Genomic DNA, 114,939 nt, shown 5'->3' on the forward strand with positions numbered 1-114,939 from the left:
GGAATATGAATCACTTCATAAACCTGACTTACTTTAGTGTGAGACTCTTGATACTTTCGCTATCTGATCCGAGGATCAGCTCGCTGCCATCAAGCGCCCACACTTATCGGCTGTTAATTTTTAAAGAGCATTCTGCGAGGAACTTCGTGTTTCTCAGCAGCGCTGCGTTTTCAGCAGCAGAGAAGCGAGATTATGAACCGTGTTTCGCAGATCGTCAACAACTTTTTGAACTACTTCGTTGCGACTGCGGGGTTCAACTTCCAGGCCAGTTGCGTGCTCCAGACTGCAGCACACCACCAACCCTGCTTCCCTCTTCCGCGCCGCGTTTCCGTTAGCGCGAAAGAGGCGTGATTCTAAGCACCCGCCCCCATCTACGCAAGCCCCTTTGTGAAAATATTTTGAAAAAGCCCCCGTGCGCTGACGCGCACGGGGGCTTCGGGCTCGACGGGCCAGGCTGTCACACCGACAACCGATACCGACCTGACACTAGCCGCCTACCCAGGGCAGTGCAATCAGCGGTGCTTGAACACCGGCTTCCGCTTTTCGACGAATGCCGCCATCCCCTCCTTCTGGTCTTCGGTCGCGAACAGCGAATGGAACAGCCGACGCTCGAAGTGGACGCCCTCGGCCAGCGTCGTCTCGTACGCACGGTTCACCGACTCCTTGACCATCATGACCGCCGGCAGCGAAAACTCGGCAATCGTCGCCGCGGCGGCAATCGCCTCGTCGAGCAGCGTGTCGGCCGGCAGCACGCGCGACACGAGCCCCGCGCGCTCCGCTTCGGCAGCATCCATGAAGCGGGCCGTCAGGCACATGTCCATCGCCTTCGCCTTCGACACCGCGCGCGGCAGACGCTGCGTGCCGCCCGCACCCGGCATGACGCCCAGCTTGATTTCCGGCTGGCCGAACTTGGCCGTGTCCGCCGCGAAGATGATGTCGCACATCATCGCCAGCTCGCAGCCGCCGCCCAGCGCAAAGCCCGACACCGCTGCAATGATCGGCTTGCGGATTTCGCGAACCGTCTCCCAGTTGCGCGTGATGTAGTCGCCCCGGTAGACATCCATATAGGAATAGGTCGCCATCATGCCGATGTCCGCGCCGGCCGCGAATGCCTTCTCGCTCCCGGTCACGACGATCGCGCCGATGCCATCGTCCGCATCGAACGCCTTCAGTGCGTCACCCAGTTCATCCATCAGCGCATCGTTCAGCGCATTCAGCGCCTTCGGACGGTTCAGCGTAACCAGCCCGACACGCCCCCGGGTCTCCACCAGGATGTTCTCGTAAGCCATCTATTTCTCCTCGATCAATGAAATGAGAAACGCCTCGCACATGCGAATAGTTTGATGCTACCATTCTCCGACCAACCGGTCGGTTAATTAATCGATCCAACCCCTCTCACCGTCCATCAGGCTGCCGCCATGACCCATGCACTGTTCACGAAGCACGAAGACACGCTGAAGCACGCACTCGCCGCCATCGAGAGCCGCGGGTACTGGAGCCCGTTCGTCGAAATGCCGAGCCCCAAAGTGTACGGGGAAAGCGCGAACGCAGATGGCGAGGCCGCGTTCAAGTCGCACCTCGACAAGACGTTCGCGCTCGACCAGCCGGCGTCTGGAGAAACGGTCGGCGCAGAGCGGTCGCCGTATGGCATTGCATTGGGCATCCGGTATCCGAAGTCGACGCCCGACGAACTGATCGCCGCCGCTGCTGCCGCGCAACGCTCATGGCGCGAAGCCGGCCCGAGCGCCTGGATCGGCGTCAGCCTCGAAATCCTCGCGCGCCTGAATCGTGCGAGCTTCGAGATCGCCTACAGCGTGATGCACACCACGGGGCAGGCATTCATGATGGCGTTCCAGGCCGGCGGCCCGCACGCGCAAGATCGCGCGCTCGAGGCAGTTGCCTATGCGTGGGACGAACTGCGCCGCATCCCGGCCGATGCGCACTGGGAAAAGCCGCAAGGCAAGAACCCGCCCCTCGCGATGCACAAGCGCTACACGATCGTCCCCCGCGGCACCGGGCTCGTCCTCGGCTGCTGCACGTTCCCGACCTGGAACGGCTATCCCGGCCTGTTCGCCGATCTGGCAACCGGCAACACCGTGATCGTCAAACCGCATCCGGGCGCGATCCTGCCCCTCGCAATCACCGTCCGGATCGCTCGTGACGTGCTGCGCGATGCCGGTTTCGATCCGAACGTCATCACGCTCCTCGCGACCGAACCCAACGACGGCGCGCTCGTTCAGGATCTCGCGCTGCGCCCCGAGATCAAGCTGATCGACTTCACCGGCAGCACGCAAAACGGCACGTGGCTCGAACGCCATGCCCACCAGGCACAGGTCTATACCGAGAAGGCCGGCGTCAACCAGATCGTGATCGACTCGACCGACGACCTGAAGGCCGCCGCCAAGAACATCGCGTTCTCGCTGGCGCTGTACTCCGGCCAGATGTGCACGGCACCGCAGAACATCTACGTGCCGCGCGACGGCATCCGGACGGCGGACGGCCATGCGAGCTTCGACGAAGTCGCACAGGCTGTCGCCGTTGCCGTACAAAAACTCACCGGCGACCCGGCGCGCTCAGTCGAACTGATCGGCGCAATCCAAAACGAAGGCGTGGCCGCACGCATCGACGACGCTCGCCAGCTCGGGCGTGTGCTCGCAGACAGCCTTACCCTCCAGCACCCCGCGTTCCCCGATGCCCGCGTGCGCACGCCGCTCGTGCTGCAGCTCGACGTGACCGATCGCGAGAAATTCACGCAGGAATGGTTCGGCCCGATCTCGTTCGTGATCGCGACCGACTCGACCGCGCAATCGCTCGATCTCGCCGGTGAAATCGCCGCGGAACATGGTGCGCTGACGCTCTCCGTCTACAGTACCGACGATGCCATCGTCGACGCCGCACACGACGCGGCGGTGCGCGGTGGCGTCGCGCTGTCGATCAACCTGACGGGCGGCGTATTCGTGAACCAGTCGGCAGCGTTCTCGGATTTCCACGGCACGGGCGCGAACCCGGCAGCCAACGCGGCGCTGGCCGACCCGGCATTCGTCGCCAACCGGTTCCGCGTGGTGCAAAGCCGCGTCCATGTTGCGCCGAAAGCGGCACCCACGGAAGCCGGCCAACCTGCATAACCCGAATGGTCGACGTGCAAACGCCGCCACGTTCTCTACCATGAACGAATCCGCCACCCGGCGGGTTCGCTGCTCATCGATACGCCCATGACAGACGCCTATATCTGCGACGCGATTCGCACCCCCATCGGCCGCTACGGCGGCGCCCTGAAAGATGTCCGCGCCGACGACCTCGGTGCGGTACCGCTCAAGGCGCTCATCGAGCGCAACCGCGACGTCGACTGGACGGTGATCGACGACGTGATCTACGGCTGCGCGAACCAGGCCGGCGAGGACAACCGCAACGTCGCGCGCATGTCGGCGCTGCTCGCGGGCCTGCCGACCGACGTGCCCGGCACGACGCTGAACCGCCTGTGCGGCTCCGGGATGGACGCGGTCGGCACTGCTGCGCGCGCAATCAAGGCGGGTGAGGCGCGCCTGATGATCGCAGGCGGCGTCGAGAGCATGACGCGCGCGCCGTTCGTGATGGGCAAGGCCACAAGCGCGTTCGCGCGCCAGGCCGACATCTACGATACGACAATCGGCTGGCGCTTCATCAATCCGCTGATGAAACAGCTGTACGGCGTCGATTCGATGCCCGAGACGGCCGAGAACGTCGCGGTCGACTACGACATCAGCCGCGCCGACCAGGACCTGTTCGCGCTGCGCAGCCAGCAGAAGGCCGCGCGCGCCCAGCAGGACGGCACGCTCGCCGACGAAATCGTCGCCGTCACGATTCCGCAGAAGAAAGGCGATCCGGTGGTCGTATCGCGCGACGAGCATCCGCGCGAAACGTCGCTCGAAGCGCTCTCGAAGCTGAAAGGCGTCGTGCGCCCGGACGGCTCGGTGACCGCCGGCAATGCATCCGGCGTCAACGACGGTGCATGCGCACTGCTGCTCGCCAATGCACAGGCAGCCGACCAGTACGGCCTGCGCCGCCGCGCACGCGTCATCGGCATGGCGACAGCCGGCGTCGCGCCGCGCGTGATGGGCATCGGCCCGGCGCCGGCCACGCAGAAACTGCTGCGCCAGCTCGGCATGACCATCGACCAATTCGACGTGATCGAGCTGAACGAGGCGTTTGCGTCGCAAGGTCTCGCGGTCCTGCGCATGCTCGGTGTCGCCGACGACGATCCGCGCGTGAACCCGAACGGCGGCGCGATCGCACTGGGCCATCCGCTCGGCGCATCGGGCGCCCGGCTCGTGACCACGGCGCTCCACCAACTCGAGCGTACGGGCGGCCGCTTTGCGCTCTGTACGATGTGCATCGGCGTCGGCCAGGGTATCGCGCTCGCGATCGAGCGCGTGTAAGCAACGCACCGCGCGCCTATAACGAAGTCATGAAGGAGACACTGCATGTCCTATCAGGCGATTCAGCTGGATATCGATCACGCGTCGAACGTGGCCACGATTACCCTCAACCGCCCCGACAAGCTGAACAGCTTTACGCGGGCGATGCATCGCGAGCTGCAGTCGGCACTCGATGATGTCGAGGCGGCCGGCGCGCGCGCGCTGATCCTGACAGGTGCGGGGCGCGGCTTCTGCGCGGGGCAGGACCTGGCCGATCTAGACTTCACGCCAGGCGCGTCCACCGACCTCGGCTCCCTGATCGACGAGCACTTCAATCCGCTGATCCGCCGCCTGCAGGGTCTGCCGATTCCGGTCATCGCCGCTGTCAACGGCACAGCCGCCGGCGCCGGCGCGAACCTCGCGCTCGCATGCGATCTCGTGTTCGCCGCCCGCTCGAGCAGTTTCATCCAGGCCTTCGTCAAGATCGGGCTCGTACCCGATTCGGGCGGCACATGGTTTCTGCCGCAACGCGTCGGCATGGCGCGCGCGCTGGGGCTCGCGCTGACCGGCGACAAGCTCGGCGCCGAACAGGCAGAGCAATGGGGCTTGATCTGGCGAGCGGTCGACGACGACACACTCGCTGCGTCAGTCCGTCAGCTCGCCACCCAGCTCGCGCAGCAGCCGACGCTCGCGATCGCATCGATCAAGCAATCGATGCGCGACAGCGTCACGAATACCCTCGACCAGCAACTCGACCAGGAACGCGACCTGCAGCGCAAGCTCGGCCAGTCGCACGACTATGCGGAAGGCGTAAAGGCATTCATCGAGAAGCGCGCACCGCGCTTCGAGGGGCGTTGACATGACCAACGCCACTGCCACGCTCGACCCCGATTCGCTCGCCCGTGCCACCGCGCGGGCCATGTACGACGCCGACGCATGCAGCCGTGCGTTCGGCATGGAAATCGCCGAAGTGCGCGCCGGCTACGCACGCCTGCAAATGCGCGTGCGGCCCGAATTCCTGAACGGGCATCAGACCTGCCATGGCGGGATCATCTTCACGCTGGCCGATTCGACGTTCGCGTTCGCATGCAACTCGTACAACGTGAACGCAGTCGCGGCCGGCTGCTCGATCGAATTCCTGCGCCCCGTGCACGGCGACGACGTGCTGACGGCCGAGGCAATCGAGCAGGCGCGCGCCGGCCGCCAAGGCATCTACGACATCCGTGTCACGAACCAGACCGGCGAAACCGTCGCAATGTTTCGCGGCAAATCCGCCCAGATCAAGGGCACGGTCATCCCGGAAGACCGCTGACGTCGACGGCTCGCACATAACAAACACTGGAGACATGCATGACTACCCCGCTACCGCTCGAGCCGATCGAGACCGCCTCACGCGACGAGCTGACCGCGCTGCAGCTCGAACGCCTCAAGTGGTCGCTCCGGCATGCGCATGATCACTCCCCCGTCTATCGTCGCAAGTTCGACGACGCGGGCGTCCATCCCGACGACCTGAAGACGCTCGCCGACCTGTCGCGCTTCCCGTTCACGACGAAGAGCGACCTGCGCGACAGTTACCCGTTCGGGATGTTCGCGGTGCCGCAGGACCAGATCTCGCGCATTCATGCGTCGTCGGGCACGACCGGCAAGCCGACGGTCGTCGGCTATACGGCCGGCGACATCGACACATGGGCGAATCTCGTCGCGCGCTCGATCCGCGCCGCCGGTGCACGCCGCGGCGACAAGGTGCACGTCAGCTACGGCTACGGCTTGTTCACGGGCGGGCTCGGCGCGCACTACGGTGCCGAGCGCGCGGGGTTGACCGTGATCCCGTTCGGCGGCGGCCAGACCGAAAAGCAGGTGCAGCTGATCCAGGATTTCCGGCCCGACATCATCATGGTGACGCCAAGCTACATGCTGTCGATCGCCGACGAAATCGAGCGCCAGGGTCTCGATCCCGTGCAGAGTTCGCTGCGCATCGGCATCTTCGGCGCAGAACCCTGGACCAACGACATGCGTGTCGCGATCGAGCAGCGGATGGGCATCGACGCGGTCGACATTTACGGCCTGTCCGAAGTGATGGGCCCCGGCGTCGCGTCCGAATGCGTCGAGACGAAGGACGGCCCGACCATCTGGGAAGACCACTTCTATCCGGAAATCATCGATCCTGACACCGGCGAAGTGCTTCCGGATGGCGAACTCGGCGAGCTCGTGTTCACGTCGCTGACGAAGGAGGCACTGCCGATCGTCCGCTACCGGACCCGCGACCTCACGCGGCTGTTGCCTGGCACTGCCCGCACGATGCGCAGGATGGAGAAGATCACGGGGCGTTCGGACGACATGATGATCGTGCGCGGCGTCAACGTGTTCCCGACGCAAATCGAGGAGCAGCTGCTCAAGCAGCGCGCGCTCGCACCGCACTATCAGATCGTACTGACGAAGGAAGGCCCGCTCGACGTGCTGACGCTCAATGTCGAGCCCTGTCCGGAGACTGCGCCCGATACCGCGGTGATCCATGCGGCAAAACAGGCGCTCGCGTACGACATCAAGTCACTGATCGGCGTGACGGCCGTGATCAACGTGCTGCCCGTGAACGGGATCGAGCGTTCGGTCGGCAAGGCGCGACGCGTCGTCGACAAGCGCAAGGGCTGACGGCAATCGCTGCCCGTGCATGATGCGCGGTGAATCCGCAGCTGCAAATGAAACAGCCCGATCGGCCAACGCCGATCGGGCTGTTTCATTCCGGGACGCCGTTGGGGCACCCGTCGACGCGACAGGCGCATTACGAACACCGACACCGCACTGGCGCCCTCGCAATCAGAGCGGCGCACCCCACGCACGCCGTCGCGCCCACGAATACCGCGTCTGATGCATCGGCGGCGATCCGGGCAACCCGTACCGCCTCAAGTCACGAATTCGGGAACAGCAGCCACATCCGTCCGACCTGCTTCATCCGCCCGGCCTGATCGCCTGCGTCGTCGCCGAGCCCCCAGAAATAGTCGGCCCGCACGCCGCCCTTGATCGCGGAACCCGTATCCTGCGCGAACACGAGCCGGTTCATCGGCGTATTCGACAGCGGGCGCGTGGTCTGCAGGAATACGGGGGTGCCGAGCGGGATCGACGACGGGTCGACGGCGATCGAGCGCTCCGGCGTCAGCGGCACACCCAGTGCGCCGATCGGGCCGTCCGCGCCGCCGTGCGGTGCATCTTCCTTGGTCGGCATGTCGCGGAAGAACACGAACCGCGGGTTCGTGTCGAGCAGCGCGTCGACGCGGTTCGGGTTCGCCTTCGCCCACGCCTTGATGCCCTGCATCGTCGCCTGAGCGGGTGTCAGTTCGCCGCGGTCGAGCAGCCACTTGCCGATCGAGCGGTACGGCTGGTTGTTGGTGCCGCCGAAGCCGACCCGCATCACCGAACCATCGTCGAGCAGCACGCGCCCCGAGCCCTGCACCTGCAGAAAGAACGCTTCGATCGGGTCATCGACCCACACGAGTTCGTTGCCGTTCAGGATGCCCGCGCGTTCGAGCTGCGCGCGTACCGGCAGCGCAGCGCCCGCGCGATAACCGGCCGGCCAGCGGTAGAGCGCGTACTGATACGGACCGCGGCGCACGCGCGACCCATGCAGCAGCGGCTCGTAATAGCCGGTCACCAGCCCGTCGAGCGTACCGTCGGTGTTCGCGAGCTGGAACGGCGTGAAATACGTTTCGAAGAACGCACGTGCACTGCTGACGTCAAGCTCGTCGAGCCGGTCGGCAGCCGCACAAGCACGTTGCCAGGCTGGCTGGCGAGCGAGCCGCACGCAGTTCTGCCGCAGCGCGGCCGTCGCGCCGATCAGCGAATCGTCCTGCCAGCCCGGCACCTGCTGCCATGCCACCGGCGTGAGCCGCTTCGCGGCGACCTGCCCCGGCACGATCGCCGCGCCGGTCGGCGGCTTCAGCGACGACGTCCGCGTCGGTGCGCTTCCGCACGCGGCAAGCAGCGCCGCAGCAGCAGCCGCTGCCGCCCACCCGGCCAACCGGGGCCCAAACCACATACAATGTCCGTTCTTGATGGAAACCGCCATGTCAGATTTTCTCGACCAATATCCGATGCTCATCTTCGCGCTCGAAGCCTTCGTAGCGCTTGCCCTGCTGATCTTCATCGTCGTGTGGACGTCGTCGGGCAGAAAAAAGCACGCCCGCGGCAACAACGACCGCCAGCCGCGCTGACGCGCTTCGCACGCTCAATGCAGTGTGCGTGGCATGTGCAGCGCGAACTCGTCGACCGGCGCCTCGAAACGCTCGCCGTCTTCCGCCACGCAGAAGTACGCGCCCCGCATCGTGCCGACCGGCGTCGCGATCACGGCCCAGCTCGTGTATTCGAAGTGCTCGCCCGGCTGCAGCAGCGGCTGGTGCCCGACGACGCCGAGCCCCTTCACTTCCTGCACGTGGTTCTCGCTGTCCGTGATGATCCAGTGACGCGCGATCAGCTGCGCCGCGACCTGTCCCGTGTTGCGGATCGTCAGCGTGTACGCGAATGCGTATTGACGGCGATCGGGGTCGGATTGTTCCGGCAAGTAGCTGGTTTTCACCGAAACGGTGAACTGATACTGACTCATGGTGTTTCCGCTGGAAGATGACTGTCCGTGCCGGCATGGGCAACGGGGCCGCGGGCGCGCCGCATTGGTTCGGCATTCTATGCGCAATCGGGCCTCGGCCGCACGGCCCGCCGCCGCGCACCGGGTCGCCGGACGGTAGAATGGCGGTTTTGCGCCGCAACGTCCCCGCTCCCCTGCCATGACCCAATTCCGTATCGCTCCCAGCATCCTGTCGGCCGATTTCGCGCGGCTCGGCGAAGAAGTCCGCAACGTCGTCGCCGCCGGCGCCGACTGGATCCACTTCGACGTGATGGACAACCATTATGTGCCGAACCTGACGATCGGCCCGCTCGTGTGCGAAGCGATCCGCCCGCACGTGCAGGTGCCGATCGACGTGCACCTGATGGTGCGCCCGGTCGACCGGATCGTGCCCGATTTTGCGAAGGCCGGTGCAAACCTGATCAGCTTCCACCCGGAAGGCTCCGATCACATCGACCGCACGCTGTCGCTGATCCGTGACCACGGCTGCAAGGCCGGCCTCGTGTTCAATCCGGCCACGCCGCTGAACTACCTCGACCACGTGATGGATCGCCTCGACTTCGTGCTGCTGATGTCGGTCAACCCGGGCTTCGGCGGCCAGTCGTTCATTCCGGAAACGCTGAACAAGCTGCGCGAAGCACGCGCACGCATCGACGCGTACACCGAGCGCACCGGCCGGGAGATCCTGCTCGAAGTCGACGGCGGCGTGAAGACCGACAACATCGCGGAAATCGCGGCGGCAGGCGCCGACACGTTTGTCGCAGGCTCGGCGATCTTCGGCAAGCCCGACTACCGCAAGGTGATCGACGAGATGCGCGCCGCGCTCGCCACCGTCGAACGGAGCTGACGCCATGACCGAATCGTCGCTCGCCGGGCACGCACCGGCCGGGGCTGCAACGAACAACGCCCCGATCCGCTTCGCCGCGCCGCGCATCGACGCGGCGCTGATCGATCTCGACGGCACGATGGTCGACACGGCCGACGATTTCACGGCCGGCCTGAACGGGATGCTTGCTCAGCTCGACGCGCCGGCCACGTCGCGCGCCGAGGTGATCGGCTACATCGGCAAGGGCTCCGAACACCTGATCCAGAGCGTGCTGAAGCCGCGCTTCACGGTCGACGAAGCGCATGCACGCTTCGACGATGCGGTGGCGATCTACCAGACCGAATACGCGAAGATCAACGGCCGCAACACGCGCCTCTATCCGGACGTGGCGGCCGGTCTCGACGCGCTGCGCGCGGCCGGCATCCGGCTTGCGTGCGTGACGAACAAGCCGCATCGCTTCGCGGTCGAACTGCTCGAGCAATACGGGTTGGCCGATCGCTTCGGCATCGTGCTCGGCGGCGACAGCGTCGCGCGCAAGAAACCCGATCCGCTGCCGATGCTGACGGCCTGCAACGCGCTCGGCGTCGCACCGGACGCAGCGGTCGCGATCGGCGACTCGGAAAACGATGCGCTGGCAGGCCGCGCGGCCGGGATGGCGACGCTGACAGTGCCGTACGGCTACAACCACGGCAAAGCTATACAAACGATAAATTCGGATGGTATAGTCGATTCGTTGCTGGTCGCAGCTCGCGCAATCACCGCGCACAACACCGGCCGGCCAACCCTCTGATTATTTCTTCCATCTGCATGTTTCTGAATAAAAAACGGAGTCTGAGCAGCATCGACCGGGGAGCCTGGCCCTGGCGTCGCTGGTCGCGCTAACCTCTTCGATGAGGTACGCTGAAGCACGTCTTCAGCGCCGTTTTTTATCTCGCTGCGCATCCGCGCGCCGATCGTCGCACCACCTCGAGTTCCACCGTGTCCGAACGCTTGCGTTCAGGATCGGCCGCAGGCTCGCGACGTTCACGCCCGGAGTGCCGGCCGGCAACAGGCACTTCTCGATCGACCGCCCTTTCGCCGACGGCAACCCGCGCAGCGTCAAGTGATCCCTGGCGCACGCGCCGCTCGTCCCGAACAGGACCGGAACATGACCGAACTCGAATTCCAATCGCTCGCGAACGAAGGCTACAACCGCATCCCGCTGATCGCGGAAGCCCTCGCCGATCTCGAAACGCCGCTGTCCCTCTACCTGAAGCTGGCCCAGCCCGAACGCGCGGGCGCCAACTCGTTCCTGCTCGAATCGGTGGTCGGCGGCGAACGTTTCGGCCGCTATTCGTTCATCGGCCTGCCTGCCCGCACGCTCGTGCGTACCCGCAACGGCGTGTCGGAAGTCGTGCGCGACGGCCAGGTCGTCGAGACGCACGACGGCGACCCGTTCCAGTTCATCGAATCGTTCCAGGCGCGCTTCAAGGTCGCGCAGCGCCCGGGCCTGCCGCGCTTCTGCGGCGGTCTCGCCGGCTACTTCGGCTACGACGCGGTGCGCTACATCGAGAAGAAGCTCGCGAACACCGCGCCGCACGACGATCTCGGCCTGCCCGACATCCAGTTGCTGCTGACCGAGGAAGTCGCGGTCATCGACAACCTCGCCGGCAAGCTGTACCTGATCATCTACGCGGACCCGAGCCAGGCCGAAGCCTACACGAAGGCGAAACAGCGCCTGCGCGAACTGAAGCAGCGCCTGCGCACGACCGTGCAGCCGCCCGTCACGTCGGCGAGCGTGCGTACCGAAACGTTCCGCGAGTTCAAGAAGGACGACTATCTGGCCGCCGTGCGCCAGGCGAAGGAATACATCGCGGCCGGCGAGCTGATGCAGATCCAGGTCGGCCAGCGGCTGACGAAACCGTACCGCGACAATCCGCTGTCGCTGTATCGCGCGCTGCGTTCGCTGAACCCGTCGCCGTACATGTATTACTACAACTTCGGCGATTTCCACGTGGTCGGCGCGTCGCCGGAAATCCTCGTGCGCCAGGAAAAGCGCGGCGAAGACCAGATCGTCACGATCCGTCCGCTCGCCGGCACGCGCCCGCGCGGCAACACGCCCGAGCGCGACGCGGAACTCGCGACCGAGCTGCTCAACGATCCGAAGGAGATCGCCGAGCACGTGATGCTGATCGACCTCGCGCGCAACGACGTGGGCCGCATCGCGGAGATCGGCTCGGTGCAGGTGACCGACAAGATGGTCATCGAGAAATACTCGCACGTGCAGCACATCGTCAGCTCGGTCGAAGGCAAGCTGAAGCCCGGCATGACGAACTACGACGTGCTGCGCGCGACGTTCCCGGCCGGCACGCTGTCCGGCGCGCCGAAGGTACGTGCGATGGAACTGATCGACGAGCTCGAGCCGGTCAAGCGCGGGCTGTACGGCGGCGCCGTCGGCTACCTGTCGTTCTCGGGCGAGATGGATCTCGCGATCGCGATCCGTACCGGCCTGATCCACAACGGCAACCTGTATGTGCAAGCGGCGGCCGGCGTCGTCGCGGATTCGGTGCCCGAATCCGAATGGCAAGAGACCGAGAACAAGGCGCGCGCGGTGCTGCGTGCGGCCGAACAGGTCCAGGACGGCCTCGATAGCGACTTCTGACCGGAGACTGACCATGCTGCTCATGATCGACAACTACGACTCGTTTACCTACAACCTGGTCCAGTACTTCGGTGAACTCGGCGAGGACGTGCGCACCTACCGCAACGACGAAATCACGCTCGACGAGATCGCGCAACTGAATCCCGACGCGATCTGCCTGTCGCCCGGCCCGAGCAACCCGCAGCACGCGGGCATCACGCTCGACGTGCTGCGCGAATTCACGGGCAAGAAGCCGATCCTCGGCGTCTGCCTCGGCCATCAGGCGATCGGCGAGGCATTCGGCGGCCGCGTCGTGCGCGCGAAGACCATCATGCACGGCAAGGTGAGCAAGATCGAAACCGACTGCCGCGGCGTGTTCGCCGACCTGCCGAAGCACTTCGAAGTCACGCGCTATCACTCGCTCGCGATCGAGCGCGAATCGCTGCCCGATTGCCTCGAGGTGTCCGCCTGGACCGACGACGGCGAAATCATGGGCGTGCGCCACAAGACGCTGCCGATCGAAGGCGTGCAGTTCCACCCGGAATCGATCCTGTCCGAGCATGGGCATGCGCTGCTCGAGAATTTCCTGAAACAGGCACGCGCCGCAACCGCGCAAGCCGCCTGACGGGAGCCTCACGATGACGATTACCCCGCAGGAAGCGCTGCAGCGCACGATCGAACACCGCGAGATCTTCCACGACGAGATGCTGCACCTGATGCGGCTCATCATGCGCGGCGACATGTCGCCCGTGATGGCGGCCGCGATCATCACCGGGCTGCGCGTGAAGAAGGAGACGATCGGCGAGATCGCCGCCGCCGCGACCGTGATGCGCGAATTCGCCAACCACGTCGAAGTGCAGGACAACTCGAACTTCGTCGATATCGTCGGCACCGGCGGCGACGGCTCACACACGTTCAACATCTCGACCGCATCGATGTTCGTCACGGCCGCGGCCGGCGCGAAAGTCGCGAAGCATGGCAACCGCGGCGTATCGAGCAAGTCCGGCAGCGCCGACGTGCTCGAGGCGCTCGGCGTGAACATCGACCTGCAGTCCGACCAGGTGGCCGCGTCGATCGCCGAAACGGGCATGGGCTTCATGTTCGCGCCGAACCATCACCCGGCGATGAAGAACATCGCGGCCGTGCGCCGCGAGCTCGGTGTGCGCACGATCTTCAACATCCTCGGCCCGCTGACCAATCCGGCCGGCGCGCCGAACCAGTTGATGGGCGTATTCCACCCCGACCTCGTCGGCATCCAGGTGCGCGTGATGCAGCGTCTCGGCGCGCAGCACGTGCTCGTCGTGTACGGCAAGGACGGGATGGACGAGGTATCGCTCGGCGCGGCGACGCTCGTCGGCGAGTTGCGCGACGGCAAGGTGCACGAATACGAGATACATCCGGAAGATTTCGGCCTGCAGATGGTGTCGAACCGCACGCTGAAGGTGGAAAATGCCGACGAATCGCGCACGATGCTGCTCGGCGCGCTGGACAACCAGCCGGGCGTCGCGCGCGAGATCGTCACGCTGAACGCGGGCACCGCGCTTTACGCGGCGAACGTCGCCGAATCGATCGCGGACGGCATCCAGCTCGCCCGCGAAGCGATCTCGAGCGGCAAGGCCCGCGCGAAAGTCGATGAACTCGTGCGCTTCACGCAGCAGTTCAAGCGCTGACTCCCCTTACGAATCAAGCAGGAATCCACATGAGCGACATTCTCGACCGAATCATCGCCGTCAAGCGCGAAGAAGTCGCGGCGGCCATGCGCAGCGCGCCGCTCGAGGCACTGAAACTGGAAGCATCCGCGCGCGACCTGCGCGACTTCGTCGGCGCACTGCGCGCGAAGCATACGGCCGGCCACGCGGCCGTGATTTCCGAAATCAAGAAGGCGAGCCCGTCGAAGGGCGTGCTGCGCGAGCATTTCGTGCCGGCCGACATCGCGCGTTCGTATGCGGAGCATGGCGCTGCGTGCCTGTCGGTGCTGACCGACGAGCAGTTCTTCCAGGGCAGCGTCCGCTATCTCGAGGAAGCGCGCGCGGCCTGCACGCTGCCGGTGCTGCGCAAGGACTTCATCGTCGACGCGTACCAGATCATCGAAGCGCGCGCGATGGGCGCGGACGCGATCCTGCTGATCGCCGCCGCGCTCGACACTCCGCTGATGCAGGATCTCGAAGCGTATGCACACTCGCTCGGCCTCGCAGTGCTGGTCGAAGTACACGACCGCAACGAGATGGAACAGGCGCTGACACTCAAGACGCCGCTGCTCGGCATCAACAACCGCAACCTGCGCACGTTCGAGACGTCGATCCAGACCACGCTCGACATGCTCGACATGATTCCGCAAGACCGGATCGTCGTGACCGAATCGGGCATCCTGTCGCGTATCGACGTCGACACGATGCGCGCGGCGAACGTGAACACGTTCCTCGTCGGCGAAGCATTCATGCGCGCCGACCAGCCGGGCGAGGAACTCGCACGGATGTTCTTCTGATGGCGATCGAAAAGGAAATCAAGCTCGCGCTGCCGGCCGGCCAGGCCGACGCCGCGCGGCACTTCTTCGAGACGCTGACCGGCGAACCCGGTCACGACATCACGCTCGCGAACGTCTATTACGACACGCCCGATCTCGCGCTCGCCCGCTCGAAGAGCGCGGTGCGCGTGCGCCGCGCGCCGCAGGGCTGGCTGCAGACGTTCAAGACGGTCGGCAGCGCGGAAGGCGGCCTGCATCGCCGCCACGAATGGGAACTGCCGGTCGCCGGCGACGCACTCGAGATCGATGCGCTCGTCGCGGCCTGCGACGTACCGGAAGCCGCTGCCGCGCTGAATGACGCGGCCGGCACACTGTCCGCGCTGTTCCGCACGGATTTTTCGCGTACGCTGTGGCGCATCGCAATCGGCGGCGCAACCGTCGAAGCCGCGGTGGACCTCGGCGAGATCGTCGTCCAGGCGGAACACGAAACGCGCCGCGAACCGATCAGCGAAATCGAACTCGAACTGATCGACGGCCCGGAAGCGGCGCTCGCAACGCTCGCCGCCGAACTGCAGCAAGCGCTGCCGGGCCTCGCTCCCGACAACATCAGCAAGGCGCAGCGCGGCTACCGGCTGCGCGCGCAATAACACGCATCACGCATGGCAACCCGCAAGACTTCCCGCGCGCCGCAACAGGCGTCGCTGTTCGACGATCCCGTGCCGGAAACGGCACCGGCCGATATTCCGGCCGCGGCTTCCGAGCCGCCCGCGGCCGGGCGCAAACCCGCGAAGAAAACCGCTGCACCGGCTCCGGCACCGGCACCGGCACCGGCACCGGCGGCACCGCAGCCTGTCGCCGCCAACGTTCCGCACCTCGCCGCGCAATTCGACGCGCTGCCGACTGTCTGGCGCGACGTGCTGAAACCGTTCACCGACAGCGACGCGTACGCGCCGCTGTGCCGCTTCGTCGACGACGAGCGCGCAGCCGGCAAGGCGGTCTATCCGACCGACGTGTTCCGCGCGCTGCGCCTGACGAGCCCGGACGACGTAAAAGTCGTGATCCTCGGCCAGGATCCGTATCACGGCGACGATCGCGGCACGCCGCAGGCGCACGGGCTCGCATTCTCCGTGCCGCCCGCCGTGCGCACGCCGCCCTCGCTGCGCAACATCTTCAAGGAAATCGCCGCGAACTTCGGTCATGACACGCCGCGCCACGGCTGCCTCGACACCTGGGCGCGTCAGGGCGTTCTGCTGCTCAACACGGTGCTGACGGTCGAGCGCGGTGCGGCCGCGAGCCATGCGAAGCGCGGCTGGGAGCAGTGCACGGACACGCTGATCCGCGAACTCGCCGGCCGCCATCGCGGGCTCGTCTTCATGCTGTGGGGCGCACACGCGCAGGCGAAGCGCGCCCTGTTCGACGCAAGCGCGCATTGCGTGCTCGAGGCACCGCATCCGTCGCCACTGTCCGCGCACCGCGGCTTCCTCGGTTGCCGCCATTTCGCGCTCGCGAACGACTATCTGGTCGATGCAGGCCGCGAACCGATCGACTGGCGCCTGCCGGAAGTGGCAGAAACGCTCGCGTAACCGCGTTCCGCTTCCCGCTTTCGTCCCCACCATGCAAAAACGCCGCGCCCCTTTCGGGGACGCGGCGTTTTTTTCGGGCGATGCAGCAGGTGCGTCGCACCCGCGTCGACCTTCCTTACGCTGCAGCGATCGCTTCGCGTGCGCCGGCCAGCGCGGCGCTCTGCGCATCCGGCCCGAGGTTCAGGCCTTCAGCATGGATGAAGTTCACGTCGGTCAAGCCGATGAAACCGAGGAACGAGCGCAGGTACGGCGTATGGCTGTCGTTCGGCGTACCCAGGTACTTGCCGCCGCGGGCCGTCACCACGTGAACCTTCTTGCCCTTGATCAGGCCTTCCGGACCGTTTTCGGTGTAGCGGAACGTGACGCCTGCGCGGGCGATCCAGTCGAAATACGTCTTCAGTTGCGACGAGACGCCGAAGTTGTACATCGGTGCGCCGATCACGATGATGTCGGCGGCTTGCAGTTCAGCGACCAGTGCATCGCTCTTCGCGACGATCGCATTCTGTTCCGCGGTGCGGTTGTCGGCCGGCGTGAAGAACGCGCCGAGCACCGATTCGTCGAGGTGCGGCAGCGCATCGGCCAGCAGGTCGCGAACCACGACCTTCGCGCCGGGGTTCGATTGTTGCAGCTTTGCCGTCAGTTCGTTGGCCAGCAGCGTGGATTGCGCACCTTGCGAACGCGCCGCGGAATTGATTTGCAGAATGGTCGTCATGTCAGGCTCCAGTAGGGTTGCGCTTCGGTAGCGCGAGTGACGCCATTGTGCGTGGCCGCATGACTGCGAAAAAGCGGGTTCAAAGCGACGGATTGTTGCAACAACAGAACAATCCTCGATCGCGCCCCGATACCCGCCTTCGTACGCTCAACCCTTCAGCCAGGCCTCCCGGGCCTTCGATACGGCAGCCGGCTTCGCGGCCGCCGTCAGCCGGTAGCGCGTGACTTCGGGGCCGTCGAGCTTCAGTTTCGCGGTGCGCAGTTCGTCGCGGCGGAATGCGTGAACCTCGACCTTGTCACCTGGCCGGTAGCGCGCGAGCAGCGCGTCGAGGTTGGTGCCCGTGACGCGCAGCCCGTCGACCGCGATCAGCGTGTCGCCCGCCGACAGCCCCGCGCGATGTGCGGCGCCGCCTTCGTAGACAGCCGCGAACGTACAATCCGCGCCGCCGCGCAGGCGCGCACCGACCGTCGGCTTCGCGGCCGCGCCGCTCGCGACATCCGGCGTGAGCGTCACGCCGAACGGTGCGAGCAACTCGGCGAGCGGCAGGTCACGCGTGCCGTTCACGGCATCGGCGAACAAACGGCCGAGTGCGACGCCCGTCGCCTCTTCGATCAGTGCCTCGACTTCGTTTTCCTCGACGCCCGCCTGCTTGCCGCGGTAGAAGTCGCGACCGTAGCGTTGCCACAGCAGGCGCATCACGTCGTCGAGCGACTTCCTGTTGCGCGTCTGCGCGCGGATCGCAAGATCGAAGGCGAGCGCGACGAGCGAACCCTTCGTGTAGTAGCTGACGATCGCGTTGGTCGCGTTCTCGTCCTGGCGGTAGTACTTGATCCACGCGTCGAACGAGCTTTCCGCGACGCTTTGCTTGAGCCGGCCCGTGCCGCGCAGCACACCGCCGACCGTGCGGCCGAGCGCCGCGAAATATTCGTCCTGCGACATCAACCCGCTGCGCACCAGCATCAGGTCGTCGTAATACGACGTGAAGCCTTCGAACAGCCACAGCAGCGACGTGTAGTTCTCGCGCGTCAGGTCGTACGGCACGAACGCCGCCGGCTTGATGCGCTTCACGTTCCAGGTATGGAAGTACTCGTGGCTGCAGAGACCGAGGTACGTGCGATAGCCTTCCGCCGTTTCGGGCCGCCCCTTCACCGGCAGGTCGGTGCGGTTGCAGATCAGCGCGGTCGACGCGCGATGCTCGAGGCCGCCGTAGCCGTCGCTGACCGCGAGCGTCATGAACACGTAGCGGTCCATCGGCGCTTTCTTCGACTTCGGCTCGAACAGCGCGATCTGCGCTTCGCATACACGCTTCAGGTCGGTACGCAGCCGCTCCATGTCGAGCTGCGTCACGCGCCCCGCGATCACGATGTCGTGCGGCACGCCGTGCGCGTCGAACGTCGCAAGCGCGAATTCGCCGATCGTCACCGGATGGTCGGAGAGCTCGTCGTAGTTCGACGCGCGGTACGCGCCGAACCCGTAGCGCTTCGTACCGCGCGCCTCGGGCAACGCGGTGCCGACGCGCCACGCGCGGAACGCCGCGCCGGTCGGCTTCACGATGTCGACTTCACACGGCGCGTCCTCGCGGCCGGCGACGCTCAGGAACACGGCCGTCGCGTTGAAGAAGCCACCCGAGTCGTCGAGATACGCGGAGCGTACCGACAGGTCCCATGCATACACGTCGTAGCGCAGCGTCAGCGTGCCGTTCACGGGTGCGGCCTGCCACGTGTGCTTGTCCGTCTTCGCGATCCGTACCTTGCGGCCCGCGTCGTTGAACGCACCGAGCGTCACGATGTTGCGCGCGAACTCGCGCACGAGGTAGCTGCCCGGAATCCACACCGGCAGCGAGAAGCGCTGGCCTTCGGGGTCGGGATCGGTGACCGTCACCGACACTTCGAACAGGTGCGCGGCAAGATCTTTCGGGACAATCGAATAGCGGATCGGCTGGGTCATCGTGGCAATCGGTCGGTCGAATACGGCGGCGAAAACGAAGAGAGGCGCCGGCAGATCATGCGGGCGCCCCTCGCTGGCCGGGCCATGTGCCCGGCGTGTGGTCGGTTACTTGCTCGAGGCGAGCGCCTGGTTGAGCTGGTCGGCCGACACTGCGCCCGGCAGGCGACGGCCGTCCGGCAGGAAGATCGTCGGCGTGCCCGTCACGTTCATCCCGCGGCCGAGCGCGAGGTTCTTGTCGAGCGCGGTGGTATCGCAGGTGCCGGCGCCGGACGGTGCGCGATGGTCGAGCATCCAGCCCTCCCACGTTTTCGCGCGATCGGTCGCACACCAGATCGCCTTCGACTTCGCGGTCGAATCCGGCGACAGCACCGGGTACAGGAACGTGTAGACGGTCACGTTGTCGACCGACTGCAGCGTCGTCTCGAGCTTCTTGCAGTACGGGCAGTTCGGATCGGAGAACACCGCGATCTTGCGGGCGCCGTTGCCCTTGACGACCTTGATCGCATTCGCAAACGGCAGGCTCGCGAAGTCGATCTTGTTGATTTCGGACAGGCGTGCGTCGGTCAGGTTCTTGTGCGTCTTGGTGTCGACGAGATCGCCGAGCAGTACGTAGTCGCCCGCCGCATCGCTATAGATGATCTGCGTGCCGAGGTTCACTTCGTAAAGGCCCGCGACCGGCGATTTCGACACGCTCTTGATCGGCGCGTCGTTGCCGAGGCGGGCCTGCAGCGTGGCTTTCAGCTTGTCGGTGGTCTGGTCGGCCTGCGCGGTGCAGCCAAGCGTCGCCATCGTGACGGCCAGCGCCAGCGACGCGATGCGGATCGTTTTTTTCATCGAAATCTTCCTTCAGCTCAATCGGTGTGCACGGCACAGTGTACGCCGTAACGGAACCGTGTCCGACCGGTGAAGCGGCCGAAGGTTCGATCAGCCGAGCGCGGCCGACACGAGCCAGCGCTTCACGAGCGGCTGCGCGCCGACGAAGGCCATGCCCGCGTTGCGCACGGCCTTCGCGAGCGAGCCCGGCACGGCGAACAGCCGCTGCAGCCCGTCGGTCGCGACCATCAGCGCGCGGATGTCCTCGCGGCGCGAACGCTCGTAGCGGCGCAGCAGCACCGTATCGCCGAGGTTGCGGAAGCCTTCCTTGCCTGCGATCGCGTCGGCAAGCGCCGCCACATCGCGCAGCCCGAGGTTCATCCCCTGCCCCGCGAGCGGGTGGATCAGGTGCGCGGCATCGCCGACGAGCGCGACGCGCGGCGCGATCAGCTTGTCGACCGTCTGCAGCGCCAGCGGGAAGCCGGCGGCCGGCGTCACGCAGTCGAGCGTGCCGACCTGGCCATGAGACACGCGCTCGACCTCGGCCGCGAGTTGCGCCGGATCGAGTGCGAGCAATTCGTCCGCATGCGCGGTGTGCGCGGACCAGACGAGCGACACATGGCCGTCCGGCAGCGGCAGCAGCGCGACGATCTCGCCTTCGTGGAACCACTGGTAGGCGGTCTCGCGATGCGGCAGCGATGCCTTGAAGTTCGCGACGACACCGGTTTGCCGGTAGTCGCGCCGTTCGACCTTGGCCCCCATTTGCGAGCGCACCCACGAATGCGCGCCGTCCGCGCCGACGACGAGATCCGCTTCCAGCACCTGCCCCGACGACAGCGTGAGCACGGCCGCGTCGTCGCGCACGTCGAAGCCCTGCGCGCGCGCGTCGAACCACGTGAGGTTCGGCTGGAACCGCAGCGCGGCGTCGAGCGACGCCTCGACCAGCGACGACTCGGCGATCCACGCGAGCTGCGGCACGGATGCCTGGTACGCGGAGAAATGCAGTTCCGCGTGCGCATCGCCGTACACGCGCATGTCGTAGACCGGTGCGAGGCGGCCATGGTCGAGCGCCTGCCAGACCCGCAGCCGCTCGAGCAAGGCCTGCGAACTGGAGGACAGCGCGTACACGCGCGTGTCGAACACGAGATCGGTGGGGCGCGGCGTGGCCGGCTGGGCGAGCAAGGCTGTCTTGTAGCCGGACTGGGTCAGCGCGAGCGCGGCAGTCTTGCCGACGAGCCCGCCGCCGACCACGGCGACGTCGAAGGAGTGGTGGGCAGTCATGCCGGGCATTATAGCCGCGGGGCCAAACCCTTACGCGGCCGGACTTTGCGGGAAATCAGCAGAATCGCAGGCCGATGCGGCGGCGCGGCGGCCCGCCGCATCGGCCGTTCGGCGCCGGCCCGGAATCCAGGGCGTCGGCACGGTACAATAGCGCCTTTGACCGTCGGCCCGCCGCGTCCCAAGCGCCGGCCGCCCTTTTTTTCCCGCGCCGCCGTGCCCTGTCCGGCCGCGCCGCCTTACCCGTCCGAAGGATTCCATGAGTCTCAAATGCGGCATCGTCGGCTTGCCCAACGTCGGCAAGTCCACCCTGTTCAATGCGCTGACCAAGGCCGGCATCGCCGCCGAGAACTACCCGTTCTAACAGCGCGGCTCACTTCTTCCTTCGAATCAATCGGTTAGGCAACCGAGCAAAAAACCAGAGACAAAACTAGTACAAAATCTGGACGCACCTGCCGCCCTCTGAGCGGCCTCCTGATGATAGCGAATTGAGATGCTTTCGGAGTCGGTGCGGGTTGAATTTTTTGGCTTCACGGGGTGGGCGGGAGCATCGAATCCTAAGTGTTCCACTAGAGGATTGTTGCCCTGCTACAAGCGGTTTTCCACTATACCCCAGGGGCTTATGCAAGGCCCCCACTCGTTGCTACCTTGCGCCTCTTACAGTCCATCGAAGAGGCACCGGTGCCGAGCATTCGACAACTCCCAAGCGGGCGATTTCAAGCCCGGGTATGGCTATCAGACGGGAAGTCAAAGACCTTTGATACCCGCGAAGAAGCTGAGCAATGGGCGCAAGACCACCGCCAAGAGACGCGAGCGACGGATGAGCGCTTGGGGCTCGCGTCTACCCCATTCGAAAAGAATAAGAATGATGACCGCGATAAAGCGGCAGTACGAAACTTGATCAGCACCGCCATTGCCTTACTTCGGTTGGCAATTAAGCGATCATCCCATGCAGCTCTGCAAGAACTAGTTCAGGCCAGCGAGGACCCTGCGTACATCAGTGATGTCTTGCGGTTCTACTTGCACTCAAACCCAAACCGCTATAACCGGCGCTTTCGATACCACGCGACGCGATCATTCGATTACCTCATTGCCGTCGTGGGAGATATACCGGTCGACCGCTTAAGACGCAGCGATGCCCGGACCTTCGTTGAACGACTGGCCAAAGCCGGACTTCGGACATCAAGTATCAGGCGTGTGCTGAATCAGATCACAGCGGCAATGTCACTCTACTTCACGGAGCATGAAATGGACCGCTCCAATCCGTTCCGCAAGGTGCGTATCCCAAACGAGGGGGAGGACACGAAGCAGCGCGAGCCCTTCACACCAGCAGAGCTGAGAAAACTGCTGTCACTCTGCCAAGCTGCGGACGATGACATCCGGTGGATTGTCGCATTGCTGGCGGATACGGGAGCGCGGCTTGCTGAGGTCGCGGGGCTGGCTTTGGACGACATCGTGCTCGATGCGGACGTCCCGCATATTGCCATTCGCCATCGGGATTGGCGTTCGGTAAAGGGCGGCGCGAAGGGAAACAGTCCGCGAGATGTCCCGCTCGTGGGATTCGCCCTGTGGGCAGCAAAACGCGTCAAGGAGTCCGCCCAATCGGAACAGCGATTTGCATTCCCCCGATACACATCGGCCCTCAAGTGCAACGCCAATGCAGCATCCGCCGCAATCGGGAAATGGATGCGTGATAGCGGCCTCAATCATTCGGCCCATGAACTCAGGCACACAATGGCCGACCGCCTACGAGAAGCCCGCTGTCCAGACGAGATCATTAAAGCGATTGGGGGCTGGTCGGCGGTCGGACAAGCCGCGAGCTACGGCAGGGGGCACTCGCTCAGCGTAACGCAGGAATGGCTCGACAAGGCCGCGTGCCCTTACGCCCCCTACTAAGGTGGCGGAGGGTGAACTATTGATATATAGACCAAGGGATGGTGACTGATGGTGGTGTCTGGATGCTGGTACATCTCCCCCACCTCACTCCACAATCCACAGCAACACCCCCGCAAGGTGTTCAGTAGCCCCCTAATGCGAACTGAGGTCTGTCTACTGGCTCCCTTACGGCCTGTCCATCATGCAATGCTGACAGCCCCCGCCATGCCCGTATGCTGGTGAAACTCTTCCAGCATGATGGCCTTGGCTGTCTCAACCGCGCCAGCCGCCACGATGGCCGCATCGTGGACCGGCAATGCGACAATGCCCACTGCCTTCATCCGGAGCAACGACGAGACCATGATCTGGCTCTCCCGGAACATGACCGCTAAGCCTTCCTGCCGATGGAAGCGGCCTCCGATTGCAGCGTGATGTTTCAGGATGGCACCGCACACCTCAACCGCTTTCGTCCCTTTGGGGAATAGCCCGTTGGTCTTTTCCGGGAATCGTTCCAATGGCGCACCCGCATTGGTCATGGCCGCAAACAGCTTCTTGATGCCATTCCTACTGCCTTCGAATCCGGGCACCGCATACGCATCACGGTCTGGCTTCACACCAGCCATTCCGTAAAGAATGCGGGGACCAACTTGGTTGAAGTCCAGCTCCACTGCCTGCTCCCCATCAATTAGCAAGTCCGTGCGGTCCGCCTTACTCATGCCCTGCCAGAAACCGCCGAATAGCCTCCCGCCGTGATCAAACCTCCCGGAATTGAAGTAGCGCTTTAGCTGTCGGTTGCCCAGATCAGCATCCAGCCGGGATGAACAATCTAGTTCGATGTCGGCACACCGCAGCCACTCGTTAATTACCTGCAACTGTTCGCGATACTTGGCCGTCTCATCCGTGTCCTCGTATTCGAGCCGCTCCGGACCGCTCCAGTGATCGATGCGCGCGCTTTTGAGGATGATTACTTCCTCCCCCTCTCGCCTATCAAAGTCATCCCATCCAATCCCCAAACGGGATACCTGATCAAGCAGCTTTTCCGATGCTCTAAACGTCGTCTGCTGACCTCTCCCGTGCTTGGAGGGCTCGCCCTTGCGCTGTTCTAGCAGGCCCGCAGCAGGGCTGGAAAGACCGTCTAGAACGCTCCGGATGCTCTCCCGCATGACCGGTGGGCGATAGCGGCTTTTCTGCCCTAGCTTCTCTTTGGCTCGCGGGATGGTCGTCCACTGTTCTTGACTCTCAAACTCACGATAAATCGCTTCGCAGACAAGTGACTCCACCTGCGCCTCGAACATCTGCTGGTCCACTGCCTTTCGCGCGCGCTGACGCTTCGGCATCGTTGTATCAAGTTCGCTCGTGATTGCCTGCACAAGCTCATCCATCGGCTCACTTCCGGAGACCAAGAAACCGCTAAAGTGTCGGTCGCTTGTCTCAGGCTCATCAAACAATACGTCTGACATACGTCTCGTCTCTAGAAAAGCAAAAGCCCCACCGAAGTGAGGGCTAGAATCAAATTAATACCGTTCGTTGCGAATGCAACTTTCAGCGATTTTTGTTCAAATCATGACCAGCCTGCCGGTGCAGCTCCTTCGCCGCCGATGACCGCCACGCGCGAGCGGCAGCCCGCCGCTCAATGCATCCCTCAATGGTCTGGTCGAGTTTGGCTAGGACAGCCGGCCGGCTCACCGCCTGCGCTACCTCCTGTGCTTCCCGCTTCTCCCTCGCCACCTTCCGAGCCTTCTCCCGTTCCCTCTTCTGCCGGGGCGTGAGCGGCTGTTTGGTCAACGCCTTGGTCAGCTTCCCGTCCTTCTTGAGTTGCCTGATAAGTTCCTGACCATCAGGCGTGACGTACACGACATGCCCCCGCCCCACCTTGACGCTACGGAACCACTCCACATCGCCAGTCTTGCGGGAGCGCTGCTGATATCGGCCAGTGCGGTGAACCATCCGGTCAGCGGCTACAAGGTCCTTGAAAATGGCCACGCTGTTGATCCCGCCGAGGGTGCGGACGAATGCGCCGATTTCCGGGAGGTCAGGCTGCGCATGTACGCCGTTCGTTTCCCGTTGGTTACTACTGGCGAACTCGTAAGGCTCCCACTCGCGCCTCACTGCTGTCTCTACCGGCCGGCCACCGTTTGCGATGCATGCGAGCTGAGCGGCAAGCGCCTCAGCCTTCGCATCCTTCAGCTCGTCCTCACCCTCCCAAGGAAGCAGTCCGTCGATACTCACGCTGCCTCCTTCACGAGACCACCGTGTCTAACGAAAGCGACATGCCCAAGGCCCTCAAGCAGTGCCAAAAGTCGCGCCATCTCTTCCCGGGCGAAACCTGCCAGCGCCAAGAATTCATCAGAGATACCGGCAGCCCCAGAAAAGCCCGACATCAATAGAGCATCCCGATGCTTCTGCCAGCCGGGGAATCCCCACCCCCACTGAACCTCCCCCTCGCGCTTCGTGATAGCCACGGGCTGATCGCTGCGAATCTTTAATGCGAGTTCAAATGGGCTTTGCGCCTGGACAGCTTTGCCGTCGTTGTAGAAGGCTACCGCTCCATCAGTGGCCGTAGCCACCACCGCCAGCAGCGGCGCCAGTGCTCCATCGAGAGCCAAGAGGGTTTCGTTACGTTGATTCATAGGGTTCTTGAAATAGAAAAAAGAAAAGCCGCCCTCACCATCACTGGCGGGGCGGCTCGGACAATCTCTTCGAATCGGGCTGCTTCAGCGGACTGATCGGTACGCCTCCAGCAAGCCCTGATTCCAAGCAGAAATGCCATTGATCATTAGGGCTCGGAGGTTGTTTCGGCGGGTGTCCTCCCTACGGTTTCCGTCCTTGTCCAGGTAGGTCACTTTGAGAGCGTCTTGGAAACCCACCATATCCTCCCGTGCGAGTGCACCGAGGGCGCGGTGGAACTGAGCGACGTCGCCCACCTGATAGGCCACATCGGTGAGTGCAGCTCGCTGGGCCTTGTTAATCATCCACCAAAGGCGTGGCTTCACTGACTCCGCGGCTACCCGCGCTCGCTCTTCATATCGGGGGATGCTCAGCTCAAGCAACCTCGCAGCCTGCTCAGGGGTAATCTGAACCTTGCCACTCTTGATGCCTTCGAGCGAGTCAGCAGGAATGCCTGCACGGCGGAAGTCTTCACCGATGGTCGCTGCGTTAGCGTTGAGGTTGTAGCCGTAGCCGATGTTCAGGCCAGCTTTCGGATTCGGATCAGGGGTCGCCTTCAGGACCAGCCCCTCGCCCATTGCAATGAGTGATGCAGTCCAGTTTGCCGAGCCGAGAAACTTCTCCGCTTGGGTGACCTGTAGCTTCGACCCAAGGCCGGTCAGGCGGGAGCCCGAGAGGCCAGCGAAGCTTGGTGTTGATACCGGAAGGTTGAAGACGTTGCTCAGGACACCATTGAACGCGTCCTCGCGGACCTTAGCAATTTGGCCACGAGTGGCATCATTGATTTGCCCAAGATTCATTGCCTTCGCCAACACCTGATCGTTGTTGATAATGTCTTGCGAAGTTGCCGAGCCCTCGTTCAGTTTCCCCTTAAGGGCTGCCAGAGCTGACCGCTCATCCTGAGACAGAATCTTCGTCTCCGCCGTCTCTTTGATGATCTGACCGAACGTCACGTCAGCCAGCTTATGAATCGGAGCGCCGTTGATGAACGCAGAGAGGGAGTACTTGCCATCCCTGCCCCAGATGAGGCCGGGGTTCATATCCTCGCCATGCTTCAGGCGGGCTTTCTCAATGTAATTTCGAATAGCCTCCTGAGTCAGTTCGTTGGCTTGGTTTGGCGGAACCTGCACATCAATCTTGTTCACCTCGTCATAGACGAAGTTGCTCCGCACCTGCTGCTGAATCCACTCTGTGGCTTGGTCCGAACTCGCAGTCGGATTGCGTAAGTAGTAGTCCCTTAGCTGGAGCCGAGCCCACGCGCTGGTTGCCTCTTCGTTTTGAGGTGTGCCACCGAAGAACCTCCCGACAATCCACATCCGCTGAAGCAGCCCCGTGGTCAGCCCAGCTACTTCCTTGGAGACCTTTGCCTTCCATTCCGGATTGCTGGTGAGTTCCTTGGCGAGCTTCTGAGACTCCGGGGAGATGGACCGGTAGGCCGAGTGATACGCCTCACTGTCGTCTACGCCAGCGCCGCGCTGTTGCGTGTAGGAGCCGAATACCGTGGAGGCTGTTTCGTCAAAGTACAGGGCGCGAATCTGGTCAGGAAGGCCAGCATAAAGCGCTGCTGCCAACTTAAACTGACTCGAAGCCTGCCCGTCTTTCGGGGGTACTGCATTCACTGTTCCGTCGATGAGGGCTTTCAGTCGGCTGTTCGCGATGTCGCTACGCCCTGACCGGCCCGTGATGTCCACGATGGACTTGAGCGCCTGTTGCACTTCCGGCATCTGCGAGGCGTCCCCGCTGACCTTGCCGGACGCAACCTGCATGAGGACATCCACATCGCGAGCCTGAGCGACATCGAGCGCTGCCTGAGCGTCCTTCTTGTCGAGTGCCCATGCGGTGCCGTTACCGACTGCCTGAACGGCCAACACGCTCTGCTTCGCGGAGTCGGCCATGTTCTGGAGCCGACGGTACTCGCTCAGCGCTGCGGTGGATGTTTTGAACTGGTTCAGCGGGCCGATGCGGTTCACGAAGTCATTGATGTCCGGCTGCACGCCCTGACTCGCAGCTTCCTCGTCGGCCACGCCGCGCTTGAAGAAGTCGGTCTGCTGTTCCTGCACGATGCGCTGGTTCTGGTCATTGACCGCACGCTCGCGAGCACGCGTGACTTCCGCCTCAATCTTCGGGTTCATCTGCTGGAGCGTCAGGCCCGTGTGCGGGTCCTTGAACTGCGTGAACAGGTCGAACAGCTCCGGCCGGCCGCTGGCCTGCCCGGAGATGGTGTTGAGCTTGTCCAGCAGCATGCTGGCCATCTCCGGCCGCGTCATCATGCCCATCTGCGAGCGCATCGGCTCCAGCGTCTCCTGAATCCCGTCCCACATCTGGTCGAGGTTCTTGTACGGGTCGATGACCCCATCGGCTGCGGCGGAGAAGTTGCCGAACGCGGTTTCCTTGAGGCGCTGGAACTGGACCTGAGCGAAGTCCTTGCGAACTTGGTCAGCCGTAGCGGCCACGCTCTTTGACACCTGCTGGACAATCACGGGGTCCGTGAGGCCAGCGGTGTGCTCCGCAACCTGCTCATGCAGGAAGCGTTCGGAGTCGAAGTCGTCGGTGTTCTTGTTCTGCTGGTACGCGCTCAGGATGTCGTTCTGCACCTGATTGGCAATCTTCAGGCCGACCGAGTTGCGGTAGCCTTCAGCGAACGTCGCGTTGAACGCAGGTTCCACCTTCAGGTCGTTCGGCATAGGCGGGACCTTGATGCCCCCGGTCTGCGCATCGATCAGGCTCGCGTCGGCCAGCTCACCAGCCGTGGTGCCCGCCTTGTGGGCCGTGAAAGCATCCTGCTGGTTCTGGAAGTCCGTGTACTGCTGGAGGGCGGGGTTGAACGCTTGGAGCCCCGTGATGAGGCCCTGAAGCTCAGCGTCGCCGGATTGCGAGGGAGCGTGGTAGGTGTCCACCGGCTGGCCCTGCTGCGGGGTGTAGAAGACCTGACGACCCGTTACGGGGACTTCAGGGCGGCTCGTGATGAGCTGAGGTGAATTGGATGCGGGCATAGTTCATCGTCAATACGGGTAGTGGAAAGGCGCACCCATGCCTACCCGAACGGGCATGGAAGCGAGAGGACAGGAGGTAGGAAAGAGCCCGCACGCAGAACACGCCGAACTCCAAAAAATAGGTGTGCTCACGCACACGCTAATGCGGTCATCGAAGGCAACGCTGGGGAGGGTCTAGATGCTCTGAATCCCCCTCCCGCTTGCTGCACAAGGGTTGCGAAGCGGCGCGTTGAGCGAGAGTGAGGGGATAGACGGCCGTAGCGGCGCTAGAGTCTTGCCCAGCTTGCCATCCAGCCGAATGGAAACAAAAAAGCGCCAGCCGTTTCCGGGAGGCGCTTCTTAGGGGCAGACGGGATTCTCTATCGAATCCGGAGGTGCTCAGGCCGGGGAGCTGGAGACCAGCCAACGACGCAACACCAGCGCCTCCCAGCTACGGGCTTCAGTGTCGCGGAAGGTTTCCAACAGGCGGGGCTTACGGTTGCGCTCAACGTAGTCACGGAGCAGCAGGAATTCACGGGAGCCGATGCGGAGGGACGCGGTGCCCTGGTCGATGCTGAAGGAGAAACGGAGGGTGCTGATGGTGATCTGGAACATTCGCTAACTCGCTAAGTTATCGGCGCGCCCGATGCGCTGCCGTTGTGAAACAATACCCCCAATGGGGTTATTTATCAATCAGCTTCTTGCTTGGATGCTCACCCAATTTCAATAGCAGCAGTTCCCAAGCAGCCAGAGGCATGGTGCGGTGATCCCCGCTGCCCTCGCTGGCGCTCCACTTGTGCCAAGCGTTGATGCTGACGTGGACCATTGCAGCGGCTTCGCTACGGGTGATCCCATGCTTCTGGATGATCTGGCGGATTTGCTCCGGCGTGGGCTGCATGAACTCGCTCATGACGCTTCTTCTTTGGTCGTCGTTACGGAGCCGAAAGTTTACGCGCTGAAGTAAACCACTGTCACGCTTGGCAACGCATCAGGCACCGGCTTCCCCCTTCTCACGCAGTCGCATGATGGTCTGACGGCTGGTCTTAAAGTCTCTCGCAAGTGCAGCCACCGCGTCGCCTTGAGCGAGTCTCCGCGCCACGTCCTCCTGCTGTTCAGCAGTCAGCGCAGACGGCCTGCCGAATTGCTTCCCCTCCGTGCGGGCTCGCTGGATACCGGCATTGGTCCGTTCGATGAGTAGGTCTCTCTCAAACTCTGCCACTGCCGACAACACTTGCATGGTCATCTTCCCCGCTGCGCTGGTCAGGTCGACCCCGCCCAATGCGAGACAATGGACCTTCACCCCCAGCTCAGCCAGCGCCTCCACGGTGGACCGCACGTCCATCGCATTGCGGCCCAGACGGTCCAGCTTGGTCACTACCAGTACATCACCTGACTCCATGCGGTCCATCAAACGAGTAAAGCCGGGGCGCTCAGAGGCCGCCACGGAGCCGCTGATGGATTCCTCCACGATGCGCCGGGCGTCAATGGCGAACCCTGCCCGCTCAATCTCTAAGCGCTGATTCTCAGTGGACTGGTCTGAAGTGGACACACGGCAGTAAGCGAAGACACGGGACATAGCGAACACCTGTACGAAATATATGTCCGAATCTTACGGCATGTCCGAATATCTTACAAGCACACTTTCGGACACCTCTGCCAACCTATGTCCGGAAGGGAACGGTTTTGGACCGCCTTCCACCCCTGCGTGCTGGAAGATGCCCGCCATCTTGACTTTGTATTCATCGGGGTTTGCTGTCGCCCATTCGGGGGCTGCGTACACTACGACGTAACCAACAATAGCGCGCGTAAGGCTCCTAGCCGCTTCCTCGACCTTCCCAGCTAACTCCACTATAGGAGCAAACCCGGCTTCGTCGCCGTCATCTGGCCACCCGTAGGTCTGGATGCATCGATGTATGAGCTTGTGGCGGTTCTCAATGAACGCATCAATCTGAGCTTCCAGTTCCGGCGCGATGCTGCCCCTCTTCGCCAGTTCCTTGAGGATGTTTTTCATGGGTGCCTTAAATGCACCCTCTGGAATGTAGCCGCCAGTCTTGGCGTGATAGTCAGGGTCCGTGTGAATTTTGAATAGCTCGAAAATTGGGACCATTGCAGTCTCAAACGCCTGAGCCATCATCACGGCCCGACCAATCGCGACATACGGGTTCAGCATGCTCACCTACTGCTAAACGGACTGGAAAGATGCGCGCCCACGCGTCAGGAATCGCGCGCGTTATCGGATGCGCATCATGATGGCGTGCTCGCGAGATTCGGGAGGGCCACCGGGGGGAATTCCGTGGCGGGACTTTATCAGATACCCTCTGAGATTTTCCCGGCCAACATTTGGAGACCATAAGCACCGGTCGAAATAACAGGAAGGCCGGTGTAGTATCAGAGCACTGCGCGTGGATTTGCTACGCCCAGGACAACTACTTCCGATACGCTACAGGGGACCACCTTGAAAAAGATCATTCCCGCCGCGCTTCTTGTAGGCGTAGGTGCAGCGCACGTGCATACCCATCACAAAACATTCCAAGCAAAGCTACTCTTAACCATCCTCGGATAACAATCAAAATTGGAGAGATGCGATGTCATTTCTGCATAAACGCGAATATCTAGAAGAAGGTGATGTGGTTGTCGTCAACTGCTCACATCAATGCAACATCCACCTGACAGACGACCAAAACTTTCAAAGCTACCGCAGTGGGCGGCAGTTTCGGTATTTTGGTGGATTCTATAAAATCCTTCCAGCCAGGATAGCCGCACCTCACTCTGGCTACTGGAATATCTCGCTTGACTTGGGAGGAGGCAGTGCAAGCGTCAGGCACTCAATTAGCATCATAAAGAAAAATTAACTTGAATTCCAAATTCCAGGCGAAGCCTCTTCCAAGGGAGGCTTCGAGAACACGATAGCCCATCGACCATCAAGCGGTCAGCGCGCGCCGAAGCATCGGGCTCACATTATAGATATTCGTATTACCACTAAGCGACCGCGTTGCTTTAAGATAACCTTGCCCTTCCAAGAGTCGGATAGCGTGATCTACAAGCGGCACTGGTTGTTGGGACGCTTCTGCAAGCGCGCCATTGTGGGTCAACCCATCATTAACGATGCAAAGTCCGATTTGTTGAACAAGCGGCTCCTCCTCCGCCCCGAGCATCTTAGACACTCCAAAAGTGTCAATCCGTGAATGATACGGGCCCGGCCCCATGTGCTTGACGAGTTCAACGTAGCCCTGATGTGCAAGCACCTCTAGACTCTCCGAAACCATAGAAGAATCCAACTCATGCTCCGCAGCAGCACTCACAATGTCATCTGGTGAGATGTAGCTCCGTCCTTCTGAAAGGAATCGGGAATACAAAGCAGCCAACACAAAACTATCACTAAACGATAACCCACTGATCTGAGACAGTGTAGTATTGGACACGTATGCAGGGGGTTCCCCAATAGGTGGCTTTTCTGTAAAACCAAAGACAGCATCCACGACACGACTCAAACAATGCTGAAAATCACCGACATCCTTAACCGACTCCCAGACCAACGATTTTAGCGCTCCAGGAACAGCGCAACTTTCCAGCACGATGGGGATTAATTTCGTTCCCTTCTCAATCCGCTTCACCACTGCGGCATTCAATTCTTCTCGAACCCACGGCTTAGAAATACTGACAGGGGAGATTACAATTAATACAGCGGCAGCCTCTTTCAATCCCTCCTCGAAAATTTTGTCCACTAGACTATCCCCGGGAAGCATTTCCCACTTATCCACCCAAGCATCCACCCCCTTACCACGTAGCGCCGTCGCAAATGGGATTACAAATCTATCCTTGTCTTCGCTTGCGTGACTGACAAATACCTTAGGTGCCGAGACAGTGCCCATGTTTCCCCTTATCTGAATCACAGTTGATCGGTAAATTTTCAACTGAAGTTATACCGCATTTCTTACACATGAGCCTATGTCTTTGCGGCGAATATCGCCGCCGCCCATTTGCTCTATACCTCATGGAGCGCAATTTAGCGCTACCTGGACGGTCATCAGTGCTCGTATAACGTCACGCTCCGCGAGACTCACATAGTGCCGATGCAATACGTCTCCGCGCTTAGGAGCATGTCCCAAGATTCGTCTGAGCACCGCGTCTCCGATGCCCAATCGAGCCCCGACACTGGCCAACAATTTCCTGAGGTCATGCAATGTGAAAGTGGGCGCTCCCGCCCGCTCTGCCATTTCCGTAACGTGGTCTGCAGACATCCCACCAAACAATCGCACCTCCGCACCCCCGCGTGCGGCGCGCCTCTCCAGTATCTCCCGCATGGGCTCAGTTATCGGTAACGTATGCGGCTTCTTACCTTTGGTATCTGGGACTGTGAGGACAAGTCCCGCCATATCCACATCTGCGCGCTTGATCTCGCTTGCCTCGTTCTTGCGAAGTCCAGTCAGTAGCACCAGCCTGAGATAATCCCGCTGAAGCTCAGGCAGCGCACCGACCGCCCGATGCCATGCCGGTAGGTCTCCCTCCGTCAACGTCCGCGCCCTCGCCTCTGGCCGCCCCGGCAACAACCCAGCGGCCCTCAGTTTCACAAACGGGCTTTCAATGGTCACGCCATAAACCGCTCCAAGGTAGCTGGTGATTGACCCGATAATTGCCCGCCCAAGGTCCACCAGCGCCGCTCCCTTGGTCTGAGCGAACTTATGGCAGTGATCCCCGAAGGCCGACTCACGGAGAGCTGAGACTGGCCTATCAAGCCACTCCGGGAAGTGGGTCTTCAGCAGCGACTCATACCGGGTCAAGCTGGACGGCTTTACCTTCTTCGCCTTCGCGTATTCCGCCAGTGCCTCCCGTAGGGTCGGTAATTGGACCCGTACCGCTGCCACCGAGTATTCCCCCTCACGGCACTTGCGAAGAATCGGGAGGGCCAGCTCACGGGCCTGAGCGACGGAAATCAGCGGCCATCGCCCCAGCGTCACCCTGACTTGCTTTCCGCGAACACTGGTCGCCACGCAGAAGGTCTGCACGCGCCTCCCGATTCGGACGCATAGTCCACACAAAACCTTGTCCCTCAAGATGGTCCCCGGCTCACCCGCCCGCTTGCCTAGAAGCACGTCCGAAAGCGTTACAATTGACATTTTCGTGGACAAAACTCGTACAAAATCGTTGGTCTAACGCCCCGATTTCTGTCCTTTGTCCCGTCCCCGGATTCGTCCAGCGGTTGCTGCGCATGCCCCTATAGGAGCGCTTGAGGCAACTCACGGGACAGCCGTAACCTATTGAATTTCCGAAGGATTCCATGAGTCTCAAATGCGGCATCGTCGGCTTGCCCAACGTCGGCAAGTCCACCCTGTTCAATGCGCTGACCAAGGCCGGCATCGCCGCCGAGAACTACCCGTTCTGCACGATCGAGCCGAACGTCGGCATCGTCGAAGTGCCCGACACGCGCCTGAAGGCACTGACCGAAATCGTGAAGCCCGAGCGCGTCGTGCCGGCCGTCGTCGAATTCGTCGACATCGCGGGCCTCGTCGCGGGCGCGAGCAAGGGTGAAGGCCTCGGCAACCAGTTCCTCGCGAACATTCGCGAAACCGATGCGATCACGCACGTCGTGCGCTGCTTCGAGGACGAGAACGTCATTCACGTCGCCGGCAAGGTCAGCCCGATCGACGACATCGAAGTGATCAATACCGAACTCGCGCTCGCCGACCTCGGCACCGTCGAGAAGGCGCTCACGCGCTATTCGAAGGCTGCGAAGTCGGGTAACGACAAGGAAGCGGCGAAGCTCGTCGCGGTGCTCGAGAAGGTACGCGCGCAGCTCGACCAGGGCAAGGCCGTGCGCGGCCTCGCGCTGTCGGACGACGAAGAGGCGCTGCTCAAACCGTTCTGCCTGATCACTGCGAAGCCGGCAATGTACGTCGCCAACGTGAAGGACGACGGCTTCGAGAACAACCCGCACCTCGACGCGGTGCGCAAATACGCGGAAAGCGAGAATGCGCCGGTCGTTGCCGTGTGCGCGGCGATCGAGGCTGAAATCGCCGATCTCGACGATGCGGACAAGGAAGCGTTCCTCGCCGACATGGGCATGGAAGAGCCGGGCCTCGACCGCGTGATCCGCGCAGGCTTCAAGCTGCTCGGCCTGCAGACCTACTTCACCGCGGGTGTGAAGGAAGTGCGCGCGTGGACGATCCATATCGGCGACACGGCGCCGCAGGCTGCCGGCGTGATCCACACCGACTTCGAGCGCGGCTTCATCCGCGCGCAGACGATCGCGTTCGACGACTTCGTCTCGTACAAGGGCGAGCAAGGCGCGAAGGAAGCCGGCAAGATGCGCGCGGAAGGCAAGGAATATGTCGTGCACGACGGCGACGTGATGAACTTCCTGTTCAACGTCTGAGCATTTCATCGAGATCTCAAGGAAAAAGCCCGCTGCAGCGGGCTTTTTCTTTTCCGGACAAGCCGCCCATCGCGTCATTGCAATGTACGCGACTCGACACATGCGCGAGACGATTACGCGGATGGTATCTCGACCAGACGAACTGACTGAAATAGCTCTCCGCCACTTCCGTCCACGTTCTAAGCCCGTCGTCTTCCTGCATGACGTGCCTGGCATTGACCAGCAACCATGACATCACGGCCTGGCTGTCTCGACACTTCGCGCATTCTCGCGATGTGCAGCAGCGCGCCAGCGAATGCATGTCTGCACGATACGCGTTGAATTTCGGCAACGCGGGCCACCCCGACGCGAAACGTATGGCGTTTTGCGGATGAGCTTCGCTGACACTCGGGCAACTGGTACGGTCGAATGTTCCCCACGCGGTCTCCCCACGCATGAGTGCAGCCAGATAGTAGGGATGGCTCGCCACTGTTTCCGGATATTTCACCTTCAATTCGAGCAACACATCCAGGAGTCGCTCCTCACCACGTCGGCGAAGCGGCCCGGCGACATCGTATGGACTGTAGTAATTGAACAGCAGGCGATTTCCGTTATCTCGGATCTTGCACACCGTTTCTTCGATATAAGCAATTGCGTCGATCGACACGGCGTATACGAAACCTGCCCGCTCGTCGTCGCGATAATTCCGCAGCGCCTTGTCAAACAAGCCGGTGAAACGCTTCCCGTTCGGACCAATCGCTCGCAGTTCGTCATCGAGCGGCCCGCCACCGAATACAGAGACCGCGATGGTGATGTCTTCGAAACCCTCGAAAGGGATTCGTCGAAGGCCGTTTGTCGAAACGGACACCTTCGGCATGTGCTTCCGGAATATGCTTATCCGGTCGAGATACAACGCAGGCTCGCCGCCTATCAGCAATGGCGCATTGATCCCGCGTTCGGCCTCATCCTTCACGCGCGCCTCGAGACACGACGCATCGTTTAACTCATCCGATGCGACGTCGAATTCGTTTTCGAAGAACCAGCACCCCTTGCATCGCAAGTTGCACTGATTCGTGAGATGGTAAAGCGATGCGCGTGTCTCCTTCGCTTCGTTTCTGACTGCTTTGAAGCGCGCCTTCATATCTATTGAATCGTCCATCCTGGTCTCCTGATGCGAGGACGCAAGCACGCCTGAGCGTCAACTCCGCAATCCTCTGATGAGTTCCGGCCACAGCGACGAATGCTGGCGACGGAACATGCCGACGTGACCGATTGCTCGGCCATCGCAGTTTTCCGGACTGATGAAATGGACATTGCTGCTGGCCTGCGGCAACCATCGAAGCCAGTCTTCGATATTGACCGGCGTTGCGAGTGGGTCGTCGATCGCTGCGACTACCGTGATGGGAGCGGAGAATTCGTTGTAGTGGTGCTGAGCAACGCCGACCCCGAACTCGTTCGCCATATATCCGGGGCGGCGGCACCATCGTGCCCACTGAAGCCCCACGTGTGCAGGCAAATCGTCGCCCCAACCGAGCACCCTGGCAGGCACATAGCCGAGCAGGCGTGCGGTAACCGGAACGTAGAGATTCGCCAGCAACAATGCGGCAATTCGCTTCGGCCACCGGATGTTGCCGACGTATCCGGATGACGCGGAAATCGCGCATAGCGAACGGATCGACGCGTGATTCGGCATCAGTCCGACCAGTTGCCCGCCGGCACTGTGACCAATCAGATGCGCTTCGCTCACGCCGGTTTCTCGAAGCAGCCAGTCAAGCGCGGCGGGCATGTCGAGCTGTCCCCAGTCCTGTTTACGTGCGCGCGACTGTCGAACATGACGCACGCCGAGCGACGCCCCCATCCCCCGGTAATCGAATACGAATACTGGATACCCAGTGGCACGCAGCCAATCAGCGAATGGAAAATAAAAGGATTGACGAACGCCTGTCGCGGGACAAATGAGTACGGGGAAGCAAGTGGCGGAAGCCGCAGGAAAGTACGTGCCCTTCAACGGGAATCCGTCGCGGGCGTGAAATGCAACGCTTACACGGGATATCGGCGGCCTGCTCATCACTCGGATCTCGATACGGAGAACACGCAAAGATGCGCCCCGTACCCGGGAACGAACCTATGACCCGATTTCCGAATGTTGCCGTACAACCGAGGATTCCAAATCGATTCGCCCATCGATTCACCCCGCTTATCGAAGTGATCAATGTATTAAGTAGTTGCCGCCGGCGAAATCAGACGAGTTCGATTTTTGATCGAAAATTTCAATGCCGCACGCGGTTGCCGCACAACCTGCCTCGACTCGGAAAAGCGGCATCCGCTTGTCTCGAAAAGCAAATGGCCCGACCGGCATCTGCCGATCAGGCCATTTTTCGTAACGGGAATCCCGCCGCCAGCCAGCGGCGAGCGCTCAGGGCCCGCCACCGCACCATCACTGCCTCACATCGCCGACACCCGCCGCCCCGCGCTCGCCTGCGCATCGCGACCGCGCTTGTTCAGCCACGACGCAAACAGCACGATCAACGCCAGCACGGCCGTCGCACCCACTTCCATCCTGTGATCCTCGCTGACGAACATCACGGTCAGCGTGCCGCAGATGAACACGATCACCGCCCACGTGAGCCACGGGAACAGCCACATCCGCAGCGTCAGGTCCGCGCCGGTCGATTCGAGCGTCTTGCGCATCCGCAGCTGCGAGATCGCGATCACGAGATACACGAGCAGCGCGATCGCCCCCGACGTCGCCAGCAGGAAGCCGAACACCTGCTCCGGCATCAGGTAGTTCGCGATCACGGTCAGGAAGCCGAACGCGGTCGATGCGAGCACAGCCGCGCGCGGCGTGCCGGTCGAATCGGTGCGATGCAGGAATGCCGGTGCGTCCTTGCGCCTGGACAGCGAGAACAGCATCCGTGACGCGGTGTACAACGCCGAATTCAGGCAGCTCGCGACCGACACGAGCACGATCACGTCGATGATCGCCTTCGCGTTCGGGATCCCGATCAGCTCCATCGCGCGCTGATACGAACCATGCTTCGGCAGCAGCGGATCGTTCCACGGCACGATCGCCGCGACGACGAGAATCGAGCCGAGATAGAACAGCGTGATGCGCCAGATCACCGAGTTGGTCGCGCGCACGATCTGGCGTTGCGGGTTGTCCGATTCGGCGGCCGCGATCGTCACAATCTCGGTGCCGAGGAACGAGAACATCGTCGTCAGCATTGCCGCGAGCACCGCACCGGCGCCGTGCGGCATGAAGCCGTCATGCACGAACAGGTTCGATACGCCGGACACGGCGGGGGCAGGAATGATGCCGACGATCGCCGCGCCGCCGATGCACAGGAACACGACGATCGCTACGACCTTGATCAGCGCGAACCAGAATTCGAATTCGCCGTAGTTCTTGACCGAGAAGAGGTTGGTCACCGTCAGCACCAGCGTGATGCCGAGCGCGAAGACCCAGGTTGCAACGCCGGGGAACCATGCATTGAGGATGGTCGCGGCGGCGGTCGCCTCGATCGGGATCACGAGCACCCAGAACCACCAGTACAGCCAGCCGATCGAGAAACCGGCCCAGTGACCGATCGCGCGATCGGCATAGGTGGAGAACGAACCGCTGTCCGGATGCGCGACGGCCATCTCGCCGAGCATGCGCATCACGAGCACGACCAGCACGCCCGCGATCGCATACGCGAGGATCGACGCCGGGCCGGCTTCCGCGATGGCGTGGCCGGAGCCGACAAACAGGCCCGCGCCGATCACGCCGGCAATCGACATCATCGTCACGTGCCGCTGCTTCAGGCCCGTACCGAGGCCTGTGTTGCTTCCACTCATCTGTCTCTCTCCAAAAAACGGTTCCGGTATGGCCGGGTGTCGCGTGAAGGCGGCGCGGGGAGTTGTCGTTCTTGAATCCGGCTGCGACCGCGCGTGCATCGCACGCGGGCATGGGGCCGGAGGGGCCGTTCGGATCGACGCGCCGCGCAGTCTGCGAAGCTGCGGTGCGATGCGGCGCGCAGCGCGCCGACGCATCGCGTGCGCCCTTTCCGTCGGCTTTCGTCAGCCGCCTTCGAAGCGATGGAGTGTAAGCATCAAACGGTTCTTCACTAAGAACCAATTGAAGAATTTCGATGGAACCACTTGTTGCATCGACAGCGATCGATGCAACGCTTGTACCCGTTTGCGGCGGCTCGCGGGCGCGCCGAAAGCGCCCGGCGAGGCCAGGCAGCGAGCCACAACCGGCGCGTCAGCGCGGGCCGCGGGCCATCTCGTCGCGCCATTTCGCGGGGACGATGGCCTGCCATTCTCGCAGAAGCAGGTTTTTCACGGCGTCCGGACGCGCCGCCGACAGCCGCACCAGCACGATCGGCCAGCCGACGTAGTGATCCGTCACGTAATACACGTCGGGTTCCGATTCGATCAGCCACGCACGCTCGTCGGGGCCGACACCCTTCACGACGAGCGTGTCGCCGTCCTCGCGCAACCGCGCGAGCATCTTGCCCTTCACCTTGAGCGCGGGCGTGCCGTACGACGTACCTTCCTCGACGCCACGCCATGCGAGCGCGATCTGCCGGACTTCGTCGAATGTCATGAGGCCTCCCGACTGCACGTCGTCGGTTCACGATCCGGCCACCCTACCGGAATTCGCGAAGGCGCGCCGTGGGAAGTGCACCTATCCGCGCGCCGCACGTGTGGCCGTCGACGCACGCCCCGTCGTCGCGACGATCGCGAAGGCGATCGCATTCGCGGCGGCGCTGGCCAGGATCGGCACGAGATAGCCGCCGCCCGCGTCGTAGATGAAGCCGGCCGCGGTAGGCCCGATCAGCGTGCCGAATGCGACGCTCGTATAAAGCACGCCGATGATCCCGCTCACGTTGCGGCCACCGAAGTAGTCCATCACGACCGCCGGCAGCACGGCAACCCAGCCGCCGTAGAACACGCCGAACACGAGTGCGAACGCAGCAAGCGTCGCGACGGTGCCGGCACCGGCCCACGCAACGAGCGCGACGGCCATGCCCGCGTACATCGCGAGCAGCGATGTGCGGCGGCCGAAGCGGTCGGCGAGGCCGCCGAGGAAGAAGCGGCCGGCCGTGCTGCCGACGCCGATCGCCCCAAGCAGCAGCACGGCCGTCGAAGACGCGACGCCATGGTCGAGCGCGTACGGCACGAGGTGAACGAACGGGACGAACACGCCGAACGAGCAGAAGAGGCATGCCGCGTAGAGGCTCGCGAACGGACGCGACGTGACGGCTTCGCGCACCGTCGCGCCGGCAGGCGCCGACGCAGCGACCGGCTGGCGACCCGCGGCCGCGCCGGGCGCCGAAGCCCCCGCATCGTGCCCGGTGACTTTCGCCCCGCCGCCGGGCTCATGCGCGGCCTCCCCGTCCGGCAGCAGCCCCCGCCCGCGCGGATCGTTCTCGATCAGCAGCGACATCCCCGCGCCGATCACGACCGCGGTCACGGCCAGCGTGAAATACGCACCGCGCCAGCCGACGTGCGCAATCAGCGCGGACGCGAGCGGCGGCATCACCAGCGTGCCGACACCGATCCCCGCGACCGCGAGCCCCGATGCGAAGCCGCGCCGCCGCACGAACCAGCGCTGCACGGCGCCGACGGCCGGCACGTACGCGCAGCCGACGCCGAGACCGACGCCAAGCCCGTACGCGATATAGACCTGCAGCAGCGTGTGCGCGGCGCCGGCGGCCGCCAGCCCGGCGCCCGTCAGCAGCATGCCGACGACCGCGAGCCGCCGGGAGCCGAAGCGATCGGCCAACGGCCCGCTGACGATCCCGAAGCCGAAATACAGGAAGCCGGCGAGCGAGAACACGAGCGATATCTGCCCGCGCGAGGCGGCGAAGTCCCGCTGCAGCGACTCGACGAACGCACTGAACGTATAGGCGCTGCCGAACCCGACGAACGTGACGGCGAACGCGGCCGCGACCACGTACCAGCCATAGAAAAGACGCGACGCGCCCGGGCGGTTCATGACGATGCTCCTCTCAGGTCCCGCCGGACGCCGCACGGTGTCCGGTTTGCCTCGTGGATATAGTTGATCTATGTTGATCGCATTGGCCGCTGCAACGCAGCCGCGAAGCATGCGATCGAATGCGACAACGGTACTCGCGCCCATGTGCCGCCTCAAACGATATTTCATCGGTCATTCGCTTTAGAAAAACTAATGAATCGTTCCCGCCTGCCGCCACTCAACGCGCTGCGCGCATTCGAAGCAGCCGCCCGCCACCTGTCGGTGAAGTCGGCGGCCGAGGAGCTGTCGGTCACGCCCGGCGCGGTGAGCCAGATGATCCGCACGCTCGAGACGCATCTCGGCGTGCAACTGTTCGAGCGCGTCAACCGCGGCATCCTGCTGACGGCCGCCGGCCGCGACTACCTGCCGCCTGTGCGCAACGCGTTCCGGCAGATTGCCGATGCGTCGCAGCGCGTGTCGGGCGCCGCCGACAGCGGCGTGCTGACGGTGAGCGTCACGCCGTTCTTCGCGTCCGCGTGGCTCGTACCGCGCCTCGCCCAGTTCCGGGCGGCTTGCCCGGACGTCGACCTGCAGGTCGTCACGAGCCACGCACTCGCGGATTTTTCGCGCGACGGCGTCGACGTAGCGATCCGTCATGGCCTCGGGCGCTACATCGGGCTGTGCAGCGAGCGCCTGCTGACGGTGGAGATCGTCGCGCTCGCGTCGCCCGAACTCGTCGCACGGCTCGGCATGCCGGCGACGCCCGCCGACCTCGTCGGCTGGCCGCAGTTGCACGACGCCGAGCGCAAGGGCTGGCACATCTGGTTCGGCGCGCAGCGGATCGACGATTTCGGCCCGCCGCGCGGCCCCGCGTTCGACGACTCGGGCCTGTTGCTGCAGGCGATCGTCGCCGGTCAGGGCGCCGGGCTGCTGCCGGCCGCAATGGTGCGCGGCGAGCTGGCAAGCGGCCGCCTCGTGCAGCTCGCCGACGTGGCGTGGCTCGACGATTTCGCGTACTACCTCGTCTATCCGCCCCATCACGCGGAACGGCCGAAGGTCGCCGCCTTTCGCCGGTGGATCCTCGACGCCGCGCAGGCCGACGGCGCCGCGTCGATGTCGGGCGCGGCGTAGCGTCGCTCCCCTGCGCGGCGCCGGCCCACTGCCGATCGGCTAACATGCGGCCCGGCACCGATAACAACAGACCGAGAGAGACCATGCCTGACCTGCTCCGCCGCGCAACGCGCATCGCGACGCTGTCCGCCGCGTTCTTCGTCGCGTGCGCCGCGCTGCCCCATCCGGCGCACGCGTACCGCGCACCGCCCGGCTACGGCAACGAAGCCGATCTCAACCGTCACGACACGTATCGCAACCGCGACGGTGAAACCGTGCACGCACCCGCGCATTCGAAATCGGGCCGCGTACCCGACGGCGCGAGTGCACGCTGCCGCGACGGCACGTACAGCTTCAGCCGTCACCGGCGCGGCACGTGCTCGGGGCACGGCGGCGTCGCCGCGTGGCTGTGAGCACGGCCCTGGCCAAAAGGCATGCGTCGCGCCAGCGGCAGCCGGCGGCGAAGTACAATAGCCGCTCGCGCCGCGGACTCGCGGCGACGCCGCCGCGCCATGCGCGGCACGCTCCGTACCGAATCACCCGACGCCGCCACGCCCGCGCGCCGCGCGGCAGTCTCAACCACTTCTGACTTTCACACCCAAATGGCCCAATACGTTTTCACGATGAACCGGGTCGGCAAGATCGTGCCGCCCAAGCGCCAGATCCTGAAGGACATCTCGCTGTCGTTCTTTCCCGGCGCGAAGATCGGCGTGCTCGGCCTGAACGGCTCGGGCAAGTCGACGCTGATCCGCATCATGGCGGGCGTCGACAAGGACATCGAAGGCGAGGCAACGCCGATGCCGAACCTGAACATCGGCTACCTGCCGCAGGAACCGCAGCTCGACCCGACGAAGACGGTGCGCGAAGCCGTCGAGGACGGTCTCGGCGACCTGTTCCAGGCCAACAAGAAGCTCGAGGAAATCTACGCGGCGTACGCGGAGCCGGATGCCGACTTCGACGCGCTCGCGGCCGAGCAGGCGAAGTACGAGGCGATCCTCGCGTCGAGCGACGGCGGCAGCCCCGAGCAGCAGCTCGAAGTGGCGGCCGACGCACTGCGCCTGCCGCCGTGGGACGCAAAGATCGAACACCTGTCGGGCGGTGAAAAGCGCCGCGTCGCACTGTGCAAGCTGCTGCTCGAAAAACCCGACATGCTGCTGCTCGACGAACCGACCAACCACCTCGACGCGGAATCGGTCGACTGGCTCGAGCAGTTCCTGGTGCGCTTCCCGGGCACCGTCGTCGCGGTCACCCACGATCGCTACTTCCTCGACAACGCAGCCGAGTGGATTCTCGAACTCGACCGCGGCCATGGCATTCCGTGGAAGGGCAACTACAGCAGCTGGCTCGACCAGAAGGAAGAGCGCCTGAAGCAGGAAGAAGCGTCGGAGTCGGCACGCCAGAAGGCGATCAAGAAGGAACTGGAGTGGGTGCGCCAGAACCCGAAGGGCCGCCAGGCGAAGTCGAAGGCACGTATCGCGCGCTTCGAGGAGCTGAACAGCCAGGAATACCAGAAGCGCAACGAGACGCAGGAAATCTTCATCCCGGTCGGCGACCGCCTCGGCAATGAAGTGATCGAGTTCAAGAACGTCAGCAAGGCGTTCGGCGATCGCCTGCTGATCGACAACCTGAACCTGAAGATCCCGGCCGGTGCGATCGTCGGCATCATCGGCCCGAACGGCGCCGGCAAGTCGACGCTGTTCCGGATGCTGACGGGCAAGGAACAGCCGGATTCGGGCGAAGTCGTGATGGGGCCGACGGTGAAGCTCGCATACGTCGACCAGAGCCGCGACGCGCTCGACGGCACGAAGACGGTGTTCGAGGAAATCTCGGGCGGCGCCGACGTGCTGACGGTGGGCAAGTACGAAACGCCGTCGCGCGCGTACATCGGCCGCTTCAACTTCAAGGGCGGCGATCAGCAGAAGATCGTCGGCAACCTGTCCGGCGGTGAACGCGGCCGCCTGCACCTCGCGAAGACGCTGATCTCGGGCGGCAACGTGCTGCTGCTCGACGAACCGTCGAACGACCTCGACGTCGAAACGCTGCGCGCGCTGGAAGACGCGCTGCTCGAATTCGCAGGCTCGGTGATGGTGATCTCGCACGATCGCTGGTTCCTCGACCGGATCGCGACGCACATCCTCGCGTTCGAAGGCGATTCGCAGGTCACGTTCTTCGACGGCAACTACCAGGAGTACGAAGCCGACAAGCGTGCGCGTCTCGGCGAGGAAGCCGCAAAGCCGAAGCGTCTGCGCTACAAGCCGATCAGCCGCTGACCGGCACGACCCGGGTGCCCGGCCGCGGCAACGCGGGCCGGACACCGAGGGTGGCCGCTTCAGGCGCAGCACAACAAAAAGCGGGCCACTAGCCCGCTTTTTTTATCTGACGGTTGGCTGCTTGCTCGCCGCTTACGCAAGCGCGCCCAGTTCGCGCAGCCGTGCCTCGGTCGCCGCCGCACTCGTGTGATGAATGCCGTGCCAGCCGAGCGCCGTCGCGGCCGCGGCGTTCTTCGCGTTGTCGTCGATGAACACGAGTTCGTGCGGCGCGATGCCCGGCAAGTGCGGCTCGATCCGCGCATGCATCTCGCGGTAGATCGCCGGATCGGGTTTCACGAGCTTCACACGGCCTGACACGACGATGTCCTTGAAACGCCGCAGGACCGGGAAGTTGTCCCACGCATACGGGAACGTCTCCGCTGACCAGTTCGTCAGCCCGAACAGCGGCATCCCCTGCGCGTCGAGCCGGTCGACGAGCGCGGCACCTTCGTCGAGCACGCCGCCGATCATCTCGTGCCAGCGTGTGTAGAAGGCACGGATCAGCGCCTCGTGCTCCGGAAATTTCGCGACGAGTTCGTCCGTGCCCTCCTCGATCGTCTGCCCGCCGTCCTGGCGGACCACCCAGTCCATCGCGCACACATGCGTGAAGAACCAGCGGCGCTCCGCGTCGTCGGGAATCAGTTCCCTGTAGAGGTACTCGGGGCTCCAGTCGATCAGCACGCCGCCGAAATCGAACACCACGGCCTTGATCGTCATGCGAGCTCCGTTGTCAGCACGTCGGCGAGCGGACGCGGCGTGACCGCGTTGCCCGACAGCGAATTGTTTGACCAGATGAATTGGTGATGCGCGACGATCTGCGCGGCCAACAGGTGCGCGCGCTCGTTCGTCGTGTGCAGGTCGGACACGACGGTCGTCCGGTAGCCGAGCAGCGCCGCGCGGCGCGCGGCCGAATCGACGCAGAACTCGGTCGCATAACCGCAGATCAGCACCGAACGGATGCCATGGCGGTCGAGCTGCGCCGCGAGCGGCGTGTCGTGGAACGAATCGCTCATCTGCTTGCGTACGCGCCAGTCGTCGCTGCCGACGACCAGCCCCGCATGCAGCTCCCAGCCCGGCGTGCCGGGCACGATGTCGTCGTCTGCATCGCCGTCATGCTGCACGAAGCACACGGGCGCGTTCGCCGCACGCGCCGCCGCCGTCAACCGGTTGATGCCCGACACGACGTCGTCGAGCCGATAAGCGGGCTGCGCCCGCTCGACCAGCCCGCGCTGCATGTCAATCACGATCACTGCTGTGTCCGCCATTGCTTGCCCTCGGTATTGTCGTTCGGCCGTTGTCCGGCCGTTATCGCATGTTGTTGCGTCAGATCGGCTGCGTGCGTGCGTCGAGCCATGCCTTCGCATCGCCGCTCAGGTGCCGGCCGACGCGCTCGCGCACCGTCGCGTGATACGTGTTCAGCCACACACGCTCTTCGTCATGCAGCATCTCGATCAGCACGCAGCGCGTGTCGATCGGGCACAGCGTCAGCGTCTCGAACGCAAGGAAATCGCCGAATTCCGTCTTCCCGGCTGCGCGGTTCACGACCAGGTTCTCGATCCGGATGCCCCACTGGCCGGGACGGTATACGCCCGGCTCGATCGACGTGATCATGCCCTCTTCCATCGCCGTGTGCGGCTCGGCCGGCGCGTAGTGCGAGATCACCTGCGGGCCTTCGTGCACGTTCAGGAAGTAGCCGACGCCATGCCCCGTGCCGTGGCCGTAATCGAGCCCGGCCGCCCACATCGGCGCGCGCGCGATCGCGTCGAGCATCGGCGAGCGGATGCCGCGCGGGAAACGAGCGCGCGACAGCGCCATCATCGATTTCAGCACGATCGTGAAATCGCGCCGCTGCAGGTCGCTGACCGTGCCGACCGGCACGACGCGTGTGATGTCGGTCGTGCCCGTCACGTACTGGCCGCCCGAATCGATCAGCAGCAGCCCGTCGCCGGCGATCGTCGCGTGCGACTCCGGCGTCGCGCGGTAATGCGGCATCGCGCCGTTCGCGTTGAAGCCCGCGATCGTCGCGAAGCTCCGCGACACATAGCCGGGGCGCCGCGCGCGCGCGGCGGTGAGTTTCTCGTCGATCGTCAGCTCGGTGATCGTCTCACGGCTCAAGGCCTGTTCGAGCCAGGTGAAGAATTCCGCGAGCGCGGCGCCGTCGTGCTCCATCGTCACGCGCACGTGCTCGATTTCGGTGGACGTCTTGCGCGACTTCGCGAACGTCGACGGATTCACGGCCTCGACGAGCTTCACGCCGGCCGGCACGGCCTCGAGCGTACCGAACGTCACGCGGCGCGGGTCGATCAGCAGCGTCGCGCCGTCGGGCAGCGCCGCGAGCGCGGCGCGCGCGGCGTCGTAGGCACGGACGTCGACGCCGTCCTGTGCGAGCGACGCGGCCAATGCCGGCGAAACCTTGCCGTCGGCGACGAACAGCGTCGCGCGATCGGCGCCGATCATTGCGTGCGCAACGAATACGGGATTGAAGTTGACGTCGGCACCGCGCAGGTTGAACAGCCATGCGAGGTCGTCGAGCGTCGAGACGAAATGCCACTGCGCGCCCAGCGCACGCATCGAGCGGCGCACTTCGGCCAGCTTGCTCGCGCGCGTCGTGTCGGCCTGCGGCGCCGCGTGCTCGAACACCGCGTCGCCGGGCAGCCCCGGCCGCTCGGGCCAGATCGCGTCGAGCAGGTCGAGGTCGGTGCGCAGCGCGATGCCGCGCGCGTTCAGTGCGCCCGTCAGCCCGCGTGCGGCCGCGACGCCGAGCACGGCGCCGTCGACGCCGACCGTCGCACCCGCCGCCACGTTCTGCGCGAGCCAGTCGACGTGCGGCGCGCTCTGCTGCCCGCCCGTCATCTTCATCAGTTGTACGCCCGTGCCGGCCAGTTCGGCGTCTGCCTGCACCCAGTAGCGGCTGTCGACCCACAACCCCGCGAAATCCGCGGTCACGACCAGCGTACCGACCGAGCCCGTGAAGCCGGACAGCCAGCGGCGGGCCTGCCAGCGCTCCGGCAGATACTCGGACAGATGGGGATCGGCGGACGGCACGAGATAGGCGGCCAGGTTCTCGCGGGCCATGGCACCACGCAGCAGCGCAAGGCGGGCCGGCACCGGCGAGACTTCGGGAAGACGGGCATTCATGATTTCACCTGAGAGCATTCAGCGACGGGCCGACAGCGCAACCGTCACGGCTACGGCGAGGAACGCGACGCCGGTGCAGACCGGCCATTCGAGCGTCTCGCCATCGTAAAACAGTCCTGAAAGATTGCCGGCCATGCGGGCCGCGGACGCGCCGACGATGCCGGCAAGCACCGCGATCCACCATGCCGGCCGGCCCGTGCGCCGCATCGGATGCAGCCATCGGCCGAACAGCCCGACGGCCGCTCCCAGGACAAGGATTCCAAACCAGTTCATCCAACGCCTTCCATAAATTCGGATTCGTCCCATAGGCGTGAACGTTGCCAGCGGCTAGCATCGATTCATCCATCGAACCCGAGACCAGCCGGGTGCCGCGAACATTCGAGTGTAGGGGCCGACTCAACGTTATGGCAAGCGCACACCGGTTGCCGTATTGAAGAAATTCTCATGCGAATCGCTCTGATCGATCCGGACGCGCGCCATGCCGCGCTCCTGAACCGCCTGCTCTTTGCAGGCGGCCACGTGTGCCACGCGTTTCCGTCCAGTACGGCGTTCTTCGCGTGGCTCGCTACCGACACCTGCGACATGCTGATCACCGGCCACTGGGCCGGCGACCAGCCGGCCGAGGAAATCATTCCGCGTGCGCAGACGGTCCTGCCCGGGCTGCCGGCCATCGTCGTGATGCAATTGCCGCGCGAGAGCGAAATCGTATCGTGCCTGCACGCGGGCGCCGACGATTGCCTCGTGCGCCCGGTGAGCGGGCCCGAGCTGCTCGCGCGCGTCAACGCGCTGAGCCGGCGCGCCGGCGTGCGCCGGCCACCGACACGCTCGCGCGAAAAGTATGGCGAATACGCGTTCGACGCCACGCACTGCCTCGTTCGCTTCGGCGGCGCAATCGTTTCACTCACGCCGAAGGAGTTCCGTTTCGCGCAGTTGCTGTTCGCGAACCTGTCGCGGCCCGTGTCGCGCGCCCATATCCTCGAAACGGTGTGGGCACGCCGCCGCGACATGAAGTCGCGCACGCTCGATACCCACGCGTCCCGGCTGCGCAGCAAGCTGCAGCTGCTTCCGGAGCGCGGCTACCGGCTGCTGCCGCTCTACGGCTACGGCTATCAGCTCGACCGCGTGCCGATCGAGCCCCCAAATTCGCGGCCCCGCCACGCTGATGCCCGGTATGCGGCGAGTGAGGAAATCGCTGAAACGCTATAATATGGGGCTAAACGATAGCCCTCGATATGCAACTCCTCACGATCGGAATCAATCACCACACTGCGCCTGTCGCCCTGCGCGAACGCGTGGCGTTTCCGCTCGAGCAGATCAAGCCGGCTCTCGTCACGTTCAAGAACGTGCTTCTCGGGCCCCAGGCGCCCAACACACCCGAAGCAGCGATCCTCTCCACCTGCAACCGCACCGAACTGTATTGCGCGACAGATGATCGCGCAGCACGTGAAGGCGCGGTCCGCTGGCTGTCGGAGTATCACCGGATTCCGGTCGACGAACTCGCACCGCACGTCTATGCGCTGCCGCAGTCGGAAGCGGTTCGGCACGCGTTCCGCGTCGCATCCGGCCTCGATTCGATGGTGCTTGGCGAAACCCAGATTCTGGGCCAGATGAAGGATGCCGTCCGCACCGCGACGGAAGCCGGCGCGCTCGGCACCTATCTGAACCAGCTGTTCCAGCGCACGTTCGCGGTGGCGAAGGAAGTGCGCGGCACGACCGAGATCGGCACGCAGTCGGTGTCGATGGCCGCCGCCGCGGTTCGCCTCGCGCAACGGATCTTCGAAAAAGTGTCCGATCAGCGCGTGCTGTTCATCGGCGCCGGCGAGATGATCGAACTGTGCGCGACGCACTTCGCCGCACAAGGCCCGCGCGAACTCGTCGTTGCGAACCGCACGGCCGAACGCGGCCAGCGGCTCGCCGAACGCTTCAGCGGCCGCGCGATGCCGCTCGCGGATCTGCCGACCCGCATGCACGAATTCGACATCATCGTGTCGTGCACGGCGTCGACGCTGCCGATCATCGGCCTCGGCGCAGTCGAACGCGCGGTGAAGGCACGCCGTCACCGGCCGATCTTCATGGTCGACCTCGCGGTGCCGCGCGACATCGAGCCCGAAGTCGGCAAGCTGAAGGACGTGTTCCTCTACACCGTCGACGATCTCGGCGCGATCGTGCGCGAAGGCAATGCGTCGCGCCAAGCGGCAGTCGCGCAGGCCGAAGCGATCATCGAGACGCGCGTGCAGAATTTCATGCAATGGCTCGACACGCGCAGCGTCGTGCCGGTGATCCGTCACATGCATACGCAGGCCGACGCGCTGCGCCGTGCCGAAGTCGACAAGGCGCAGAAGCTGCTCGCGCGCGGCGACGATCCGGCCGCCGTGCTCGAAGCGCTGTCGCAAGCGCTGACCAACAAGCTGATCCACGGCCCGACGAGCGCGCTCAACCGCGTGAACGGCGCCGATCGCGATTCGCTGATCGACCTGATGCGCGGCTTCTACCAGCACGCACCGCGCTCGAACGACCAGTCCGGCCACTAGCGCCGGCCGATCGCCCTGCCACCGGCCGCACGCCGGCCTATCCTTTCCGAATACCCCTTTGCCCGGGAGCGCCGCTCCACACCATGAAGACGAGCATGCAACGCAAGCTCGACCAGCTGTCCACACGGCTGGCCGAACTGAACGACCTGCTGAGCCGCGAAAACGTCACGGCCGACCTCGACCAGTACCGCAAGCTGACGCGTGAACATGCGGAACTCGGCCCGGTGGTCGAACAGTACGCACTGTGGCGCCAGTCGCGCAGCGACGAAACGGCCGCGCAGGAGCTGCTCGGCGATCTGTCGATGCGCGACTTCGCGGAAGACGAAATCCGCAGCGCACGCGAGAGCATGACCCGCCTCGAGACCGAGCTGCAGAAGATGCTGCTGCCGAAGGATCCGAACGACGACCGCAACATCTTCCTCGAAATCCGTGCGGGCGCGGGCGGCGACGAGTCGGCGCTGTTTGCAGGCGACCTGCTGCGCATGTACCTGCGCTTCGCCGAGCGCCAGCGCTGGCAGGTCGAAATGATGTCGGAAAGCGCGTCGGATCTCGGCGGCTACAAGGAAGTGATCGTGCGGATCGCGGGCCAGGGCGCGTATTCGCGCCTGAAGTTCGAATCGGGCGGCCATCGCGTGCAGCGCGTGCCGGCAACCGAGACGCAGGGGCGCATCCACACTTCCGCGTGCACGGTCGCGGTGATGCCGGAAGCCGACGAAATCGGCGAGGTCGAAATCAATCCGGCCGACCTGCGGATCGACACGTTCCGTGCATCCGGCGCGGGCGGCCAGCACATCAACAAGACCGATTCGGCGGTGCGCGTCACGCACATCCCGAGCGGGATCGTCGTCGAGTGCCAGGACGACCGTTCGCAGCACAAGAACAAGGATCGCGCGCTGAAGGTGCTCGCCGCGCGCATCAAGGACAAGCAGTATCACGAGCAGCACGCGAAGGAAGCAGCGACGCGCAAGAGCCTGATCGGCTCCGGCGACCGCTCGGAACGAATCCGCACGTACAACTTCCCGCAGGGCCGAATGACCGACCACCGGATCAACCTGACGCTGTACCGGCTCGAGGCGATCATGGACGGCGACCTCGACGAACTGATCGGCGTGCTGGCCAGCGAGCACCAGGCCGAACTGCTCGCGTCGCTCGGCGACACCGACTGAGGTCGCGATGCCCGACACTACCGCCGACGAACTGCTGCGCGCGTCTACGCTCGACGCGGTCGATGCGCGCGTGCTGCTCGCGCACGCACTCGGCTGGACCCGCACGCAACTGATTACGCGCGGCGACGCGCCGCTCGACGCGGCCGCGGTCGAACGCTACCGCACGCTCGAGGCGCGCCGCATGGCCGGCGAGCCGGTCGCGCAGCTCGTCGGGATGCGCGAATTCTTCGGCCGGCCGTTCGACGTGACGCCGGACGTGCTGATCCCGCGCCCTGAAACCGAACTGCTCGTCGAAGCCGCACTCGATGCGATCGACGGGCTGCCGCATGCGGCCGTGCTCGATCTCGGCACCGGCAGCGGCGCGATTGCCGTGTCGATCGCTGCCGAGCGGCCCGATGCACGCGTGTGGGCGCTCGACCGTTCGCCGGCCGCACTCGCGGTTGCGCAGCGCAATGCAGGCAAGCTGCTCGACGCGCACCGCCCCGGCGGCCCGCTGCACTGGTTGCAGAGCGACTGGTACGCGGCGCTCGACCCGGCGCTCGCATTCGACACGATCGTCAGCAATCCGCCGTACATCGCGCAGCACGATCCGCACCTCACGCAGGGCGACCTGCGTTTCGAGCCGCGCGGCGCACTCACCGACGATGCCGACGGCCTCAGCGCGATCCGCACGATCGTCGCGGGCGCCGGCACCTACCTGAAACCGGGCGGCACGCTCTGGATCGAGCACGGCTACGACCAGGCCGAGGCCGTGCGCGCGGTGCTCGCATCGCACGGCTTCGTCGCGGTCGAATCGCTCGCCGATCTGGCCGCGATCGAACGCACGACAGGCGGCCGCCTGCCGGGCTGATGCCCGGCCCGCCCGGTCGAAATCCGCTATCATTTCGATCTAACGCCCCAGCAAACGCAAGGTCAGTCATGGACACCCAACAACGTATCAAGCAAATCGTCGACGAAAACCAGGTCGTGCTCTTCATGAAGGGCAACGCGCAATTCCCGATGTGCGGCTTTTCGGGCCGCGCCATCCAGGTGCTGAAGGCCTGCGGCGTCGACCAGATCAAGACGGTCAACGTGCTCGAAGACGACGAGATCCGCCAGGGGATCAAGGAATTCTCGAACTGGCCGACCATCCCGCAGCTCTACGTGAAGGGCGAATTCATCGGCGGCTCGGACATCATGATGGAGATGTACCAGTCGGGCGAACTGCAACAACTGTTCGCCGCCGCGTAATACGCCCCGCCCCCCTTTCGATGGCATCTCCCAGCGCGCCGCCACGCCGGCTGATCGTCGCGATCACCGGCGCCACCGGCGCGATCTACGGCGTACGGCTGCTCGACCTGCTGCGCGCCGCCGGCGGCGTCGAAACGCACCTGCTGATTTCGAACGCCGGCTGGCTCAACATCCAGCACGAACTGAAGCTGTCGAAAGCCGATGTCGAAAGCCGTGCGGACGTCGTGCATTCGGTGCGCGACGTCGGCGCGACGATCGCGTCGGGGTCGTTCGCGACCGACGGGATGGTGATCGCGCCATGTTCGATGAAGACGCTCGCGAGCGTCGCACACGGGTTGTCCGACAACCTGATCACGCGCGCAGCCGACGTCACGTTGAAGGAGCGCCGCCGCCTCGTGCTGATGGTGCGCGAAACGCCGTTCAACCTCGCGCATCTGCGCAACATGACGGCCGTCACCGAAATGGGCGGCATCGTCTTTCCGCCGCTGCCCGCGTTCTACGCGATGCCGAAGACGATCGAGGAACTCGTCGACCAGACCGTCACGCGCGTGCTCGACCTGTTCGCGCTCAGCGCACCGCAGACGACGCCCTGGGCCGGCATCCGGCACGCTCAGTAAGCGCACCTCTGCAGATTCGTTCTGCGCGCATCTTCGCCAATTTCGGCGGAAATTCGTTCGATATCACGAATACCGTGCCAACCTGCCGCGGAACGCGCGCCGCCGCCCCGATTAACAACAAAATAGCGTCAATCAAATTCCAAAACGCGGATTTATCAATAGTCGGTGCACGCCTATAGTCACAGGCAAATCCCTTTGCAGGCCACCGCCATGAACCGCTTGCCTTCGCTCTACCTGTCCCACGGCGCCCCGACGCTGCCGATCGACCCGACGCTGCCGTCCGGCGCGTTCACCCACCTTGGCGCCGAATTGCCGCGCCCGCGCGCGGTGCTGATGCTGTCCGCGCACTGGGGCACGCAGCGGCCCGTCGCCAGCATCGCCGCGCATCCGGAAACGATCCACGACTTCTACGGCTTTCCACAGGCGCTGTACGACATCCGCTACCCGGCGCCCGGCGCGCCCGACGTCGCCGAGCGCGCGGCCGGGCTGCTGAATGCGGCCGGCATCGCGACCGCGACGACCGAGCACGGCCTCGACCACGGCGCATGGGTGCCGATGCTGCTGATGTTCCCGGAAGCCGACGTGCCGGTGGCGCAGTTGTCGATCCAGCCGCGTGCGGACGCAGCGCACCACTTCGCACTCGGCCGCGCGCTGCGGCCGCTGCGCGACGAAGGCGTGATGGTGATCGGCTCCGGCCAGATCACGCACAACCTGCGCGCCGCCGATTTCGGAGCGGCGCCGGAGGATGCGGACCCGCGCGTCGCGGAATTCACCGACTGGTTCGAGTCGAAGCTGGCCGCACGCGACGTCGACGCGCTGCTCGACTACCGCCGGCAGGCGCCGCATGCCGCGCTGATGCACCCGACCGACGAGCATCTGCTGCCGGTATTCACGGCGCTCGGCGCGGCGGACGACGACTACCAACTCGGCATCCAGTCGCTCGGCACGTACCAGCGCGTGCTCGCGATGACAAACTACGTGTTCGCGAGCACGGCCGCCTGAGCGTCACGCGACAACCGGCCAACAAAAAGCCCGCCCGAGCATCGCTCGGGCGGGCTTTTTCCGCTGCTTGCTGCCGCCGCCGAATCCGGCGACAGGTCACGCGTCAGGCACCGATCCCTTCGAGGATCTCGTCGTGCGATTCACGCTCGTCGAGATACTTGGTCCGGTAGCCGGTATTCACGCCCCAGAAGTAGAACACCAGCGCGATTGCCGCGACGACCAGCATGTCCCAGCCGTACGGCAGCACGCCGTGGCCGCCGAATTCCTTGCTGCCGATCAGCGACAGCACGGCCATCGTCGGCAGGTACGCGACCAGCCACCATGCGGCCTTCAGGTCGTCACCCCAGCCGGTCCAGCCCGACTTCGCCTGAAAGAAGAAATACACCGGCAGCGCGACGATCATCAGCAGGATGATCTCGCCCGTCAGCGGCCACTTCGCCCAGTACAGGATCAGCGACGCGCAGACGAACGCGAACGGGGCGATCAGCTTCATCAGCGGAATCGACAGTGGACGCTCGATGTCGGTCGCCGCGCGGCGCAGCGCCATCAGGCTGATCGGGCCGGTCAGGTACGAAATCACCGTCGCGACCGAGATCACCGCCGCGAGCGAGCTCCAGCCGCGGAAGAAGAACAGGAAGATGAACGAAACCAGCAGGTTGAACCACATCGCCTGACGCGGCACGCCGTAGAGCGGGTGCACGTTGCCGAACATCTTCGGCATCGTGTTGTTGCGCTCCATCGCGTAGATCATGCGGGTGGTGGTCGCCATGTACGTCGTGCCGGTGCCGCTCGGGCTGATGAACGCATCGACATACAGCAGGATCGCCAGCCAGTTCAGGTTCAGCGCGATTGCCAGTTCGGCGAACGGCGACTTGAAGTTGAAGTGCGACCAGCCCTGCGCGACGTCAGCCGGATTCACCGAACCGATATACGCCATCTGCAGCAGCACGTAGATCACGAGCGCGATCAGGATCGACGTGATCACCGCGAACGGCACGCTGCGCGAGGGGTTACGCGCTTCGCCCGCGAGGTTCACCGGGCTCTGGAAGCCGTTGAACGCGAACACGATGCCGCTCGTCGCGACCGCGGTCAGCACCGCCGACCAGCCGTACGGCGCAAAGCTTGCATTGGATGCGGTGCCGAGGTTTTCCGGATGGTAGCTCGTCAGCATCAGGCCGAGGATCGTGAGGCCGGGGATCAGGAACTTGAAGATCGTGATCGTGGTGTTCGCACGGGCAAACGCCTTCACGCCCCAGTAGTTCAGCATGAAGTAGATGACGACCAGCACGGCCGACAGCAGCAGGCCGGGTACCGTCAGCTCGCCGTTCACGAACAGCGCATGCGCCCACGGATACGGCCACGTGCTCATGTACTGAATCGACGCTTCAGCCTCGATCGGGATCACGGATACGATCGCGATCCAGTTCGCCCACGCGCTGATGAAGCCGACCAGCGAGCCATGCGAGTAGCGCGCGTAGCGCACCATGCCGCCCGACTCGGGGAACATCGCACCCAGTTCCGCGTACGTCAGGGCAATCGCGAGAATCACGACCGCGCCGATGATCCATGCGCAGATCGCCGCCGGACCAGCGATCTTCGCGGCCTTCCAGGCACCGAACAGCCAGCCCGAGCCGATAATCGAACCCAGCCCCGTCAGCATCAATGCAAACGGGCCGATGTTCCGTTGAATAGAACTCTTCACATCCTCTCCTGTGTCTCAAAAAGCATGGTCGGCCTGCGGTCCGGGATCGGCTCGGACTGCACCGCGCACGCATTCTTGGGGGGACGCGCCACCCGATCAGGGCAACCCGTCCACGCGGCGCGTAGTTTAACGGTTGCACCTGAACCGTGGCGCCAAAATCGTTCGGCCCCTACAAAAAATTCGCATCGTTTGCAAGCTTTGTAAACCTGATCTACGCAATAACCCTGAGTCCATGGAAATACGGTTGACCACTCGGTTGATTAGCCGTATAAAGGACTTCGCAGGATTTCAAGTGGCGAGTGAATTGGTTCTTTCGTAGTTCGCCCATCAACGGTACTCCGGTTGGTCCTATTACCCCTTCCTTGATTTTCCGCACCCCATGGGCCTCGGCCCCGTTTTATCTTTTTAGGAACAAGTAACATGGCAACCGGTACCGTCAAGTGGTTCAATGACGCAAAGGGCTTCGGCTTCATCACCCCGGAAGGCGGCGGCGACGATCTGTTCGCGCACTTCTCCGAAATCCGCGTCGAAGGCTTCAAGACGCTGCAAGAAAACCAGAAGGTTGAATTCGAAGTGAAGACGGGCCCGAAGGGTCTGCAAGCTGCGAACATCCGTCCGGTCTAAGCTTGGCGCGATAATTCGTGAAAAAAAGCCCCGCTTCGGCGGGGCTTTTTGTTATTCGGCGCCGGTCGTCCGGCATGGCGGCCTCTAAGCCGCCCGCATTCAACCGAACAATCGCTGCGCGTGAATGCCGAGACCCGTCGCGACACTCGCGAGGCGGTCGCCGAACACCGGTTGCGCATCCGGGAACGCACCCGCGAGCGCGCCCGACAGGAACGCGAGCCCCGTCGAGCCGCCGGTGAAATACAGCGCGCCGACATCGCGCGGCGCAACACCCGCGAGCCGCACCGTCTCGCGCGCGGCGTCGACGATGCGCGCGGTGTCGTCGTGGCTCGCATCGACGAGGCGCTCGGCATCGAATGCGATCTGCAGATCCTCTTCCACGTCGTTCAGGTCGATCATCGTCTCCCCGCCCGCCGCGACGCCGATCTTCGCCTCCTCCGCGCGCGCCATCAGCCCATGCCCGAGCCGCTGCTCGACCACGCTCGTGAGCCGGTCGTACTGCTGCACGTCGCGGTACAGGTGCTTCATCAGCTTCAGTTCGCCGAGCCGCTTCGGCGTATAGACCGTGTTGATCAGGTGCCAGGTCGCGAGATCGAAGTAGACCTTGTTCGGCAGCTCGCGCCCTTCGGGGTCGAGCGAACGGTAGCCGAATGCAGGCAGGATCGCTGCCAGCTCGACACGCCGGTCGTAGTCGGTGCCCGCGACGTGCACGCCGTGGTGGGCCAGCACGTCGTCCTTGCGCTCGAGCCGCGCCATCCGGTCAGGCCCCACACGTACCAGCGAGAAGTCGGACGTACCGCCGCCGATGTCGGCGACGAGCACGAGGCGCTCCACCTGCTGGCGCGATTCGTAGTCGAACGCGGCCGCGATCGGTTCGTACTGGAATTGAACGTCCGCGAAGCCGACCGACCGCGCGGCAGCCTCGAGCTGGTCCTGTGCGAGGCGGTCGGCGCGCGGATCGTCGTCGACGAAGAACACGGGCCGGCCGAGCACTGCACGACCGATCGGTGCACCCGCGCGGGCTTCGGCCTTGCGCTTCAGGTGCGTCAGGAAGCGCGCGATGATTTCGGTGTACGCGATCGCGCTGCCATCGCCGAGATCGGTCGTCGTTTCCGCGAGCGGCGAGCCGAGGATGCTCTTCATCGAGCGCATCAGCCGGCCGTCGAAACCGTCGATATAGGAAGCCAGCGCCGCACGGCCGTATTCGACCGTCTCTTCGTCGTTGTTGAAGAAGATCGCGGTGGGCAGCGTCAGGTGGTCGCCCTCGACGGGCGCGAGGCGCATGCCGTCGCCGTCGGGCAGCGCCACGGCGGAATTGGACGTGCCGAAATCGATCGCGCAGTAAGTCATGGGAAGTTGCCGCAGCAGGGCCGGCGCGAAAACGGAAAGGACGGGCTTTTTAACATGAAGCCCGCGGGATCACAACCGGGGCCGGCCACCAGTGCCGCGCAACGGGCCCCGGTGGCGACGGCGCGCAGGCTGGCGCGCCGGGGAAACAGGTGGGCGGGTGCGCGACGCAGCCCGCCCGCCAGGCAGGTCAGGCGGCCGCGTCGAAGCCCTTCTTCCACGCGCCCGCATAGACGACCTCGCCGATCGCATGACGCGTGCGCGGCGCCTTCTCGCGATCGCGCAACACGGGATCGAGCTTGTCGACGTTGCCGTAGTGACCGAGCGAGATGATCGCCGGAATCGCGACGTCGGCCGGAATCGCAAACGCGTCGCGGAACGCCTTCGCGTCGAAGCCGCTCATCTGGTGGGCGGCCAGGCCCAGCGCGTGCGCCTCCAGCACCAGCGACATCGCGGCGGCGCCCGCGTCGTACAGCGCGGTCGGCGCCGGTTCCCCCTTCGACGTGAGCGTGTGCGCGGTCACCGCGATCAGCACGGGCGCCGGCGCATTCCAGCCCTGGTTGAACGGCACCAGCGTCGCGAACGCGCGCTTGAATGCGTCTTCGTCCTGCGTGCGGTCGAATACGATGAAGCGCCACGGCTGCGCGTTGTAGGCAGACGGCGCCCAGCGGGCAGCTTCGAACACCGCATGCAGATCGCCGGCGCTGACGGGTTCATCCGAATACGCGCGCGGGCTCCAGCGGCCCGCGATCAGATCGTGAATCGAAACAGTGGTGGGAGCAGGTTTGACGGACATGCGGATCCTCGCTGACATCGATGAAGGGGCGCGAACGCGTGGCGAACCGCAAGCATACTCGCTTGAGCCGATGCGCGCCCGATCCTCCCGCGCTATGCAAATCTCCGTGGGTGCATTGGCTGGCCGCCGGCCGCGCGGCCGAACGGACTGCCGCGCTCAGGCCGCCTGCGCAGCCGCGCGCGACGGGCCGCGGTTGATCCGCAGCACGATCAGCGCGCCGACGATGCACAGCCCGCCCGAGATCATCGACGCGATCGTGTAGGTGCCGAGGCTCGCACGCAGCAGCCCCGCGCCGAGCGCCGCGAACGCCGCGCCAAGCTGGTGGCCGGCGACGATCCAGCCGAATACGACCGGCGCCGCGGCCTTGCCGAACACGTCGGTCGCGAGGCGCACGGTCGGCGGCACGGTCGCGATCCAGTCGAGCCCGTAGAACATCGCGAACAGCGGCAGCCCGAAGAAATCGATCCCGAACGCGTGCGGCAGGTAGATCAGCGACAGCCCGCGTAGCCCGTAGTACCAGAACAGCAGCACGCGATTGTCGTAGCGGTCGGACAGCCAGCCCGACAGCGTCGTGCCGAACAGGTCGAACACGCCCATCGCCGCGAGCAGCGATGCGCCCTGCACTTCCGTCATCCCGTAGTCACTGCACATCGCGATCAGGTGCGTGCCGACGTAACCGTTGGTGCTCGCGCCGCAAATGAAGAAGCTGAAGAACAGCAGCCAGAAATCGCGCGAACGGCTGGCCGTCAGCAGCGTGCGGAACGCGACCGCGAGCGGGTTCTCCTTCGTCGTGTCGGGCGCGGGCGGCGCATCCGCCGGCTCGCCGTACGGGCGCAGCTTCACGTCGGCCGGCCGTTCGGGCAACAGGAACGCGACCAGCGGAATCACGATCGCGGCCGCTATCGCGACGACCAGCACGACCGGCCGCCAGCCATGGTGCTGCGCGATCGCCGCAAGCATCGGCAGGAACACGAGCTGACCCGTGGCGGTGCTCGCGGTCAGGATACCCATGATCAGGCCGCGCCGCGCATGGAACCAGCGCGTGACGAAGGTCGCGGACAGCGTCAGCGCGACGACGCCCGACGAGCAGCCGACCATCAGGCCCCAGATCAGCACCATCTGCCAGCTATGCGTCATCATCGACGACAGCGCGACGCCCGCGCTCATCGTCACGAGCGCGGTGAGAATGGTCGGGCGCAGCCCGAAGCGCTGCATCGCGGCGGCCGCGAACGGGCCCGTCAGGCCGTACAACGCGATGTTCACCGAGATCGCCAGCGAAATCGTCGCGCGGCTCCAGCCGAGTTCGCGCTCGAGCGGCACCATCAGCACGCTCGGCGTCGCACGCGTGCCGGCTGCCGCCAGCAGGATCAGGAATACCACCGCCGCCGCGAGCCATCCGTAATGGAAGCGCCCGCCGATTCGTGTCACCGCCCAGTTCATCTTCGCGTTCTCCAGTTGGCGGCTCCGGCACCTCCGCGCCCGCTCCGCCCCACCCAGCCAGGCCACCTCCGCCGCACGCTGCATCGGCTGACCCGGGCCGACGCTTGGCATTTGTCTGTTGATCCGATCGGCATTGTTACCGACCGGTCACAAGTGTGTTGCGATCGTAGTGACCAATCGGTAACATGTCAAGCAATCCAATATGCAGTCGAGGGTCATCATGTCGGGCATCGAGATCGCCAAACCGCCTGCGCGGCGCACGCGTCGGCCGATCGACGGCGCCACCGCGCAGGAGCACCTGCTGCGCGCGGCCGAGGAGCTGTTTTACAAGGAAGGCGTTCGTACGGTGGGCGTCGAGGCGGTCGTGGAGCGTGCGGGCGTCAACAAGATGAGCCTGTATCGGCAGTTCTCGTCGAAGGACGAGCTGATCCTCGCGTATCTGGAGCGGATGGATGCGTGTTTCTTCGAGCGTCTCGATACGAGCGCCGCGAAGCATCCGGGCCAGCCGAAGGCCCAACTGATCCAGTATTTCGTCGATCTCGCCGAGCGCGCGACGCAGAAGGATTACCGCGGCTGCCCGTTCGTCAACGTCGCGGCGGAGTTTCCGGATGCGTCGCACCCGGCGCGCGAGCGCGTCGCGCAGAACAAGGAACAGCTGATGAAGCGGCTCGTCGCGCTATGCGAAGGTGCCGGCGCACGGCAACCGAAGGCGCTCGCCGATGCGCTCGCGCTGGTGGTCGAAGGTATCTACGCGGCCAGCCAGACCTATCGGCACGGCGAAACGCCGATCGGCACCGCGCCCGCGCTCGTCACGCAATTGATCGAAGCCGCGTGCGCGTGACGGGCCGCGCGCGTCCGCGCCCTGCGGGCCCGCTACAATGCGGCCCTCGCCGCCCTTCCGCCCGACTGGTATCACGATGACCGACACCCGCCCCGAATCGCACGACGACATCCTCGCCGCCACGCGGCACTGGCTCGCGCGCGCGGTGATCGGGCTCAATCTGTGCCCGTTCGCAAAAAGCGTGTACGTGAAGGAACAGGTGCGCTATGCGATCAGCGAAGCGACGACGCTCGAAGACGCGCTCGCCGAACTCGAAGCGGAGCTGCGCGCGCTCGACGCGGCCGATCCGCAGCAGGTCGACACGACGCTCCTGATCTTCCCGCATGCGTTCGCCGATTTCATCGACTACAACGATGCGCTGTTCTTTGCCGACCGCCTGGTGCGGCAACTGCGGCTCGACGGTGTGCTGCAGATCGCGAGCTTCCATCCGCACTACCGGTTCGAAGGCAGCGAGCCCGACGACATCGAGAACTACACGAACCGCGCGCCGTATCCGATCCTGCACCTGCTGCGCGAGGACAGCATCGCGCGCGCGGTCGACGCGTTCCCGGACGCGTCCGCGATCTACGAAAGGAATCAGGAAACGCTGCGCCGCCTCGGCCACGACGGCTGGCGCGAATGGATGCGCCGGTCGGGCGACGACGTCTGACGCGGCGTACAACGTGCGGCGCGCGGCGCGCCGTCCGCCCGCGCATCAGCCTTCGGTCGGCTCCGCGACCTCGCCGCCCGCCGCCGCGGCTTCCGGCACGAAGAACCGCGCGTTCAGTTCGGCAAGCCCGAACATCCCCAGGATCTCGTTCAACCGCTCGCCGGGCCGCCGGCGCGGCAGGTTCTTGTATTGCGCGATGATCAGCTCGTTCTTCATCGAATGCTCCCAGCCGACCAGCTCGGTCACGCTGACCTGGTAGCCGTGCGCTTCGAGCTGCAGGCAGCGCAGCACGTTGGTGATCTGGCTGCCGAATTCGCGCGTATGCAGCGGATGCCGCCACACTTCCGTCAGCGCGCTCGCGAGCGACTTGCCCTTGTTCTTGCGCAGCACGCCCGCGACTTCCGCCTGGCAGCACGGCACGAGCACGATGTGCTGCGCGCGCTTCGCGAGCGCGAAGCGGATCGCGTCGTCGGTCGCCGTGTCGCACGCGTGCAGCGCGGTGACGACGTCGACCGTTTCAGGCAATTTCGGCGACGTGATCGAATCGGCGACCGACAGGTTCAGGAACGACATGCCGCCGAACCCGAGCCGCGCGGCGAGCTCGGCCGAACGCGTGACCAGCTCCTCGCGGGTCTCGATCCCGTACACGTGCGACGCAAATGCCGGCGTGCCGTGCCCAGGCTGCTGCTTGAAGAACAGGTCGTACAGGATGAAGCCGAGGTACGACTTGCCGGCGCCGTGATCGACGAGCGTCACGTTGCTTTTGTCGGCCTGCACGCCGGCGAGCAGCGGCTCGATGAACTGGAACAGGTGATAGACCTGCTTCAGCTTGCGGCGGCTGTCCTGGTTCAACTTCCCGTCGCGGGTGAGGATGTGCAGTTCCTTCAGCAGCTCGACGGACTGCTCCGGGCGGATTTCGTGGGTCTTGTTCGACATCGTGATGCGGCGCCGGCCACGGTCGGTCGACCACGGCCCGGCGGCGGGAATTCGTGAGGAATGGCGACAGTTTACCGAAAATGCGCGATCAGGCTCGTGCGCCGAGCCGCCAGAGCGACGTGACCTCGGCACTGCGTGCCGCGTGCAGCGGATCGTCCGCGTCCGTCGACTTCGGGTGCGCGGGGCGGATGTCGTCGCGGCCGAGCACGACGAGGCCCGCCTCGTCGATCCATTGCAGCAGCGTGTCGCGCGGCCGCAGGCCAAGATGCTCGGCGAAATCGGACAGGATCAGCCAGCCTTCGCCGCCCGGCTCGAGGTGCGCGGCGAGCCCCGCGAGGAAGCCGCGCAGCATGCGGCTGTCGGGATCGTAGACCGCGTATTCGATCGGTGCGCTCGGCCGGGCCGGCACCCACGGCGGGTTGCAGACGACGAGCGGCGCACGGCCGGCCGGAAACAGGTCGGCTTCGACGACGTCGACCTGGCTCGCATGACCGAGCCGCGCGATGTTTTCGCGCGCACAGGCCAGTGCACGCGGATCCTGGTCGGTCGCGACGACGCGCGCGACGCCGCGCGACGCAAGCACGGCCGCCAGCACGCCGGTGCCGGTGCCGATGTCGAATGCGAGCGACGTCGCCGGCAGCGGCGCGCGCGCGACGAGTTCGACGTATTCGCCGCGCACCGGCGAGAACACGCCGTAGTGCGGGTGAATCGGCGCGCCGCCGAGTGCCGGGATCGGCACGCCCTTCTTGCGCCACTCATGCGCGCCGACGAGGCCGAGCAGTTCACGTAGCGACACGACCGACGGCGCACCGCCGGGGCCGTACGCCTCCTCGCATGCGGCTCGCACGTCGGGCGCGCGGCGCAGCGGGATCGTGTAGTCGGCATCGAGCGGGATCAGCAGCATCCCGAGCGTACGGGCGCGCTGCGACTGTGCGAGACGATGCAGGTTGAACGCGTCGACGCCGGCCGCGGCTTTCGCCTTCTTCGGCTTGCGCTCGACACGGCGCGCCATCGCCTGCACGAGCTGGCGCGCATTCTGGAAGTCGCCCTGCCAGACGAGCGCGGTGCCCTCGCAGGCGAGGCGGTAGGCCGCGTCGGCGGTGAGACGGTCGTCGGCGGGCACCGCGCGCTTCGGCGGTTGCACGCCGGCTTCGGAGCGCCAGCACACGGCATGGTCGGCGCCATCGGCGTCGGTCCAGTGGAAAACAGGGAAATCGGTCACGCGAACTCGGTTACGGTTGGCTTCAACGGGCGGCGCGACTGTAATGCGGGCGCCGCGCGGCTCACACCATACCGCGCTTTGCCCGCGCGGCAAAGCGCGGGGGGCGGCCCGCGCCGCGCATTGCCATGGGCGCCGGGTTCAACCGCCCCACCCCGGCATCGCGGGCAGGCGCAGCGCGCCGGCGTCGTTGAAGTGCACGGTGCCGAGCACGCCGCCCGCGAGCCGGCCGCGCAGCGCATACGGCAGCTCGCCGTTCGCGGCCGCGCCGGGCAGGTTCCACGCCTGCCGCGCGGCGGCGAAGGCCGACACGGAAACCGGCACGTCGAGCACGGCCTCGCCGAAGCGCGGCACGGTGCCCGAGCGATCGCTGACGCCGCTCGCGAACGGCGTGCCGTTCAGATCGAGCGACACCGAGATGCCGTCGTATTCGATCGGCGCGTCGTTCGGGTTCTGCACGCGCAGCTTCAGGTTGAAACGCATCTCGAGACCCTGCCCGACCAGCGGATCGAGCCCGGCGACCGACACGCGCACGGAATCGCGCGTCAGCCCCGCGCAACCGCCGAGCAGGAATACGGCGGCGAACAGCAGCAGCAAGGTGCGCAGCGGCGCGATACGGAACAGGGCTCGTGGCATGGGAGGGCCTCCTCGCGGCAATCGGTGGGCAGAGCGTCGCTGCATTGTACCGAGCGCGCCCCGTACGCCGGGTTTCGTAGTTTTCGCAGCCACGCCAGATCGTTAATAGATTAAAACTACGAAAATAGCAGTCAAACGGAAAGCGCATTAATGCTTTCCAGCATTCAATGAAGCACCGTGAATTCAATAGATGCAATTTCTAAATTTTTCGTTTCCTTTACCCAAAACCATCAAGTATATTTACGCATCCTTCGAGCAAGCCGACAAACCTTGAAGCCGCATGACGGTGATTTTACGGAATGGCGACACGCCTTCCTGCCATCCTGCGGCCCGGCCCGGCCAGCCCCGTAGGTCGTCGGTTCAAGGGGATTGCGCGCCCGCGCAGGGCGTGCGGCTCCGTGTCGTGCGCGCGAAATCAATTCAGTACAACACGCACCCGGCCATTTTGAACCGGCAAGTTAACCGACATCCGGAAATCCAGAGGGGGCAGTAAACCATGATTACCTTCACGTAGTCGGCCACCGTCTTTTCGAATAATCCGTCATTGGCATTTTCATCGCTGTTGATTAACGGCGAGGGGATTGTTTTTGCCGGCGTTTTCGCAGCACTGAACGATTCTTTCAACAATCGAGGTTTCAGTCATGTCGATCGATATTCGCAAGATGCGTTATCTGCCGCTCGTCGCCGCGCTCGCACTCGCCGGGTGCGGCGGTGACGACGGCGGTGCAGGCTCCGCTTCCGCGCTCAGCTCCGCCGGCGCGCCGCACTCGGGCTCGTCGCCCACCGTCGCCGCGCCGCCGAGCGCATCCAACGTCGACAAGAGCGTATCGCCTGTCGAGTTGCCGGACACCGTGGTACCCGTGAACTACCGGCTGTGGTTCCGCCCGAACGAAGCGCTGAACGCGTTCGACGGCCGCGCCGATGTCGAGATCAAGGTGCTGAAGCCGGTCAACAACATCGTGATCGCCGGCCACCGGATCAAGTTCACGAACGGCCGCATCACGCTGCAGCCGGGCAACATCCAGCTGATCGCGACGCCGCAGGACAAGGGCGACTACTACCAGCTGCGCCCCGTGAGCGGCTCGATCTCGCCGGGCAACTATTCGCTGCACATGGAATGGTCGGGCATCATCAACTTCAAGTCGTATGACGATCCGGTCGCGAAGACCGGCGGCAGCTGCGGCGACGATCCGTATCCGGGCTGCTCGGCCGCGGAAGGCATCTTCCGCGTCGACCTGAAGGGCACCGATGGCAAGACGAGCGGCGCGATCCTCACGCAAGGCGAAACCAACCTGTCGCGCCAGTGGTTCCCCGGCTGGGACGAGCCGGCGTTCCGCCCGACCTATGAAGTGACGGCCGAAGTGCCGCAGAGCTGGCGTGTCGTGTCGAACGCGGCCGAGAAGCCGTCGACCAACGTCGGCGGCGGCTACAAGCTCGTGCAGTTCGACAAGACTCCGCCGATGCCGTCGTACCTGCTGTTCTTCGGCGGCGGCCTGTTCGACACCTACGAGGACGACTTCACGAGCCCGCTGCCGGGCGGCAAGGGCGGCCTGCACCTGCGCGTGTTCACGCCGCCGGGCATGAGCGACTGGGCGAAGCCGGCGATGGACCGCACCAAGCAGGCGCTCGACTTCTACTACCGCTACACCGGCATTGCCCTGCCGCTCACGAAGTTCGACACGGTGGCCGCGAACGACGCGTTCAAGGCGCAGAAGGACCTGAACTTCGGCGGGATGGAGAACTGGGGGTCGATCCTCGAGTTCGCCGACGACATCCTGCCGCAGCCGGGCCAGCCGATGTCGCACTACGGCAACGAAGTGCTGACGCACGAAGTCGCGCACCAGTGGTTCGGCGATCTCGTCACGACCGACTGGTGGGACAACGTGTGGCTCAACGAGTCGTTCGCGACGTTCTTCGAGACGAAGACGACGATCCAGTTCTTCCCCAACGAGTTCAGCTGGCTCGACCAGGTGAAGAACAAGTACCGCGTGATCAATCGTGACATTGGCCCGAACGCCTTCCCGGTCGCGCCGAACTTCAACGGCTGGGCCTCGAACGACTTCGTGCTGAGCGCCAGCGCGTTCACGTACGACAAGGGCGGCCACGTGCTGAAGACGCTCGAGAACTATCTCGGCGAACAGACGCTGCGCAAGGGTCTGCAGCAATACCTGGTCGACTACTCGTTCGGCAACGGCACGCCGAAGCGCCTGTGGGATGCATTGTCGAAGGAAAGCGGCCAGGCGATCGGCGCGATCGGCGACAGCTACGTCCGCCAGACCGGCGTGCCGCTGATCTCGCTCGACACGCAGTGCGACCTGACCAAGAACCAGACGGTCATCACGCTGAAACAGCAGCCGTTCCCGAACAAGAACGCGTATCCGGGCCTGCAGTGGACGGTGCCGATCACGCTCGCGTACGGCCAGGGTCTCGCGAAACGCACGACGCTCGCGCTGAAGGATACGCAGACGCAAACGCGGATCGACGGCTGCACGGGCGTGGTGGCCGACCCGAGCGGGCTCGACTACTACGTCGTGAACTACAGCGACGCGGCCTGGAGCGGGCTGCTCACGCAGGTCAACGGCTCGACCGATCCGGTGCTGCTGGCGAACCTGAAGAGCGAGGCCGCGCTGCTCGTCGCGAACAACCTCGCGCCGGCGTCGCGCTCGACGTCGATCGGCTCGGTTGCCTCGCCGGCTGCAATGAAGCTGCGCCAGACGCCGACCTTCGGCGGCATCGAGCCGGTGACGAAGGAACGCCCGGCACTGCAATACCAGGGCATCTTCAAGCCGCGCAAGGTAGTGACGCAGTAACGGTGCGCGCCCGGCCGGTGCCGCGCAGCCTGCGGCGGCCGGCCGGCGTACCGGCTTCTCCGACCTTTGACGGGCCTCGCGAGCGAGGCCCTTTTTTCATGCCCGGCGCTCGGCCGGCCCCGCCGCGCGGCGCCCGCCGCCGCCCGCCGCCCGCCGCCGCCCGCCCGCCCGCCGCCCGCCGCCCGCCCACCATCGTCATCACGCCCACGCGGCATCCCACGCCGGCTGCGCGAACCAGGTCGCGAGGAACGCGACGAGCCGCGACGCGCGTGCGGTGCCGCGCGCCTGCTGGCGCAATACGTGGATCGTCGCCGGCTCGGGCGCGGCCGCGAACTGCGGCAGCACTGCGCGCAAGCGTCCGTCGCGCAGCGCGCCCCCCGCGAGCCAGGTCGGCAGGTGCGCGAGCCCGAGCCCGTCGATCGCGGCTTCGAGCAACGCTTCCGAATGATTGCTGCGAAACCGCGGCTGCGCCGGCACGTGGCGGCGCTCACCGAAGCGCCACGCGCCCGGCGGCGGCGCACCGTGCCAGGCGAGGCAGTCGTGTCCGGCGAGCGCGTCGGGCGACTCGGGCTCGCCGCGCCGCGCGAGATACGCCGCGCTCGCGCACAGCACGCGCCGCTGCGGCGCCAGCACGGTCGCGACGAAGCGTGTGTCCTCGAGCGGGCCGATGCGCACCGCGAGATCGACGTCGGCGCCGAGCCGCGTGCCCTGCAGATCGACCATGCTGTCGGTCAGCACCAGATCGACCTGCAGCGCCGGATGACGCTGCATGAACGCGGCCAGTGCGGCCATCAGGTGCCGCCGGCCGAACGGCGCCGGACAGTCGACGCGCAGCAGCCCGCTCGGCTCGTCGTGCTGGCTGTGCAGGTCTTCCTGCAGGCCGCGCAGCTCGGCCAGCATCCGTGTCGCGCGTCCATACAGCAACTGCCCGGCTTCGGTCGGCCGCAGCGCATGCGTGGTGCGATGCAGGAGGCGGATGCCGAGCTGCGTCTCGAGCCGGTCGATGCGCCGCGTGACCGACGAAGCGGCGACGCCCAGCCGGCGTGCGGCCGCCGAAAAGCTCTGCTGGTCGACCACGTCGACGAACAGCGCCAGGTGCGGGGAAAGGAAGTCGTCCATTTGGGGCCTTCGGGTTTGGCTATGCGTTTATCGCAAAACAATCATCCACCTTTGCGCATTTCCGCGTCAAACCGGGCCGACTAGACTGCGTTCATCCTTTTCACCCGCTGCACGCACCGCCCCACCGGGCCGTGGGGCAGCCAACCGCCACGGAGATCATCATGCGCAGCATCCGCTTCGACGCCCCCGCCGCCGACATCGAGTCACTCGACGCACAGGTCAGGGAAATCGACACGCCCGTACCGGCCGACGGCCAGATGCTGATCGAGGTGCGCGCGGCCGGCGTGAACCCGAGCGACGTGAAGGCCGCGCTCGGCCGTATGCCGCACGCGGTGTGGCCGCGTACGCCCGGGCGCGACTGGGCCGGCATCGTGCGCAGCGGCCCGGAAGGCTGGGTCGGCGCGCCGGTGTGGGGCTCGGGTGGTGATCTCGGCGTCGGGCGTAACGGCTCGCACGCGCAATGGCTCGTACTCGACGCGGCGCAGGTGCGCCGCAAGCCCGCCGTGCTGACGCTCGACGAAGCGGCCGGCGTCGGGGTGCCGTTCGTCACCGCATACGAGGGCTTGCGCCGCGCCGGCATGCCGACGGCCGGTGACGTCGTGCTCGTGTTCGGTGCGAACGGCAAGGTCGGGCAGGCCGCGATCCAGCTCGCGACCGCGCACGGCGCAACCGTGATCGGCGTCGAGCGCAGCGCCGGCGGCTATCGCGGTCACGCATCGGGCGACGTGCACATGATCGACGCGTCGCAAGAATCGGTGGCCGACGCGGTGCGCGCGGCGACCGGCGGCCACGGCGCGGACATCGTCTACAACACGGTCGGCAGCCCGTACTTCGAAGCGGCGAACGCGTCGATGGCGATCGGTGCGCGGCAGATCTTCATCTCGACGATCGAGCGCAGCGTACCGTTCGACATCTTCGCGTTCTATCGCGGCCAGCACACGTTCGTGGGCGTCGATTCACTGCAGCTCGGTGGTACCGCGGTCGCGCAGATCCTCGACACGCTCGCGCCCGGCTTCGGCAACGGCACGCTGCGCCCGTTCCCGATCGGCGACGACTACGTGTACCCGCTCGAGCGCGCCCACGACGCGTATCGCGCGGTGCTGGCCGGTGCGCGCGAGCGCGTCATCCTCAAACCCTGACGCCGGATCGAACGGGAGACCGCCATGACGGATTACGTGACTTCGCTCGCGGTGGGCCTCGGCGTCGGCGTGTTGTATGCGCTGCTGCACGTGCGCTCGCCGGCCCCGCCGCTCGTCGCGCTGGTCGGGCTGCTCGGGATGGTGATCGGTGAACGCGCGATCGCGCTGCTGCGCTGACGAGCCGATGCGGCGCAGGTGGTGCCAGGGCCGGTTCCCGCTAATCACGGGCTTGCGCTGGCCCCCACGAATGAATTTTCCCAAACAGGGGAACGTGCCCTAGCGGTCGCCCCGCCGGCGAAATGCCCACCAGGCGGCGAGCGCCGTGAAGCCCGCCACGAGCAGCACCATCATCCAGAAGCCGTGCTTGTTCTCCGAGAACGGTACGCCGCCGACGTTCATCCCGAAGAAGCCGGCGACGATGTTGATCGGCAACGCGATCACGGTCACGAGCGTCAGCGTGAACAGCGTCCGGTTGTTCTGCTCGTCAAGACGCGAACCGATCTCTTCCTGAAGCAGCTTGATCCGCTCGCTGAGCCCGGCCAGATCGGCGAGCACCAGCGAGAACTCTTCGGTCGACTCGCGCAGTTCCTGCACGTCTTCCACGTGCAGCCAGGCGGGCGGTTTCGCGAGCAGCCGGAAGATCGACCCGGGCTCGGGCGCGAGCATGCGCTGCAGGCGCGTCAGCGTGCGGCGCATCGCGCCGAGCTCGATGCGGCTCGACGTGAGCCGCTGCGACAGGAAGCGATCCTCGATGCGATCGACGTCGACGCTCGTGCGCCGCATGATCTGGATCAGCAGGTCGGCCTGGTCGCGCAGCAGGTGCACGAGCAGCTCCGCCGGCGACCTGAACTGCTCGCCGTCGCGCACGCACGCGCGCAGCGTGTCGACCGAGCGCAGCGGCTTGAGCCGCGCGGTGACCATAATGCGCCGCTCGACGTGGACGAACAGCGTCGCGATCTCCGACGGTGTCAGTTCGAGGTTGAACATCACGTCGTTGACGATCGCGCGCAACGCACCGTCTTCCTGTTCGATGCGCGTCGAGCGCGACCCTTCGTGGAGGAATTCGAAGAAGCTGTCGGGCAATCCGAGGTGCGTGCGCATCCAGCGCTCGCTCGCGCCGTGTGCGAGATTGAAGTGCAGCCAGACGAAATCGTCCGACGCGGCATCGTGCTCGCGGCACGTGCGCAGCCACGCGCCGGCCGCGTCCGCATCGAGCATCGTGCCGGATCCGCCCGGAACGAAGCGGAATCCACACACCATGCCGGACGTATCGGCGCCGTAAGTCTGTACGATCAGGTCCATCGTGTCGAAGGTCGTGCGGCGCGCGGCGCGCCACGCATAGCGGGTCGCGCGCCCGCGCCGGAAAAGGAAAGGAGACGTATGCCCGACGGGCGTGACGCGCCGGTGACAGCGTCACGCCGCATCATACCGGCCGTTTCCGCGCCCCAAAAACAACGCGCCGCCCAGTGGGCGGCGCAGGTGCGGCAGGCCGGCATGCGCAAGACGCGTTATTGCCGCGTCTCCGACTGCGCGGCACTCGGGCACGCGGGATCCTTGCCCCAGTGACCCTCGCAGACACGCCAGCGGCACAATTGATCCTCGAAGAAACCGCGCTCCGAACACTCCTTCACACGCGACGCCAGCGAGCCGGTCGTCGCGGCCGTCTTGGTCGGCACGGCCTGCGCCTTCTGCGCGGCGAGTTTCTTGTCGGCCGGCTTCGTGCGCGCGACGAGCGCTGCGAGCAGATCCGCATCCGGATCGTCCTTCCCGCCCGCCTTCGCGGTACGGGTCGACGTCGCATCGCGGCGCTTCTTCGCCTGCGCGAGCTCCGCCTCTTGTTCCTTGCGATGCTTGCGGGCCTCGGCCTTGGTGTCGGCCTTGCCATGCGCCGCGACCTTCGTGCTCTTCGCTGCGTCGGCCTTCGCGGTCTTGGTCGTCGCGGCGGCGGCCGTGGCTGCTGCGGCTGCACCCGATGCATCGTCGGCGCCATTGGCGAGCGCACGCGACAGGCGGCTGTTGTCCGCGGCGGACGCGGCCGATGCGGATGCAACGGTCTGGGAAGTCGAAGTGTCGTTGACGATCGTGGCCGGCTGGACGGCGGACGCGGCGGATGCACCATTCTGCGCGACGGCGGCATTGCTGGCCGGTGCGGCCTTGGCCGGCGCGGCTGCCGCGGGCTCGGCGGCGGCCGTTACAGCGGCGACCTGCTCGCCCGAGTGCTGCTGCATGCGCCATGCGCCCCAGCCACCGACGGCAACCACCAGGGCCACGACGGCGGCGATCGGCGCCTTCAGCGAGCGGCGCGGCGGTTCGGCCGGCGGCGTGACACGTCCTTCCAGATTCGCGAGAATGCGCGACTGCTGAGCTCTTCCGTCGCCTGCCGGTTGGGTGTCGGACAGCAGGCTGGGCGGAGATTTCGAATTTGAATTTTCCGGCGCACTCATTCAGCGTCTCATTGAATCCTGGTTTAATTCACCGCGATAATATAGCCCGGCCTCTCGAAGCAGCCTGATTCTAAGAGCAAGCATTGCAAAACACAATCAATTCCAATTTCCGGGGATTTCTTTGATTGCCGTCGCACTCGTCGCCTATTTCGCCCTTGCCGTAGCAGTTGCGGCACTGTTGCTTTTACCGGGTATCCGCGCGACCGTTTTCGAATCCGTCGCCCAGTTTCACGGCCGTCTTACGCGCCGTGCGAACGATCGCGCCGCGCGTACGCGGAGTCAGATTGTTAAATCGGCAAGCGTTACGCGCGGTGCTTTAAACGACGTGCAAAATTTACTGATTCGGCGGCGCTTGATGATTATGGTATCGGCAGGTATTCTTGCGACGCCGCCATTGGTCGCCATTGCGTTACGCGGCCGGCAATTGTTCCAGTACGACGACACGGCGCGCGTGCCCGACGAGAAGATCGCCGCGCTGCTGCAGGGCGAACAACTCGTGCCGCCCCCGCCGCTGCCGCCGGAAGTCTTCGCCACCAAGGAAGTCGAACAGGTACGCCCGGCGCTGAAGGATGCGAGCCGCGACTGGAACCTGCTGGATCCGGATTTCCGTACGCGTTTGCTGCTGGTCTACAAGATCATGCACGAACAATATGGTTATGAAATGGCGTTGCTGGAAGGTTATCGGAGCCCGGAACGGCAGAACCGGCTGGCGGCGATGGGCGGCAACGTGACCAACGCGGCGGCCTTCCAGAGTTATCACCAATTCGGGCTGGCGGCCGACAACGCATTCCTGCGCGACGGCAAGCTGGTCATTTCCGAGAAAGATCCGTGGGCGATGCGCGGCTACCAGTTGTATGGCCAGGTCGCCGAACAGGTCGGCCTGACCTGGGGGGGCCGCTGGAAAATGATGGATCTTGGGCACGTGGAATACCATAAACCCGGTTTTAAACTGGGACGCGGCAGCTAGCCAGGGCTGCCGGACAGGAAATAATGAGGGCGGCATGGGGCTTTTTAATATCCCGGCAGGAAACGATACGGGCGATACAGGCGGCGCAAAAAATCATGCATTCCGGTGCGCGATTTTTTCCGGCCGCCGCTTCCGTTTTAAATCTCACAGCGTCCTTTCATTAATGCGCGCGCCTTCTCCGATGCCGCGGGCGCATTGATGCCAGCCCCCTTCATCCCGTTTGACAGCATGGCGACACATCGCGGCGCCACCCTTGCCGCTCGGCGCGCCTGCGTCGCCTCACCGAATCGCACCGGAACCTGAACGTCCTATGCAACGCATCCTCAACGTGCTGACTCATCCGCGTACGCTCTCGATCGTCGGGATCGTCGCGCTAGCGGCCATCCTCTTCATCGTCGCCGACATGCTGCAGCTGCCGCTCCTGTGGGCGGCGATCGCGTTCGCGGCGATCCTCGCGCTGTGGCTCGTCGTCGCGCTGTGGCGCCGCTGGCGCGTGAAGCGCGCGAACCAGGCGCTCGGCCAGGTGCTGGAAGAGCAGGCGGAAACCGGCAAGATCGCCGCGCCCGCCGCCGCCGCGCTCGCCCCCGACTCGAAGACGGCCGACCTCGACGTGCTGCGCACGCGCCTGTCGGACGCGGTGAAGACGATCAAGACGTCGAAGATCGGCCAGGTGTCAGGCGGCTCCGCGCTGTACGAACTGCCGTGGTACATCGTCATCGGCAACCCGGCCGCGGGCAAGAGCAGCGCCGTGCTCAATTCCGGCCTGCAGTTCCCGTTCGCGGACAAGAACAGCGCCGTGATCCATGGCATCGGCGGTACGCGTAACTGCGACTGGTTCTTCACCACCGAAGGGATCCTGCTCGACACGGCCGGGCGCTATTCGGTGCACGAGGAAGACCGCAGCGAATGGCTCGGCTTCCTCGGCCTGCTCAAGCGCTATCGCCCGAAGGCGCCGATCAACGGCATCATCGTCACCGCGAGCATCGCCGAACTCACCGGCAACCGCCCCGAATTTGCGATCAACCTCGCGAAAAACCTCCGTCAGCGCGTTCAGGAGCTGACGGAGAAGCTCGAAGTGTTCGCACCGGTTTACGTGATGTTCACGAAGGCCGACCTGATCACCGGCTTCACCGAATTCTTCAGCAGCAACGACAAGCACGAGTACGACCGCGTGTGGGGCGCCACCCTGCCCTACGAGCCCGACGACAAGCGCGACGTGGTCGCGCAGTTCGACACGCACTTCGAGCAACTCTACGAAGGGCTGAAGGAGATCAGCGTCGCGCAGCTGTCGCTGTCGCGCGGCAACCAGCTGTCGCCGGGCCAGTTGAGCTTCCCGCTCGAATTCTCGACGATCAAGCCGTCGCTGCGCGCGTTCCTCGCGACGCTGTTCGAGAACAACCCGTTCCAGTACAAGCCGATCTTCCGCGGCTTCTACTTCACCAGCGCGCTGCAGGAAGGCGAAACCAACAGCACGGCCGCGCAGCGCATCGCGCATCGCTTCGGCCTCGACGGCAACGCGCTGCCGAAGCCGCACAGTGCGTTCTCGAAGAACGGCTTCTTCCTGCGCGACCTGTTCTCGAAGGTGATCTTCGCGGACCGCCAGACGGTGCGGCAGTTCGCGAGCCCGACCAAGACTCGGTTGCGCTACGCGACCTTCTTCGGCTTCGTCGCGGCGCTCGCGATCGCGCTGGGCGGCTGGACCTGGTCGACGATCGGCAACCAGCAGCTCGTCTCGAACGTACAGGCCGACCTCGACAACGTCACGCGCCTGCAGCAGGGCCGCAACGACCTGCAGTCGCGCCTGCAGGCGATGGACATCCTCGAAGACCGGATCGAGCAGCTCGAACAGTTCCGCCGCGACAAGCCGCTGTCGGTGTCGCTCGGCCTGTACCAGGGCGACCGTCTCGAGCAGCACCTGCTGACCGAGTACTACAACGGCGTGCGCCAGATCCTGCTGGCCCCCGTGTCGCAGAACCTCGCGTCGTTCATGAAGGACGTGAACGCGCACCCCGAACAGCTCGTTCCGATGACGCGCCCGCCCGAATCGGGCGCCGTGCAGGGTGGCGCGATGCCGGTCTCGACGAACGCGGCAGGCGCCGCGCCGCAGGCCGGTGCCGCACTGGCCGCGTCCGGCACCGCGCCGGCTGCAGCAGCGCAACAGCCCGCCGCACCGCAGGGTGGCCTCTACAGCGACGCGTCGCCGACCAACGTGCAGGACGCGTACAACGCGCTGAAGACGTACCTGATGCTGTCCGACAAGCGGCACGTCGAGCAGGCGCACCTGACCGACCAGCTCGCCCGTTTCTGGCGCGGCTGGCTCGAGACGAATCGCGGCAACATGCCGCGTGACGAGATGATCAAGAGCGCGGAGCGCATGATCTCGTTCTACCTGTCGCGCGTGAACGACGACGACTGGCCGATGATCGACGCGAACCTCGCGCTCGTCGACCAGACCCGCGAGAACCTGCGCCACGTCGTGCGCGGGATGCCGGCCCGCCAGCGCGTGTACGAGGAAATCAAGGCACGCGCGTCGACCCGCTTCGCGCCGATGACCATCGCGCGCATCGTCGGCGACGGCAACCAGGGGCTCGTAGCAGGCAGCTACGCGATTCCGGGCACGTTCACGCGCGAAGCGTGGTTCGACTACGTGCAGCCGGCGATCCGCGACGCGGCGACCAAGGAACTGCAGGCGAAGGACTGGGTGCTGAACACGTCGACGCAGGACGACCTGACGCTCGAGGGCAGCCCCGAGCAGATCCAGAAGACGCTCGTCGGCATGTACAAGACCGAGTACGCACAGCACTGGCAGAAGTTCATGCAGGGCATCGCGGTGCAGGGCTTCAGCAGCTTCGGCCAGGCCGTCGACGGGATGAACCGCCTCGGCGACCCGCAGGATTCGCCGATCCGCAAGATCCTCGAGACCGCGTACGACCAGACGTCGTGGGACAACCCGTCGCTCGCGAACGTGACGATCAAGAAGGCGCAGACCGGCGTCGTGAACTGGGTCAAGCAACTGTTCTCGCGCTCGCAGGCCGGCCAGGTGGCGGCCGCCAACATCGACATCAACGGCAATCCGGCCGAGGTGCCGATGGGTCCGATCGGCCAGGAGTTCATCGGGCTCGCGCGGATCGTCGCGACGCATGACGGCACGTCGATGCTCAAGGGCTACATGGATTCGCTGTCGAAGGTCCGCACGCGCTTCAACGTGATCAAGAACCAGGGCGACCCGGGTCCGGGCGCGCGCCAGCTGATGCAGCAGACGCTCGACGGCAACGGTTCGGAACTCGCCGATTCGCTGAAGCTCGTCGACGAGCAGATGCTGACGGGTCTCACCGATTCGCAACGCAAGTCGCTGCGTCCGCTGCTCGTGCGGCCGCTGATGCAGGCGTTCGCGGTCGTGATCCAGCCGGCCAGCGCCGAAGTCAACAAGGTGTGGAACGCGCAGGTCTACCAGCCGTTCCAGAACTCGCTCGCGACGAAGTACCCGTTCGCGGCGAGCGCGAAGGTCGAGGCCGGCGCCGGTGAAATCGCGCAGGTGTTCGGTCCGGACGGCTCGATCGCGAAGTTCGTCGGCACGACGCTCGGGCCGCTCGCGGTGCGCCGCGGCGACACCCTCGCCGCCCGCACGTGGGGCGACATGGGCATCGGCCTCACGCCGGACTTCACGAACGGCTTCGCGCGCTGGGTCGCGCCGCTCGCGGGCGGTGCGGCAGGCAGCGCAGCCGCGTCGTCCGAGCCGCAGACCGTGTTCCAGATCCTGCCGCAGCCGAGCACGGGCACGACGGAATACACGATCGCGATCGACGGCCAGCAGCTGCGCTACCGCAACACGCCGCCGCAGTGGACCAACTTCGTGTGGCCGAACCCGCAAGGTTCGCCGGGCGCGACGCTGTCCGCGACGACCTTCGACGGCCGCACGGTGCAGCTCGTCAACGAGCCGGGCCGCTACGGTCTCGAGAAGCTGATCAATTCGGCACAACGCAAGCGCCGTCCGGACGGCACCTTCGACCTGACGTGGGCACAGGGCAGCGTGAACGTGTCGGTGACGATGCGCATCATCAGCACGTCGCAACCGTCCGGCGGTGGCGGCAGCGACCAGCCGCAGCAGCAGAGCCTGCGCGGCCTGCAGCTGCCGTCGTCGGTCGCCGACGCGAGCGCGGGCGCCGCGCAGAACGCGACGCAGTCCGGCACGGGCACGCCGGGCGCAGCGCCGGCCGTCGCGGCCGCCAACGCAACGAATGCACAGGGGGCGCAATGACGCAAACCGTACAGGCGCAGATCGCCTACTTCGGCAAGATTCCGTCGCGCGGCGACTTCGTAAAGAGCCAGCACAATCCGCAGTTGCTGCAGACGCTCGACCGCTGGATCGCGCAAGCGCTCGAACTGCTCGCGGAAGATCCGCGCTGGAAGCTCGTCTACGAGGATGCGAAGCCGATGCATTTCGCGTTCCTCGGCTCGCGCAGCAAGCTCGCGATCGCGGGCCACATGGTCGCGAGCCACGACGTGTCGATGCGCCGCTTCCCGTTCCTCGGCGCAACGGCGCTCGAGGTCGACCGGCCGCTCGCGTTCCTCGCGCGCAGCCCGCTCGCGTTCGCGCGGCTGTGGTCACGCGTCGCCACGCAGATCCCGCCGCTGCTCGGCAAGGACGAGCCGCCCGGCGCGCTGCAGGCGCTCGGCGACACGCAGGTGCCGATCGACGTCGGCGGCCCCGGCACGTCGCATGACGGCACCTTCAACGATTTCGTCGAACACCAGTCGCTGTACGGCCTCCAGGAGATGCTGCTCGACAGCGGTCATCCCGTGCGGCTGCGCGGCGCGATGCTCGCGCTCGGCTCGCTGCTGCGGCCGGTGATGCAGAGCGGCTCGTCGCACATCGAGCGCGGCCTCACGCTGCCGCTGCCGGTCGATCCGTTCTACCGCAGCCTCGTCGCCGCGTTCTGGCTCGAACTGATCGCACCGTTCGTCGCGCAGGCCGACTTCGAGCTCGCGATCTTCATCGGCACGATCGCCGAGCGCGAACGGCTCATCATCGGCTTCAACGGCGCGTCGGCCAAGACGCTGCTGAGCGTCGTCGACCCGCAGACCTACGCCGCCCACAACATCGATATCGACGATCCCGAGTGGATCGACGCCCATGCGCAAAACGATCACCAGATCAGCAAGCTCGTCAGCTACCTCGACCAACCGCAACTCTCGCTGCGCGTCGCCATCGACGCGTTCCGCGAAGCGTTCATCGGAGGCTGACGGGATGCATCGCATGAATCACGCTTGGCGCGCGCGCTTTTCGGTCGCCCTCTCGCCGGCCGTCGCCGCCCTCCTCGCTGCCGGCCTCTTCGCCAGCGGCGCGGCGTTCGCGCAGAACACCGGCGCGACCGTCACGCCGGTCGGCAACGGCACGGTCGCGACGACCACGCTGCCCGCGAACACCGGCGCCGCGCCGGGGACAGCGTCCGGCGCCGTCGTGCACGGCACGGCCGGCACCGCGAATACCATCACACCGCCGCCCGCGACCGCGACTCCCGGCCAGGTGGTCGTCGGCGGCAAGGTGCCCGACGAGGCGACCAAGGCCGCCGTGCTGCAGAAGCTGCGCGATACCTACGGCGCGACGAACGTCGTCGACCAGATCGAGGTTGGTGACGTCGCAACGCCGCCGAACTGGAGCGCGAACGTGCAGAAGCTGCTCGGCGCGCAGCTCAAGCAGATCAGCAAGGGGCAGCTGAAGATCAACGGTACGCAGATCGAGATGAAGGGCGAGGTGCACAACGAAGCGCAGCGCCAGCAGCTCGCGAGCGACATGGCGAATACGCTGAACCCGACGTATACGATCAGGAACGGGCTGCGCGTGTCGGCGTCCGAACAGGGCGTGCTCGACCAGACGCTCGCGAACCGGACGATCGAGTTCGAGACGGGCAGCGCGACGCTCACGCCGCAGGGCAAGCTGATCCTCGACCAGATGGCGGCCGCGCTCTCGAAGATGCAGAACCGCACGGTCGACATCATCGGCCACACCGACAACTCGGGGAACCGGACGTCGAACATCGCGCTGAGCCAGGCGCGCGCGGATGCGGTGAAGGGCTACCTGATCACGAAGAGCATCCCGCCGCAGCAGATGACGACGACGGGCGTCGGGCCGGATCAGCCGATCGCGCCGAACGATACGGCGGATGGGCGGGCGAGGAATCGACGGATCGAGTTCCGGGTGGGGCAGTAAGCGGCGCGCGTTGCCGCTGCGCGGGGCGATGCTCGCATCGCTTCGGCGAATGCGGTTCGCGCGGGGCTGTCGGCAGGCAGGCCCTCTATGCGCTCGCTGGCGGTCGTCGAATCGTGGCCGGCTGCCAGTCTCGCTGTATCAATCATCCATCAGCGTGACCGGCTTCCCGCGAATGCGTTCCAGCCGACGGGGCGTGACGATCATCAACAGGATGCCCTTGACGGCAAGTCCTGCAAAAAACAGCGAGCACGGGGTCAGCAACACCGTCGAGAACAACAACAAATCCGCTGACGCCGGCAAAGGTGCCCGTATCCGCACCGCCAGGATCACGGCCGGCGTGGCGAACAGGACGAGCCCCTGACCGATCCGGGCGATCGGGCCGCGATGGTTCGAAGACGTGCTCAACTGCTGAGTTGCCGACAGGCTGTACTGAATCTCGCTGCCCGTATCTCTGAAGGCCTGCGCGATGAACCCGGGTTTCCCGAGAACGGCGGATACCTGGCGGGCCGTCATGACCATCCAGAGAAGGGCCCCCGTCACGGCCACAGCGATGCACATGGCGCGAAGCGTCGACGGCATCTGCACGGATGAAACATAGAGCATCCACGAGATACCCGCGATCCACACATAGACCGACCCGATTGCGAGAACCGCAGCCACGCCGTACAGCCACAGGCGCCCTCGCCCGTCGTCGACTCGCCATGCGGCGGCCTGGCCGATGCTGGTGGCCAGCGCCACGCCAGCGGCGATCTTCCAGAGCAGCGAATCGTCGAGAAACAGCCGCGATCCGATCACATACGCACATCCGATCAGGAATGCGCTAGCGAGCAGATTCACTTTGAAAATTGCGAGATATCGATCGTGGATGGTGCTGGGTTCCATTGTTTTGAGTGGTTTAAGTGGGTTGAATGCCGTCATTTACTGTCACGACGTGCAAGCGACACGGATCTGGCATTGGCCTCACCAACCGCACCATGCATCGAAGTGGTTGAACACATCGGTGGTGAGTTGTTACGCACCAGATCAACCCAATCGCCCCACTGCAATCAATCGTGCAATCACGCAACGAGAAGAACTTTTTTCCCAGTCTTTTTCTCAAGCTTCAGCGGTAAATACACTCTAAAAAAAATCGATCGCACACACGCGTTCCCAACAAGCCAAACGGACATCGGAAACCCAAGAACCGACAAGACAACACACGCCACATGAGGGCCGATGTTTTCCCCAAAAATATGATTCCCACTCATTCCGAATGCCGCAGCAAAAGGCATCAAATACCCAATCCCCGAAAGAAGCGACCCCTTTAACGGATTTCTCGACGTCAATTTATCGATATAGCCGATAAGCGAATTTCTGAAAATCAAATTCGAACCATCGTCATAATAAATTGTATTCACAACCGCATCCTTCCCGGCGGCCCGACGAAAGTCCGACAGAACCATGAAAGAGTGCCATCCGATTATCAAAAAACAAACAATAATCACCGACACCTTCAAATTACCCGACATCGGAATACTGGATATATAAAACAGCCACACAAACGCAATCATCGCCCATGGGGCCAATGCCAAAATAGAAACAACACCTTCAACCCAAAGCCTACGCGACCGCCGATTCATTACATAATGAAAATATATAACAATCGACACAAAAATCTGAGCCAATAATACTGATTTCCACAATGAGGCAGCCATCACACCCATTTTAGAAAGCACATAATACATGACAACCACGATCATGGAGACAGCCAATTCGAGCACGGCCAACTTTCCGTGCATATCTATCGGAGAACCATCACCCACGGAGTCATCGTCAACATTAGATTCCATCATTCTCGACTCTAAATTCCCAACGAAACCAAAAACAAATTCTCACGGAAGAAGCATCCATTGCGACCCAGAATAATAGCCATCGTAATCTTTCGGCAACTTCTCCTCGAGCACCTTTCCTGTCTTCCGCACCATAGCTTCAATTTCATCGACTATAGCCTTGGGATTGTGCAGCAACAATTTTACAAATTTCTTCCCACTTGCATCGAATAAATAGTCCACAACCCAACCAACACTAAAAACAAGAAAAAACCCGCCTATTGCCAGCGCACCAACCGTCACCCCTGTCATCGCCGCCAATGCCACGACAAGAGCATTAACAAGACTTATTGCCGCCCCGACCAGTGCCGCCTTGAATGCATCCACCAATAATATGGCAATCAAATCTCGAAAATCCTGATTTGGATCTGCAAACCAGACAAAAGTATCTATGCCAGCCCCAATAAAGAATGCGACTAGTGCATTTCCAGAAAAGGATCCCTTGGCTGCGTTCCACGCAGCCGCCCCTACAGATGACCATGACCCCGCCCCTCCGGCTATCATCGCAACCTTGGTGCCGGCCTGCACTTCACGCGCATAGCCGGACAGTAGGAGGCCTACGGCCTTCCAGTCTTCCGGTCCCGTGGAGAACATGAGCACCGTCTCACGACCACGCTTGGCAAGATGAAATGATCTATCCCAGAACTTTCGTGCCCACGCCTCTTTTCCCCAAAAAGCCTCTTTGCCATACATAAACTCATTACCCACCTGCATCAAGAGCCAATTTCTCGAAAGTATATCGCCCGGATTGGGAATAAACTTGAAAGGCTTATCACCTTCCTTAAAAAATTGAAGCACCCAATTTGGCTCTTCCAGCCCGGGATGCCGCTTTACACTGAACATGTGGACGGCGTGACTTATCTCTTTTCCATCTTTAGAAAAATTTAACGCTTCATTCGTATAAATATCGGGCGCCGCCACTGGCATTTTTCTGGATTGAAACGGACTAGCGCTCAACTGGCCGGACGAGCCGTTAGATTGCGCTTGACGCGCACGATCCAGAGCCGACATTAGAATTGGCGACGGAGGCATATCGTCTAGCACTCCGGCATCCGAAATCCGGACTAAATCCTTCGCCCATTCCTTGTCGTTGTGGAGTGTCACCAGAACGGGCGCCGGCTTGTCCTTCGGATCGTCCGAACAACCCTTCGTACAATCCATCTTGCTGATCGGGTAACGCCCCAGCACCTTTTGGCCCTGCTTGAGAATCAGGCTCCCCTCGAAATTGCGGCCGATCCAGATGTGACACGACTCCCCATCCTTGAACGTCGTCTCACCGGTATTCACCTTCCGCTTCGTGTCATAAAAGCGCCCGTTGGGTTGATCAGGATGCGTCGTCGTGACGGTATACGTCGCGCCGGCATGAAGCTTGATGTCGAACACCACGTCCCGATGCTTGCGCAACAGCACCGTCAGTTCCGTCTCGGCCCGGCAGCTAACTGCCTCCCCCGGCAAATCAATACAAACATTATGCTGAACAAGCGGCCTGCCCATTTCACTCTCCCGTCCGTTTGACCTGGCTGGCCACGAACTCGTCAAAATCGATGTTCTTCAATTCCGCCTTGCCTTCCGCGTCGAGCGCAACGCTATGCTCGGTTCCGTCCTCGGTCGCGAACTTGATCGGCTCCCCGTGCGGCACGTTCCCGTCGGCGTCGACATAGCGAATCCGCATGTCCGCCTTGCGGCCTTCCGTCTTGAACGTCTTGTGCATGCTCGTCGGCCCGCTGAACGCGTGCTGCCCGCCCTTCACGTCGATCTGGCCCGGTGCGTGGATCTCGATGTTGCCGTCCTTGATCCGGACATACGCGCCGCCCGACGTCAGCAGGATCTCCTGCTTCGCGACACCCTCGATCGAGGCCGTCGCCGACAACATCTTGATCGCCTTCTGCGCAATCATCTCGACGCTGTCGTTGTGCGCCTGTATCTCGACCGGCCCCTTGCCGGCAAAGAGCTTCATGCCCGCGTTCTGCACGAACAGGCTGAGCTTGTCCTTGACGCTCGCCACCAGCGACTTCCCGCTCGCGAGATGCGTGCTCTGACCGCTGACGAGGTTCACATGCCGGTCTGCTGCCACGTGCGCGCTTTGCTGCGACGACACCCCGATCCCCGCCGGGCTAGCAAACAGCATCACCGGCTCCTTGAACACATTCGCATCGCCTGTCCCGCCACCCGACGTCCTGCCGCCCGACGACGCACCGGCCACGCTGTTCTTCGTCGCATCGGCGAACTGCTTCAGCGCGTCGTGACCGGCGCCGAGACTTTCGGCCTGATGCATTTCACTGGCCTGCGACATCGATTCGAGCAGCCCGTCGGCATCCGTGAGCTGCTGCCGCGCTTCGCTCGCATCGAGCGGCTGGCTGTTCGCCTCTTTCGGATGCGTCGTCACGTACAGCCCCTGCCCGGCACGCACGGCGCCATACGCATCCGTGCGCAGGTCGAAGCCCGAGCCGAGATAGGCGCCGCGCGTGTTGCCGTTCTGTTCGATCAGGTAGCCGAGATGCAGCAGCGAATTCGCGCTGCTGCTGAACAGGCGCGCACGGTTCTGCCCAGTCGCGTCGTCGAGCACCATCTCGTTGTGACCCGATCCTGCATACTCCTTCGACCGGAAGCCCGACAGAATCCCGTCGCTATGCCATTGGGGCTTGGTGGCCCCGTTGTAGACGCGATGCATCACGATCGGCCGGTCGCAGTCGCCGCCGATGTAGCCAATCAGCACTTCCTCGCCGATCCGCGGAATATGCACGCCGCCGTAACCGCCGCCGGTATCCGACTGCATGACGCGCACCCAGCACGACGCGGTTTCGCGTCCGTCGCTCTGCCGGTCCCAGACGAACATGACCTTGATCCGGTTCAGTGCGTCCGTATAGACCTCCTCGCCCTTCGGCCCGACGACGACGGCCGTTTCGAGCTGCATCGCGGGCTTCCGGTGCTCGAACGGGCTGCGATACGGCACCGCCGCGCGTTGCGCTTCGACTTCGACGAGATAGAACCCGGCCGAACCGTCGTCATGCCCGACTTCGAACGCAGCCGCCGTACCGTGACCGGCTTTCGCCTGCGCCAGCTGTGCCTGCAGGCTATGCGGGAAGTTCGCTTCGTGGTCCGAGATCGGCAGGTTGTTCTCGATGTACCGCGACACCTTCAACGCCGCGAATTCCCGCTCTGGCGCCGAATCACGGTCGTGCTCGGGATGATCCGCCAGCGTGAAGCGCCGCCCTGCGTCGATCCCGCGCACACCGCCCACGCCGAAGAAGCGTTTCGCGCGCGACTCCCATTGCTCCAGGCGAATCTTCGACAGATGTTCGCCGCGATCCTGCCCCGCGTACGTGTATGCGCCGGTGTATTCGTAGATTTCCGTCTGGCCCGGCAGATCGCCCTGGCCGCCCTTCGTGGGCAACGTCGTGCCGTTCGGATTGCCGGCCGTCGACGGCGACTTGTAATCGAACGTGCGTGTGGTGTGCAGCGAACTCTGCAAGGTCCGCGACGCGGCCCATTGCGTGAAACCGGCGGTTTCGCCTCCCGTTCCCGAGCGGTCGAACCGCACGGTTTTCGGCGACAGTTCGTCGACCGCGTGCAGGTCGTCGGTGATGACGAGCGTATGCGCGCTGCCGTCCTCCGCATGCCGCCAGAAGCCGAACAGCCCTTCGTCCTCCATCAGGCGATGCACGAAGTTCCAGTCGGTTTCGCTCTGGCGACAGTAGGACCGCGACGGCAGCGGCTTCGACAGCGCGAACTGATAGCGCCCCTTTGCCTGCGGATGCGTATCGAACACGTCGGCCAGGATCGCGTCGACCGGCTTGTCCTGCCAGTACCGCATGTCGCTGCGGAACTGGAGGAAGTGCATCCACGACGCGAAGGTCAGCTGGTAGCCCGACAGGCTGCCGTCCGTGCCGAGCCTGCGCGCCGTATGGACATGGCCGTTGATCGGGAGATACGACTGGTCCGCCTGCTGGATCCACAACGTCATCGGCTTCGCGATCAGCGTCTTGAGCTCGATGTCGCTGGCGGTCGACACGATGTCGAGCACCACGCTGAAGTCGCGACCCAGCTCGGAACAGATCACGGCCCGGCGCGGCACCAGCGCGTTGTTCGGCAGCGACGGGATGTCCGTCTTCAGCAGGCGATCCTGCTGAATCAGGCCACCGCGAATCGCCTGTGCCAGTTCGGTCAGGTTCATGCGTCAATCCACGTTCTTGTCTGCCGCGGGCCCGCCGGGCCCGCGCTCTCAGGAAAAAGCCCTGCTCTCAGGTCGCGACGGCGTCCCGGACCCGCATCGGATGTGCCGCGCCGGCACCGCCGTCACGACTGCTCGTCGGGCCTCACGCCCAGCAGCTCGCGAATGTGCGACAGCGAGCCGTCGTCCTTCACGACGCTCTCGAGCCACTTGTGCAGCGGCATGTCGGCCCATTCGGCGGCCTTGTCGGCGAGATACGCAACCGGGCTGTGCGGCTCGGTCTGGCGGAAATAGCGGGCGACCGCGCGCAACTGGTCGACGGCCTGCGCACGGTTCTGGATGCCGGCGATCATCTGCGTCACCGGGGCGCGCGGAACGGGCTGTGGCTGCACGTGGGTCTCCTCGGTCTGGATCGGATTGCCGAACACCGGCTCGATGCGCTCGGGTTGCGCCTGCGGTGCCGACTGTGTGTGCGGCGCGCTGCCGGTATAACCCTGCTCGCGCGCAAAGCGCTCGGCGAGCCGGTACACGGTCTCGAACGCGTCGCGCGCCTGGCGAAAGCTCGGCGCCGAATCGCCCGCACGCTCGACGAGCCGCTCCTCGAACGCATCGAGCGCGAATTCGAACGCCTTCAGGTTCGCGAGCAGCGCCGTGTAGAACGCGATCGACGTCACGCGCCGCGACGAATCGATCTGCTCGATCGACGGCTTGCCGCGTGCGATGTCGTCGGCGTGTTCGGGGTCGCGCTTGATGGCCTGCGCGACGTGCTGCGCCACTTCCCAGTCGAGTGTGCTGAACGCGTTCGACGCGCCGTCCGTCATCGGTACCGCACGCAGCAGCTCGGCCGTGCGGCCGGACAGCCACGCGACGTTGCCGAGCCGGTGCTCGGTGTCGTCGTCTTCGGGCAGCGGGTGCACGGTGTCCCAGAACTCGCGGCACAGGCCCTCGAGCAGCGCATAACCTTCGGTGAGGCCGGTGATGCCGTCCTCGAGCGCGAGCGCCTCGGTCAGCCACACGGCGAGCCGCAGGTCCTTCGTACGCGTGCGCAGCAGCTCGCCCGCGTGGTCGACGACGAAGCCCCAGTCGGCCTCCTTGATCTCGGTCACCCATTCGCCCTGGTCGAGCGTCGGATCGTCGTAGCGCCGCGCGTCCTGGATCGCGTCGAATTCGTTCGAAAACAGCAGGTCGTCGCCGCTGGGCGACGCATCGCTGATCGGCGTCAGCAGCTCGGGGAGATTGATCGGCATGGTTCGGTCAGTTCATCAATGCGGGGTGTTGCGCGGCCGCGCTCATTCGACGGTGTACGTGAATTCGCCGGCCTCGTCCGCGCGCACCGCGATGCGCGCGATGGCCTCGCCGTCGGCGATCCGGCCAAGCACGTGGCCCGCGATCTCCGGCAGCAGCGTGCCGTTCAGGATATGGTCGACGTTGCGGGCGCCCGAATCGACTTCTGTGCAGCGCGCGAGCACCGCGTCGACGAGCGACTCGTCCCATTCGAACGCCGCCTTGTGGTTCGCCTCGATCCGGCGGCGGATGCGCTCGAGCTTCAGCTCGATGATCTCGGCCAGCACGTCGTCGGAAATCGGGTAGTACGGCACGACCTTCATGCGCCCGAGGAACGCGGGCTTGAACGTCTTGTACAGCTGCGGGCGCAGCGTCTCGGCGAGCGCGTCCGGATCGGGCAGTTCCTCGGCCGGCTTGTTCAGGCACGCCTGCATCACCGCGGTCGACCCGACGTTCGACGTCAGGATGATCAGCGTGTTGCGGAAGTCGATCTCGCGCCCTTCCGCATCGTCCATCGCGCCCTTGTCGAACACCTGGAAGAACATCTCGAGCACGTCGGGATGCGCCTTCTCGACCTCGTCGAGCAGCACGACGGAATACGGGTTGCGGCGCACGGCCTCGGTCAGCACGCCGCCTTCACCATAGCCGACGTAGCCCGGCGGCGAGCCCTTCAGGCCCGACACGCTGTGCGCTTCCTGGTACTCGCTCATGTTGATCGTGACCATCTTGCGCTCGCCGCCGTACAGGATGTCGGCCAGCGCGAGCGCCGTCTCGGTCTTGCCGACGCCCGACGGCCCGACGAACATGAACACGCCGCGCGGCTTGTTCGGATCCTCGAGGTTCGCGGTCGCGGTGCGCACGCGCTGCGCGATCGCGTCGAGCGCGTGGTCCTGGCCGATCACGCGCGCGGCGAGCAGCGGCTGCAGGTTCAGCACGGTGTCGATCTCGTCCTTCACCATCCGGCCGAGCGGAATGCCCGTCCACGCGGCGACGATCTCGGCAACCACGTGACCGTCGACCTGCAGCGGCACCATCGGCTCGCCGCCCTGCAGCGCATGCAGCGCAGCGACGCGTTCGGCGAGCTTGTCGCGGGTGGCCTGCACGTCGACCGGCTGGCCGTCTTCCGACGGGCCGCGTGCCTTGTCGAGCGTTTCTCGCAGTTCGGTGATCTCGGCGACGATCACGCGCTCGGCTTCGTAACGTGCTTCGTCCTTCGCGAGTTGTTCCAGCGCCGCGTCGCGCGCACCGCGCAGCTCGCCGAGCCGCTCGTCGTGCGCCGCGCCGCCGGCCGCCTCGCGCTCCAGCGACGCGATTTCCGCGTCGATCCGCTCGATGCGCTTCTTCGTATCGTCGATCGCCGCGGGCGTCGCGCTGTGCGCGAGCGCGACCTTCGCGCACGCGGTGTCGAGCACGCTGATCGCCTTGTCCGGCAGCTGGCGGCCGCTGATGTAGCGGTGCGACAGGCGCACGGCCTCGGTGATCGCATCGTCGAGGATCCGCACGTTGAAGTGCTTTTCCATCAGGCCGGACATGCCGCGCAGCATCGCGGCCGCGAGCGGCTCGCTCGGCTCCTCGACCTTCACGACCTGGAAACGCCGCGCAAGCGCCGCGTCCTTCTCGAAGTACTTCTTGTATTCGCTCCACGTCGTCGCGGCGATCGTGCGCAGCTCGCCGCGCGCGAGCGCCGGCTTCAACAGGTTCGCCGCGTCGTTCTGGCCGGCCTGGCCGCCCGCGCCGATGATCGTGTGCGCCTCGTCGATGAACAGGATGATCGGATGCGCGCTCTTCTTCACCTCGTCGATCACGCTCTTCAGGCGATTCTCGAACTCGCCCTTCACGCTCGCGCCTGCCTGCAGCAGCCCCATGTCGAGCACGTGCAGCGCGACGCCGCGCAACGGCGGCGGCACGTCGTCGGCCGCGATGCGCAGCGCGAGGCCCTCGACAACGGCCGTTTTACCGACACCGGCCTCGCCGGTCATGATCGGGTTGTTCTGGCGGCGGCGCATCAGGATGTCGATCGCCTGGCGGATCTCGGCTTCGCGGCCGATCACCGGGTCGATCTTGCCGTCGCGTGCGCGTTGCGTGAGGTTGGTCGTGTACGTGTCGAGTGCGGGCGTCTTCGACGGGCCGGCCGCGGGTGCTGCGCCGTCGGCTGCCGGCGCCAGGCCGCCGTCGTCCGTATCGGCCTGGCGCGGCTCGGCCTCGCTCGACCCGGCCGTGATTTCGTCGAACTTGTGCTTCAGGTCAGTCACGTTCATTTCCGCGAACTGCGACGACATCCGCTGCGCGAACTGCGCGAGATCCGGCGCGGTCAGCAGCGCGAGCAGCAGGTGCCCGGAACGGATGCGGCCGAGCTGCGAATCGAGCGACGCGATCAGCCACGCCTGTTCGAACAGCGCGATCAGGTGCACGGAAAACACCGGCGTGCGCGTGTTGCCGGTCTTCAGGCGTGTCAGCTCGCGCTCCAGATCGGCGCGCAGCGCATGCGGATCGACACGGCTCGCGCGCAGCGCGAGCGGCAGGTCACCCGCCGGCTCCTCGAGCAACGCGAGGAACAGGTGCTCCAGATCGACCTCGTAATGGCCGCGCGCCAGGCACGCGCTCGCCGCACGCTCGGTCGCGTGGCGGCACAGCGGGTTCAGTTTCGTGATCAGGGTCTTCAGAGGCGTGCTCATGGCGTCGATCTCAGGTTCGATTGCGTGTTGTTGTCGTTCGTAATCAATGAATCACGTGCAGTTCGTAGCGTGCGTCGGAGCGGTCCTCGATCGCGTCGCGCGTGCACAGGAACGCGTCCCAGCCGAGCCGCGAGCCGGCGCCGAGCACGCTCGCACCGACCTCGGTGCGCTTGAGCACAAGCTTCACCTCGTATTCGAGCGTGACGCCGGCGAGCAACGTCAGCATCCGCTCCAGCGCGACGGCCTGCGCGCCGCCGGGCAGGAAGGCCTCGTAGTCGCGCTTGGACAGCGGACCGACGATGATCCGCGCACGCATGTCACGCTGCCATACCCGTTCGCCGACGAGCGCCGTCGCGCCGAGCACCGCGTTGACCTCGCCGAGCACGCTCAGCTGGTCGGGCGGCACGTCGTACCACTTGCCGACGAACTGATCGATCTTCACCGGCACGCGGAAATAGTCGGACAGCGTGCGCTGCAGGTATGCGGCCGACATCGGCCGGTGCCGCGCGGCCAGCGCATAGCCGGCAACGGCCTCGTCGAGCACGCCACCCACGCCGGCCGCGAGGCTGTCGCGCACTTCGTCGCTCGGCACGCCCGCGATCGCGAGCAGCAGCGGTAGATAGCGCTCGTCGCGATCGAGCTCGTAATGGAACGGCAGCCGGTATTTCTTCCACGCGGCATAGAACAGCGCGGTCGCGCGGTTCGAGAACACGTCGAAGAATGCACGCGCCGCGTGGTCGCGCTTCAGGTGCTCGCGCGCGACGATCTGCTCGGTGTAATGCAGCGGCAGCGCGCCCTGCCCGCCGAGCAGCCCGAAGAACGCAGGCGTCAGCTCGACGTGGCCGAGCTCGCCGGCCGCGAGTGCGGCGCCGCGCTGCTCGCCCGTCTTCAGTTGCGTGCCGTCTTCGTCGAACGAGCGCGCGCCTTCGATCTCGCTCGGCGGAAAGCCGAGCGACAGCGTGTTGCGGAATTCGATGCGCTGCGCGACCACGTCGCCCTGCCGCCATGCGCCAGGCGCATCCGACGCCTGCCGCGCGAACAGCCCTTCGAGCACGCGCACGGCCTGGAAGAACTCGAAGCGGTGCGGTTCGTCGAGCAGCGCGTCGACTACGCCAGGATCGATTCGCCGGTCCGGGGCTTGCATCGGATGATCTCCTCGCCGGTGCGCTTCGACACGACGACTAGTTGAACGAAACTGTTGAGGTGGACATACAGCCCGAAGAAGCTGTCGAGCACGCGCACGAACGAGGCAAGGCTCGCGCCGACGAAGTGCTCCTCGTCGATCGTCAGCCGGATCTCGATGCCGCGCACGAAGGTCGCGAACGGCTTGCCGGGCAGCCACTGCACGGCGCCGCGCTGCTCGACGCCGACGAGGCCGTCGATCTGGCGCATCGACACGGCGGTGCGCCGCAGGTCGTACAGCGTCAGCATTTCCTTCAGCGGCGCGAGGCCGTGCGCGACCAGCGACACGTGATTGAGCGCGAGGTGCGACACGAGCCGCCAGTGCGCGGCGCGGCCGCGCTCGAAGCGCACGCTCTGCGTCGGGCGGCGCAGCAGCGAAATGCCGCTGGTTTGCGCGCCGCCTTCCTGGAACAGGTCGCCGCCTTCGAGCCCGAACGCGAGCATGGCCGGCAGGTCTCGGTTCGTGCACGTGAGGTCGAGGCTCAGCGTGTCGGTCTGCGGCGACGTCGGCTCGAAGTCGATGTCGACGATCGAGATTTCGGTTTCATAGCCGGGGCTCTTCTGCGCGACCCAGTCGTTGCGGCGCGCGAACCAGTAATGGCCGATCCGCGCGGATTCGCCGTGATGCAGCGAATAGAACGGCCGGAACTCGATCACCGATTCCTCGTGCGCCTGCTGCCTGACGAGCTTCACCGAATCGATCGAATACACCTCGTACGCGAACGCGCGCCGCGCCTCGGCGATCACCGGGTAGGACACCGCGCGGTGCGTGATGCGGATCGGCTCGCCGTGCTGGCGGAACAGGTTGACGATCGGCGTGCAGAACAGCCGGAAGTGGCTTGCCGTCAGCAGTTCGAGCAGCCGCGCGACGTGCGAATCGCTGCGCACGTCCTGCAGCACGAGATGCAGCGTCGCGCGCTGGCAGCGGCCCGTCGCGCGCGCGATCGCCGCGATGTCGAAGTCGACGAAATCGAACTTGTCGGGGAACGCGAAGTATTCGGTGAGCAGGCGATACGCGGGATGCGATTTCGCCGGGTAGTCGATCAGCGCGTCGTCCTCGTCGAAGCCGGCGTGCGCGATCGGCAGCTTGCGCAGTGCAGTCCAGCGGCCGTTGCGTTCGGGCTCGACATACGCGCCGAGCACGTTGACGAACAGGCAGTCGGTCAGCGCGGCGACGAACGACTGCTCGCCGTGCAGGTGCGCGCGCAGCGTCGACAGCTTCAGCGCGCCGAGATCGAGCTGCGCGGCGAGCGATTCGAACGTGATCGAGATCACGCCCGTCGCGTTCGACGGCAGCACCGTCGCGCTCGGCGCGAGCGCGACCGGCGTGTAGCGTGCTTCCGAGATGCGGATCGGCGCGAGCGTCACGTCATAGGCGGTGCGGAACCGGCACTGCACGCCGCGGATCGGGCGGCTCTTCAGCTCGGTACCGCGACCGATCACGACCGGCTCGGTCTGCTGGCCGGGCGACGCCGGCGTGAACTGCGCGATCGAGCACGACGGGAACGGCCGCAGGTAGTGCGGATACAGCACTTCCAGCAGCGCTTCGGTGAATTCGGGGTAATCGTCGTCGAGCTTCTTGTTGATACGCGCGCCGAGCAGCGCGAACGACTCGATCATCCGCTCGACGTGCGGATCCTCGCAATGCTCGCCGGACAACGCGAGCCGCGCCGCGATCTTCGGATAACGTTCGGCGAAATCTCGCGAATAGCGCCGCAAAAACGATAATTCGCGCTCGTAATACGGCAGCAATTCTTCCATCGACGACCCCGAACCTCAATATTTCCTGCCGGACCCTGAACCATCACCGGGCGGTCCGGCCCGCTCGGCGGCTTGATTTACTGCATTCTTGCGGCGCGTGCGCGCGTGACCGAATACTGCAGCGTCGACGGTTGCAGCATCGCGTCGAAACTCACCGGCTCCTCGGCCGGGTGCACGACGAGCAGCGCCTGGATCGCGAAGTACAGCGCGTTGGTGGCCTGCTCGTTCAGCTCGAACGTCACCTGGACCTGCTGCAGGCGCGGCTCATGGCGCGCGATGGCCTGCTGGATCGACTTGCAGATGAACGCGCGATCGTAGTGGCTCGCGAGGCTCAGCCCCGCGAAATCGTTCAGCCCGTAGGTCAGCACCGACTTCTGGCACTCCGGCAGCGCGGCCAGCTCGTTCTCGGTGTGCGCGATACGGGTGTTGAGGATCGCCTCGACGTCGCGGGCGACCGTGTTCTTGAGCTCGTCCAGCGACAATTGCCGCATCGCTGCCGAGGCCGGCAGGTGCGGTTCGTCGTCGAACAGCTTGTCGAGAAAACTGGGTTCGAATCGCTTCATAAGGGCCTGTTTCCGCTAATAACGGGCTTGCGAACGTGTGTTGCCGGTCGTAGTGCAAGGAGTGAGGAGCGCCGTTTGGCCGAGCCAAACGCCCCGAAGGAAGTCCCCTTGGGGGACGAGCGACGAACGACGCCGCAATACGGCCGGCAACGCACGTTCCCCTGTTTGGAAAAAATCATTCGTGGGGCTGGCCCCCAGAAGGGCCGATCGCCGCGTCACGCTCCTCGCGAATACGTCGAGTATTCGCTTCGTCGCAATCCTTGCGCTCGGCCCTTCTGGGGGCCAGCGCAAGCCCGTTATTAGCGGAAACAGGCCCTGATGCACAGCGAAAACGGCAACGGGACGCCGCGCGCCCCGTTGCCGCAACCGACCTTAGACCGCGTAGGTCTTGTCGTTCTTCGTCAGACTCCAGGCGCCTTGCGTGTTGCCGCCCTGGTTGCCGCCGATCTTCTGCTGGGTTTGCTTCCACTGCACAGCTGCGTACTTCAGCGAGAACGTCTCGAGCGGCAGACCTTCTTCGCGAACGCTCGGGGCGATGCTCGAGATGATCACGTACTTGAGCTTGACTTCCAGATACTGCACGCGCTTGCCTTCACCGTCAGCGCGCGAGAAATGGACCGTCACCTCGTCGAACGTGGTACCGCCCGAAGCGTGTTGGTACAGCAGCGGGCTCGACGAATCGATTTCCTTCGTGAAAATCATGTCGCCGTGCTCGCAACGCGTCATCGTGTGACCGCCAGCGGTCGATGCGGTTGCCGAACGCGGCTGAACGATCGAGTGATCCCATGATTTCAGTTCGATCCAGCCCTGGTGGTCCTTGTCCGCGGACTCGCCCTTCACCGCGGGACTACCAAACTGCAAGTGCATATGTAACATGGCCCTTCGACTCCCCAAAGAGGTGGTTTTAACGTCCTACCCAGGCGGCCCGCCCGGGCGATCTACTCGCTTATGAATTTGCCGGTTTGGGCAGATCAGCGACAAGTCGCAGAGAAATCGAGAGTTCGTCGAGCTGGAAGTGCGGGCGCAGGAACGCGACCGAACGATACGAGCCCGGCTTGCCCGGAATCTCCGACACTTGTATGGATGCCTCGCGCAGCGGGAATTGCGCCTTCTGTTCCTGCGACGCGTTGTCGTCGAGCAGGACGTACTGCGAAATCCACCGGTTGAGGAAAGTCTCCACGTTCTGCGCCGATGCAAAGCTGCCGATCTTGTCCCGCATCATCGCCTTCAGGTAGTGCGCGACGCGCGATACCGAGAAGATGTACTGAAGCTGGGCGGACAGGACGGCGTTCGCATTCGCGCTATCGGTGCTGTATTTTTTCGGTTTCTGCACCGATTGCGCGGCGAAAAACGCAGCGTAATCCGAGTTCTTGCAATGAACGAGCGGGATGAAGCCGAGGTCGCTCAGCTCCTTCTCGCGGCGATCGGTGATCGCGATTTCGGTCGGGCACTTCAGCGCGACTTCACCGTCGTCGGTCTTGAACGTGTGGGTCGGCAGGTCCTCGACCAGGCCGCCGCCTTCGACGCCGCGGATCGCCGCGCACCAGCCGAAGTCATCGAATGCGGCCGTCAGGCGCGCAGCGAACGCCCACGCGGCGTTGCACCACAGGTACTTGTCGTGGTCGGTGCCGTCGACGTCTTCGACGAAGTTGAAGTTCTCCGCGGTCTGGCCGTCCTTCGGATTGAACGGCAGGCGACCGAGGAAGCGCGGCAGCGTCAGGCCGACGTAGCGCGAATCTTCGGCGTCGCGGAACGACTTCCACTTCGCATATTCGACCGTATCGAACACCTTGCCGAGGTCACGCGGCTTGCCGAGGTCGGAGAACGACTCGAGGCCGAGCAGCTCGGGCGACGCCGACGCGATGAACGGCGCATGCGCGGCCGCCGCGACGTGCGACATCTGCTCGATGAAGTACATGTCTTCGGGCTGGCGCGAGATCTCGTAATCGCCGATCAGCGCACCGAACGGCGAGCCGCCGAACGTGCCGAATTCCTCTTCGTAGACCTTCTTGAACAGCGCGCTCTGGTCGAACTCGCTCGCGCCCTTGAAATCGCGCACGAGGTCGCGTTTCGGTGCGTGCAGCGCCTTGATCTTGATCGTCTGGCCGGTGTTGCTTTCCTTGACCAGGTAATCCATCCCGCGCCACGTGCTTTCGAGGCGCTGGAATTCCGGCGCGTGCATCACTGCGGAAAGCTGCGTGGAGATCAGGCGGTCGAGTTCCGCGACGCGCGCGTCGATCGTGGCCGACAGGTTGTCCGACACGATCACCGTGCCGTCGAGCACCTGGTGCACGAGTTCGCCGATCAGGTCCTTCGCACGCGCATGCTCGGAATCGGATTTCGCGACCTTGCTCTTCTCGACGATGTCGTCGAGCAGCGAGGTTCCCGCGGCGTATTCCGCGCCGCTCGCTTGGGCCGCAGCCGTTTGCTGGTTCATCTCAACACTCCGTCGTCATTCGCCGTCTTTGTCGCCGCCGGTGCCCTTTGCGAGCTCCTGCAGCTGCTGCGTGTTCTTCAGCACCTCGGACAGCAGATCCTCGAGCTTGTCGTTGCCGGCAAGCTTGTTGCGCAGGTCGGCGAGCTTCGAGCGCGCCTCGAGCAGGCGGCGCAGCGGCTCGACCTGTTCGACGACTTCGTCCGGGCTGAAATCCGACAGCGAGCGGAACTTCAGGTCGACCGCGAACTTGCCGCCGCCCTCGCTCAGGCGGTTTTCCACCTGGAACGCGGCACGCGGCTCGATCGCCTTCATCACGTCGTCGAAATTGTCGCGGTCGATGTTGACGAACTTGCGGTCGCGCAGCTTCGGCTGTTCGATTTCGGACTGGCCCGCCAGATCGCCGACGACCCCGACGACGAACGGCAGTTCCTTCACCTCGATCGCATCGCCCTTCTCGACCTCGTAGGTCAGTTGGACGCGCGGCGGCCGTATTTTCTGCAAGCTTTTCTGAATGCTTTCTTTCTTGGCCATCTCGACGGCTCCCAGGTTAGTTGTGGTTATCGCGTCAGTTGCGCTCAGTTGCGGTCAGTTGCGCAGTGCGCCGAACGGATCGCCGCCCTTCGGCGCGCCGCCCGACGACGTGTTCGTCGGCGGCACCGTGGCGGTGGTTTCAGCGGTCGGCGTCGTGACCTTCTTGTGCACGACCGTGCGGGTCTTCTTGATCCGGCCACCGGTGCGGGTAGTCGTCTCCGGCGGGAACAGCGCCGATTCGCCCAGCGTGTCGCGCAGTTGCTTCGCGAGCGCCTGTGCATCGGACTTCGCGTCGCCCGCGAGCGACGAATCCTGGCGCAGCTCGCCGAGCGACTGCGTCGCGATCCGCAGGCCGGCCACGGCCAGCACGCTCTTCGCCTGACGGTCGGTCGCGTCGCGCTGCAGTGCTTCCTGCGCGGCAACGATTGCCTGACCGTAGTGGTTCTGTGCGAACTGGATTTGCGCGATGCGCGACCACGGTTCCTCGCGCGTCGGATCCGACTTCGCGAGCTGCTGATACAGGCCGAGGGCCTTGTCCTGGTCCCCCGCCTTCGCAACTGCGTCCGCGTCAGCCAGCGACTTGTTGAATACCTCTGCAGTCGGCGGCGCGGGAGGCTGGCTCGCACAACCGGCGATCACGCCGCAAGCCACTACTACCCCAGACAGTTTTGCGAAGAGACGGTCTTTCATCGTTATATCCACCGGCGCGTGAGTTTTAAATCGTTGAGAATCTGGTTCTTTTGCTTTGCAAGAAGCGCGCGGGTATAGTACCGATCAATTTTTCATAATTCAATCGTCGTGTGAAGAGTAATTCCTTTTAAAACCGGGCGCTACCCCCTCCAATGGCCGCTCGCTGCAGGCTCGCAGCGATTTTTCTTTCGGCCGGAATGGGCAAGTTTTACTGGTTGCACGACGCACCGCCCGGATGGCGGAAAAATTTTCCGGACGCTTGCCACGACGCGGGCGTGCTTAATAGTTGAACAGTGCAATGCCGGGGATACGCAGCGAACGCGGAAATACCCGGCAGATTTGACAGGGATAAAGGCGGCACGCCGGAAATACGATGAGATCGTTGATGATTCGCTACGCGCTGCCACTGGTTGCCTGCGCCCTTCTGGCCGGATGCGCGGCCGCCCCGCTGCTCGGCTCGGCCGCGAGCGCCGTGATGTCCGCGGCCGGCATCGGCAAGCCCGAGTTGCCCGACGCGCAGAAGCCGCCGCGCAACCTCGGCATCACGCTCGCCGCGGCGCCGAACCTGAATGCCGCGACCGACAACAAGCCGCTCGCGCTCGTCGTGCGGCTCTATACGCTGAAGGACCCGACGTCGTTCCAGCAGGCGCCGTTCGACGCGTTTACGGATCCGACCAAGGAAAAGGCCGCGCTGGGCGCGGACCTGCTGAACGTGCGTGAAATCACGCTGATTCCGGGCCAGCGCTATACGGCGACCGAGAAGGTTTCGCGCGAAGCGCAAGCGTTCGGCATCGTCGCGCTGTTCCGCGATCCCGCACTACAACGATGGAAACTGACGTTCGATCCGGTGAAGTCGGAGAAATCCGGCATAATCATCGGCCTGCATAATTGCGCGATGACGGTCACCGATGGCACGGTCATTGCACCGCAACAGGGTGCGCCTTCGCAACCGCTGAATTTGCTTTCTTCGGTCTCCTGCGGTTAAGCATGACGCACGAATGTCAATTAACAAGAGTTAACAATTGGCGATTTAATTCGGGCACGAACAAATCGATTACATCGCAACGCGACATTAACCGGATTTGACATGAGTTATTCGGCCAAGGTGCTGTGGGGGGAAGGGCTGTTCCTCCGGCCTCAACACTTTCAGCGACAGGACGCGTACCACGAAGCGCGCCTGTTCGAATCGATCCAGGCGATCCAGCCGTACAACTGGGGCGTGCGCTCGGTGCGCATCGACCGCGATGCACTCGGCAGCAACGTGCTGCGGGTGGCCGAGCTCGCGCTCGTGTTCCCGGACGGCGCGCTGTATGCCGCGCCGCAGGCCGACGACCTGCCGCCGCCGATCGCGCTGGACACGCTGCCTGACGGCATCAACGAATTCGTGTTCTATCTCGCGCTGCACCCGCAACGCGAGAACGGCACCAACTACAGCGACGATCCGGCCGCCGGCTTCATGACGCGTTTCGTCAGCGAGCAGACGAGCGTCGCCGACAACTTCACCGATGCGGCCGAAGCCGACATCACGTTCCTGAAGACGCAGGTCAAGCTGATCGCGCATAGCGAACCGCGCGACCAGCTGCTGTCGGTGCCGCTCGTGCGCGTGCGCCGCACCGCGACCTCGGGTTTCGAGCTTGACGACAGCTTCGTGCCGCCATGCCTCGCGATCGACGCATCGCCGATCCTGCACCAGCGGCTGCGCCAGCTCGTCGATGCGCTGCAGGCGAAGGTGAACGCGCTGTATGGCTTTCACCGCGAGCCGTCGAAGAACATCATCGAATTCCGCTCGGGCGACATCGCATCGTTCTGGCTGCTGCACACCGCGAACGCCGCGTTCGCGACGCTCGCGCACCTGCACCAGCATTCGGCGCTGCATCCCGAGCGGCTGTTCCAGGAGCTGCTGCGCCTCGCGGGCCAGCTGATGACGTTCTCGAAGGGCTATACGCTCGCCGACCTGCCGGTGTACCGCCACGACGATCCGGGCCCGAGCTTTGCGCGTCTCGACCTGATGCTGCGCGAGCTGCTCGACACCGTGATCTCGACGCGCTACTTCGCGATCACGCTCGACGAAGTGCGCCCGTCGTTCCACCTCGGCCGCCTCGATTCCGGCAAGATCGACGACAAGACCGAGTTCTACCTCGCGGTGTCCGCGGACATGCCGAGCGTCGAGCTCGTCGATGCGGTGCCGGCCCGCTTCAAGGTCGGCGCGCCCGACGACGTCGACAAGCTCGTGCTGTCGGCCATGCCCGGCGTGCGGCTGTCGTACACGCCGCAGGTGCCGCCCGCGATTCCGGTGCGCCCCGGCGCCTGCTACTTCGCACTCGATTCGCGCGGTGCGCTGTACGAGCGCATGCTGCAGGCCCAGTCCGCGATGATCTACGCGCCGACTGGCATCAATGACCTGAAGTTCGAACTGATCGCGGTCACATCATGAGCTACGCGCCTTCCCTGTTCGGCGACAACGCGCCGGCCCCCCTGCATACCCCGTCGTCGACGGACGCCTCGTTCCAGGCCCGTTCGCTGCTCGACCTGCTGTACGACGGGTTCTTCATGCTGTTCCTGCTCAAGAACGGGCGGGAGCCGGATAGCGCGAGCGAGTTCAGCACGCGGATCCAGGAATTTCTGTCGGACTTCGAGCGTGGCGCGAAGAAGCTGAATATCGCCGCTGAAGATGTGTACAGCGCGAAGTTCGCGTTCTGCGCGGCCATCGACGAAATGGTGCTGTCGTCGCAGTTCAAGATCCGCACGGACTGGGAACGCCGGCCGTTGCAGCTCGTGCTGTTCGGCGAGCAGTTGGCGGGCGAGAAGTTCTTCCAGTATCTCGAGGAGTGCCGCGCGCAGGGTGCGGCGCGGCTGCAATCGCTCGAGGTGTTTCATATGTGCCTGCTGCTCGGGTTCCAGGGCAAGTATCTGCTCGAAGGGCCGGAGAAGCTCGCTTACCTCACTGCGCGGCTGGGGGACGAGATCGCGCATATGAAGGGCAAGCGCGCGCCGTTCGCACCGCATTGGCCGCTGCCGGATCAGATCGCGCACCGGTTGAAGCGTGAAGTGCCGGTGTGGGCGATCGGGGCGGTGTTTGCGCTGGTGGCGCTGCTCGGGTATATCGGGCTCAACACGTATCTGAAGGACAAGACGCTGCAGGCGCTGGCGCCTTATTCGCAGGTCATCAAGGTCGGGCCGGAGTCGGCCAATTTGACGATTTCGTTGCCTTGAGGGGCAGAGGTTTCTCGGCCTCGCTTCACGATGAAAAAGGACCGCCCTGGCGGTCCTTTTTTGTTGCGACGTACTATTCGTCGTGCTCGCGGCTACTCGCCGTTCGAATCCAGATCGAGGAAGTCGTCGTGGCGATCGAAGTGGTTGAGGCAGCGGACGACGTCCTCGATCGATGCATCGGGTTTCTGACGATACGCCAGATCGACGACGTCCTGGAAGTGCTCGCACGAATAGCGGAATACGTAACCGAGCTCGGTGACCCGTTCGGGGTAGCTCTCGCGATCCTCGTCGTCGACCTGTACCTTGTCGCCGATATAGATCGTCTGCCGCGGACACCAGTCTGCATCGCCGTCATTTCCGTACACATCGTATCGCCACGCCGGATCGTAGCCCTCCGGCCGTTCGGCCTTCGCTCGCACAACTGCGATGAAGTCGGCAAGCCCGAACGTCCTGTTCTTGAAATCTTCCGGGCCGCGAATCTGCAATCCGATGCGCTCGCATTCGATACGCGCCAGCAATTGTTCGGCCCTGTCACGCTCGAACGCCAGCAGGCCGGCATCGGTGTCTCGTGCCGCCGCAAGCGCCCGCTCCAGGAACGGACGCGCCGATCCACTGCGTGACGTCTCACACATCAGATCGCCCAGCGCGACGAGCGACTGGGCGAGTGCAACGCGATCGCCCTCCTGCTCGGCCTCGGTCAGCGCAAGATGCAGCACGGCTTCGCCTCGATCCGTCATGCCATGATCGAGCAGCATCAGCGCCTTGCGCAAGGTCTGCCGCGCACTCACCGCGACACCTCGTTGCCGGGCAGATCCATCCAGACGTCTTCGTAGCCGGCGTCGTCGATGATGAAACGCGCGCCGGGCGGCAGCATCAGATAGGGCAAGACCAGTGGCAGGCAGGTGGGCAGATGTGTGGCGTGCAGCGGCTGGTAGAAATCGAGCGCGTCCGAATACTCGCCGCAGTGGAAAAACCAGCCGACGTCATCGCCTTCCGACAGCGCGATGCGCGTGCCATAGACAGGCATCCGCCCGAGCGTCGATATCGCGACCGCAACCTTGTGCTCGGGTTCGGCAGCTCGCAGAGCGTATCGCGCACACACGGCCTCCTGGCGTGCACGCAACTCGGCCGGATCATCCGTCAGGTTCATTTCCCGCCCCCCTCCCTGCAGCCCCGCATCGACAGAAAAGCCATGAAACTGTCGGCTACCGGCGTCGTCTCGCCCGTCTCGTGCGACCAAAGCACGACGGCCGGCTCGCACGATGCCCCTGTCCGGTCGTAGTCAAAGCAGTAGTAGTCACCTGTCCCGAACTCGGCAAACGGCAACAAGTTCGAGAAATCGGCATCCGTATCGTCGAAATTGTCTCGCCACGCGCGCCAGCCTTCGCTGTAATGCCGAACGATCGAATTCCAGGTCTTGCGCGGATTACGCGCATCGAAGACGGGGAACACGGACAATCCGCCAAGCGACCTGCCGTTGTTGAGCAGCAGCCATGTCGCGAACGAATGCGGCAACGCGCGGCCGAGTAATGCTTCGGCTGCTTCGATTTCGGTTACGGTCGTGCCGATGGTCGGTGTGCGGGTCATCGGTTGATCTTCCTGTCGGTATCTCCGACATACACGTGTTCGATTTTGCGCGTCACGGCTCGATCCACCAGTCGAGCAGCGTTTCGTCGTCCGGATCCTCGAAGTTCCGGTAGATGTTCGCGTAGTACCAGGCAAGGCCGGTTCTTGCCGTGAAGTCGTCGAAGACAGTACGGATTCGTTCGCCTCCAGCGCCGGACGGCACCGATAGCGCGAGCGAGCCGCCGTAACGGCCGTCGAGCGTACCGTTCAGTTCGGATTCGACCTCATCCGCAAGCCGGTCGATGTCGCGATCCGGAATCGCGTCGCCATAGATCTGGATGCAGTAGTTTCCGCCGCGCTTCAGCACCGTGGCCGGACGATCGGGGTCGTCTATGCGGACAAGATCGCCTTTCGCGAGATTCAGCGCGAGGCCAGGCGATGCCAGCAGTTCATAGATGCCCGGCTCGACCGGACGCGCGGGAAGTTCTTCGTGAACCGGTGCGTCACCGGAGCTACCGGCGTAGACGTAGATCAGCTCGTAATCTTGGTCGGGGTCATGCATTTCGTTCTCGCCGCACCTAAGACCGTGTTCCAGTCAATAACTTGTGTCACCCGGGCTGCCGGCGCATTGGCCTCCACATTACTTGAGACCGCGCGCCTGCTCTCACCCACCAACCATCTCCATGAACACCGCCGCTTCCGGATCCGGCAGCGCATCGCCTATCCGCGACCGGACTTCAGCCAGGAATGCCGGCCGGATTTCATATGTATCGTCGAAGATATCGCGTGCGTACTTTCCAACGTACAGATCGCACCAGATACGCAGCGCGTGGGCGAAGTGCGTAGGGGATGACGCAACGCGCAATGGTGCCCAGGAGCCCGCGCCGTGACGGTCGAACAGCACATCGCCTGCCGGCACGACGATAACCGGATCGCCGCCCATCTGACCCAGCACGATCCAGTCGTCGTGCCATCCGGACAGACGCCGGCCCGATGCGTCGACGCGATAGCCGGTCTGGCCGATCGCGAGACTCGAGTGGTTGCCGTACAGCAGGAGGTCGTCAGCGATCCAGGGAATCGACAGATCGACATCGTCGAGCGCGTTGAACCATGCGGCAATTTCAGCGCTCACGGAGAGCGATCCCGAGTGTGTTGCATGATCGGGCACAGGTGCGCCGATGCTTGCGTGCGCGTCCACCATGTCGCGAATTGCGACGATGAACGGCTTCAGATCCCGATTGTGCATCGTGCCTCCCGGCGACATGGCGCCTTGTCGAATCGCTTGCGAACGATACCGGATCTTGCGCCTCTCTGTCAGCCGCATGCCGACACTTGAGTGAATCCTGAGTCTCGGAGATCGTGGATGCTGTCAGTCGAATTTCATGTGTCCGTCAAGCCACTTCTCGACCTCGCCCCGGCCGAGATCAGACGCGCATTTCTTCAAATGAAGAGCCTCATCACGGCTCACTTCAATCCCTCTGAGTAACAACAAATTCAGCCCCGATATCGCAGCGTCCTCCCCGTCAAGACAATATGTCGCCTGCAGGATCGGCGTGAGACCGTTCGTCGCCACCGTCGACATATCGGCGCCGGCGTCGATCAGTTTCTCAGCTCGCTCCATCAATCCAAATTTCAACGCTGCCGATAGTGCCGTGATACCACTGTGGCCTGACTCGTCGAGCAGGTTCCGTGTCGCATACCACGCAACCACTTTCTCGAAGAGCGCCGAATCACGATCCAAAGTCGCACAATGCAGAAACGTATCTCCGGTGCGCTCGTCCCTCTGCAGGAAGTTCACATCGCGGCTGTCCAGAAAATCGAAGATCGCTCGACTTCTCGCGACATGGAAGAGAATGGGGACTCCCTCAAGCACTTTTTGTCTTTCGATTGTCGGCAGCAGCCGTTGAATCGGCGCCAGGTCGCCGTCCGAGAACGCGTCGGCCGCCTCGAAAATATCAACAATGATTTCTGCGTTCATGCTCGGTCACCCATGGCCCTCGCCCCGCGTGACATCGTATTCCAGTCGACGGTTGGTGTAGGTGGGGGCTCAGGCGCACTACATCGCATGACTGAATACCTGCCCTCAACCGCAGACCATCCCTATGACAACCGCGCCCTTCTAAATGGAGGGCCGCCGAGTGATTCCTTGTTGCTACCGATTGCGTTCGGGCTGCAGACATCCCCCGCTCCGGCTAGGCATTCGAGAAGACGACCAACCTACCCTCGGGACGCCGGCCATCCCAGCCACAAGGGAAACCACCGTCGAGATAAGCATGCAGAATGCTGTTCCAGATCGGCGGGAAGCAATCATTGGCGTAACACTGAAACAGGATGCCGATATCCCTGATCATCAACTCGATCAGCGGACACGACACCGCATTCGTCCACTTGAGATCTGCCCCGTTGAAGTGCTTGCCTTCGATTCCCCAATACCGACTCTTCCTCAACTGGTATTCAACCTCGCGGCTCCATTCGAAACCAGTGGGAAACACACCGTCACCGTCACTTACCGACTCCCATTCGTCGAAGTCGTCGAAGGAGTCATCGGTCGCGAAACGACGTGCGACCGCCGCATCCCGGACAACGTGATGCGCCGCGGGATCGCCGAGATAGGCGGTGCCGAAAAATGCATCCTGCTCGAGAAACCGGACGAGCGGATTGGCTGCAACCAGGATGTCATGCCAGGATTTCATGCCGACTTGTGACAGGCCACGTCGTCAGAACAGGATGAATTCATCGTTCTCGACGTAAAAGACGAACGCATCGAGCAATTGCGCAACGCTCGGTTCGTCGACTTGGTCGTGGGCGTTGATCACGATGTCCTCGATCGTCGCACTGTTCAGGGTGACGATCCAGCCCGGTTGCGGTGCGATCGAGGGCGATGCATCGTCTTCGGCATGTTGCGCATCTTCCGCAAACGCACCCTCTGTATCGCGCGTCCACGGCATCGGCGGCAAATAGAGCCAACCAGAGAAGTCACCGGGCGTTTCGAGGATCTGCTTCAGGCTGACTACGGTCGTCAGGTCGGTTGTTGCGAGCATCGGTTGTAGGAGTGGGAGTGACGTTTGGCGGTGCGGATGGCACGGTGCCGTGACATGCATGTGCGACACCGTCGGTGGATTCACGTGGGCCTGCAAAGCGCGTACGTTGTTCGTCGGCACGGAATCGGACATCAGCGCTCGCGCACGATACCGCAAAAGGTCGTGATTATGCCAATGAAGCGAAAGGTGAAACCTGCCATCGTGTTTGTGGGCGGGACGATCGAACAACGTGTTGGCTACCCGCTGCGGCTGGCCACTCAGATCGGCTGACCGAAATAAACGATCTCGAACAGGTCGACCCATCGGTGGAATGGCTCCGGTAGCGCATTCAGCAAATCGCTTTTCCCGGCAATTTTTGCATCGCACGCGAACACGACTTCATTGACTTTGGGATCGCCGTAGATGGTCAGCACGACGAGGCACCCACCGCTCCCCGCGAACGCCGCTCGCCGACAATGCCCCGGGTCTTCGACGTCGTCGAAGAATTCGACACCCGATGCAGTCAAGTCTGTCTCCCGACATTCGAAGTATCCCCAGTCTGCGATCCGGACCGGACGATCCCGAAAAGCCGCTTCGAGGGATGGGTAGTGAGTCGTCATATATCCCAATGAAGTTCGCTCTCAATGTCGGATCGCGTCCGTCAGGTACAGGCGAGGCGTGTATAAGCCGGTGGTCTGCAGCAACCTGTTCGCTCGCTTGTCGCGCTATCCCATCCCAAAGAGCGAATCAATGACGTTCTTGATCCACGTCTTGACATCACCTCTGGCGATTTTCTTTTCCCTTGCAATTTTTCTCATAAAAATTATCGACCACGCGACGGCAAGACCCGCGGCGATACATATGTTTAAAAATGAAAATTCACTCATTGGAATGAAAGAGTTCCAAGTTCTTCGCTGCGTACGCGTGTGACATGAGTGTGCGCGAGATCCGGGGGTGTCTGGCCGAGTACTATGGCACCGATGTATCACCGGACTTCATCGACTCGGTTACCGGCGAGGGGATGGCCGAAGCGCAGAGTTGGTAGAACCGTCCAAATGATTACCCATCTTTCCAAACCAATCTTGGATCGGACTGACCGAACTGGCAAAAGTACAATGCCGCCTGTATCACCGTCGCTTTGTCAACACATTGACGTAGCGAGTAGCTGCCGCGCTGCCCACCAACCATCAGGTCAGCATACTCGTCCTCAGGCTTATCTGAAGCTACCAGCGCAAAAAGAGCTTCGTCCGTCCCGATCGCCAAAAATGCGACGTATCGATCGCCTTCGCCACCTCCAACCGAAAATGCCGCCTCATCGTTCATCAAAAACATGACAGATGAAGGGTCCTTATCATTCATTCTCTCAATCGCTGATATGACTTGCGCAGCTTCAACATAGTCCTGCTCAACCACTTCCGAGCGATTGCCAACGTATTTTTCTTCAATGATCTTAACTACTTGCATGTGACGCTCACTTGGTCGGTGTGTACACTTGCGATAGCTCCGGATACCCGTCTTGCGTGCCGCCTCGCTGATGACCTCCTTCGCTTCGCCCCAAGCCTTGTAACGCGATGACCACGCGACTTCGCCAGCCTCGTCGGTCACCTCCTCCGGCGCACCCATTCCGTGCAACTTTATTAATTTACTTGCAACCTAGCCAAGCTGAAGAAAGAAATGACCCAGTTCTGCACGTCTTTCATCAAGTGCAGAATTATCGATGAACAAATACCCCATACCATCTGAAAGTATTCCTTTATAATTCGGCAGCGCAAAATCAAGATCCCCGCCGTATATTGACAATCTTCTTTGCATGCCTGGCATAGAAATTGGTCGCTGCAACCACGCGTGCACCCCATCAATTTTTGAGGCTAGATTTTCGGAGTCGTCAGAGTCACTACTCTGGGAAATCACACCTTTTCCGACATCTTTGATCTCGTCTGAACTTTCATTCCTAAGGAATTCACCCGCCAGATGCCCAACAACAACCGCCGCAGACTGACCGTCTCTTTCGCGAAGTCGTCGATAATGGTCAACCTCGCCCCTCACATAAGGAACAAATATTGAAATCCAGAAATCGTCGCCTTTAAGACTAGCGCTGAGCCACCACCCCGGAAGACTCAACAAATGAACCAACGGTTCGCCATTGTCAGATGTGGGCCAGCGAACATCGGCCGGAAGATAGACACCCCCACCAACGTACGCATCACCTTTGGCCGACCTCAAGGGGGAAAAAATTAACTCTTGATGCATTTTCGCCTCCTCAAATCATTCATCACAACAGCAACTCAAACTCGAACCCATTTGCTCCGAACCGCAGATGCATCCTCGCAAGAGCGTTCTCATTGGAGTGAATTGCATCGTGACGAACGCTGCGGCACGATCCCCGTCGCCTTCGATACTACATCGCCTTCCTCATTCGTCAGCAATTACGGCGTGCCGATCTGGTCGCAGTGGTAATAGAACAGCTTCGCGTCCGCCCTGCGCCCCGGCACCTTCTGCAGTGGATCTTCCTCCGGCACGTACCGATCGACGCTCTTCCACACCGGCGTCGCGATTCCCTCCACCGGCTCCGTCAGATATTGCGCCAGGGGTACGAACGTCCACGGCTCGTAGATATAGTGCGTACCGCGCTCGCCATCGCTCTCGTATGCAAGCGTATCGCCACCCCAGCCGAACGCTGTCCGCGCACCGTTCACTGTTTTTGGTACACCAAAGCAATGGGCCGCATACGCGGCCCATCAAATATCATCACCTAACAAATGCTGGCAAAAAAACTATGCAACAACATTCATTCATGGAAAAGGAAAAATATTCACTGCGTTTCCAGCAATCTAAAAGCAAGAGACATTTCGCCTTGCTCAATTGACAAATCAGCAACCAGCGTTAACTCCGCCCTTTCGCCATCAGACCATAATTGACACGCAACTCGTCGCGAGCTTGGATTGGCATCCATTTCGAATATATCGAATGGAATTCGACCAGTCCCATCCGGAACAAATGCCAGATCAGGCGGCGGCAAAGTCAGCTTTTCGACGTCCTCTCTGGATCGTTGCAGCTCTTCTTCAATTTCCTCAAAAATATCATGAGTCACCCCAAATTTCGCCAAATCCCCCATTACCCCGCCACGAATTCCTTTTAAAAGATCACCCATGAGCCGATAGGCTTCATCTCTATCAAATACTTGCATATTTCATTTCCTCCGCTTAGGAATGGTCGTTGCCGACGCACCAGACGCGCCGATGCCAGAAAAATACCCATCCGCCTTCATAAGAGCGCATCTAGCTTGGTCAGACGTTAGGCCTGCCCTTCTAATTGCTTTATAACCAATACGTCGCTCGGCAGCCAATGTGCCTCCACCCGCCTGGTCTTGAACACGGTTTGCTTTATAGTGAGGAGTTCCGCGCGTTTTACCATCGTCATTTCGCCCTTGAAGCACGATCGCTGGCGCATCGAAGTAACCGTACTTCGGCAATGAACTCACCGCGGCGTCCTGATAGATGTGATGCGAATCATACAATCCCCCCCCTGCCTTTTGCATGTCGCGATGGCTCCCCACCTGAATGCCGGCCTCGTCAAGAATCTTCTCGCAGTCCTTGGGGCAGGGGCGGCATTTCGCCAGTCCGAGCGGATCAACCCAATCGACTGGATTGGGCGCGTATTGATATACGTTGATGCCGCCAGTCAGCCCGATCGGATCCTTTGAGACAAACCGCCCGCTACTCGGATCGTAGTACCTGTGCCGGTTATAGTGCAGCCCCGTCTCATCATCAACCTGCTGCCCCTGGAACCGCAGCGAACTCCGCGGCACGATCCCCGCCGCCTTCGATACCCGCGCAATCACCTCCCGCGCTTCGCCCCACGCCCGGTACGTCGCCTCCCACACCACATCGCCGTCCTCATCCGTCAGCAATTGCGGTGTTCCGATCTGGTCACAGTGGTAATAGAACGCATGCGCATCACCAACCCGTTCCGGCAACCGTTGCAACGGATCGTCTTCCGGTACATAGCGATCGGCCGCACTGCGTGACGGCGTTTCGAACCCTTCTACCGGTGCACTCACGTACTGCACCATCGGCACGAACGAACCCGCTTCGTAAACGTAATGCGTGCTGCCCCGCTCCGCACTCTCATACGCCAGCGTATCGCCGTCCCACCCGAACACCGTGCGCTCGCCGTTCACCTCTTTCGCAATGCGACGCCCCAGCGCATCGTAGTAGTACCGCGACTCGCTCCGGCGAGCGACCCCGTCAACCGTCGCAGCACTCAGCCGATTGAACGCGTTCCACACGTAACGTTGCTCACCCGCCGGTGATCTGCGATGAACAAGATTGCCCCGCGCGTCGTACGTGAAATGCTCCCCGGCATATTGCTTCAACAAATTGCCCAACACCTTGGGCACTTCCGCAGGCAACGTACTCTCCGCGCGTACCGGACTCGGCCGGCTCTCCGTGCGAGGCGGTTCAACACGTGCCGGATCGATGATATTGCTCGCCGGATCGAACGCGAACCGCTCCTTGCCCGCCGGACCAATCGATTCGAGCAACCGACCGACCGGATCGTAACGATAGTCGGTCAATCCTCTACGATTGTCTTCAATCTGCACGAGCCGGCCGGCCGCGTCGTAGCGATACCGGCGCTCTGCCAGCGGCGCAGGTGCATTCGCACGCTGTACCGTGCGCTGCGCCAACCTCCCGGCACGATCGTATGCGGTGCGTTGATCGATCTTGCTCGGCAGGGTACGCAATGTCTCCCGATGCAGATCGTCACGCTCGATCTGAACGAGTTCCTTGCCGTCCAGCATCATCCCGTGGATGTGCCCGGAGCCGTACGTGAGCCAGTCGACAGCATGGCCGTCGGGCCGGACCGTTCTGACGCGGTTGCCGATTTCGTCGTACTGGTGATGCCACACGACACTCCGGCTCGCGCCGAACAGATCGTAAGCGTGATGCTCGCGCACCAGATTACCGACCGGGTCGAAGAACCGTTGAACGCGGCTATATCGATTGCTGGCCTCGATCAATCGTCCCAACGGATCGTAGCTGAAACGCTCCGCCTCTTCGCCGACCGAACGGCCATCAAGCCGTCCACCGCGATCGTGGGACATCGTCATGACCTGCCCCGCCTCGTCGACCGACTCGAGACGGCTGCTCGCCTCGTCAAACGAATAACGCGTGGCCTTCCCGTCGAAATCGATCTCCTCGATCAATCGACCTGTTGCGTCATAGCGGAACGCGTAATTCGCGTGATTCTGGTCGGTCAGCCCGACGATCCGCCCGAGCCGGTCATAGCGATACGACAGCGATTGCCCCAATGCATCGGTACGGATATTGATACGCCCGCTCGCGTCGTAGCCATAACGCGTGTTGCGGTTCAGCGGATCAATATGGGTCAGCAGACGCCCTTCCGCGTCATAGCTCAGTTGCTCGCGCCCCGCTGGCGACACGACTTCGGCTAACTGGCCATTCGCACCGTAACGGTAGGCGGTTACCCCGCCCGCAGCATCCTTCGCCTCCGCGAGGCGCCCCTGGGCGTCATACGCCCACTGCGACGTCTTGCCCGAGCAATCGGTATAGCTGGTCAACTGGCCGACGTCGTCGTACTTCAGGGCTTTCACGCCCCCCTTCGCATCCTTGATCCGGGTAAGCAGCCCTCGCCCGTCGTATGCGTACTCCGTCTTGTGGCCGAGCGGGTCGACCTCCGCAACTGTATTGCCTGCATCGTCATATTCGCGCAGCCACGGGTGCCCAAGCGGATCGGTAACACGAACGACCTGGTCCTTCTGGTCATACGCCATCTCGACCACGCTACCGTCAGTACGTTGATGGCGTACGAAATTGCCACGCACGTCGTATTCCATGTGCTCGACGGTGCCGTCACGATGGATGTACTGAACGAGTTTGTCGTTCGCGTCCCGATACATCCACTCTTCGCTACCGTCAGGATGAATCACACGGAACGAATAGCCCTTGCTGTCGTAATAGTGGTGCGTGACATTGCCAAGCGCGTCGGTCACGCCGACCATTCGGAAGTCCGGATGCCACGCGAGACGGACCTCATCGCTGCCGTCATCGGCGTATTCGCGGAAGCATTTAGCCTTCGGTCCGTCACCGTTCCACTCGAGGTTCACACCTCGGCCGGTGCGATCCGTATATCGCGTCACGAGGTGGTGTCGATAACGGTATTCGCGACGATTGCCGTAGCGGTCCGTCGCCCCGATCAGATCGTTCTGGTCGTCGTACTCGTAGTTCGCCAGCGTGCCGACGTATTCGCCTTGTGCATCGTGATGCGTGACGCCAACGATGCGCCCCCGCGAATCGTGTCGGAACGCAACCTGCACGTGCGATGCAATCAGGCGATACAACCGCCCTTCTGCATCGTAGTCGAGCGTCAACTGGTTGCCGGCGCGGTCCTTGACGAATGCGAGACGAAACACGTTGCCGTGCCGCTCGTACGCTTCGAGCAGCGCATGTCCGCGCGTCACCGTCAGCCACTGCTCGTCCAGCCGCAATAACGTCTGCCCCTCGGAAAGATCGTCGTGCGCACTTCCGACGCCGAGCAACGGGTATTCGACACTTCGCCCGGCGGCATCGTGATAGACAAGTTTTTCCGCTGCAATATCAAAACGGGTCGTATACGGCGTGATCCAGCGTGCGCCCAATTCGCCATGCGCATCGTTCGCGTCGAAGAACGATCGATAGGTACGCTGCCAGACAACGGGCAACGGCCCGTCGATCGTGAAATCTTCGTGATTGATTTGCTCGTCGCCGAGCGCGAATCCGATTGAATGCTCGGTGGCGGCTGGTGGTGTCTTGACCGGGGAATGCGTAAGACAGCAATTCGGCCCCGGATGATGCGCTTCAGTGGTTTTTTGAAGCTCTTCAGCTCGCTGGTCCGCACGCTTCTCGGCAACCTTCGTCGTCCCGTGCTCTTGCACCCCGGTCGCATGCGGCTTCGGATTGCGCTTCCGCCAGCTCCGCATGCCGTCTTCACCAATCGTGATGATCCACCCGATCTTGCCCGCATCGTTCCCGTCGAGCTCGCGAATGCACTTCTGGACCGTCGGAATCCGCTTGTAGATATCGTCAGCGAAAAGCTGCAGCTTCTTCGTCGAATTCGGGTTGATCAGATCAGCGGCCGAGGTCGCCGTGTTGACGGCGAACTTCGCCTCGACCTTGCGAACGTCCGAGAAGAATCCACCAATATTGTCGAGGACCTTCCTGCCGTCATACGCAACGATAGCCGCCCCGACACCCTTCAGATGGGTCCCGGCCGACTTCACGTTGTGCCCGACTTCGTACTTCTTCCCCGCCGCGTGCGCGAACACATCGGCGATCGCCTTCATCAGATCGCCGATGAACTTGGCGCAGTGCTCGAGCAGCTCCTTCAGCCCGTCGCGCAGCACCTTCAGGAATTTCTCGATCTCGCCCGCGTAACGCTCCTGCACGTTCGCGACGATCGCCGAAATGAGCGAGTCGCGCAGCACCTGCATCGCAGCTGCTCCCGCTGCCTTGCCGCTCTCGACGATCTTCTGTCGAATCAGCTTCAACACCGGGCGCGCGCCGAGCCTAAGCTCGGCCGTGGCCGGCGGCAACGGCACGACGCCGATCAGATCGAGACCGAGGTTGACCCAGTCGAACATGTCGATCGGTTTGTCGCCGTGCTCGATCATCGCCTTGATATCCAGCACCGCATCGACTGCCGCGAAGATATTGGCCAGGATCGGCACGTTCTCCGCGACCGTCTTCAGCCGACCGACGTTGACGACGCCGCCGCTGACATTGATCAGCCACTTGTCGAATGAATCGATGCCGGCTTGCACGTCGGCCTCCGTGATCTTCATGATCGGAGACACGAACACATCGGTAGGTTTGGGTTGAAGGACGCCCGCAGCGGTCATGATTTTTCTGTTCTCGGATATTTGAAAGGGGCGACGCTCAGCTCATTTTCAGCGCGGCTGCGGCGCTACGCGCCGTCTGCGCGAGACCGCCGACCTGCCGGGCGGCGGCACTCAGCTGCCCCGCTTGCGACAGCGCCGCCTGCGCCCCCGCCGGCAGCATATTGGCCGCAGCCTGCTGCGCGATACCAAGGCCCTGGCCTGCCACTGCCTTCGCCAGCGCGGCTCCGCCCTGCGATGCCGAACTCGCCAACCCCGCGACCGTTTTCGCCGCGCCCAATGCATTCGACGCACCGGCCGGCAGCATGCCGGCCAGCGCCTGCCGGGCCATGCCCATACCTTGGCCAGCGGCGGCCTTCGCCAGTGCCGCGCCACCTTGCGTCGCCGCACCGGCCAGGCCCGTCAGTGCGCCGGCGGCACCGCCCGCTGCCGGCAGAAACGAACCGAGCTGCGCCTGCGCGGTTTCCGCGGCCCCTGCCGCCGGCGCCGGATTGGCCGGCCACGGCGCCACATCGAAGCGGCTCGACACCTGGTCCTGCGAACGCGGATCCTCCCCGAACTTCACCTGCACTGCACCGGGCGGCAACCCGCTCACGATCATGTGTCCGTCGTTGTCGAGCGCGCCTTTCTTCAGCAATCCACCATTCGCATCGAACACCGAAAACAAGCCGCCCTTCACCGGCTGGCCGTTCCCGTACGTATGCAACAACTCCAGCTGCCCCGGCTGATCCGGCCGCGGGCTTGGCAGCGGATACCCCATGCTCGCCGGCCCGTTAAACGTATGCGACGCACCCTTCACGTCCACCGCACCCGGCGTATGAATCTCGATGTTCCCGCCTTGAATGCGGACATACCCGCCGCCGCTCGTCAGCAGGATCCCCTGGTCGGCCGCGATCTCGATCTGCCCCGTCGCCGACACCACCTTCACCGCCTTCTGCGCGGTCACCTCGACGTTGTCCGACTGCGCCTGGATCTCGACCTTGCCCTTGCCCGCGAACAGCTTCATCCCCGCGTTCTGCGCGAACAGGCTCAGCTTCTGCCCGATGCTCCCGATCAGCGACTTGCCCGCGACAACATGCACGCTCTGCCCGCTCGCCACGTTCACGTGATCGTTCGCGACCATGTGCACCGACTGCTGCGTCGACATCCCGATCCCCGACGGGCTGCCGAACAGCATCACCGGTTCCTTGAACGCGTTCGCGTTACCCGTGCCACCGCCGGCCGTACGCCCACCGGACGCGCTGCCCGGTGCACTGTCCTGCGTCGCATCGGTAAACGCGCGCATCGTGTCCTGCGCGTCGTTCAGGCTTTCCGCCTGATGCTGTTCGCTCGCACTCGACATCGCCTCGACGAGGCTCTCTCCCGACACGAGTTGCTGCTGCGCTTCCTTCACGTCGAGCGGCTGGCTGTTCGCCGCCTTCGGGTGCGTCGTCACGTACAGGCCCTGGCTGGCTCGCACCGCGCCATACGCATCGGAGCGCAGGTCGAAGCCGCTGCCGAGATACGCCCCGCGTGAATTGGCGTTGTGATCGATGATGTAGCCGAGATGCAGCAGGCTGTTCGCGCTGCTGCTCATCAGCTGCACGCGGTTCTGCCCGGTTGCGTCGTCCATCACGAGCTGGTTGTAGCCGCTACCCGAATACTCTTTCGACCGATAGCCCGACAGGATCCCGTCGGTATGCCACTGCGGCTGGTTCGCGCCGTTGTACACGCGCCCGACCGCGAGCGGCCGGTCGCAGTCGCCACCAACATAGTCGATCAGCACTTCCTCGCCGATGCGCGGCACATGCACGCCGCCGTAACCGCCACCGCTATCCGACTGCACGACGCGCACCCAGCAAGACGCGTTCTCGTTGCCCGAATTGATCCGGTCCCACACGAACTGCACGCGAATCCGGTTCAGCGCGTCGGTATAGACCTCTTCGCCTTGCGGCCCGACGACGATCGCCGTCTCGAGGTGTATTTCCGGCTTGTGATGCTTGAACGGGCTGCGATACGGCACGTTCACGCGCTGCGTCTCGACTTCGACGAGATAGAAACCGACCGAACCATCCTCGTGTGGCACGCGAAACGCGGGATCGGCGCCGTAGCCGTCCTGTGCCTGCGTCAACGCTTCGCGCAGACTGTATGGAAAGTCCGCGCTGTCGGCCGCGACGGGCAGGTTGTTCTCGATCCACCACGCGACCTCGATCGCGGCGAACTCGCGCTGTTCGGCGGGATCGCGATTGTGTTCGGGATGATCGGCCAGCGTGAAGCGCCGGCCCGCATCGATCGCGCGCACGCCGCCCGCAGCATGGAACCGCTTCGCCCGCGACTCCCACTCCTCCATCGTGACCTTCGTCAGATGGTCGCCGCGCGTCTGGTCGAGATACGTGTAGGCGCCCGTGTACTCGTAGACTTCGAGCTGATCCGGCAACTCGCCCTGGCCGTCCATCGTCGGCAGCGATGTGCCTTTCGGGTTCTCCGGCTGCGAAGGATTCTTGTAGTCGAACGTGCGCGTCGTGCGCGTGACACTCTGCAGCGTGCGCGTGCCCGACCATTGCGTGAACGCGTCGGCTTCGCTGGCCGCGCCGCCGCGATAAAAGCGCACGGTTTCCGGTGACAGCGGCGCGAATGCCTGCAGGTTGTCGGTGATGACGAGCGTATGCGACTTGCCGTCGTCGGCCTGCTGCCAGGCGCAGTAAAGCCCTTCGCTCTCCATCAACCGATGCACGAAATGCCAGTCGGTGTCGTGCTGGCGTGTGTACGAGCGGTTCGGCAGCGGCTTCGTCAGCGCAAAGCGGAAATGGCCCTGCGCCTGCGGATGCTGGTTCAGCACGTCGCTGATGATCTGGTCGACCGTCGTGTCGTTCCAGAACCGCTGATCGCGACGGAACTTCAGGAAGTGGGTGAAATCGGCGAACGCGAGCTGATAGGACGTAAGCCCGCCGTCGGCGCCCAGCCGGCGCGCGGTATGGACGTATCCGTTGATCGGCCGGTAGCCGAGATCGCCCTGCTGGATCCACAACGTCACGGGCTGCG

General features: G+C 63.9%; 101 protein-coding genes and 4 pseudogenes (1 of these 105 only partly in view). 40 read left to right on the forward strand and 65 right to left on the reverse strand.

What is annotated here, in order from left to right; genetic code table 11:
* Positions 1-512: 512 nt before the first annotated feature.
* Entirely contained in the window at positions 513-1,289 is a 777-nt protein-coding gene (locus tag HAV18_RS36440; RefSeq protein WP_059688475.1) for an enoyl-CoA hydratase, read from the reverse strand.
* A 129-nt stretch (positions 1,290-1,418) separates the two neighbouring features.
* On the opposite strand from HAV18_RS36440, the gene paaN reads away from it, so the two are divergent.
* The 5 genes from paaN (at position 1,419) to paaK (ending at position 7,043) form a co-directional block, all read left to right on the forward strand.
* Positions 1,419-3,125, forward strand: coding sequence for a phenylacetic acid degradation protein PaaN (gene paaN, locus HAV18_RS36445; protein WP_166965483.1), 1,707 nt, complete (start codon positions 1,419-1,421; stop codon positions 3,123-3,125).
* Positions 3,126-3,212: 87 nt separating this feature from the next.
* Complete coding sequence (pcaF, locus tag HAV18_RS36450) at positions 3,213-4,415, forward strand: 3-oxoadipyl-CoA thiolase (RefSeq protein ID WP_166965486.1); 1,203 nt, start codon at positions 3,213-3,215, stop codon at positions 4,413-4,415.
* 45 nt (positions 4,416-4,460) lie between these two features.
* A complete protein-coding gene (gene paaG / locus HAV18_RS36455) occupies positions 4,461-5,252 on the forward strand; it encodes a 2-(1,2-epoxy-1,2-dihydrophenyl)acetyl-CoA isomerase PaaG (protein WP_166965488.1) in 792 nt (263 codons plus the stop codon).
* A gap of 1 nt (position 5,253) precedes the next feature.
* On the forward strand, positions 5,254-5,706 hold the full coding sequence (gene paaI, locus HAV18_RS36460; protein WP_166965490.1) for a hydroxyphenylacetyl-CoA thioesterase PaaI: 453 nt from the start codon (positions 5,254-5,256) through the stop codon (positions 5,704-5,706).
* 38 nt (positions 5,707-5,744) lie between these two features.
* Positions 5,745-7,043, forward strand: coding sequence for a phenylacetate--CoA ligase PaaK (paaK, locus tag HAV18_RS36465; RefSeq protein WP_166965492.1), 1,299 nt, complete (start codon positions 5,745-5,747; stop codon positions 7,041-7,043).
* Positions 7,044-7,299: 256 nt separating this feature from the next.
* Here the strand turns inward: paaK and HAV18_RS36470 are convergent, their stop codons facing one another.
* Both HAV18_RS36470 and apaG read right to left on the reverse strand, forming a co-directional pair.
* Positions 7,300-8,532, reverse strand: a complete 1,233-nt coding sequence (locus tag HAV18_RS36470) for a murein transglycosylase A (protein ID WP_166965494.1) — start codon at positions 8,530-8,532, stop codon at positions 7,300-7,302.
* Between the two features lie 81 nt (positions 8,533-8,613).
* The gene (gene apaG, locus HAV18_RS36475) at positions 8,614-8,988 is read right to left on the reverse strand and encodes a Co2+/Mg2+ efflux protein ApaG (RefSeq protein WP_011350820.1); all 375 of its coding nucleotides are present in this window, start codon (positions 8,986-8,988) and stop codon (positions 8,614-8,616) included.
* Between the two features lie 178 nt (positions 8,989-9,166).
* Between apaG and rpe the strand changes: the two genes are divergently transcribed.
* The 8 genes from rpe (at position 9,167) to HAV18_RS36515 (ending at position 16,499) form a co-directional block, all read left to right on the forward strand.
* Positions 9,167-9,853 carry a ribulose-phosphate 3-epimerase gene (gene rpe / locus HAV18_RS36480; protein ID WP_011883156.1) on the forward strand — a complete coding sequence of 229 codons (687 nt, stop codon included), beginning with the start codon at positions 9,167-9,169 and terminating at the stop codon, positions 9,851-9,853.
* A 4-nt stretch (positions 9,854-9,857) separates the two neighbouring features.
* Entirely contained in the window at positions 9,858-10,622 is a 765-nt protein-coding gene (locus HAV18_RS36485; protein ID WP_166965496.1) for a phosphoglycolate phosphatase, read from the forward strand.
* A 357-nt stretch (positions 10,623-10,979) separates the two neighbouring features.
* Positions 10,980-12,473, forward strand: a complete 1,494-nt coding sequence (gene trpE, locus HAV18_RS36490; RefSeq protein WP_166965498.1) for an anthranilate synthase component I — start codon at positions 10,980-10,982, stop codon at positions 12,471-12,473.
* A 13-nt stretch (positions 12,474-12,486) separates the two neighbouring features.
* Positions 12,487-13,077 (forward strand): aminodeoxychorismate/anthranilate synthase component II, encoded by a 591-nt coding sequence (locus HAV18_RS36495; RefSeq protein WP_166965499.1) that lies wholly within the window; start codon positions 12,487-12,489, stop codon positions 13,075-13,077.
* Positions 13,078-13,090: 13 nt separating this feature from the next.
* Positions 13,091-14,122: an anthranilate phosphoribosyltransferase gene (trpD, locus tag HAV18_RS36500; RefSeq protein ID WP_166965500.1), complete on the forward strand. Its 1,032-nt coding sequence runs from the start codon at positions 13,091-13,093 to the stop codon at positions 14,120-14,122.
* Positions 14,123-14,151: 29 nt separating this feature from the next.
* Positions 14,152-14,937: an indole-3-glycerol phosphate synthase TrpC gene (trpC, locus tag HAV18_RS36505; RefSeq protein ID WP_166965501.1), complete on the forward strand. Its 786-nt coding sequence runs from the start codon at positions 14,152-14,154 to the stop codon at positions 14,935-14,937.
* Entirely contained in the window at positions 14,937-15,563 is a 627-nt protein-coding gene (locus tag HAV18_RS36510) for a CYTH domain-containing protein (protein WP_166965502.1), read from the forward strand. The genes trpC and HAV18_RS36510 overlap by 1 nt, the downstream gene beginning before the upstream one ends.
* Before the next feature lie 12 nt (positions 15,564-15,575).
* On the forward strand, positions 15,576-16,499 hold the full coding sequence (locus HAV18_RS36515) for a uracil-DNA glycosylase (protein ID WP_166965503.1): 924 nt from the start codon (positions 15,576-15,578) through the stop codon (positions 16,497-16,499).
* A gap of 115 nt (positions 16,500-16,614) precedes the next feature.
* Here HAV18_RS36515 and HAV18_RS36520 read toward each other — a convergent pair whose 3' ends face one another.
* The 4 genes from HAV18_RS36520 to HAV18_RS36535 all read right to left on the reverse strand — a co-directional run bounded on the left by HAV18_RS36520 (position 16,615) and on the right by HAV18_RS36535 (position 21,261).
* Positions 16,615-17,211 carry an FMN-dependent NADH-azoreductase gene (locus HAV18_RS36520; RefSeq protein WP_166965504.1) on the reverse strand — a complete coding sequence of 199 codons (597 nt, stop codon included), beginning with the start codon at positions 17,209-17,211 and terminating at the stop codon, positions 16,615-16,617.
* A gap of 147 nt (positions 17,212-17,358) precedes the next feature.
* Positions 17,359-19,158 carry a M61 family metallopeptidase gene (locus HAV18_RS36525; protein WP_166965505.1) on the reverse strand — a complete coding sequence of 600 codons (1,800 nt, stop codon included), beginning with the start codon at positions 19,156-19,158 and terminating at the stop codon, positions 17,359-17,361.
* Between the two features lie 105 nt (positions 19,159-19,263).
* The gene (locus HAV18_RS36530) at positions 19,264-19,992 is read right to left on the reverse strand and encodes a DsbC family protein (protein WP_166965506.1); all 729 of its coding nucleotides are present in this window, start codon (positions 19,990-19,992) and stop codon (positions 19,264-19,266) included.
* Between the two features lie 90 nt (positions 19,993-20,082).
* The gene (locus tag HAV18_RS36535) at positions 20,083-21,261 is read right to left on the reverse strand and encodes a UbiH/UbiF family hydroxylase (protein WP_166965507.1); all 1,179 of its coding nucleotides are present in this window, start codon (positions 21,259-21,261) and stop codon (positions 20,083-20,085) included.
* A gap of 247 nt (positions 21,262-21,508) precedes the next feature.
* Here HAV18_RS36535 and HAV18_RS36540 point away from each other — a divergent pair.
* Positions 21,509-21,610, forward strand: a pseudogene (locus HAV18_RS36540) (GTPase); the annotation flags it as partial.
* 887 nt (positions 21,611-22,497) lie between these two features.
* The gene (locus tag HAV18_RS36545; protein WP_166965509.1) at positions 22,498-23,145 is read left to right on the forward strand and encodes a tyrosine-type recombinase/integrase; all 648 of its coding nucleotides are present in this window, start codon (positions 22,498-22,500) and stop codon (positions 23,143-23,145) included.
* 179 nt (positions 23,146-23,324) lie between these two features.
* On the opposite strand, the gene HAV18_RS36550 is transcribed toward HAV18_RS36545, so the two are convergent.
* The 8 genes from HAV18_RS36550 to HAV18_RS36585 form a co-directional block, all read right to left on the reverse strand.
* Entirely contained in the window at positions 23,325-24,584 is a 1,260-nt protein-coding gene (locus HAV18_RS36550) for a hypothetical protein (RefSeq protein ID WP_166965510.1), read from the reverse strand.
* 82 nt (positions 24,585-24,666) lie between these two features.
* Positions 24,667-25,353, reverse strand: coding sequence for a hypothetical protein (locus tag HAV18_RS36555; RefSeq protein ID WP_166965512.1), 687 nt, complete (start codon positions 25,351-25,353; stop codon positions 24,667-24,669).
* Positions 25,350-25,754, reverse strand: coding sequence for a hypothetical protein (locus HAV18_RS36560; RefSeq protein ID WP_166965513.1), 405 nt, complete (start codon positions 25,752-25,754; stop codon positions 25,350-25,352). The genes HAV18_RS36555 and HAV18_RS36560 overlap by 4 nt, the downstream gene beginning before the upstream one ends.
* Before the next feature lie 84 nt (positions 25,755-25,838).
* Complete coding sequence (locus HAV18_RS36565) at positions 25,839-28,784, reverse strand: lysozyme (protein ID WP_166965515.1); 2,946 nt, start codon at positions 28,782-28,784, stop codon at positions 25,839-25,841.
* Between the two features lie 378 nt (positions 28,785-29,162).
* Positions 29,163-29,378, reverse strand: a complete 216-nt coding sequence (locus tag HAV18_RS36570; RefSeq protein ID WP_166965517.1) for a hypothetical protein — start codon at positions 29,376-29,378, stop codon at positions 29,163-29,165.
* Between the two features lie 67 nt (positions 29,379-29,445).
* The gene (locus HAV18_RS36575; RefSeq protein WP_166965519.1) at positions 29,446-29,673 is read right to left on the reverse strand and encodes a DNA-binding transcriptional regulator; all 228 of its coding nucleotides are present in this window, start codon (positions 29,671-29,673) and stop codon (positions 29,446-29,448) included.
* A gap of 78 nt (positions 29,674-29,751) precedes the next feature.
* Positions 29,752-30,339 (reverse strand): recombinase family protein, encoded by a 588-nt coding sequence (locus HAV18_RS36580; protein ID WP_166965521.1) that lies wholly within the window; start codon positions 30,337-30,339, stop codon positions 29,752-29,754.
* A gap of 33 nt (positions 30,340-30,372) precedes the next feature.
* A complete protein-coding gene (locus tag HAV18_RS36585; protein ID WP_166965523.1) occupies positions 30,373-30,933 on the reverse strand; it encodes a hypothetical protein in 561 nt (186 codons plus the stop codon).
* Between the two features lie 415 nt (positions 30,934-31,348).
* Here HAV18_RS36585 and HAV18_RS36590 point away from each other — a divergent pair, with 415 nt between their 5' ends.
* Complete coding sequence (locus HAV18_RS36590; RefSeq protein ID WP_166965525.1) at positions 31,349-31,615, forward strand: DUF1883 domain-containing protein; 267 nt, start codon at positions 31,349-31,351, stop codon at positions 31,613-31,615.
* 69 nt (positions 31,616-31,684) lie between these two features.
* On the opposite strand, the gene HAV18_RS36595 is transcribed toward HAV18_RS36590, so the two are convergent.
* Entirely contained in the window at positions 31,685-32,635 is a 951-nt protein-coding gene (locus HAV18_RS36595; protein WP_166965527.1) for a toll/interleukin-1 receptor domain-containing protein, read from the reverse strand.
* A 120-nt stretch (positions 32,636-32,755) separates the two neighbouring features.
* Positions 32,756-33,880 carry an integrase family protein gene (locus HAV18_RS40420; RefSeq protein ID WP_166965529.1) on the reverse strand — a complete coding sequence of 375 codons (1,125 nt, stop codon included), beginning with the start codon at positions 33,878-33,880 and terminating at the stop codon, positions 32,756-32,758.
* A 161-nt stretch (positions 33,881-34,041) separates the two neighbouring features.
* Between HAV18_RS40420 and ychF the strand changes: the two genes are divergently transcribed.
* The gene (gene ychF, locus HAV18_RS36605; RefSeq protein ID WP_166965531.1) at positions 34,042-35,136 is read left to right on the forward strand and encodes a redox-regulated ATPase YchF; all 1,095 of its coding nucleotides are present in this window, start codon (positions 34,042-34,044) and stop codon (positions 35,134-35,136) included.
* A gap of 16 nt (positions 35,137-35,152) precedes the next feature.
* Here ychF and HAV18_RS36610 read toward each other — a convergent pair whose 3' ends face one another.
* From HAV18_RS36610 to HAV18_RS36630, 5 genes are all read right to left on the reverse strand, one after another.
* A complete protein-coding gene (locus HAV18_RS36610; protein WP_166965533.1) occupies positions 35,153-36,274 on the reverse strand; it encodes a radical SAM protein in 1,122 nt (373 codons plus the stop codon).
* 39 nt (positions 36,275-36,313) lie between these two features.
* Positions 36,314-37,183 (reverse strand): alpha/beta fold hydrolase, encoded by an 870-nt coding sequence (locus HAV18_RS36615; protein WP_166965535.1) that lies wholly within the window; start codon positions 37,181-37,183, stop codon positions 36,314-36,316.
* A gap of 377 nt (positions 37,184-37,560) precedes the next feature.
* Positions 37,561-38,952 (reverse strand): GABA permease, encoded by a 1,392-nt coding sequence (gene gabP / locus HAV18_RS36620; RefSeq protein ID WP_166965537.1) that lies wholly within the window; start codon positions 38,950-38,952, stop codon positions 37,561-37,563.
* 409 nt (positions 38,953-39,361) lie between these two features.
* Complete coding sequence (locus tag HAV18_RS36625) at positions 39,362-39,706, reverse strand: MmcQ/YjbR family DNA-binding protein (RefSeq protein WP_166965539.1); 345 nt, start codon at positions 39,704-39,706, stop codon at positions 39,362-39,364.
* Between the two features lie 81 nt (positions 39,707-39,787).
* A complete protein-coding gene (locus tag HAV18_RS36630; RefSeq protein ID WP_166965542.1) occupies positions 39,788-41,101 on the reverse strand; it encodes an MFS transporter in 1,314 nt (437 codons plus the stop codon).
* 192 nt (positions 41,102-41,293) lie between these two features.
* Here HAV18_RS36630 and gcvA point away from each other — a divergent pair, with 192 nt between their 5' ends.
* The 3 genes from gcvA to ettA all read left to right on the forward strand — a co-directional run bounded on the left by gcvA (position 41,294) and on the right by ettA (position 44,460).
* Complete coding sequence (gene gcvA, locus HAV18_RS36635; protein WP_166965544.1) at positions 41,294-42,211, forward strand: transcriptional regulator GcvA; 918 nt, start codon at positions 41,294-41,296, stop codon at positions 42,209-42,211.
* Positions 42,212-42,294: 83 nt separating this feature from the next.
* Positions 42,295-42,603, forward strand: coding sequence for a DUF3761 domain-containing protein (locus HAV18_RS36640; RefSeq protein ID WP_166965546.1), 309 nt, complete (start codon positions 42,295-42,297; stop codon positions 42,601-42,603).
* Between the two features lie 189 nt (positions 42,604-42,792).
* A complete protein-coding gene (ettA, locus tag HAV18_RS36645; protein ID WP_011350800.1) occupies positions 42,793-44,460 on the forward strand; it encodes an energy-dependent translational throttle protein EttA in 1,668 nt (555 codons plus the stop codon).
* 132 nt (positions 44,461-44,592) lie between these two features.
* Here ettA and HAV18_RS36650 read toward each other — a convergent pair whose 3' ends face one another.
* From HAV18_RS36650 to HAV18_RS36665, 4 genes are read right to left on the reverse strand one after another with little or no spacing between them, the layout of a single operon-like run.
* Positions 44,593-45,216, reverse strand: a complete 624-nt coding sequence (locus HAV18_RS36650; RefSeq protein ID WP_166965548.1) for an HAD family hydrolase — start codon at positions 45,214-45,216, stop codon at positions 44,593-44,595.
* On the reverse strand, positions 45,213-45,764 hold the full coding sequence (locus tag HAV18_RS36655; protein ID WP_166965550.1) for a cysteine hydrolase family protein: 552 nt from the start codon (positions 45,762-45,764) through the stop codon (positions 45,213-45,215). Before HAV18_RS36655 ends, HAV18_RS36650 begins: the two co-directional genes overlap by 4 nt.
* A gap of 58 nt (positions 45,765-45,822) precedes the next feature.
* Positions 45,823-47,637 (reverse strand): aminopeptidase P family protein, encoded by a 1,815-nt coding sequence (locus HAV18_RS36660; protein WP_166965552.1) that lies wholly within the window; start codon positions 47,635-47,637, stop codon positions 45,823-45,825.
* Between the two features lie 18 nt (positions 47,638-47,655).
* Positions 47,656-47,910 carry a hypothetical protein gene (locus HAV18_RS36665; protein ID WP_166965554.1) on the reverse strand — a complete coding sequence of 85 codons (255 nt, stop codon included), beginning with the start codon at positions 47,908-47,910 and terminating at the stop codon, positions 47,656-47,658.
* Between the two features lie 171 nt (positions 47,911-48,081).
* Here HAV18_RS36665 and HAV18_RS36670 point away from each other — a divergent pair, with 171 nt between their 5' ends.
* From HAV18_RS36670 to HAV18_RS36700, 7 genes are all read left to right on the forward strand, one after another.
* Positions 48,082-48,843, forward strand: a complete 762-nt coding sequence (locus tag HAV18_RS36670; RefSeq protein ID WP_166965556.1) for a response regulator transcription factor — start codon at positions 48,082-48,084, stop codon at positions 48,841-48,843.
* 26 nt (positions 48,844-48,869) lie between these two features.
* Positions 48,870-50,168 (forward strand): glutamyl-tRNA reductase, encoded by a 1,299-nt coding sequence (gene hemA / locus HAV18_RS36675; protein WP_166965558.1) that lies wholly within the window; start codon positions 48,870-48,872, stop codon positions 50,166-50,168.
* Positions 50,169-50,251: 83 nt separating this feature from the next.
* Positions 50,252-51,334, forward strand: coding sequence for a peptide chain release factor 1 (gene prfA, locus HAV18_RS36680; RefSeq protein ID WP_166965560.1), 1,083 nt, complete (start codon positions 50,252-50,254; stop codon positions 51,332-51,334).
* Positions 51,335-51,341: 7 nt separating this feature from the next.
* Positions 51,342-52,184, forward strand: coding sequence for a peptide chain release factor N(5)-glutamine methyltransferase (gene prmC / locus HAV18_RS36685; RefSeq protein ID WP_166965562.1), 843 nt, complete (start codon positions 51,342-51,344; stop codon positions 52,182-52,184).
* A 68-nt stretch (positions 52,185-52,252) separates the two neighbouring features.
* The gene (gene grxD, locus HAV18_RS36690) at positions 52,253-52,564 is read left to right on the forward strand and encodes a Grx4 family monothiol glutaredoxin (protein WP_166965564.1); all 312 of its coding nucleotides are present in this window, start codon (positions 52,253-52,255) and stop codon (positions 52,562-52,564) included.
* A 20-nt stretch (positions 52,565-52,584) separates the two neighbouring features.
* Positions 52,585-53,181, forward strand: a complete 597-nt coding sequence (locus HAV18_RS36695) for a UbiX family flavin prenyltransferase (protein WP_047851571.1) — start codon at positions 52,585-52,587, stop codon at positions 53,179-53,181.
* A 210-nt stretch (positions 53,182-53,391) separates the two neighbouring features.
* Positions 53,392-54,183 carry a class III extradiol ring-cleavage dioxygenase gene (locus HAV18_RS36700; protein WP_166965566.1) on the forward strand — a complete coding sequence of 264 codons (792 nt, stop codon included), beginning with the start codon at positions 53,392-53,394 and terminating at the stop codon, positions 54,181-54,183.
* 103 nt (positions 54,184-54,286) lie between these two features.
* On the opposite strand, the gene HAV18_RS36705 is transcribed toward HAV18_RS36700, so the two are convergent.
* On the reverse strand, positions 54,287-55,885 hold the full coding sequence (locus HAV18_RS36705; RefSeq protein ID WP_166965568.1) for an APC family permease: 1,599 nt from the start codon (positions 55,883-55,885) through the stop codon (positions 54,287-54,289).
* 420 nt (positions 55,886-56,305) lie between these two features.
* Here HAV18_RS36705 and HAV18_RS36715 point away from each other — a divergent pair, with 420 nt between their 5' ends.
* Positions 56,306-56,509 (forward strand): cold-shock protein, encoded by a 204-nt coding sequence (locus HAV18_RS36715; protein WP_006477070.1) that lies wholly within the window; start codon positions 56,306-56,308, stop codon positions 56,507-56,509.
* Positions 56,510-56,608: 99 nt separating this feature from the next.
* On the opposite strand, the gene HAV18_RS36720 is transcribed toward HAV18_RS36715, so the two are convergent.
* From HAV18_RS36720 to HAV18_RS36730, 3 genes are all read right to left on the reverse strand, one after another.
* Entirely contained in the window at positions 56,609-57,859 is a 1,251-nt protein-coding gene (locus tag HAV18_RS36720; RefSeq protein ID WP_166965572.1) for an Hsp70 family protein, read from the reverse strand.
* Positions 57,860-58,046: 187 nt separating this feature from the next.
* Positions 58,047-58,652, reverse strand: coding sequence for a nitroreductase family protein (locus tag HAV18_RS36725; protein WP_166965574.1), 606 nt, complete (start codon positions 58,650-58,652; stop codon positions 58,047-58,049).
* Between the two features lie 156 nt (positions 58,653-58,808).
* Positions 58,809-60,092: an MFS transporter gene (locus HAV18_RS36730; protein WP_166965576.1), complete on the reverse strand. Its 1,284-nt coding sequence runs from the start codon at positions 60,090-60,092 to the stop codon at positions 58,809-58,811.
* 220 nt (positions 60,093-60,312) lie between these two features.
* Between HAV18_RS36730 and HAV18_RS36735 the strand changes: the two genes are divergently transcribed.
* A complete protein-coding gene (locus HAV18_RS36735) occupies positions 60,313-60,933 on the forward strand; it encodes a TetR/AcrR family transcriptional regulator (protein ID WP_166965703.1) in 621 nt (206 codons plus the stop codon).
* A gap of 76 nt (positions 60,934-61,009) precedes the next feature.
* Positions 61,010-61,582 carry a DUF1415 domain-containing protein gene (locus HAV18_RS36740; RefSeq protein WP_166965578.1) on the forward strand — a complete coding sequence of 191 codons (573 nt, stop codon included), beginning with the start codon at positions 61,010-61,012 and terminating at the stop codon, positions 61,580-61,582.
* A 45-nt stretch (positions 61,583-61,627) separates the two neighbouring features.
* On the opposite strand, the gene HAV18_RS36745 is transcribed toward HAV18_RS36740, so the two are convergent.
* From HAV18_RS36745 to HAV18_RS36755, 3 genes are all read right to left on the reverse strand, one after another.
* Positions 61,628-62,518 (reverse strand): SAM-dependent methyltransferase, encoded by an 891-nt coding sequence (locus HAV18_RS36745; protein WP_166965580.1) that lies wholly within the window; start codon positions 62,516-62,518, stop codon positions 61,628-61,630.
* 88 nt (positions 62,519-62,606) lie between these two features.
* Positions 62,607-63,740: a class I SAM-dependent methyltransferase gene (locus tag HAV18_RS36750; RefSeq protein ID WP_166965582.1), complete on the reverse strand. Its 1,134-nt coding sequence runs from the start codon at positions 63,738-63,740 to the stop codon at positions 62,607-62,609.
* Between the two features lie 138 nt (positions 63,741-63,878).
* Positions 63,879-64,373, reverse strand: coding sequence for an LEA type 2 family protein (locus tag HAV18_RS36755; RefSeq protein ID WP_166965584.1), 495 nt, complete (start codon positions 64,371-64,373; stop codon positions 63,879-63,881).
* Between the two features lie 641 nt (positions 64,374-65,014).
* Here HAV18_RS36755 and HAV18_RS36760 point away from each other — a divergent pair.
* Positions 65,015-67,183 carry a M1 family metallopeptidase gene (locus HAV18_RS36760; protein WP_166965586.1) on the forward strand — a complete coding sequence of 723 codons (2,169 nt, stop codon included), beginning with the start codon at positions 65,015-65,017 and terminating at the stop codon, positions 67,181-67,183.
* A gap of 198 nt (positions 67,184-67,381) precedes the next feature.
* On the opposite strand, the gene HAV18_RS36765 is transcribed toward HAV18_RS36760, so the two are convergent.
* Positions 67,382-68,302, reverse strand: coding sequence for a LysR family transcriptional regulator (locus HAV18_RS36765; RefSeq protein ID WP_166965588.1), 921 nt, complete (start codon positions 68,300-68,302; stop codon positions 67,382-67,384).
* 161 nt (positions 68,303-68,463) lie between these two features.
* On the opposite strand from HAV18_RS36765, the gene HAV18_RS36770 reads away from it, so the two are divergent.
* The gene (locus tag HAV18_RS36770; protein ID WP_166965590.1) at positions 68,464-69,441 is read left to right on the forward strand and encodes a zinc-binding alcohol dehydrogenase family protein; all 978 of its coding nucleotides are present in this window, start codon (positions 68,464-68,466) and stop codon (positions 69,439-69,441) included.
* 24 nt (positions 69,442-69,465) lie between these two features.
* A pseudogene (locus HAV18_RS36775) lies at positions 69,466-69,615 on the forward strand (DUF1427 family protein); the annotation flags it as partial.
* Between the two features lie 102 nt (positions 69,616-69,717).
* Here the strand turns inward: HAV18_RS36775 and HAV18_RS36780 are convergent.
* Both HAV18_RS36780 and HAV18_RS36785 read right to left on the reverse strand, forming a co-directional pair.
* Positions 69,718-70,743: a transporter gene (locus HAV18_RS36780; RefSeq protein ID WP_166965592.1), complete on the reverse strand. Its 1,026-nt coding sequence runs from the start codon at positions 70,741-70,743 to the stop codon at positions 69,718-69,720.
* Positions 70,744-70,949: 206 nt separating this feature from the next.
* Positions 70,950-71,885: a phage tail protein gene (locus HAV18_RS36785; protein WP_166965594.1), complete on the reverse strand. Its 936-nt coding sequence runs from the start codon at positions 71,883-71,885 to the stop codon at positions 70,950-70,952.
* A gap of 121 nt (positions 71,886-72,006) precedes the next feature.
* Between HAV18_RS36785 and HAV18_RS36790 the strand changes: the two genes are divergently transcribed.
* From HAV18_RS36790 to HAV18_RS36805, 4 genes are all read left to right on the forward strand, one after another.
* Complete coding sequence (locus HAV18_RS36790) at positions 72,007-72,852, forward strand: M15 family metallopeptidase (RefSeq protein WP_166965596.1); 846 nt, start codon at positions 72,007-72,009, stop codon at positions 72,850-72,852.
* A gap of 310 nt (positions 72,853-73,162) precedes the next feature.
* Positions 73,163-77,110 carry a type VI secretion system membrane subunit TssM gene (gene tssM / locus HAV18_RS36795; protein WP_166965598.1) on the forward strand — a complete coding sequence of 1,316 codons (3,948 nt, stop codon included), beginning with the start codon at positions 73,163-73,165 and terminating at the stop codon, positions 77,108-77,110.
* Positions 77,107-78,096 carry a type VI secretion system-associated protein TagF gene (gene tagF, locus HAV18_RS36800; protein ID WP_166965600.1) on the forward strand — a complete coding sequence of 330 codons (990 nt, stop codon included), beginning with the start codon at positions 77,107-77,109 and terminating at the stop codon, positions 78,094-78,096. Before tssM ends, tagF begins: the two co-directional genes overlap by 4 nt.
* 13 nt (positions 78,097-78,109) lie before the next feature.
* A complete protein-coding gene (locus HAV18_RS36805; protein ID WP_407062453.1) occupies positions 78,110-79,063 on the forward strand; it encodes an OmpA family protein in 954 nt (317 codons plus the stop codon).
* A gap of 138 nt (positions 79,064-79,201) precedes the next feature.
* Here HAV18_RS36805 and HAV18_RS36810 read toward each other — a convergent pair whose 3' ends face one another.
* The 13 genes from HAV18_RS36810 to HAV18_RS36870 all read right to left on the reverse strand — a co-directional run bounded on the left by HAV18_RS36810 (position 79,202) and on the right by HAV18_RS36870 (position 96,225).
* Positions 79,202-79,981, reverse strand: coding sequence for a hypothetical protein (locus HAV18_RS36810; RefSeq protein WP_166965604.1), 780 nt, complete (start codon positions 79,979-79,981; stop codon positions 79,202-79,204).
* 140 nt (positions 79,982-80,121) lie between these two features.
* Positions 80,122-80,895: a hypothetical protein gene (locus HAV18_RS36815; RefSeq protein ID WP_166965606.1), complete on the reverse strand. Its 774-nt coding sequence runs from the start codon at positions 80,893-80,895 to the stop codon at positions 80,122-80,124.
* Between the two features lie 39 nt (positions 80,896-80,934).
* Complete coding sequence (locus HAV18_RS36820; protein ID WP_166965608.1) at positions 80,935-82,425, reverse strand: hypothetical protein; 1,491 nt, start codon at positions 82,423-82,425, stop codon at positions 80,935-80,937.
* 1 nt (position 82,426) lies between these two features.
* A complete protein-coding gene (locus HAV18_RS36825) occupies positions 82,427-85,105 on the reverse strand; it encodes a type VI secretion system Vgr family protein (protein ID WP_166965610.1) in 2,679 nt (892 codons plus the stop codon).
* A gap of 122 nt (positions 85,106-85,227) precedes the next feature.
* Entirely contained in the window at positions 85,228-86,349 is a 1,122-nt protein-coding gene (gene tssA / locus HAV18_RS36830) for a type VI secretion system protein TssA (protein WP_166965611.1), read from the reverse strand.
* A 42-nt stretch (positions 86,350-86,391) separates the two neighbouring features.
* On the reverse strand, positions 86,392-89,061 hold the full coding sequence (gene tssH, locus HAV18_RS36835) for a type VI secretion system ATPase TssH (protein WP_166965613.1): 2,670 nt from the start codon (positions 89,059-89,061) through the stop codon (positions 86,392-86,394).
* 43 nt (positions 89,062-89,104) lie between these two features.
* Positions 89,105-90,205 carry a type VI secretion system baseplate subunit TssG gene (gene tssG / locus HAV18_RS36840; RefSeq protein ID WP_166965615.1) on the reverse strand — a complete coding sequence of 367 codons (1,101 nt, stop codon included), beginning with the start codon at positions 90,203-90,205 and terminating at the stop codon, positions 89,105-89,107.
* Positions 90,169-92,004 (reverse strand): type VI secretion system baseplate subunit TssF, encoded by a 1,836-nt coding sequence (gene tssF / locus HAV18_RS36845; protein ID WP_166965617.1) that lies wholly within the window; start codon positions 92,002-92,004, stop codon positions 90,169-90,171. Before tssF ends, tssG begins: the two co-directional genes overlap by 37 nt.
* A gap of 77 nt (positions 92,005-92,081) precedes the next feature.
* Positions 92,082-92,567, reverse strand: coding sequence for a type VI secretion system baseplate subunit TssE (gene tssE, locus HAV18_RS36850; protein ID WP_006477092.1), 486 nt, complete (start codon positions 92,565-92,567; stop codon positions 92,082-92,084).
* Between the two features lie 372 nt (positions 92,568-92,939).
* On the reverse strand, positions 92,940-93,443 hold the full coding sequence (locus tag HAV18_RS36855) for a type VI secretion system tube protein Hcp (RefSeq protein ID WP_006477093.1): 504 nt from the start codon (positions 93,441-93,443) through the stop codon (positions 92,940-92,942).
* A gap of 70 nt (positions 93,444-93,513) precedes the next feature.
* Positions 93,514-95,004 carry a type VI secretion system contractile sheath large subunit gene (gene tssC / locus HAV18_RS36860; RefSeq protein ID WP_006477094.1) on the reverse strand — a complete coding sequence of 497 codons (1,491 nt, stop codon included), beginning with the start codon at positions 95,002-95,004 and terminating at the stop codon, positions 93,514-93,516.
* A gap of 15 nt (positions 95,005-95,019) precedes the next feature.
* A complete protein-coding gene (gene tssB, locus HAV18_RS36865) occupies positions 95,020-95,535 on the reverse strand; it encodes a type VI secretion system contractile sheath small subunit (protein WP_027788514.1) in 516 nt (171 codons plus the stop codon).
* Between the two features lie 54 nt (positions 95,536-95,589).
* Positions 95,590-96,225 carry a tetratricopeptide repeat protein gene (locus tag HAV18_RS36870; RefSeq protein WP_166965619.1) on the reverse strand — a complete coding sequence of 212 codons (636 nt, stop codon included), beginning with the start codon at positions 96,223-96,225 and terminating at the stop codon, positions 95,590-95,592.
* A gap of 373 nt (positions 96,226-96,598) precedes the next feature.
* On the opposite strand from HAV18_RS36870, the gene tssJ reads away from it, so the two are divergent.
* From tssJ to icmH, 3 genes are all read left to right on the forward strand, one after another.
* Complete coding sequence (gene tssJ, locus HAV18_RS36875) at positions 96,599-97,210, forward strand: type VI secretion system lipoprotein TssJ (RefSeq protein ID WP_039352027.1); 612 nt, start codon at positions 96,599-96,601, stop codon at positions 97,208-97,210.
* A gap of 102 nt (positions 97,211-97,312) precedes the next feature.
* Complete coding sequence (gene tssK / locus HAV18_RS36880) at positions 97,313-98,659, forward strand: type VI secretion system baseplate subunit TssK (protein WP_166965623.1); 1,347 nt, start codon at positions 97,313-97,315, stop codon at positions 98,657-98,659.
* Entirely contained in the window at positions 98,656-99,438 is a 783-nt protein-coding gene (gene icmH / locus HAV18_RS36885; protein ID WP_166965625.1) for a type IVB secretion system protein IcmH/DotU, read from the forward strand. Before tssK ends, icmH begins: the two co-directional genes overlap by 4 nt.
* A gap of 92 nt (positions 99,439-99,530) precedes the next feature.
* Here icmH and HAV18_RS36890 read toward each other — a convergent pair whose 3' ends face one another.
* From HAV18_RS36890 to HAV18_RS36965, 16 genes and pseudogenes are all read right to left on the reverse strand, one after another.
* On the reverse strand, positions 99,531-100,208 hold the full coding sequence (locus tag HAV18_RS36890) for a tetratricopeptide repeat protein (protein ID WP_166965627.1): 678 nt from the start codon (positions 100,206-100,208) through the stop codon (positions 99,531-99,533).
* A gap of 14 nt (positions 100,209-100,222) precedes the next feature.
* Positions 100,223-100,588, reverse strand: coding sequence for a hypothetical protein (locus tag HAV18_RS36895; RefSeq protein ID WP_243771838.1), 366 nt, complete (start codon positions 100,586-100,588; stop codon positions 100,223-100,225).
* Positions 100,585-101,025 carry an SMI1/KNR4 family protein gene (locus tag HAV18_RS36900; RefSeq protein ID WP_166965629.1) on the reverse strand — a complete coding sequence of 147 codons (441 nt, stop codon included), beginning with the start codon at positions 101,023-101,025 and terminating at the stop codon, positions 100,585-100,587. Before HAV18_RS36900 ends, HAV18_RS36895 begins: the two co-directional genes overlap by 4 nt.
* Positions 101,026-101,077: 52 nt before the next feature.
* Positions 101,078-101,566 (reverse strand): DUF4265 domain-containing protein, encoded by a 489-nt coding sequence (locus HAV18_RS36905; RefSeq protein ID WP_166965631.1) that lies wholly within the window; start codon positions 101,564-101,566, stop codon positions 101,078-101,080.
* Between the two features lie 102 nt (positions 101,567-101,668).
* Positions 101,669-102,328: a hypothetical protein gene (locus HAV18_RS36910; RefSeq protein ID WP_166965633.1), complete on the reverse strand. Its 660-nt coding sequence runs from the start codon at positions 102,326-102,328 to the stop codon at positions 101,669-101,671.
* Between the two features lie 45 nt (positions 102,329-102,373).
* Positions 102,374-102,982 carry an ankyrin repeat domain-containing protein gene (locus HAV18_RS36915; protein WP_166965635.1) on the reverse strand — a complete coding sequence of 203 codons (609 nt, stop codon included), beginning with the start codon at positions 102,980-102,982 and terminating at the stop codon, positions 102,374-102,376.
* Positions 102,983-103,196: 214 nt separating this feature from the next.
* Complete coding sequence (locus tag HAV18_RS36920) at positions 103,197-103,697, reverse strand: hypothetical protein (protein WP_166965481.1); 501 nt, start codon at positions 103,695-103,697, stop codon at positions 103,197-103,199.
* A 24-nt stretch (positions 103,698-103,721) separates the two neighbouring features.
* The gene (locus tag HAV18_RS36925) at positions 103,722-104,045 is read right to left on the reverse strand and encodes a hypothetical protein (protein ID WP_166965707.1); all 324 of its coding nucleotides are present in this window, start codon (positions 104,043-104,045) and stop codon (positions 103,722-103,724) included.
* A gap of 257 nt (positions 104,046-104,302) precedes the next feature.
* Positions 104,303-104,644, reverse strand: a complete 342-nt coding sequence (locus tag HAV18_RS36930; RefSeq protein WP_166965637.1) for a hypothetical protein — start codon at positions 104,642-104,644, stop codon at positions 104,303-104,305.
* Positions 104,645-105,083: 439 nt separating this feature from the next.
* A complete protein-coding gene (locus tag HAV18_RS36940; protein WP_243771839.1) occupies positions 105,084-105,488 on the reverse strand; it encodes an Imm1 family immunity protein in 405 nt (134 codons plus the stop codon).
* A gap of 90 nt (positions 105,489-105,578) precedes the next feature.
* Positions 105,579-105,647: pseudogene (locus HAV18_RS40425) on the reverse strand (RHS domain-containing protein); the annotation flags it as partial.
* 30 nt (positions 105,648-105,677) lie between these two features.
* Positions 105,678-106,274 (reverse strand): hypothetical protein, encoded by a 597-nt coding sequence (locus tag HAV18_RS36945; protein WP_166965641.1) that lies wholly within the window; start codon positions 106,272-106,274, stop codon positions 105,678-105,680.
* A 92-nt stretch (positions 106,275-106,366) separates the two neighbouring features.
* Positions 106,367-106,759, reverse strand: a pseudogene (locus HAV18_RS36950) (RHS domain-containing protein); the annotation flags it as partial.
* A 77-nt stretch (positions 106,760-106,836) separates the two neighbouring features.
* The gene (locus tag HAV18_RS36955) at positions 106,837-107,211 is read right to left on the reverse strand and encodes a hypothetical protein (protein WP_166965643.1); all 375 of its coding nucleotides are present in this window, start codon (positions 107,209-107,211) and stop codon (positions 106,837-106,839) included.
* 3 nt (positions 107,212-107,214) lie between these two features.
* Complete coding sequence (locus HAV18_RS36960; protein WP_166965645.1) at positions 107,215-111,921, reverse strand: RHS repeat-associated core domain-containing protein; 4,707 nt, start codon at positions 111,919-111,921, stop codon at positions 107,215-107,217.
* Positions 111,922-111,958: 37 nt separating this feature from the next.
* A protein-coding gene (locus HAV18_RS36965) for a type VI secretion system Vgr family protein (RefSeq protein WP_166965647.1) crosses the window boundary here: on the reverse strand, positions 111,959-114,939 show its 3' portion. It continues 199 nt past the right edge of the window; only the last 2,981 of its 3,180 coding nucleotides appear in the window; its start codon lies beyond the right edge, outside the window; its stop codon occupies positions 111,959-111,961.

This window comes from Burkholderia sp. D-99 (assembly GCF_011605345.1).
In the GTDB taxonomy this organism is placed as follows: Bacteria; Pseudomonadota; Gammaproteobacteria; order Burkholderiales; family Burkholderiaceae; genus Burkholderia.

Coding starts and splice junctions, on each gene's coding strand:
- HAV18_RS36440 (WP_059688475.1), bottom strand. CDS start 1,289: ATGGCTTACGAGAACATCCTGGTGGAGACCCGGGGGCGTGTCGGGCTG.
- paaN (WP_166965483.1), top strand. CDS start 1,419: ATGACCCATGCACTGTTCACGAAGCACGAAGACACGCTGAAGCACGCA.
- pcaF (WP_166965486.1), top strand. CDS start 3,213: ATGACAGACGCCTATATCTGCGACGCGATTCGCACCCCCATCGGCCGC.
- paaG (WP_166965488.1), top strand. CDS start 4,461: ATGTCCTATCAGGCGATTCAGCTGGATATCGATCACGCGTCGAACGTG.
- paaI (WP_166965490.1), top strand. CDS start 5,254: ATGACCAACGCCACTGCCACGCTCGACCCCGATTCGCTCGCCCGTGCC.
- paaK (WP_166965492.1), top strand. CDS start 5,745: ATGACTACCCCGCTACCGCTCGAGCCGATCGAGACCGCCTCACGCGAC.
- HAV18_RS36470 (WP_166965494.1), bottom strand. CDS start 8,532: ATGAAGATCAGCAGGGCAAGCGCTACGAAGGCTTCGAGCGCGAAGATG.
- apaG (WP_011350820.1), bottom strand. CDS start 8,988: ATGAGTCAGTATCAGTTCACCGTTTCGGTGAAAACCAGCTACTTGCCG.
- rpe (WP_011883156.1), top strand. CDS start 9,167: ATGACCCAATTCCGTATCGCTCCCAGCATCCTGTCGGCCGATTTCGCG.
- HAV18_RS36485 (WP_166965496.1), top strand. CDS start 9,858: ATGACCGAATCGTCGCTCGCCGGGCACGCACCGGCCGGGGCTGCAACG.
- trpE (WP_166965498.1), top strand. CDS start 10,980: ATGACCGAACTCGAATTCCAATCGCTCGCGAACGAAGGCTACAACCGC.
- HAV18_RS36495 (WP_166965499.1), top strand. CDS start 12,487: ATGCTGCTCATGATCGACAACTACGACTCGTTTACCTACAACCTGGTC.
- trpD (WP_166965500.1), top strand. CDS start 13,091: ATGACGATTACCCCGCAGGAAGCGCTGCAGCGCACGATCGAACACCGC.
- trpC (WP_166965501.1), top strand. CDS start 14,152: ATGAGCGACATTCTCGACCGAATCATCGCCGTCAAGCGCGAAGAAGTC.
- HAV18_RS36510 (WP_166965502.1), top strand. CDS start 14,937: ATGGCGATCGAAAAGGAAATCAAGCTCGCGCTGCCGGCCGGCCAGGCC.
- HAV18_RS36515 (WP_166965503.1), top strand. CDS start 15,576: ATGGCAACCCGCAAGACTTCCCGCGCGCCGCAACAGGCGTCGCTGTTC.
- HAV18_RS36520 (WP_166965504.1), bottom strand. CDS start 17,211: ATGACGACCATTCTGCAAATCAATTCCGCGGCGCGTTCGCAAGGTGCG.
- HAV18_RS36525 (WP_166965505.1), bottom strand. CDS start 19,158: ATGACCCAGCCGATCCGCTATTCGATTGTCCCGAAAGATCTTGCCGCG.
- HAV18_RS36530 (WP_166965506.1), bottom strand. CDS start 19,992: ATGAAAAAAACGATCCGCATCGCGTCGCTGGCGCTGGCCGTCACGATG.
- HAV18_RS36535 (WP_166965507.1), bottom strand. CDS start 21,261: ATGCCCGGCATGACTGCCCACCACTCCTTCGACGTCGCCGTGGTCGGC.
- HAV18_RS36545 (WP_166965509.1), top strand. CDS start 22,498: ATGGACCGCTCCAATCCGTTCCGCAAGGTGCGTATCCCAAACGAGGGG.
- HAV18_RS36550 (WP_166965510.1), bottom strand. CDS start 24,584: ATGTCAGACGTATTGTTTGATGAGCCTGAGACAAGCGACCGACACTTT.
- HAV18_RS36560 (WP_166965513.1), bottom strand. CDS start 25,754: ATGAATCAACGTAACGAAACCCTCTTGGCTCTCGATGGAGCACTGGCG.
- HAV18_RS36565 (WP_166965515.1), bottom strand. CDS start 28,784: ATGCCCGCATCCAATTCACCTCAGCTCATCACGAGCCGCCCTGAAGTC.
- HAV18_RS36570 (WP_166965517.1), bottom strand. CDS start 29,378: ATGTTCCAGATCACCATCAGCACCCTCCGTTTCTCCTTCAGCATCGAC.
- HAV18_RS36575 (WP_166965519.1), bottom strand. CDS start 29,673: ATGAGCGAGTTCATGCAGCCCACGCCGGAGCAAATCCGCCAGATCATC.
- HAV18_RS36580 (WP_166965521.1), bottom strand. CDS start 30,339: ATGTCCCGTGTCTTCGCTTACTGCCGTGTGTCCACTTCAGACCAGTCC.
- HAV18_RS36585 (WP_166965523.1), bottom strand. CDS start 30,933: ATGCTGAACCCGTATGTCGCGATTGGTCGGGCCGTGATGATGGCTCAG.
- HAV18_RS36590 (WP_166965525.1), top strand. CDS start 31,349: ATGTCATTTCTGCATAAACGCGAATATCTAGAAGAAGGTGATGTGGTT.
- HAV18_RS36595 (WP_166965527.1), bottom strand. CDS start 32,635: ATGGGCACTGTCTCGGCACCTAAGGTATTTGTCAGTCACGCAAGCGAA.
- HAV18_RS40420 (WP_166965529.1), bottom strand. CDS start 33,880: ATGTCAATTGTAACGCTTTCGGACGTGCTTCTAGGCAAGCGGGCGGGT.
- ychF (WP_166965531.1), top strand. CDS start 34,042: ATGAGTCTCAAATGCGGCATCGTCGGCTTGCCCAACGTCGGCAAGTCC.
- HAV18_RS36610 (WP_166965533.1), bottom strand. CDS start 36,274: ATGGACGATTCAATAGATATGAAGGCGCGCTTCAAAGCAGTCAGAAAC.
- HAV18_RS36615 (WP_166965535.1), bottom strand. CDS start 37,183: ATGAGCAGGCCGCCGATATCCCGTGTAAGCGTTGCATTTCACGCCCGC.
- gabP (WP_166965537.1), bottom strand. CDS start 38,952: ATGAGTGGAAGCAACACAGGCCTCGGTACGGGCCTGAAGCAGCGGCAC.
- HAV18_RS36625 (WP_166965539.1), bottom strand. CDS start 39,706: ATGACATTCGACGAAGTCCGGCAGATCGCGCTCGCATGGCGTGGCGTC.
- HAV18_RS36630 (WP_166965542.1), bottom strand. CDS start 41,101: ATGAACCGCCCGGGCGCGTCGCGTCTTTTCTATGGCTGGTACGTGGTC.
- gcvA (WP_166965544.1), top strand. CDS start 41,294: ATGAATCGTTCCCGCCTGCCGCCACTCAACGCGCTGCGCGCATTCGAA.
- HAV18_RS36640 (WP_166965546.1), top strand. CDS start 42,295: ATGCCTGACCTGCTCCGCCGCGCAACGCGCATCGCGACGCTGTCCGCC.
- ettA (WP_011350800.1), top strand. CDS start 42,793: ATGGCCCAATACGTTTTCACGATGAACCGGGTCGGCAAGATCGTGCCG.
- HAV18_RS36650 (WP_166965548.1), bottom strand. CDS start 45,216: ATGACGATCAAGGCCGTGGTGTTCGATTTCGGCGGCGTGCTGATCGAC.
- HAV18_RS36655 (WP_166965550.1), bottom strand. CDS start 45,764: ATGGCGGACACAGCAGTGATCGTGATTGACATGCAGCGCGGGCTGGTC.
- HAV18_RS36660 (WP_166965552.1), bottom strand. CDS start 47,637: ATGAATGCCCGTCTTCCCGAAGTCTCGCCGGTGCCGGCCCGCCTTGCG.
- HAV18_RS36665 (WP_166965554.1), bottom strand. CDS start 47,910: ATGAACTGGTTTGGAATCCTTGTCCTGGGAGCGGCCGTCGGGCTGTTC.
- HAV18_RS36670 (WP_166965556.1), top strand. CDS start 48,082: ATGCGAATCGCTCTGATCGATCCGGACGCGCGCCATGCCGCGCTCCTG.
- hemA (WP_166965558.1), top strand. CDS start 48,870: ATGCAACTCCTCACGATCGGAATCAATCACCACACTGCGCCTGTCGCC.
- prfA (WP_166965560.1), top strand. CDS start 50,252: ATGAAGACGAGCATGCAACGCAAGCTCGACCAGCTGTCCACACGGCTG.
- prmC (WP_166965562.1), top strand. CDS start 51,342: ATGCCCGACACTACCGCCGACGAACTGCTGCGCGCGTCTACGCTCGAC.
- grxD (WP_166965564.1), top strand. CDS start 52,253: ATGGACACCCAACAACGTATCAAGCAAATCGTCGACGAAAACCAGGTC.
- HAV18_RS36695 (WP_047851571.1), top strand. CDS start 52,585: ATGGCATCTCCCAGCGCGCCGCCACGCCGGCTGATCGTCGCGATCACC.
- HAV18_RS36700 (WP_166965566.1), top strand. CDS start 53,392: ATGAACCGCTTGCCTTCGCTCTACCTGTCCCACGGCGCCCCGACGCTG.
- HAV18_RS36715 (WP_006477070.1), top strand. CDS start 56,306: ATGGCAACCGGTACCGTCAAGTGGTTCAATGACGCAAAGGGCTTCGGC.
- HAV18_RS36720 (WP_166965572.1), bottom strand. CDS start 57,859: ATGACTTACTGCGCGATCGATTTCGGCACGTCCAATTCCGCCGTGGCG.
- HAV18_RS36725 (WP_166965574.1), bottom strand. CDS start 58,652: ATGTCCGTCAAACCTGCTCCCACCACTGTTTCGATTCACGATCTGATC.
- HAV18_RS36730 (WP_166965576.1), bottom strand. CDS start 60,092: ATGAACTGGGCGGTGACACGAATCGGCGGGCGCTTCCATTACGGATGG.
- HAV18_RS36735 (WP_166965703.1), top strand. CDS start 60,313: ATGTCGGGCATCGAGATCGCCAAACCGCCTGCGCGGCGCACGCGTCGG.
- HAV18_RS36740 (WP_166965578.1), top strand. CDS start 61,010: ATGACCGACACCCGCCCCGAATCGCACGACGACATCCTCGCCGCCACG.
- HAV18_RS36745 (WP_166965580.1), bottom strand. CDS start 62,518: ATGTCGAACAAGACCCACGAAATCCGCCCGGAGCAGTCCGTCGAGCTG.
- HAV18_RS36755 (WP_166965584.1), bottom strand. CDS start 64,373: ATGCCACGAGCCCTGTTCCGTATCGCGCCGCTGCGCACCTTGCTGCTG.
- HAV18_RS36760 (WP_166965586.1), top strand. CDS start 65,015: ATGTCGATCGATATTCGCAAGATGCGTTATCTGCCGCTCGTCGCCGCG.
- HAV18_RS36765 (WP_166965588.1), bottom strand. CDS start 68,302: ATGGACGACTTCCTTTCCCCGCACCTGGCGCTGTTCGTCGACGTGGTC.
- HAV18_RS36770 (WP_166965590.1), top strand. CDS start 68,464: ATGCGCAGCATCCGCTTCGACGCCCCCGCCGCCGACATCGAGTCACTC.
- HAV18_RS36780 (WP_166965592.1), bottom strand. CDS start 70,743: ATGGACCTGATCGTACAGACTTACGGCGCCGATACGTCCGGCATGGTG.
- HAV18_RS36785 (WP_166965594.1), bottom strand. CDS start 71,885: ATGAGTGCGCCGGAAAATTCAAATTCGAAATCTCCGCCCAGCCTGCTG.
- tssM (WP_166965598.1), top strand. CDS start 73,163: ATGCAACGCATCCTCAACGTGCTGACTCATCCGCGTACGCTCTCGATC.
- tagF (WP_166965600.1), top strand. CDS start 77,107: ATGACGCAAACCGTACAGGCGCAGATCGCCTACTTCGGCAAGATTCCG.
- HAV18_RS36805 (WP_407062453.1), top strand. CDS start 78,110: ATGAATCACGCTTGGCGCGCGCGCTTTTCGGTCGCCCTCTCGCCGGCC.
- HAV18_RS36810 (WP_166965604.1), bottom strand. CDS start 79,981: ATGACGGCATTCAACCCACTTAAACCACTCAAAACAATGGAACCCAGC.
- HAV18_RS36815 (WP_166965606.1), bottom strand. CDS start 80,895: ATGATGGAATCTAATGTTGACGATGACTCCGTGGGTGATGGTTCTCCG.
- HAV18_RS36820 (WP_166965608.1), bottom strand. CDS start 82,425: ATGGGCAGGCCGCTTGTTCAGCATAATGTTTGTATTGATTTGCCGGGG.
- HAV18_RS36825 (WP_166965610.1), bottom strand. CDS start 85,105: ATGAACCTGACCGAACTGGCACAGGCGATTCGCGGTGGCCTGATTCAG.
- tssA (WP_166965611.1), bottom strand. CDS start 86,349: ATGCCGATCAATCTCCCCGAGCTGCTGACGCCGATCAGCGATGCGTCG.
- tssH (WP_166965613.1), bottom strand. CDS start 89,061: ATGAGCACGCCTCTGAAGACCCTGATCACGAAACTGAACCCGCTGTGC.
- tssG (WP_166965615.1), bottom strand. CDS start 90,205: ATGCAAGCCCCGGACCGGCGAATCGATCCTGGCGTAGTCGACGCGCTG.
- tssF (WP_166965617.1), bottom strand. CDS start 92,004: ATGGAAGAATTGCTGCCGTATTACGAGCGCGAATTATCGTTTTTGCGG.
- tssE (WP_006477092.1), bottom strand. CDS start 92,567: ATGAAGCGATTCGAACCCAGTTTTCTCGACAAGCTGTTCGACGACGAA.
- HAV18_RS36855 (WP_006477093.1), bottom strand. CDS start 93,443: ATGTTACATATGCACTTGCAGTTTGGTAGTCCCGCGGTGAAGGGCGAG.
- tssC (WP_006477094.1), bottom strand. CDS start 95,004: ATGAACCAGCAAACGGCTGCGGCCCAAGCGAGCGGCGCGGAATACGCC.
- tssB (WP_027788514.1), bottom strand. CDS start 95,535: ATGGCCAAGAAAGAAAGCATTCAGAAAAGCTTGCAGAAAATACGGCCG.
- HAV18_RS36870 (WP_166965619.1), bottom strand. CDS start 96,225: ATGAAAGACCGTCTCTTCGCAAAACTGTCTGGGGTAGTAGTGGCTTGC.
- tssJ (WP_039352027.1), top strand. CDS start 96,599: ATGAGATCGTTGATGATTCGCTACGCGCTGCCACTGGTTGCCTGCGCC.
- tssK (WP_166965623.1), top strand. CDS start 97,313: ATGAGTTATTCGGCCAAGGTGCTGTGGGGGGAAGGGCTGTTCCTCCGG.
- icmH (WP_166965625.1), top strand. CDS start 98,656: ATGAGCTACGCGCCTTCCCTGTTCGGCGACAACGCGCCGGCCCCCCTG.
- HAV18_RS36895 (WP_243771838.1), bottom strand. CDS start 100,588: ATGAACCTGACGGATGATCCGGCCGAGTTGCGTGCACGCCAGGAGGCC.
- HAV18_RS36900 (WP_166965629.1), bottom strand. CDS start 101,025: ATGACCCGCACACCGACCATCGGCACGACCGTAACCGAAATCGAAGCA.
- HAV18_RS36905 (WP_166965631.1), bottom strand. CDS start 101,566: ATGCATGACCCCGACCAAGATTACGAGCTGATCTACGTCTACGCCGGT.
- HAV18_RS36910 (WP_166965633.1), bottom strand. CDS start 102,328: ATGCGGCTGACAGAGAGGCGCAAGATCCGGTATCGTTCGCAAGCGATT.
- HAV18_RS36915 (WP_166965635.1), bottom strand. CDS start 102,982: ATGAACGCAGAAATCATTGTTGATATTTTCGAGGCGGCCGACGCGTTC.
- HAV18_RS36920 (WP_166965481.1), bottom strand. CDS start 103,697: ATGAAATCCTGGCATGACATCCTGGTTGCAGCCAATCCGCTCGTCCGG.
- HAV18_RS36925 (WP_166965707.1), bottom strand. CDS start 104,045: ATGCTCGCAACAACCGACCTGACGACCGTAGTCAGCCTGAAGCAGATC.
- HAV18_RS36930 (WP_166965637.1), bottom strand. CDS start 104,644: ATGACGACTCACTACCCATCCCTCGAAGCGGCTTTTCGGGATCGTCCG.
- HAV18_RS36940 (WP_243771839.1), bottom strand. CDS start 105,488: ATGCAAGTAGTTAAGATCATTGAAGAAAAATACGTTGGCAATCGCTCG.
- HAV18_RS36945 (WP_166965641.1), bottom strand. CDS start 106,274: ATGCATCAAGAGTTAATTTTTTCCCCCTTGAGGTCGGCCAAAGGTGAT.
- HAV18_RS36955 (WP_166965643.1), bottom strand. CDS start 107,211: ATGCAAGTATTTGATAGAGATGAAGCCTATCGGCTCATGGGTGATCTT.
- HAV18_RS36960 (WP_166965645.1), bottom strand. CDS start 111,921: ATGACCGCTGCGGGCGTCCTTCAACCCAAACCTACCGATGTGTTCGTG.